Genomic DNA, 115343 nt, shown 5'->3' on the forward strand with positions numbered 1-115343 from the left:
AAAGATTTCCGACGAGCCCGGCAAGACGCAATGCAAGGATCCGGAGTTCGTGTCCTATCTGCGTCACGTATTCAAGGTGCCAGCCTGATTCGAGCACCGCGTTTACCCTTTTGAATGCCTATTTTTCTTCTTCTGAAAAAGGAGTCAATCATGCAAGCCGTACAGCTCGAGATCGCCAGGGCGCTTAAGGTTCAGGCGCCCTTCGCCAATCAGGGCGAGCTTGAAACCGAGGTCGCCCGCCGGGTTCAGTTCATCAAGGACTGCCTGCTAAATGCCCGCCTGAAAGTGCTGGTATTGGGCATCAGCGGCGGCGTTGATTCGCTGACAGCGGGCCTGTTAGCGCAGCGCGCCGTTCGCCAATTGCGCGAGAGCACCGGCGATAACGCCTACCAGTTCATCGCCGTGCGCCTGCCGTATCACATCCAGCACGATGAACACGAAGCCACGGCCTCGGTGGATTTCATCAATCCGGACGAGCGCCACACGGTCGACATCGCGCCATCGGTCAAGGCACTGGCCGAGCAGGTCAAGGCATTCGAAGGTCAGCCCGACGCAGCCGTCGACTTCGTCAAAGGCAACATCAAAGCGCGTACGCGCATGGTCGCGCAGTACACCATTGCTGGCGTACGCGGTGGCCTGGTGATCGGCACCGACCACGCGGCCGAAGCGGTGATGGGTTTCTTCACCAAATTCGGTGATGGCGCCTGCGACCTCGCGCCATTGAGCGGTCTGGTGAAGAATCAGGTACGCGCCATCGCTCGCAGCTTCGGGGCGCCGGAATACCTGGTCGAGAAAATTCCGACTGCTGACCTCGAAGACCTGGTCCCCGGTAAACCGGACGAAGCGTCCCATGGCGTGACCTACGCCGAGATCGATGCCTTCCTGCATGACCAGCCGCTGCGTCAGGAAGCGTTCGATATCATCGTCAATACCTACCGCAAGACCCAGCACAAGCGCGATCTTCCCTACGCGCCTTGAAAGCGTCTTAGGGCACACGATGCGGGAGTAAGAAGAAAACCTGTGGGACGAGCTGGCTCGCGGAGCGTGCATCAGGCCCGACATATTGTCGGGTCCTGACCCGAACTCTTTGCGAGCAAGCTCGCTCCCACAGTTGTTTGTGTTGCTCAACACGATGTGCGAAATACCTCTCTGTTCATTCTGAAAAGGAATGAACCCGTCGTTTTTTTTCGCTTGATGGCGTTTGCCATCGGGGCTTACATAGCGTCCTGACTTTCTCGCTCAGAGCCGCTATCCATGAATGCTTTTCCACGCCTTTTCTCCCTCGTTGCTGCAACTGTCGGCCAGCCTGCCGCAGACTGGCTGGAACGCCGTGTCGAAGTCCCTCAAGCACTGCAGAACTTTTCCTGGTCCGACGATGCGATTCATCGTGTCTGGCTGGCCGAAGCGCTGAACCTGTGCCTGTTCCATAAACTGGTGGAAGCGGTGCCGGATGGCCTGCGGTATGTCGACGAGCAATTCGAAAGCGGGCGCAAAGTGGTGTTCGATCACGGCGCCATCCGCACCGTGGACTGGGCGCACATCGGCGAGCTGCCACGGGGGCGGCTGGCCTTCTCGCGACTGCTCGAGCCGCTGGGGTTCACTGACGTGCGTACCTATCCGCTCACCAAGCTGAACATGACCGGCTGGGGTTATCGGCAAATGGATCTGCCTGAAAACATCGCGCAGTTTTTCGTTTCCGAGTTGCATCCGGGACGTCTGAGCCAGGCATTTGGGCAGGCTGTAAGCCGTGTTGTGGGTTCAAGCCGCGACCCACTGAGCAGCGACGACTTGAGTATTCTCGAACGTCTGCGAGACACCCACCATTGCAGCTCCGAAGAGGCCTCACGCCTGCTGCCGGGCCTGTGCCGTGCGTTCGGCCGCCAACATGGTGACGTTCAGGAAGCCGACTACCATCAGTTGCTCAGTGAGAGCGCAGAAATGGCCTGGATCGCTACCGAGGGCAATAGCTTCAACCACCTCACGGATCGAGTGGAAAACCTGGAGGCCATGGTCCAAGAGCAGCGTCGCCGCGAGCGACCGATGAAGGACAGCATCGAGGTGTCAGGGTCGGGTCGTGTGATGCAGACGGCGTACAAGGCCTGCAGCGTGAGCCGAGATCTGCTGAACACTGAGGGCGTGCTCAAGGCGCATCAGGTGCCGGGGTCGTTCGTCGAATTCATTCAGCGCAAGATCGATCCCGAGAGCGGAAAGATCGATCTGAATTTCGACAGCAGCAACGCACAGGGGATTTTCACGATGACCGACTCGAAGCGGGCGTGAACAGACGGTGTCTCCCACGCGTAGCCGGGGCAGCCAGCATCGTGACCGCCCCGCTACGTGAATCACTTCAGCGTTACAGTGCCTTTCATCATGCCGATGTGGCCTGGGAAAGAGCAGAAGAAACCGTATTTTTCTGCCGGATCGAGCTTGGAAACATCAATCTTCAGCGAATCGGTCTCGCCCGCGCCAATGACCTTGGTGTGAGCAAGGACGCGCGCGTCGCCCTCTTTCAGGTAATCCTTATCAATTCCGACGCTCAGACCGTCGGTGGCGATCGACGACATGTCAGCTTCTTTGCTGATCACCAGGTTGTGGCCCATGACGTTCTTCGGCAGGCTGCCGGAGTGCTTCAGGTTGATGGTGAACTCCTTGCAGCTTTTGTCGATTTCGATGGCTTTGGTGCTGAAGGACATCTGATCCGTGGAGTCGACATCCACCGAGCACTCGGCAGCCAACAGGTGGCCGCTGGCCAGGGTCAACAGGGATGCAGCAACAAGCTTGCGAATCATGGTGAGTCTCCGGAATGGGGGTAGCTCTTGATTTTTTGTATACAAAGAGTGCCCTAACTCTAAACAATTTAACAACTACATATTATGAAACATGTCTGGATGGCCATTCTCAGCGCCATCGAGAGCATCAGGACGTTTACGATACAGGGTCTTTCAAGATGAGTGTTCTTCACTCCCCAGAACGTATTTCATGCTGCTCGATTGCGCGTTCATCGTCTGTTTGCGCCCAATGCCTACGCGCAAGCGCAGGTTACGGCCGGCCCCATAAGACTGAAGCGCCGGGGCTCGCCGTGCGCGCAATGCCTGATAGCCCTCGGGTTTTACCCTTGAGAATCAAGAGACGAATGAGCGGCTTAAAACACAACGCCGTGTGAGCCGCGCCGTTCTCAGGCAGAATGGCCGAACTTATCGCCTGCCTCGAGGATTGCCCATGGCCAAACCCAATTATTCCTTTGCCAAACGTCAACGCGATCTGGCTAAAGAGCAGAAAAAAGAGGAGAAAGCACAGCGCAAGCAGGCCGAGAAAGCCGAGCCTGTAGCGGAAGAAGGCGAGGCTGTTGAACAGCCGGAAGCAGACAAGCCGGCTGAATAAACAGAATTACGACGCTGGCCCACCGACTTAGTGTGGGCAGACGCAACTCGCCAATGAGCGCGCCTGCCCCACAAATGCACCCGTGAATCCGTTCAGACCGTCATCGGCATCACGGTCACCCGCACTTCCGGGTCATGATGACCACCGCCCAGAATCACTCCCCGCAGCGGTGACACATCCGAAAAATCCCGTCCCCACGCCAGACTGATATGCTCCAGCGCAGGTTGAATATTGTTGGTCGGGTCGAAATCTACCCAGCCCAGCACCGAGCAGAACACCGACACCCAGGCATGCGACGCATCGGCACCCATCAGACGCGGCTGTCCTGGCGGTGGTTGGGTCAGCAGGTAGCCACTGACATAACGCGCCGCCAGCCCACGCGAGCGCAGGCAGGCCAGCATCAGGTGGGCGAAGTCCTGGCAGACACCACGCCGGGTTTCCAGCACTTGCATCAAGGGCGTCGCTACATGGGTCGCCTCGCTGTCGAACGTAAACTCGTCGAAGATCTTTTCCATCAGCGCCTGCGCGCAGAGCAGCAATGGACGCCCTGCCGGAAAGCAACTGGCCGAGAATGCGATGAACGACTGCTTCAAATGCACATAGGGCGACTCGAAACGATAACGGCAGGCCTCCAGCAACTCCGGCGAGATCTTTGAAGCGCTGTAACTGAGCGTATTGCGCGTCAGGTCCCAGGATGCGGACTGCTGAAATGCCAACGCAGGACGTTCCAGCACTTCGATCCGCAGACGCGCGTTAATCTGCAACTCGTCATGGGGGCGCTCGAAGGCCAGCCGGGTCAGAGGATTGCCAAACACATCCAGCTCATCCCGGCGCGTCGTGGGCGTCGGACTGATCACCAACGCCTGCTCCAGGCAACGCTGCCACGGGCAAGGCCGCGGCCACAGGTGCGCCAGTTGCTGAGCCAGGGACACAGGAGTGTCGTATGTGTAATGGGTGTCGTGAAAAATCTGGTAATGGGCGCTGCTCATCAGACGGACACCGTGCGCTGGCTGACATCATCGACATGGGCGAAATGGCGCAATGCAAGGCGGTCAGAAGCCTGCCCGCTGGTGTCACCAATGCGCTGCAGCAGATCCGCCAGCCCGTGCAACGCGGTCTTGACGCTGCTTTCACCAAACAGGCCGTGCTCCAAACATCCCAGGTCAAACGCCGCCAGCCGCCGGGTCAGCGCTGCCAGGCTGCTGTCGTGCGCTACGCCGAAATCATCGTTCAAGCGCTTCACCGAGCGCGTCACCAGCTTGAGCTGAAACAGCACGGCGTGAGGATTCTGTTCATCAAGCAGCAGCAGATCGAGCACCGGAATCAGCTGCGGTAACGCCAGATACCGCGAGCGGTAGGTGATGCTGCTGTTGCCCAGTTCCAGAAGCCAACCCAGCGCGTCCTGGTCGAATGCTGCATCACTGCGCAAAAACGCCGCCAGACTGCTGCTTAAGAACTGCAGGCGCTCGATCTGGCGTCCGAGCATCAGAAAGCGCCAGCCCTCATCGCGGGTCATGTCATCCAGCGCGAAACCGGACAGTGCCGCAAGCGACATCACCAGCCGATCGAGGAAGTCCAGCAGTTCGCCGAAGTCCGGGGTGTCGGTGTCCAGGTGCGTGGCCTCGTGCTGCAACGCCACCAGCGCGTGCCAGTTCTCCCGGGACAGCTTGCCGCGCACCTGCGACGCGGCCCACTGCAGGCGCTGCAGGTTAGAACGCAGGCTGGACGGTTTATCCCCGAGCAACGCCGCAAGCAACCGTTCATGCAGTTCGGTACTCTCTTCTTTGTCCTCACGGGGCAGCAGGTTAAGGCGCTCACCCAACTCCACAGCAGCTTGCAGGGCCAGCGGATCATCACCGTCGATGTAACGCGCGAACATGATTCGCAGCAGGCGGGCGCTGTCGTCGCAGCGCTCGCAATAGCGACCGAACCAGAACAGGTTTTCCACCACCCGCGAGGGCAGATACGGGTCGCGCCGAATCAAATCGTGCACGCCCAGCGAATGACGGCCTTTCCACGGTTCGCTGCCCCAAGTGCGCTCGCCGAGAATCCAGGTGTCCTTGCTGGCCCCGCCGCGCTGCATCGACACCACATCGGCATCGGCATCGGCAGCCACGCGGGTCAGCCCACCCGGCAGCACGCGATAGCCATCGGCCGTGGCCACGGCGTAGACCCGCATGCCGAGGGCCCGGGGCTGTAACTGCACATCAGCCCCCTGCCAGACCGGCGCCTGGGACAGTTGCGCCAGCTCTTGCGCGACGTAAGCGTAAGGCCGCGCCTGCATGCGCGTGGCCAGGGCGTGGCGTTGCTCGTCATTCAAATCACGGCCAAGCACCGGGGCGAAGCTTTGCGACGGGAACGCCGGCTTGATCAGCAGTTCAGGCATCTTTTCCAAAGCCTTAGCGAGAACCGCAGGCTCGCCGCACCACCACGTGGCAATCGACGGCAGGATCAGCTCCTCACCGAACAGGTGCTGATTGATCTTCGGCAGGAAACCCAACAGCCCCGGCGATTCCAGCACACCGCTGCCCAAGGCATTGGCCACCAGCACGCGGCCCTGCCGTACCGCTTGCAGCAGGCCCGGAACACCGAGCGCCGAATCGGTTCGCAGCTCCAGCGGATCGCAAAAGTCATCGTCCAGACGGCGCATGATCGCGTGCACGCGGCGCAGCCCACTGAGGGTTTTCAGGTACACCGTGGCATCGCGCACGGTCAGGTCGCTGCCCTCCACCAGCGGATAGCCCAGCTGCCCGGCGAGGTACAGGTGTTCAAAATAGCTCTCGTTGAAACGCCCCGGCGTGAGCACCACCACCAGCGGAGTATCGTTACCACTTGGCGCCTGACGCGCCAGCGTCTCCTGCAACGCACGGTAGAAGCCGAATTGATGCTGCACTTGCAGATCGCGGTACAGCTCGGGAAACGCCCGCGACACGATCAAGCGATTTTCCAGCGCGTAACCGGCACCCGATGGCGCCTGGGTGCGGTCCGCCGTGACCCACCAACGACCATCAGGCGTGCGCGCCAGATCGACAGCGTAAACGTGCAGGAATGTGCCCTCCGGCGGCATCATGCCTTGGCATGGCCAGAGGAAGTTGTTATGCCCGAACACCAACTCGGCCGGCAGCAGCCCGTCCACAATCAGTTTCTGCGGGCCATACAGGTCGGCCACTACAGCGTTGAGCAGGCGCGCGCGCTGGGCAATACCTTCGGCAAGCTGCTGCCATTCCTCGACCGGAATCAAATGCGGCAACAGATCCAGCTCCCACGGGCGGTCCGCGCCTTTGGGATCGGCATACACGTTATAGGTGACGCCGTTTTCCTGTATCTGCCGGGCGAGCAATGCCTGACGCTGAATCAACTGCGAAGGAGTGCTGCGTTGCAAATGCTCGTAGAAGCGCAGCCAATGCGGGCGAACGGCACCGCTGGCGTCGAGCATCTCGTGGTATGTACCCGTGGAGAACGGATATCGGTCAAGCGGGTCGGGCATGGAAAGCTCGGCAGACAACTAAAGATGCGAGACTAGCGCAGACAAAATGACACACCGTGGCTCGCTTCCCTGCGGTCACTCTCTGAATCAGCCTGATGCAGCGTCAGGCTGATCGGGGCGCGCTACTATCGATGCAAACGCATATCCAGGGTCATCGGCAGTTCATCGTTGATGGTCAGGGCCGGTACTGCCAAGGTGCCGGGCGTGTGGCCGATGCGGAAGAAACGTGAAAGACGCCGACTTTCGGCTTCATTGGCGTTCACCGGTAAGCTCTCGTAATGGCGACCACCCGGATGGGCGACATGATACTCGCAGCCCCCCAACGAGCGCTGCATCCAGGTGTCGAGAATGTCGAAGACCAGCGGCGCGTGCACGGCAATGGTGGGCTGCAATGCGTTGAACGGCTGCCAGGCGCGATAGCGCACACCCGCGACGAACTCGCCAACCCGTCCGGTGGGATGCAGCGGCACCGGGACGCCATTGCACGTGAGCATGTAGCGCTGTGGCGGCAGCCCGGTGACTTTCACCTGCAAGCGCTCCAGCGATGAATCCACGTAACGCACCGCCCCACCGGTCGCACCCTCTTCGCCGAGCACATGCCAGGGCTCCAGCGCCTGCCGCAGCTCCAGCTCAATGCCGCTGACCGCGTAATCGCCGACCTTCGGGAATCGAAACTCCAGATGCGCCGCGAACCACTCGGCACGCAGTGGATAACCGGCGCTGTTGAGTTCGTCGATAACGTCGGCGAAATCCTGCTCGATGAAGTGCGACAACATGAAGCGATCGTGAAGTTCTGTGCCCCAACGGGCCAGCTTGGCGGGAGCGTACGGTTCGCGCCAGAAGCGCGCGACCAGTGCCCGCAGTAGCAACTGCTGAGCCAGACTCATGCGCGCGTGGGGCGGCATCTCGAACGCGCGCAATTCCAGCAACCCCAGCCGGCCCGTGGCGCCATCGGGTGAATACAGCTTATCGATACAGAATTCCGCGCGGTGTGTATTTCCGGTGACGTCGACCAACAGATTGCGCAGCAACCGATCCACCCGCCACGGCGGGCATTCCTCACCTGGTGCAGGCATTTGCGAGAAGGCAATCTCCAGTTCGTACAGCGAGTCGTTGCGCGCCTCGTCGACGCGCGGGGCCTGTGACGACGGGCCGATGAACAGCCTGGAAAACAGGTAGGACAGCGATGGGTGATTGTGCCAATAGCTGAGCAGGCTGCGCAGCAGATCGGGCCTGCGCAGAAAGGGTGAATCCGCCGGTGTGGCGCCGCCCAATACAAAGTGATTACCGCCACCGGTGCCGGTGTGGCGCCCGTCGATCATGAACTTTTCAGTGGTCAGCCGGGTCAGGCGTGCTTGCTCGTAGAGAAACTCGGTGCGCTCCACCAACTCGTCCCAGCTGGAAAACGGCTGCACATTGACCTCGATCACGCCCGGATCCGGGGTGATACGGAAATTAGCCAGGCGTGGATCGCTCGGCGGCTCGTAGCCTTCAAACAATACCGGGCATTGCAGTTCCCCTGCGGTCGCTTCGATCGCTACCACCAGCTCAAGATAGACCTCGAGCGATTGCAGGGGCGGCATAAACAGGTAAAGCCGCCCTTCCCGCGCTTGTGCACTCAATGCTGTGCGGGTCAGCCAGTCGGCGGACTCATCGATGGCCGACGTGCGTTCAGCGTTGGGATCTTCGTGCTCGGTCAGCGTGTTGAGACGGCTCTGGACATCATCTCGATCCGGCAGGTCAGGGAATTCCTGATTGTAATCAGTCGGGTGAACGTACGGGTACTCCGCAGCCTTGACCCACGGCTGCGAGGCCAGCGGCAAGCGATATCCCAGAGGCGAATCTCCCGGCACCAGGCGGCAGTGTTCGTCCCGCAGAAACCAGCGCCCGCTCTGCCAGCGGTCATCGGCCGCCGTGCGTGCCAGCGGCAAGACATGGCCAATGACCTTGTCCAGGCCCTGAGCGAATACGTTGCGAAGCCTTGCGCGCTCCAGCTCGTCGTTCAAGCGCGAGTCTTGGGCGGTCACGTTCTTGGGCAACGCGCCTTCGCGCCACAGGTAATAGAACTGGTCTTCATAGGCCGGGAACACATAGCGCGCCGGCAGCTTCAGCTTTTGGGCGACACTGCGCAGGAAACGTCCGGCCATCTCGCCGTCAGTGCCGTAATCCTGGCTCTCATCGGCGATCAACGCATTGTTGCGCCACACCGGCTGGCCATCACGACGCCAAAAGCAGTTCAGCGACCAGCGTGGCAGTTGCTCGCCCGGATACCATTTGCCCTGGCCGAAATGCACGAGCCCTTGGGGCGCGTAATGCGCACGCATGCGCTGATACAGCTCGGCAGAAAGCGCGCGCTTCCTCGGGCCCAGCGCAGCGGTGTGCCACTCGTCGCCGTCACGGTCGTCGATGGACACGAACGTCGGTTCGCCGCCCATGGTCAGGCGCACATCGCTGGCGATCAGGTCGCTGTCGATCTGTCGCCCCAACGCCTGAATGTCCAGCCACTGCTCTTCGGTGTAGGGCTTGGTAACGCGCGGGGCCTCCCAGATGCGCTGCACTGACATTTCGTGGCTGAATTGGGTTTCGCACGGCTCGACCAAACCACTGATCGGCGCCGCAGAGGACGGCTCGGGACTGCACGCCAGCGGTATGTGCCCTTCCCCGGCAAACAGCCCGGAGGTGGCATCAAGACCCACCCAGCCTGCACCCGGCAGATACACCTCGCACCAGGCGTGCAGATCGGTGAAATCGACGTCAGTGCCAGAAGGACCGTCCAGCGCCTCGACATCGGCTTTGAGTTGCACCAGATACCCGGAGACGAACCGCGCGGCCATTCCCAGATGGCGCAGCAACTGCACCAGCAACCAGGCCGAATCCCGACAGGAGCCTGATGCGCTCTCAAGGGTGAACTCCGGCGTCTGAATCCCCGGCTCCATGCGTATCAGATAGCCGATATCGTTTGCCAAGCGCTGATTGAGGTTGACCAGAAAGTCGATGGCTGGCACCGGGGTACGATCAATCCTGTCCAGATACGCTTGAAATTTCGGGGTCAGCGGCAGCGTTTCCAGATAGGGCAACAGCTCGTGGCGCTCTTCCCGGGCGTAACGGAACGGGATCTTCTCGGCATAGGGTTCGAGGAAAAAATCGAACGGGTTGAACACCGCCATTTCTCCGACCAGATCCACTTCGATGCGTAATTCGTCGGTTTTCTGCGGGAACACCAGCCGTGCCAGGTAATTGCCCTGCGGGTCCTGCTGCCAGTTGATGAAGTGGTTTTCAGGCAGGACTTTCAGCGAATAGGACAGCACACGGGTGCGGCTGTGAGCCGCCGGGCGCAGGCGCACGATTTGCGAACCGAGCTCTACCGCTCGTTCGTAGCGGTAACGCGTGACATGGTGCAAGGCAAAGTGAATCGACACGGCGTGCCTCCTGCGAGCCTGGACGGTAACGAAACCGCGCAAGACTTATGCCAGCCGGGCAAGGTTGGCGCCTTCGCTGCTGTTGGTGCTCGCCAGGCCAGGTACAGCACCAAAATCGCGCCACCGTTAGCGCGATGGTGCAAGCGTCGCACGGAAATGAGGCGGGCAGGTTTATTTATGCTGGACTGCACTCGACTGGGGGCAAGAATGCCACGCTGGCCGCGTAGGGCGGGCCTCTTCAGCAAAAATGAACAGGCCAGACGCAAAACGCCAGCTCGAAAGCTGGCGTGCTCTTACAGCCGCATCGCTCAGCGCGGAAATACGGGCTGGCGCGACGGTTTCTTGCTTTGGCTACCCTTCCCGCCCTTGGCAGCGTCAGAACGTTCCTTGGCAGCCTGCTTATTGCGTGCAGCAGCGGCGGCCTTGGCTTCTTCACGCTTGTCCCACGGCTTGCTGCCGTCGCTGCCACGTTGCGGCAGGCCGATATGCTGCGTGAGGATCTTGGTGGTCCTGGCGACCTTGTGGCTGCCAGCCGGCGTCGAGTTCTTGCGACGGGCGCTCTGGTAGCCCTCGGTCTCTGGCTGATGCGATGGAATCAGCTGATGCTTGCCCGGGCCGATCAGGTCAGCACGCCCCATACGCTCCAACGCCTCACGCAGCATCGGCCAGCCCTTCGGATCGTGGTAGCGCAGGAACGCCTTGTGCAGACGGCGCTGTTCTTCGCTCTTGACGATGGTGACCGCGTCGCTCTTGTACGTGACCTTGCGCAGCGGGTTCTTGCCCGAGTGGTACATGGCTGTCGCGCTGGCCATCGGCGAGGGGTAGAACGCTTGCACCTGGTCAGCCCGGAAACCGTTGCCCTTGAGCCAAATCGCCAGGTTCATCATGTCTTCGTCAGTGGTACCCGGGTGGGCCGCGATGAAGTAAGGGATCAGGTACTGTTCCTTGCCCGCTTCCTTCGAGTACTTCTCGAACATGCGCTTGAACTTGTCATAGCTACCGATGCCCGGTTTCATCATCTGGTTGAGCGGACCCTCCTCGGTGTGTTCCGGGGCGATCTTCAGGTAACCACCGACGTGATGGGTCACCAATTCCTTGACGTATTCCGGCGACTCGACAGCCAGGTCGTAACGCAGGCCGGAGGCGATCAGAATCTTCTTCACGCCTGGCAGTTCACGGGCACTGCGATACAACTGAATCAGCGCCGAGTGGTCAGTGTTCAGATTCGGGCAGATGCCAGGGAACACACAGGACGGCTTGCGGCATGCGGATTCGATTTCCGGGCTCTTGCAGGCGATGCGATACATGTTCGCGGTCGGACCGCCGAGGTCGGAAATGACGCCGGTGAAGCCAGGCACCTTGTCGCGAATCTCTTCGATCTCGCGAATGATCGAGTCGTGAGAACGGTTCTGGATGATCCGGCCTTCGTGCTCTGTGATCGAGCAGAAGGTGCAGCCGCCAAAACAGCCACGCATGATGTTTACCGAAAAACGGATCATGTCGTAGGCCGGGATCTTTTCCTCGCCGTAAGCAGGATGAGGAATACGTGCGTATGGCATGCCGAACACGTAGTCCATTTCTTCGGTGGTCATCGGAATCGGCGGCGCGTTGAACCAGACATCGACTTCGCCATGCTTCTGGACCAACGCACGGGCGTTGCCGGGGTTGGTTTCCAGGTGCAATACACGGTTGGCGTGAGCATACAGAACCGGGTCGTTACGCACTTTTTCCATGGACGGCAGGCGAATGACCGTTTTGTCGCGGGTCATGCGCGGGCTCGACAGGATCTGCACGACCTTGGCTTCGTTGGCATCTTCGGCCGGACCCTTTTCCTGCTCGATGGCGCAGGCTTGTGTGTCCTGGGTGTTCACATACGGGTTGATGATCTTGTCAACCTTGCCCGGCCGGTCGATGCGCGTGGAATCGACTTCGTACCAGCCTTCAGGCGTGTCGCGACGAATGAACGCAGTGCCGCGTACATCAGTGATGCTTTCGATGGTTTCACCACAGGACAGACGATTGGCCACCTCGACGATCGCCCGTTCGGCGTTGCCGTACAGCAGAATGTCGGCGCAGGCGTCGATCAAAATCGAGTTGCGCACCTTGTCTTGCCAGTAGTCGTAATGCGCGATGCGACGCAGCGAAGCCTCGATGCCGCCAAGAACGATCGGCACGTTCTTGTAGGCTTCCTTGCAGCGCTGGCTGTACACCAGGCTCGCACGATCCGGGCGTTTGCCGGCCATGCCGCCCGGGGTGTAGGCGTCGTCGGAGCGGATTTTCTTGTCCGCAGTGTAGCGGTTGATCATCGAATCCATGTTGCCGGCAGCAACACCGAAGAACAGGTTCGGCTCGCCCAGCTTCATGAAGTCGTCTTTGGATTTCCAGTCTGGCTGGGCAATGATCCCGACGCGAAAGCCTTGCGACTCCAGCAGCCGACCGATGATTGCCATGCCAAACGACGGGTGATCGACGTACGCATCACCGGTAACGATGATGATGTCGCAGGAATCCCAGCCAAGCTGATCCATTTCTTCCCGGCTCATCGGCAGGAAAGGTGCTGGCCCGAAACACTCGGCCCAGTACTTGGGATAGTCAAATAACGGCTTGGCTGCTTGCATGTCGATGACCAATGTTCGTAATCAAAGGGGCGAGCTTCTCGTGGAAATTCGCGGTCGCGGATAATAGCACAAAATTTGATCAAATCCGACTGCACAGGTCGGATTTGTGGACGGCTCAAGCCAAGCCGACCCTACTCATCATCGTCGAAGTTGTAACTACCCGGCGCCAGGTTTTCAAAGCGCGTGTACTTACCGATAAACGCCAGCCGTACAAAGCCGATGGGGCCGTTACGCTGTTTACCGATGATGATTTCGGCGATGCCCTTGTGCTCGGTTTCCGGGTGATACACCTCATCCCGGTACACGAACATGATGACGTCGGCGTCCTGCTCGATCGCTCCGGATTCGCGCAAGTCGGAGTTCACAGGACGCTTGTTGGGCCGTTGCTCCAGCGAGCGGTTGAGCTGTGAGAGCGCTACCACCGGGCAGTTGAATTCCTTGGCCAGCGCTTTCAGGGACCGGGAAATCTCGGAGATCTCGTTGGTCCTGTTGTCACCGCTTGAACCCGGAATCTGCATGAGTTGCAGGTAGTCGATCATGATCATGCCGATTTCGCCATGCTCACGAACGAGTCGACGGGTACGCGCGCGCATTTCCGACGGACTGATACCAGCCGTGTCATCGATAAACAGCTTGCGGTCATTGAGCAGGTTCACGGCCGACGTCAGGCGCGGCCAGTCATCATCGTCCAGTTGACCGGAGCGGACTTTGGTCTGGTCGATGCGACCGAGCGAAGAAAGCATACGCAGGATCAACGATTCGCCTGGCATCTCGAGCGAAAAGACCAACACCGCTTTTTCGCTGCGCAGCACGGCATTCTCTACCAGGTTCATGGCGAAGGTGGTCTTACCCATCGACGGACGACCCGCGACGATGATCAGGTCGGAGGGCTGCAGACCGCTGGTTTTGTCATCCAGGTCGGTGTAACCGGTCGACAGGCCAGTGATCCCCTCACCGAGATTGAACAAGGTGTCAATGCGGTCGATGGCCTTGGTCAACAGGTCGTTGACCCCTACCGGGCCACCGGTTTTGGGGCGTGCTTCGGCAATCTGAAAGATCTGACGTTCAGCTTCGTCTAGGATTTCCTCAGCGGTGCGCCCTTCCGGGTTGAACGCACTGTCGGCGATCTCGTTGCTGATGCCGATCAGCTGCCGCAGCGTCGCACGCTGCCGCACGATCTGGGCATAGGCCTTGATGTTGGCGACTGACGGAATGTTTTTCGCCAGCTCGGACAAATAACCGAGGCCGCCGACTTGCGAAGTCTGGCCTTCCTTGTCCAGCTGCTCGGACAGGGTTACGACGTCGATAGGCTGGTTTTGATCGGCCAGTTTGGCAATGGCGCGGAAGATCAGGCGGTGGTCATGACGATAGAAATCACCGTCCGAAACTTGATCCAGCACACGTTCCCAGGCGTTGTTGTCCAGCATCAGACCACCGAGCACGGCCTGTTCGGCCTCGATGGAATGCGGCGGCACCTTTAGGGCAGCGGTTTGCAGGTCGTATTGCTCGGGAGCAGAAATGTCGTTCATGGCCACACGGAATCAGGGAGGTGAATCAGGATACTCAGAAATGACAAAGGGCACGACCCGATAAACAGGAACGTACCCTTTGCTGACCGACTGGCGAACATGTCGCCAAACGGTCGGATCCGGCACCGAAGCGCCGGAACCAGCAGCTTACGCAGCCACCACGACAACGCGAACGGTAGCTTCAACGTCGCTGTGCAGGTGCACGGCTACGTCGTATTCGCCAACGTTACGGATGGTGCCGTTCGGCAGACGAACTTCAGCTTTGGCCACTTCAACGCCAGAGGCGGTCAGTGCGTCAGCGATGTCGTGAGTACCGATCGAACCGAACAGCTTGCCTTCGTCGCCAGCGGTGGCAGTGATGGTCACTTCCAGCTCGGCCAGTTGGGCAGCACGACTTTCAGCCGATGTCTTACGGTCCGCTGCGGCTTTTTCCAGCTCAGCGCGACGCTCTTCAAACGCGGCCAGGTTGGCAGCGGTTGCAGCGGTGGCTTTGCCGAAAGGCAGCAGATAGTTACGGCCATAACCAGCCTTAACGTTTACTTTATCGCCCAGGTTGCCCAGGTTGGCGATCTTTTCCAGCAGGATGAGTTCCATTTGGTAAAACCTCTTAACTTTAACCTTCACCGTTCGCAGAACCGTTATCGGCGTCCTTCGACGCCAGACGGCCGCGAAAATCAATCAGGCTGTCGACAATGGCAAACACCACCAGCAACGGATAAATCAGCTGCATGAACAGCAACAACGTGACGTACAACCCCACCAGCCAGAACCGGGTCAGGCGCCTTGCAGCCACCAGACCATGAACCAAAGCCAGCCCCGCGAACATGAGCGGCACGCTGCACAACGGTGTCAACATCGCCAGTTGCGGACCGAAATTCGGCCCCACCAACATGCACACCAGCAGCACCAGCATCGGTGCCCGCGGGAGTCTCAAGCTGCGAAATTCGCGCCCGAAACCGCCCGGGTTATACAACAACGCCTGCCAGTAACGCCCAAGAATCAGGCATACCACGCTGACGATCTGCAACAACGCTGCTATCAGGCCATTAAGGACCGGTGTAATCAGTGCTCCCAGACGCGCTCGCTCTTCTACCGACATCTGCTGGTAGACATCACCGAAGACGTGGGGCAGGAGTTTCTGCAACTCCCCGGCCATGGCTTCGATGGGCTCGCGGAAAACCGCTCCCAGAATCACTGCGTACAACAATCCAAGCCCCACGCTGACCAGCAGCACGCGGACCCAGGACTCGCTGGCGCGCAATACAGCCGCCAACCCCCATGAACCCAGCAACACCATCAGGGTGCGTGGTTCACCGAAATACCACCAGACCAAGGCCGGCAGCAGAGCCCAGGCGAGTACGCTCAAGGCGTCGCTCAACCCGCGTCGCAGGAGCACAAGGCAACCTGCGGCAGCACTCAACCAGAACAACAGCGGCAACGCCGCACATCCAACCACTACCAGAGTGGCCTGCACGCGGCCGCGCATGATGAAGTCAGCCATGGCGCGCATGCGATTTATCCCTTACTGCGTTTTTGTCGACTGAACCTGGTCTCAGCGGCCGTGGCTGTCGGTGTAGGCCAGCAGGGCCAGGAAGCGGGCGCGCTTGATAGCGGTAGCCAGCTGACGCTGATAACGAGCTTTGGTACCGGTAATGCGGCTAGGAACGATCTTGCCGGTTTCGGATACGTAGGCTTTCAGGGTGTTGAGATCCTTGTAATCGATCTCCTTCACATTTTCAGCTGTGAAGCGGCAGAATTTACGACGACGGAAGAAACGTGCCATGTAATGGGCTCCTCAAAAGGTCCGTGGATTACTCGTCAGCGTTATCGCTGTTGTCGCTGTCATCACTGTCAACGCCTTCAGCGTCGGAGTGCTCAGGACGGTCGCGACGCTCACGGCGCTCACTGCGGTTTTCTTCGGCCTTGAGCATTTCGGACTGGCCGGTAACGGCTTCGTCGCGACGGATGACAAGGTTACGGATCACGGCATCGTTGTAACGGAAGTTGTCTTCCAGCTCGGCCAGGGCCTTGCCAGTGCACTCAACGTTCAGCATCACGTAGTGAGCCTTGTGAACATTGTTGATTGCGTAGGCCAGTTGACGACGGCCCCAATCTTCCAGACGGTGGATCTTGCCGCCGTCTTCTTCGATCAGCTTGGTGTAACGCTCAACCATGCCGCCGACTTGCTCGCTCTGGTCCGGGTGAACCAGAAAGATGATTTCGTAATGACGCATGAATGCTCCTTACGGGTTGTAGCCTGCCGCCAAGGCGGTCAGACAAGGAGTGAATAACACTGGTTTATCTTGCACAGGGACAGGCACATGAGCGCCTGCCGTGACAGCAAGGGGCGCAATTGTAGAGAAGGGGCTGGGGCGGCGCAAGGAGATTGGTGAATATTTGAGCAGCAGCTGCAAGCTGCAAGCCAAAGCAGAAACCGCCTGAGCTTGCAGCTTGCAGCAGACTACTTCCGTGCAGCGGCGCGCTGGCGCATGGCTTCGAACAGGCAAACGCCTGTGGCCACCGAAACGTTCAGACTGCTAACACTGCCCGCCATGGGCAGGCGAACCAGATAGTCGCAATGCTCACGGGTCAGGCGGCGCATACCTTTGCCTTCCGCACCCATGATCAGGATTGTCGGGCCGGTCAGGTCCTGCTGGTAAAGCTCTTGCTCGGCCTCGCCCGCTGCACCGACAACCCACAGCCCGCGCTGCTGGAGCTTCTCAAGCGTGCGCGCCAGGTTGGTCACTGCAACCAGCGGAATCACTTCCGCCGCGCCGCACGCCACTTTTCGTACAGTCGGAGTCAACGTTGCGGACTTGTCCTTTGGCACGATCACCGCCAGTGCCCCTGCCGCGTCGGCTGTACGCAGGCAAGCACCGAGGTTATGCGGATCGGTCACGCCATCCAGAACCAAAATCAGCGGCGGGCCTTCGGTACGGTCCAGCAGTTCGTCAAGCATCGCCTCGCCCCAGACCTGGCTTGGGCTCACATCCGCAACCACGCCCTGGTGAACACCCTCAACCCAGGCATCCATCTCCCGGCGCTCGGCCTGACCGACCGACACGCGGTTCTGCGCAGCCAGATCGATCAATACCTGCACACGCGGATCGCTGCGCCCTTCAGCCAGCCAGATCTGCTTGACCCGCTTTGGATGGTGGCGCAACAACGCTTCCACAGCGTGCACGCCATAGATTTTTTCCAGCTGACTCATGACTTCGCCTTAGGTTTACGCACCCCGCCGCTCTTGGCAGCCGGGGCCGAGTCCGATTTTGACGGACCCTTACGGTGTTTACTCGGTTTCCCTGTACTAGCTGCCGGAGCGGAATCACTCCGTGCCGGCTTTCCCGACGAAGCCTTGCTACCACCCTTCGCATCTGCCAACAGCGCCTTCTTCATCTCGCGGCTTTTGCGCACTTCGGCGTTTTTCGCTGCAGCATCGCTGGGGCGATACGCCTCCACCACAGGCTCTTTGCTAGCGCTGCGGCGGCTTGGGCGGGAGGCCGTGGCTTTGGTGTTCTCTTTATCTTTCTCCACTGGCGCAGGCTCTGCTGCTTTGCGCTTGCGACCAATTGGCGCGCTTGTGGTTTTTTCCGACATTTCGAAGTCGATCTTACGCTCGTCGAGATCGACGCGCATGACGCGCACCTCAACGGTATCGCCCAAGCGGAAGCTGCGGCCCGTGCGCTCGCCTGCCAGACGATGATGGACCGGATCGAAGTGGTAGTAATCGCCCGGCAGCGCGGTGACGTGCACCAGGCCTTCAACGTAAATGTCAGTCAGCTCGACGAACAGACCAAACCCTGTCACAGCCGTAATTACACCCGGGAAGGACTCGCCCACGCGATCTTTCATGAACTCGCACTTGAGCCAATTCACTACGTCACGCGTCGCCTCGTCGGCACGACGCTCGCTCATCGAGCACTGTTCGCCCAACTGCTCCAGCCCCGCCTCGTCGTACGGATAGATGCGCGCCTTCGGAATCGTCGGAGCACCGGCACGGCGAACGTGCGCAGTTTCCTGCCTGGATCGAATGACGCTGCGAATCGCGCGATGCGTCAGCAGATCCGGGTAACGACGGATCGGCGAGGTGAAGTGGGTGTACGCCTCGTAATTCAGACCGAAGTGGCCATTGTTGTCCGAGCTGTAAACCGCCTGGCTCAACGAACGCAGCATCACGGTCTGAATCAGGTGGTAATCCGGGCGGTCCTTGATGGTCTCCAGCAGCGCCTGGTAATCCTTCGGCGACGGGCCGTCTTTGCCCTTATGCAGGGACAGACCCAGCTCGCCAAGGAAAGCGCGCAGCTTTTCCAGACGCTCGGGCGGCGGACCATCGTGAACGCGATACAGGGCCGGAATTTCGTGTTTCTTGAGGAATTGCGCTGTGGCCACGTTGGCCGCCAGCATGCATTCCTCGATCAGCTTGTGGGCGTCATTGCGCGTGGTCGGACGAATTTCCGCAATTTTGCGCTCGGTGCCGAAGATGATCCGGGTTTCCTGGGTTTCGAAATCGATCGCGCCACGCGTGTGTCGGGTGGTCAGGAGGACTTTGTACAGCGCATAGAGCTGCTTGAGGTCCGGCACGACTTCGCTGTATTCGCCACGAAGCTGTTTGGCTTCGGTGGTTTTTGGGTGTTCCAGGATCGAGCTGACCTTGTTGTAGGTAAGGCGCGCGTGGGAGTGGATCACCGCTTCGTAGAACACGTAGTCGGTCATCTCGCCGGATTTGGAGATGGTCATCTCGCAAACCATCGCCAGACGGTCAACCAGCGGATTCAGCGAACAAAGTCCGTTGGACAGTTGTTCTGGCAGCATGGGAACGACGCGCTCGGGGAAATACACCGAGTTGCCGCGCACTTGAGACTCGGCGTCCAGCGCAGAACCGATCTTCACATAGCTGGAGACGTCGGCAATCGCCACGTAAAGCTTCCAGCCACCGGAGAACAAACGCAGCTTGCCGGGCTTGGCTTCGCAATAGACCGCATCGTCGAAGTCGCGGGCATCTTCGCCGTCGATGGTGACGAACGGCAAATGGCGCAGATCGACTCGGTGCTCCTTGTCCTTATCCTCGACTTCCGGCTTGAGCTTGGCGGCTTCCTTGAGCACCGCTTCAGGCCATACGTGCGGGATGTCATAAGTGCGCAGCGCGACATCGATTTCCATACCCGGCGCCATGTAGTTGCCGACCACTTCGACCACATCGCCTTGCGGCTGGAAGCGCGACGTAGGCCAGTGGGTGATCTTCACTTCAACGAACTGACCGACCCGGGCATCGGCATTGCGGCCCGGGGTAACCAGCACTTCCTGCTGGATCTTCGGATTGTCCGGCACGACGAAGCCGACGCCGCTCTCTTCGAAATAGCGACCCACGACGGTTTCGTGAGCACGGGAAATGACTTCGACGATCACCCCTTCACGACGACCGCGACGATCCAGCCCGGAAACCCGAGCCAAGGCGCGGTCACCGTCGAATGCCAGACGCATCTGCGCCGGGCTCATGAACAGGTCGTCGGACCCGTCATCGGGGACCAGAAAGCCGAAGCCGTCGCGGTGACCGCTGATGCGACCCAGGATCAGATCCAGCTTGTCCACCGGGGCATAGGTGCCGCGCCGGGTGTAGATCAATTGCGCATCGCGCTCCATTGCACGGAGACGGCGGCGCAGGGCCTCGATCTGATCTTCAGTCGTGAGGCCAAATTCCTCCACCAGCTGTTCACGGGCTGCAGGCGAGCCGCGATCAGAGAGGTGCGCCAGAATCAGCTCACGGCTAGGGATGGGGTTTTCGTATTTTTCCGCTTCACGAGCGGCCTCGGGATCGAGGGACTGCCAATCGGCCATTAGAATGAGTTCACCTTATCTGTATGCAATTAGTTTGGCATATACCAGATTGAAACGCGAAGACAGCGTTTGCTGAGGCTTTTCGCTATTTCAAAAAAAATTTCACCCAAGGGCTTTACAGCCCCGATTGTCGTCCGTAAGATGCGCCCCACAACGACGGCAGCGCCACGTTGTAGTTGAGTTCAAACGAAATATCGAGTGAAATCAACGCATTGCCCAGATGGTGAAATTGGTAGACACGCCAGCTTCAGGTGCTGGTGACCGCAAGGTCGTGGAAGTTCGAGTCTTCTTCTGGGCACCAATTCAAACAAAACCGAGCCAAGTGCTCGGTTTTGTGCTTTCTGGGGCTTATAGACCCTTCCGCAAAACCGTTTTGAGTGTAGATCAGTTCCCCGCCCCTGCCTTGCCGTACGCCCTACCCGAATCTGAACCTTGTCTACATTGTCGGACTGCACCAATATTTTTCAAAATCTTGTTGCACTGAAGCGAAAAATCTAATTAAATCAGCGCCATGCCCAGGTGGTGAAATTGGTAGACACGCCAGCTTCAGGTGCTGGTGACCTTACGGTCGTGGAAGTTCGAGTCTTCTCCTGGGCACCAAACAAAACAAAACCGAGCCAAGTGCTCGGTTTTGTGCTTTCTGGGGCCTAATAAGGTCCGGTGACAAATGTGGACGAATGCGAGCTACCACTCGGCAGCCACTCCGCATGTCTGGACGGCATTGTACGCACGCCCATACGTACTACTTCTTGGCCGGGCGCAGCCCCCTTCAGGCTGAATTGCGCCTTGCGGCTATTGCGCGATCTCGCACAACCGCACCACCCCGCGCGCCCTACATGATCTCCTGATCAAGAGGACATCGAATCGGGCACTACTTCACCTGGAAAGTACTTTTTTCAGATGGATACCAAAGGTTGTCGCGATAGACCCAGTAATTAACAACCAGGCTTCCCCCAATCAATGGCGAATAATTAGTGACCGGCAGCTTGGCAGTTACGGATTGTGCCTGCCGGTCGGCCGAATCGACCTTAAAGTCCGCATCATCGTAGTCAACGGCCGTTGCATTGGCCTTGATCCCCCGCCTGATGATTTTCACCGTCTCATCCAAAGCCATTCCGGAATACTCAAGAGTAACCGTGACACCACTTGCCTCATTCTTATTCTCGAGCTTGTCGAGTTCAAGCGTATTCTCTTGAGCTTCCAGGATTTTGGGCGCAGGCAAGTCAAGCCCTCGAACTTCAAAATCGGCAGCCGCAGAAGTTCGAATGACAGACTTAACCCCATTCTCAGCTTTTGCAGTCACGTAATATCTGATTTTGGCCATTCTTCCTCGAAGCGCTTTCAACTTGTCGGCAGGTACACTCAACGGGGTCACGTCCAGCGCCACAGTCAGCTCGGTCTTCCAATAAATGGTCGGATCACGCCCGGTCGCCTCGAGGAATACTACCCGCAAATGATCGCCCAGATTAAAATTGAAAAAACCGACGCTTTGCTGCGATTTCAAAAAGAACGGAAGGTCCATGTCTCCGATATACGCCAGGTCTTCAGTAGTTGGTTGTTCCGAAATCGGCAATCGGTAGGCCAACACAATATATTGCACGTTCTTCGTGCTGTCGTTAATCGTTGGCACGATCGGTTTTGTCGGATATTTATAAACCACTGGGGTGTTTGCCATTTCTTCGTCCTCGATTAACCATGACCAGGCAGTCCTATGCACACCGGTCAGAAAGTGCCAATACCCTTTCAGCAACTTCAAGCACAAAGTAATAATACGGCAGGCTACACAGCTGTCTACTGTCAAAAATGACAGTAGACAGCTTGATTCCCGGAACAGATGATGAAGAGTGACAGCCATGGAGGAGAATTACCGGACGCATCGACATCATCACTGCTAATGCCGCAATAAAAAAATATTGCGATATACATGGCCGACGTTATATCGATTCCCTCAACTACGCGTCACGCCCGGAACTGCCCCAGACTCGCCTTCAACTGTGCGGCCAACCGATCCAGGTTCTTGCCGCTGACCGTTGTTTCCACCGCCGCTAACACGGCCTTTTCCGCTTGAGCATGAATCACTTCCACGCGCCCTCTCACGGCCTGTGCGCTCCGCGCTTGGTGTTCAGCCGCACGTGTCGGCAACCCGATGGCTGCATTAACCTGCTCGACCGATACCTGCACGCTCAGTAACTGCAGACGCAAAACGACGCGACGCCCAGCACCACTGCCAGCACCCACAACACACCCAATCCCACCAGCGCCAGGCCGACACCGATTCTCAAGCGCAAGGCCTCGGCCGCGCCCCGAACCGTAGAGTTGGTGTTAGCTGCCATAGCCGAAGCGACTGTCTGAGCAGCTTGCAGCCGGACACGCAAAGAGTTGCACCTGTTCGTCTTTTAAACGCCTGGAAAGGCCCGCAATTAAATGCTGACGGGTGTTTTGCGAAAGGCGTTACGTCACGGCTGGCTGCTCCAGTTCGCTCGACAGGTGTTGCGAATCTACACCAAGGCGGGCAGTCAAATCAGTCTCAAGCTCAGTAGTACTCCTCCGGGTCAGGGCAACCGCCACCAACACTTGCATCAAAAGCGCAACGCCAAGAGCAATGAATACAGGCCGCAGCAGGGGGCTGCGAAGAAGCGAAAGGATGGCTGCCACTGGAGAATCCCACAAACCAAATGCCAGTAAAATGGTGGCACTTTTGTTGAGGATATCTACAGCAGGGCCGCGCCGTTGTGGCAGCGTGAATAAGACCCACAAAAAAGGGCCGCCAACGGCGACCCCTTTTATTTACTTCAACGACTTGTCAGTCGAACGGATGACGCAGAACGATGGTTTCGTTGCGATCCGGACCCGTCGAAATGATATCGATCGGCGCTCCCACCAGCTCTTCCAGACGCTTGATGTAAGCGCGCGCGTTGGCTGGCAGTGCTTCCAGGGTCTTGGCACCCAGGGTCGATTCCGACCAGCCTGGCATTTGCTCGTACACCGGCTCCAGGCCGATGTAGCTGTCGGCATCGGTCGGCGCATCGATCACGGCGCCATTTTCGTTCTTGTAGCCTACACAGATATTGATGGTTTCAAGACCGTCCAGAACGTCCAGCTTGGTCAGGCAGATACCCGAAATGCTGTTGACGTCGATGGCGCGACGCAGAATGACCGCATCGAACCAGCCGCAACGACGGGCACGACCGGTGGTTGCGCCGAACTCATGACCACGCTTGGCCAGAAACGCGCCGACATCGTCAAACAGCTCGGTAGGGAACGGGCCCGAACCGACGCGAGTGGTATAGGCCTTGGTGATGCCGAGGATGTAATCCAGGAACATCGGACCGACACCCGAACCTGTGGCGATACCGCCAGCGGTGGTGTTGGAGCTGGTGACGTATGGGTAGGTACCATGATCAATGTCCAGCAGCGAACCCTGCGCACCTTCGAACATGATGTCTTTGCCTGCGCGACGCAGGGCGTGCAGTTCAGCCGTGACGTCGAGCATCATCGGCTTGAGCAGCTCGGCGTACTCCATGCATTCGTCGAGAGTCTTCTGGAAATCGATCGCAGGTTCTTTGTAGTAATTGACCAGCACGAAGTTGTGGTAGTCCAGCAACTCGCCCAGCTTGGCGGCAAAACGCTCACGGTGGAACAGATCACCGATGCGCAGACCGCGCCGCGCAACCTTGTCTTCGTATGCTGGGCCGATGCCACGACCCGTCGTACCGATCTTGTGTTCGCCACGGGCCTTTTCACGCGCCTGGTCCAGGGCCACATGGTAGGACAGGATCAGCGGGCAGGACGGGCTGATGCGCAGACGCTCGCGCACAGGAATGCCCTTCTCTTCCAGCTTGGTGATTTCACGCATGAGTGCGTCAGGCGCCACGACCACACCATTACCGATCAGGCACTGCACACCTTCGCGCAGTACACCGGACGGAATCAGGTGCAGAACGGTTTTTTCGCCATCGATCACCAGGGTGTGACCGGCGTTGTGGCCGCCTTGATAGCGAACTACCGCGGTAGCATGTTCGGTCAGCAGATCAACGATCTTGCCTTTGCCCTCATCACCCCATTGGGTGCCCAGGACTACGACATTCTTACCCATAACACTTGTCCTCATTCACGCAAACTTGGTGCCGGCTGCCGCCGACAGGAAAACTCAAGAGGCCAGCGGCATTACCTGCCAAAGCTCTCCGTGCTGAATCAATTGCCGATCACAGTCGGCTTCTTTCGCTGCTGCGACCGATTGGCCGGGCAAAGCCTGAACCACGCGTTGACCTTCGCCACGCAACTGGCAGACTGCCCGCCAGAGCGCCGCATCCGTACTGTCGGGCATCCAGATCCCGCCAGACGGCAGCTGGATCTGTGCCTGCCCGAGGGTGACCAGGGTTTTCAAATCGGTAGAGAAGCCGGTCGCCGGACGTGCACGACCGAAGTCGGCACCGATGTCATCGTAACGACCGCCCTGGGCGATTGACTGGCCGACGCCTGGGACGAATACGGCAAACACCACGCCCGTATGGTAGTGGTAACCGCGAAGCTCACCGAGATCGAAGTACAACGGCAGGTCCGGGAAGCGAGCCGCCAGACGCTCGGCAATTTCCAGCAGATCGTCCAGCGCCTCGATCACAGGGGCCGGCGCATTGGCCAGACGGTCACGCGCTGCAGCCAGCACTTCACGCCCACCACACAGGTCGACCAGCGCCCGTAACATGGCTGCCAGCTCCGACGGCAGGTTCTGCGTCAGCGCGATGACTTCGTCGATGGCCTTGCGCTGCAAGGCGTCGAACAGCTGTTGCTCGACCTCACCGGACAACCCGGCTGCACGGGCCAGACCACGGTAAATACCGACATGGCCAAGATCCATGTGCACGTCAGGCACATCCGCCAGCTTCAGCATAGCCAACATCAGGCTGATGACTTCAACATCGCTGGTTGGACTGGCATCGCCATACAATTCGGCGCCCAGCTGAATAGGGCTGCGCGAGGACGACAATGCACGAGGCTGAGCATGCAACACGCTACCGGCATAACACAGGCGACTGGGGCCTTCGCGACGCAGGGTATGCGCATCTATCCGGGCGACCTGCGGGGTAATGTCCGCGCGAAAGCCCATCTGCCGGCCCGACTGCGGGTCGACCACTTTAAAGGTGCGCAGATCCAGATCCTGGCCCGCACCTGTGAGCAGTGATTCAAGGTATTCAATATGCGGGGTGACGACGAACTCATAGCCCCAGCTCTGAAACAGATCCAACACCTGACGACGCGCCACTTCTATGCGCGCAGCTTCCGGCGGCAGTACTTCCTCGATGCCATCCGGCAGCAGCCAGCGGTCAACCGTTGCCATTACGCCTTTCCCCTATGATCCGGGCGGCCAACCCTTGGGCGAGCCTTGAGTGAAGCAGACAGCGTTCAGCCCGGCGAATACGCTGGGGACGGTTCATCCCCGGACAAATGCGCTGCGGCTGTGTGAACACTGTCCTCGAAAAAACTGCCGCGCACGAAATACGCCACGGCCAATCAATCGTGTAGACGCAAAAAAGCCGGGAATTTCCCGGCTGCCGCATCATACACACGTTTTGCCGCGCGATCACCCTGCCGGGCAGTTTTGCCGCCCGGCGGAGCCATCGTTTACAGTGCGATTACGGTTTTGCTTTCTCCAGATAGCGAAAGAACTCACTGCCTGGATCAAGGACCATCACGTCGCTCTTGCTGGCGAAGCTTTCACGGTAAGCACGCAGGCTGCGGTAGAACGCGTAGAACTCCTGGTCTTGACCATAAGCCTTGGAGTAGATGGCAGCAGCCTGTGCATCACCATCACCACGCGCTTCCTCGGACTCACGATACGCTTCGGCCAACAGCACGCGACGTTGACGATCGGCGTCGGCACGAATGCCTTCGGCCAGTTCGTTACCTTTTGCGCGATGCTCACGAGCTTCACGCTCACGCTCGGTGCTCATACGCTCGAACACACTGCGATTCACCTCCTTCGGCAGGTCGATGGACTTGACCCGGACATCGACGACTTCGATCCCCAGTTCTTTTTCGGCCATCTTGTTCAGCGAAGCAGTGATGTCCTCCATCAGCTCGTCGCGCTTGCCCGATACCACTTCGTGCAGAGTGCGCTTACCGAACTGGTCACGAAGACCTGACTCCAGGCGACGGGACAGGCGCTCGTCAGCAATTTGTTTCATACCCGATGTCGCGGTATAGAAACGGCCTGCGTCCTTCACGCGCCATTTGGCGTAGGCATCGACCATGACCGCTTTCTTTTCCAGCGTCAGGAAGCGCTGAGTCGGCGCATCCAGGGTCAGCAGACGACCATCGAACTTGCGCACCTGATTGACATAAGGAGTCTTCACATGCAGACCTGGCTGAACATCAGCCTGAACCACACGACCGAACTGCAGCAGCACCGCACGCTCGGTCTGAGCGACGATATAGAAACTGTTCCACGCCACGACAGCCAGTACGACGCAAACAATGAGGGCGACCAGAGATTTATTGCTCATCAGCGAGTCTCCCTAGTACGCGTGTCACGTTGCTGTTGGGCATCCGCAGCACGGGAGCCCGGATCGACGACGGTGGTCGCAGCGGCATTGGCCGGCGATGTCGAACCGCTGCGATTGCTTTCGATCATTTTGTCCAATGGCAGATAAAGCAGGTTGTTCTGACCTTTGTTACCGGTCACAAGCACCTTGCTGGTGTTGCTGAAGACTTCTTGCATGGTATCCAGATACAGACGCTCGCGAGTGACCTCTGGCGCCTTGCGGTATTCGACGACCAGCTTGGTGAACCGGTCGGCCTCACCCTTGGCACGGGAAACCACTTCGTCACGGTAACCGTTGGCATCTTCGACGATGCGTTGAGCCTGACCGCGCGCCTCGGGTACTACGCCATTGGCATAGGTTTCGGCCTGGTTACGTGAACGCTGCTCGTCTTCACGGGCACGGATCACATCATCGAAAGCTTCCTGAACTTCACGCGGCGCCGCAGCGCTCTGCACGTTCACCTGAGTTACCGAAATACCGGTGCGATAGGTATCGAGAAATTTCTGCAGTCGATCCTTTATTTCCCCGGCCATCTTCTCGCGTCCTTCGGTCAGCACGCTGTCCATCGAGGTCGAACCCACGACATGGCGCAACGCACTTTCGGTCGCGTTCTGCAGACTCACCTCAGGCTGATCGACATTGAGTACGAAGTCCTGGATTTTGGTGATCTTGTATTGGACGGTCAACGGTACCTCGACGATGTTCTCGTCTTCGGTGAGCATCTGGCCCTGCTTGCTGTACGCGCGTTCACGCGTAACGTTTTCCAGGTACTTGTGATCGAATGGCGGGAAATAGATATTCAGACCCGGCCCGACAGTTTCGTGATATTTCCCGAAACGCAGCACCACAGCCTGTTCCTGCTCGTCGACCACATAGATCGCGCTATAAAGCCAGACGGCAAGCAACACGACAAGGCCGATACCGAGCACGCCGAAGCCGCCGCCCTTGCCTGAACCGCCGCCGCTGCTGCTGCCATCGCGTTTCTTACCACCACCGAACAACCCCTTCAGGCTTTCCTGCAGCTTTCGGAAGGCCTCGTCGAGATCCGGTGGCCCCTTGCGGTCGCCGCCCTTGCGCTTACCACCCCAAGGATCCTGATTATTCGAGTTGCCACCCGGCTCATTCCAAGCCATAGCGCTCTCCATCTGATAAAGCAAAGACGCGCCCGCGGCGCGCCGACCAATGCTACAGAATGCCCATCGAAGCAGCACAGCCGCTTCTTCAGGCTTTTATTGCAAAGTGTGTTGCTCGATGAACTCCAGCGGCTGCAGTCCTTCGCGACTCACCAGGCGATTTAGTTCAACTCGGGGTAAACGCACTGCCAGCAGGCTCTGACCTTCATCGTCATGTTCTTCGCTCTGCACCGCACCCAACTGAAAGAACTGGGCACGCAACCGGGCAAAACGTTGAGACAGGCACAAGGTGCCAACGAACAGATCGTTGCCCAGCAGCTCTGCAATGGCTTGCTTGAGCAAATCCAGACCGCGACCGTCGCGAGCAGAAACCCAGACTCGCTGCGGCTTGCCATCGGCATCGCGTTGAATCTGAGGCTCGACCCCTTCGAGCAAATCGAGTTTGTTATAGACCTCCAGCATCGGCAAGTCCTGGGCACCGATCTCGCCAAGAACCGCCATTACTTGCTCGATCTGTTCCATGCGGTCGGGCTCATGAGCGTCGATCACATGCAGCAGAAGGTCTGAGTTGCTCGACTCTTCAAGCGTCGCCCGAAAGGCCTCGACCAGCTTATGCGGCAAATGGCGGATGAATCCCACCGTATCGGCCAGCACGATCGGCCCAAGGTCATTGAGTTCGAGACGGCGCAAGGTAGGATCCAGCGTTGCGAACAGCTGGTCAGCGGCGTAAACATTGGAGTCGGTCACCGTATTGAACAGTGTCGATTTCCCGGCGTTTGTGTATCCAACGATGGAAACAGTCGGGATGTCAGCCCGGGAACGTCCGCGACGGGCCTGGTCCCGCTGACTGCGGACCTTTTCCAGACGGCCTTTGATCTGACGCAGGCGAACCCGCAGCAGGCGACGGTCCGTCTCGAGCTGAGTCTCACCTGGACCGCGCAGGCCGATACCACCGCCCTGGCGCTCAAGGTGCGTCCATCCACGAACCAGACGCGTGCTCATGTGCTCGAGCTGTGCCAGCTCGACCTGCAACTTGCCTTCATGAGTCCGCGCGCGCTGGGCGAAGATATCGAGAATCAGGCCCGTACGGTCAAGCACGCGACACTCGAAAACGCGTTCGAGGTTGCGTTCCTGACTCGGCGTAAGAACATGATTGAAAATGACCAGATCGGTTTTTTCGGCGTGGACCAGATCGCGTAACTCCTCGACCTTGCCGCTGCCTACCAGATATTTGGCAGTTGGCCGATGCCGTGGCACGTTGATAAACGCAACGATATCGGCACCTGCCGAAAGAGCCAGCTCCCGGAACTCCTGCGGATCTTCGCGCGCCTCAGGGTCCTGACCATCCAAATGAACGAGGATTGCCCGCTCACCACCACTGTGGCGCTCAAAGAACAAGGCAGACTCCTATCAGGCGTTACCTGGCTCGGCGTCACCCTGTTCGGATTCGGTCGCGCTAGGCAGACGAATTGGACGAACCGGTACGACAGTCGAGATTGCGTGCTTGTAAACCATTTGGCTGACAGTGTTTTTCAGCAAAATTACGAACTGGTCGAAGGACTCGATCGTGCCTTGCAGCTTGATACCGTTTACCAGATAGATCGAAACCCCCACTTTCTCTTTACGCAAAGTGTTCAGGTAAGGGTCTTGTAGCGAATGCCCTTTTGACATGTGCCGCACTCCTTTAAGGATCAATAGAATAAATTCAAAAACATTGGCTTGGCCGTTACCCCCCAAGGATAGACGGCTAATTGCAAGGACTCAGCTCAATATGGAGACCGACCCCAGGTATTTCAAGGCGCGTGGCAGATTGTCGCAAGCCAGGCTGTCCAACCAGTGTAGATTTTCCCAGCTTCGTAACCAGGTGAACTGTCTCTTGGCCAACTGGCGCGTGGCAATGATGCCGCGCTCCTGCATCTGATCCCGAGTCAGCCCGCCGTCCAGATAGTCCCAGACCTGGCGATACCCTACAGCTCTTATAGACGGTAAATTCGAGTGCAGGTCACCCCTCGAACGTAACGCTACGACTTCTTCAACAAATCCTTCATCAAGCATTTTCCCGAATCGCAGTGCAATCCGGTCGTGCAGTACCTTGCGATCCACCGGAGCAATGGCGAGATTTGCCACAGTATAGGGCAATTGTTGGCGCCCCGAACCGCCAGCTTGAGCACTTTGCGCACTTTGTTGCGCACGGTGGGCGGTCATGCTCATCCCGCTTACACGATAAACTTCCAGCGCACGAACCAGGCGCTGCGGATCATTGGGATGGATTCTAGCCGCCGACACCGGATCGACACATGCCAATTCATCATGCAGCGCCTGCCAGCCCAATGTGGCCGCTTCGATCGCCAGTTGCGCCCGAACCTGAGCATCGGCGGCCGGCATGTCAGCCAGGCCTTCCAATAGAGCCTTGAAATAGAGCATGGTGCCGCCGACCAACAGGGGGATTTTTCCCCTTGCGGTAATTTCGGCCATCGCTTGCAATGCATCAGTTCGAAAATCTGCAGCGGAATAACGCTGAGACGGGTCGAGAATATCGATCAGCCGGTGTGGGTATGTTTCCAGGAGCGTTTTGGAAGGCTTGGCAGTGCCGATGTCCATGCCACGGTAGATCAGTGCCGAATCGACGCTGATCAGCTCGCATGGCAGTACCTCGGTCAGTTCGATGGCAAGGTCGGTCTTGCCAGCGGCGGTCGGCCCCATCAAAAAGATGGCCGGAGGAAAAGCACTCATCAGCGACCGCGCAGAAACAATTTGTCGAGATCGTCCAGCCCCAACTGTGTCCAGGTCGGCCTGCCGTGGTTGCACTGACCGCTACGCTCGGTGTTTTCCATGTCGCGCAACAGGCCATTCATTTCAGGGATCGCCAGGCGTCGATTGGCTCGAATAGCGCCGTGGCACGCCATGGTGCCGAGCAATTCGTTCATGTGCGCCTGGACCCGGTCGCTGGTGCCGTATTCCATAAGGTCGGCCAGGACGTCATGCACCAGCCGATTGGCTTCGGCCTGCTTGAGCAAGGCCGGGATCTGGCGGATCGCCAGGCTTTCAGGCCCAAGGCGCTGCAACTCGAAACCCAGTTGCTGGAAGGTCGCCATGTGTTCTTCCGCGCAATCGGCCTCACGCTGACTGACTGCAATCGACTCAGGCACCAAGAGTGGCTGGCCGCTCAGGCCTTCACTAGCCATGGCGATCTTCAGGCGCTCATACATGATGCGTTCATGGGCTGCGTGCATATCCACCAGCACCAGCCCGTGGGCGTTCTCGGCGAGGATATAAATCCCCTTGAGCTGAGCTAATGCGTAGCCCAGTGGTGGAATGTCGCCCTGCGAATCAGGCAGAGAAACGCCACCCGCTGCGCCCGGGGTCGTCGGCGCGCCAGGCAGCGGAGCGAAAAACTCACGGTATGCGGCCTGCGCTTCTTCGGCAGGCAACACCGAGGAGGGACGCGGGGTGTACTGATATTGATAACCGGCGCCACTGCCGGATCCCGGAGCAGGACTGGTCGAGGTGCTCCAGGCAGGGCCCTGTGGCGTTTCCAGCACATTATTGGCTAGACGCATTTCGCCCTGCGGCCCGAACTCGCCCGCTTGCGGTCCGCTCGGACGGACAAGCGCTGTAACCGATGTGGTGCCAGCCAGCTGATCTTCCGGCCGCACGTCGCCGAGCGCGCGATGCAGAGTGCCATACAGGAAATCGTGCACCATACGCCCGTCACGGAAACGCACTTCATGCTTGGTCGGGTGCACATTGACGTCGACCACGGCCGGATCGACTTCAAAAAACAACACGAACGTCGGATGGCGCCCGTTGAACAACACATCGCGGTACGCCTGACGCACCGCATGGGCGACCAGTTTGTCGCGCACCGCACGGCCATTGACGAAGAAGTATTGCAAGTCCGCCTGGCTGCGCGAGAAGGTCGGCAACCCGACCCAGCCCCAGAGCTTCAGACCGTTGCGCTCGACTTCGATAGGCAGCGCCTGTTCGAGGAAGCCTGGACCGCAGACCGCCGAGACCCGCCGCGCGCGGGCAACGTCGTCACGGGCTTCGTGCAGACTCAAAATGGTCTTGCCGTTATGACGCAAATGGAAAGCCACGTCGAAACGGGCCAGCGCCATGCGCTTGATCACTTCTTGCAAGTGATCGAATTCGGTCTTTTCGGCCTTGAGGAATTTGCGGCGGGCCGGCGTGTTGAAAAACAGGTCGCGCACTTCAACCGAAGTGCCCACAGGATGCGCTGCAGGCTGAACCCGGGAGACCATGTCGCGGCCTTCGGTTTCTACCTGCCAGGCCTGATCGGCGTCGCGGGTACGCGAAGTGAGTGTCAGTCGAGCCACGGAGCTGATAGAGGCCAGGGCCTCGCCACGAAAACCAAGGCTCATGACCCGCTCAAGGTCTTCCAACTCGCGGATTTTGCTGGTGGCATGACGCGCCAGAGCTAACGGCAGATCATCTGAAGAAATGCCACCGCCGTCATCGCGAACGCGCAGCAGCTTGATACCGGCCTGTTCGACGTCTATATCAATGCGTCTGGCACCGGAGTCGAGGCTGTTCTCAAGCAGCTCCTTGATGACCGAAGCAGGACGCTCGACCACCTCCCCCGCCGCGATCTGGTTTGCCAGCCGCGGGCTGAGCAGTTCTATGCGTGAAGCCTGAGCCCCCGGCTCATTGCCTGCACGGGCATCGACGCCTGACTCATCGAGCAACAGATCACTCATGGCTCACCCGCCAGATCGGCGCTCGGAATCTTCAATTGCTGACCGGCTTTCAATTCATCGGAACGCAGTTTATTCGCCGAACGCAAGGCGGCCATGCTCATGTCGTACCGCACAGAAATCATGCTCAGCGACTCGCCAGGACGCACGACATGCTCACGCGCTCCCATCGCCAGCTTGCCGGTGTCCCGCAGCCACGCAATGTAGGTGCCCTGAGGCGGATTCTGCTGGAAGAACTGTTTCACGCCAGCAGTGATGGAGCGCGCCAACGCTTGCTGGTGACTGGCACCTTGCAGTTTGTTGGCCTCGGCGGCATTGGAGATGAAGCCGGTTTCGACCAGGATCGAAGGAATGTCCGGCGACTTGAGCACCATGAACCCTGCCTGCTCGACCCGCGCCTTGTGCAGCGACGTCACGCGACCGATGTTGGTCAGCACTTTTTGCCCCACGTTCAGGCTCGACGTCAGCGACGCGGTCATCGACAGATCGAGGAGCACACCGGCCAGCATGCGGTCCTTGTCATCGAGACTTACAGCGCCTGCCCCGCCGATCAGGTCGGAACGGTTTTCACTGTCCGCCAGCCAGCGGGCAGTTTCGGAAGTCGCACCGCGCTCTGACAGGGCGAACACCGAAGCGCCGAAAGCGGCCGAAGAAGGCGCGGCGTCAGCGTGAATGGAAACGAACAGGTCAGCCCCCTTGGCACGGGCGATCTCGGTGCGCTTACGCAGCGGAATGAAGTAGTCGCCGGTGCGGGTCAGTTCGGCACGATAGCCTTTTTCGGCATTGATCTGACGCTGCAATTCCTTGGCGATCGACAACACCACGTTCTTTTCTTTCTGGCCCTGGCCACCTGAGGCGCCGGGGTCTTCACCGCCGTGCCCGGCGTCGACCACAACAACGATATCGCGCTTGCCATTAGGCACCGGCGACAGTTTGATTTCAGGTTTGGAGGGAGTGACCGGCACCGCAGGCGTCGCCGGTGCCACTGTTGCGGGTGTGTCAGCAACGGTTGGCGGCGGGTTGGCGTCCGCAGGGTTGTCATAAAGATCGACCACCAGCCGGTTGCCGTACTGCTGGTTCGGGGCCAGGGTAAAGCTCTTCGGGGTCACGGCCTTTTTCAGGTCGATGACCACCCGCAGATCATCCGGCGTACGTTGCGCTGAGCGCATGCTGGTAATCGGTGTGTTGGCAGTCGGGACGTTGAGGGCACCGCCCAGGGTCGCGCCATTGATGTCGATCACCAGACGGTCCGGGGACTGAAGGGTGAAAACGCTGTGCTGAACCGGCCCGGACAGGTCGAAAACCAGTCGAGTGTTATCCGGAGCACGCCATAAGCGGACACTTCGTACCTGTGACGCGGCCAACGCATCGACGGCCAGAGTCGTCAGCAGCAGTCCAATCACAGTAACCAGCGCGCGCATGCGCATACCTAACCCCATATCTATTTGAATTCCAAAGCCAAAGCGGCACACCACTGCTCACCGCGCGAGCTTTTCGGGCTCAAGGTCAACGCTCTACCCCGCGCGTGCGGCCTAATGGTAATGATCAGGTCGGGCTTTGGCAAAAAGCCTGCACCGAGATCGGGCCACTCGATCAGGCAAAGTGCTTTGCCGTCGAAGTAGTCGCGTATGCCGAGGAATTCTAGCTCTTCTGGATCAACAAGTCGGTAAAGATCAAAGTGATACGCGCGATTTCTCCCAATTTCATAAGGTTCTACGAGCGTGAAAGTCGGGCTTTTTACCGCGCCGGTGTGACCCAGACCGCGAATGATTCCTCGCGAAAGCGTGGTCTTGCCAGCGCCCAGATTCCCTTCCAGAAATATAATCCCATTGCTTTCAGTGACTTGGGCAATCCGTGCGCCAAAGTGGGTCATCGACTCTTCACCGATCAGGTGCAGGGTTAGCTCAGACACGGTCGATGTTCCTCCAGAAGCTTGCGGATAACAGGAATCAGATCAGCGGCAGCCATGCCACGCCCGCTGGCGCCACATTTTTCACCGGCCAGCGCGTGCAACCAGACTGCAAGGCAGGCTGCCTCGAACGCAGGCATCTGTTGCGCAAGCAGTGCGCCAATCACGCCGGACAGCACGTCACCCAAGCCGCCGGTTGCCATGGCCGGATGGCCGTGATCGGCAAGTGCAAGTTGGCCTGCAGGGCTGGCGATCAGGCTGCCGCTGCCTTTGAGTACACAAACAGCGTTGAATTTTTTGGCCAATGCGCGAGCCGCCGCCGGGCGGTCGGCCTGGACTTCTTGGGTGCTGATGTCCAGCAAGCGCGCCGCCTCACCGGGATGCGGAGTGATCACGCAATCCCTGGGCAACTGCACGAAACCCGCCGCGAGTTGATTCAGCGCGTCGGCGTCCCAAACCTGCGCGCGCTCGGCATTGGCGGCGGCCGACAACAGGCTACGCCCCCAACTGTGCTGCCCCATACCAGGCCCGACGACCAGCACGGTGGCGGGCTCGATCAGCGCCATCAACTGGTTGGCCGAACTCACCCCGGCGGTCATGACTTCCGGAAAACGGGTCAGCGCTGCACTGACATGTTCGGGACGGGTGGCCAGCGTGACCATGCCCGCGCCACTGCGTAGCGTACTTTCAGTGGACAGCAAGGCAGCGCCACCAAAGCCGAGGTCGCCGCCAATGACCAGAACTCGGCCAAACATGCCCTTGTGAGCGGTGCGCGGACGCGGATTGAGCGTCGGCAGATTAGATGCATCCAGACGTGTAACGCTGACCGGCGTTTGTTCGACAAGCACGCGATCAGCTTGCAGATCGTCGAAAACCAGCTCACCGACCAGATCCGCCGCATCACCGGTAAACAGCCCGACTTTAAGGCCGATGAAGGTTACCGTCAGCTCGGCGCGAACAGCCACCCCCAGAGTGTGTCCGGTATCGGCGCAAAGCCCTGAGGGAATGTCGACCGCCACGACCGGCAGGCCGCTGTCGTTGATCAACTCGATGACATGGGCATAAGGCGGAAGGACTTCGTCTTTGAGCCCTGTGCCCAATAAGGCATCGACGATGATTCCGCTCAGTGTTTGCTGATGCCAGTCCTGAACGTCGACCTGTTCGCTCAGGGCTTCTTTATAAGCGGCTTCTGCGTCACCGGTCAGTACAGCGCAGCAGCCTACCGCCAGCACCGTTACTTTCCAGCCTGCGCGCTTGGCCAACACTGCAATCAGATAGCCGTCTGCAGCGTTATTACCGTGTCCGGCGAGCACTGTCAGCTCCTGTCCGTCTGGCCAGCGGCGGCGTATGGCCCGCCAAGCGGCATGGGCAGCGCGCTGCATCAACTCGATGCCCGGCGTGCCCGCGGCGATGAGGCGTGCATCAAGGTCGCGCACGTGGGCGGCGCTATACAGTGCGTCGGGAAATGGGGGTTTGCTATGCAACATGCGTCTTTAGGCTCCGATGTCTGGCAGAATTATACGCACCTGTGCCCCGGTGTCCTCCTTGCATGTCCGCGATTACTGTCGACCCATCAACCGATTCATCAGCAAACCTGACGCCACTGACGGCTGCTGGGTTGACCGAGCTTGCCTTGGCAATCAAGGACTGGGGGCGTGAACTCGGTTTTCAGCAGGTCGGCATCTCAGGGCTGGATCTGGCGGAACATGAGCAGCATCTGGAGCGCTGGCTCGAAGCCGGGTACCACGGCGAGATGGACTATATGGCAGCGCATGGCAGCAAACGTTCGCATCCGCACGAACTGGTGCCGGGTACGCTGCGGGTTGTCTCATTGCGCATGGACTATCTGCCGGGTGATACCCAGATGGCACAGCTGCTCGCACAACCCGAAAAGGCCTACGTGTCGCGCTATGCGTTGGGCCGCGATTATCACAAGCTGATTCGCAAGCGCGTCCAGCAACTGGCCGAGCGGATTCAGCAGGCTATCGGCCCGTTCGGCTTTCGCGCTTTCGTCGACAGCGCACCGGTGCTGGAAAAGGCCATCGCCGAGAAAGCCGGGCTGGGCTGGATTGGCAAGAACACCCTGGTGCTCAATCGCAAGGCGGGCAGTTATTTCTTTTTAAGCGAGCTGTTCGTCGATCTGCCGCTGCCGGTGGATCCGCCCCATGCCACTGAACATTGCGGTCGTTGCAGCGCCTGCCTGGAGGTATGCCCGACCAATGCCTTCGTCGGCCCTTATGTACTGGACGCGCGCCGCTGCATCTCCTACCTGACCATCGAATTGAAAACGTCGATCCCTGAAGAGCTGCGCTCACTGATCGGCAACCGGGTATTCGGCTGCGACGATTGCCAGATCGTCTGCCCTTGGAACCGTTTCGCGCGACCGACCGATCAAAACGACTTCAAGCCGCGTCACGGCCTGGATAACGCTGAGTTGACGACGTTATTTTTGTGGGATGAAACCACTTTCCTCAGTAACACCGAAGGCTCGCCGTTACGTCGCGCGGGGTATGAGCGATGGTTGCGCAACCTGGCCGTGGGATTGGGCAATGCGCCGTCGAGCATTCCGGTGCTTGAGGCCTTGAAAGCACGCCTGGAGGACCCCTCGGAAATGGTGCGTGAGCATGTGGAGTGGGCGTTGCGACAGCATGCGAGCAAGGCAGCCGCCAAGAACCGAGTTCCACTCTGCGGGGAGTGAACAAGCCCCACCCCACAGAAAACCGCATCGGCACCGGCCCTCTGGGCTGCCCCGTGGTTACTTCACACGATGACAGCGCTCAATGCCCATCCTTATAAACGAACTTGGGCATTTCCCAGTGAAACCTGATCGCCAGCAACCTCAGCAGCAACCCGCCAAATAGAGTGATCAGCGTGCCCTGCTCAATTGGCAGCCCAGCGTATTGGCACAGCAGAAAGCACCAGGCAGCCGCGAATGAAACGCTGGCATACAGCTCGCGACGAAAGATCAGGGGGATGTCATTGCAGAAGATGTCTCGCAGAATGCCGCCGAACGTGCCGGTTATTACGCCACTCACCGCCGCCACCATCATGCTCAGGCCCATGTCCAGCGCAGTCGTGCAGCCGATGACGGTGAAGGCGACCAGCCCCAGCGCATCAAGCACCAGAAACAGCGAGCGCAGATGGCGCATCAAGGGTGCGATAAACACAGTCACTAACGCCGCAACGCTGGTGAGAATGAGGTACTCCGGGTGTTTGACCCACGTCAGCGGGTAGTGGCCCAGCAGCACATCACGCACCGAACCGCCACCCAGTGCGGTGATGCAAGCAATCAACACCACGCCGAACCAGTCCATGCCACGACGCCCGGCGGACAGCGCGCCGGTCATGGCCTCAGCGGTAATGGCGATCAGATAGAGCATCAGCAGCATGGTGGCGGTCCCTGCGAGAAAGGAGCGCAGTCTAACCAGTCAGCCAGAGCACCAAAAGAGGGCGTCAGCCGTCAGCGCCTGCCCCTTGCACTCAACCTTTGATGAAATGCTCGCGGTAGAAGCGCAGTTCGGCGATGGACTCGCGGATATCATCCAGCGCCAAGTGGGTACTGCCCTTCTTGAACTTCAGCTCTGGCGACCAGCGCGCAGCCAGTTCCTTGAGTGTGGAAACGTCGAGGTTGCGATAATGGAAATAGTTTTCCAGCGTCGGCATACGCTTATATAGGAAGCGGCGATCCTGGCAGATGCTATTGCCGCAGATCGGCGAGCTACGCTCAGGAACCCATTGCTTAATGAACTCCAGAGTCATGGCTTCGGCTTCTTCGCTGGAAATTTTGCTCTCGCGCACACGCTGGGTCAGGCCCGAACCGCCGTGCTGACGGGTGTTCCACTCATCCATGCCGTTGAGCAACTCATCACTCTGGTGCACCGCGATCACCGGCCCCTCGGCGAGCGTGTTCAGCTCACTGTCGGTAATGATGGTCGCCATCTCGATGATGACGTCGTTATCAGGGTCCAGACCGGTCATTTCCAGGTCGATCCAGATCAGATTTTGCTTGTTCTGCATATATCGGCTCCTCAGCTCAGGCGCGCAGTTTAGCGTAGGCCGTCGTGCTAGACTCCCCCGCGTTTCAAACTTAAGCGGCTTTACGCTTCATCAAACGAGACACTGAACACCCATGGCCAAACGCCAACTCAACCGCCGCCAGAACTGGCGCATCGAAAAGATTCAAGGCGAGCGCGCTGCCCGGGCCGCCAAACGTGAATCGCACACCCTGGAAACGCTGGAAGGCGGTGATCTAGGTCCTGAACAGACGGGACTGGTGATTGCGCATTTCGGCGTGCAGGTGGAAGTCGAGGCGCAGGAAGGCGAGCTGAACGGCCAGGTATTCCGCTGCCATTTGCGCGCCAACTTGCCCGCGCTGGTGACAGGCGACAGAGTCGTCTGGCGGGCCGGCAACCAGGGCATTGGTGTAATCGTCGCGCAATTGCCACGCAACACCGAGCTTTGCCGACCGGATACCCGTGGTCAGCTCAAGCCGGTAGCGGCCAACGTCGACATGATCGTTATTGTCTTCGCCCCGGCCCCCGAGCCTCACGCCAACCTGATTGACCGTTATCTGGTGGCAGCCGAGCACGCCGGGATTCGCCCTCTATTGCTGCTGAACAAGTTCGACCTCATCGACGAGCACAATGCCCCTGCGCTCAATGCGCTGCTGGGGGTCTACCGGACACTGGGCTATCCGGTGCTGGAAGTTTCCGCGCATCACGGCGACGGCATGCAGCAACTGCAGGACTTGCTCGACAGCCACATCAGCGTGTTCGTCGGGCAGTCGGGTGTGGGCAAGTCGTCGCTGGTCAATAGCTTGCTGCCGGAAGTCGGCACGCGGGTCGGACCGCTGTCGGAGTATTCCGGGCAAGGTACACATACCACGACCACCGCCCGCCTGTTCCACTTCCCCCGTGGCGGCGACCTGATCGACTCCCCCGGCATCCGCGAATTCGGCTTGGGCCACGTGAGCCGCGCCGACGTGGAAGCGGGCTTCATCGAGTTCAACGACCTGCTTGGCCGCTGCCGTTTCCGTGACTGCAAACACGACCGCGAACCCGGCTGTGCATTGCTCTTGGCCCTGGAAGATGGCCGGGTGCAGCAGCAACGCATGAACAGCTACCGCTCGATCATCGCGAGCTTGCCTGAAAGCAGTCATTAACGCTGAAGACTACGCAGCAGCCCGGCTGCCGAAAAGCACAAACAAAAACGCCGCGATCATCGCGACGTTTTTGCCAGAACCGTTGTTCAGTTTTTTGTCTCCTCGATCTTCAATTGCCCTTGATCGAAGATGTTCAGCTTCTGCCGAATCTCGGGGGGTTGCGCGTAAACCCGAGAGTCGACGACCGGGGCGGCTGTTGACGCGCCCGGCTTGCCTTGCGGTGCAACCGGTGAGATGGGCGCTGTCGCCGGTGCGGGTATGGGCGCAGGGACGGATGCAGGGGGTGTCGCAGGCGCCGGAGCAGGCGCAGCATCCGGTTTCGGCGCCTCACCCGAGTTCTGCGCATCCTCGATACGGGCCTGTGCCTTCTTGGTCAGGACGACGATATCAATGCGGCGGTTGATCGAGCTGGTCGGATTTTCCTTGTCGTACAGCGAAGACGACGCATAACCCACCACGCGCGCGACCTGCGGATCCGGATAACCGCCGGCAATCATGGTACGGCGAGCGGCATTGGCGCGGTTGGCAGAAAGCTCCCAGTTACCGAAACCGTTGTTGCCCACATAAGGCGTAGCGTCAGTGTGACCACTGATGCTGACCTTGTTCGGGACCGCTTTGATGGTGTCAGCCATCGCCAACAGGATGTCTTCGAAATAGGGTTTCAACCGGGCGCTGCCGATGTCGAACATGGGCCGGTTTTCAGCGTCGGTGATCTGAATACGCAGGCCGTCCTGGGTGATCTCGAAGAGGATCTGATCCTTGAACTTTGCCAGCTGCGGGTTCTCGTTGACCTTGGTCTGCAACTCTTGCAACAACATTTCCAGGCGGTCCTGCTCGACCTGCTCGGCCGCTGAATCCTCTTGATCGGCATCCACCGGCACCTTGTCCGGCGCAGGTGTGGACTTCACTTCCGGGTTGAGCGTCTGGTCCGGGGACATCTCGGGCGAACCGCCCAAGTCGATGACATAGGGTGAGCCGCTGTCGGAAAAACCGACCGGATCCTTGAAATAGCCAGCAATGGCGAGCAATTGCTCGGGGGTGGCCGATGACATCAGCCACAGCACCAGGAAAAACGCCATCATCGCCGTCGCGAAGTCGGCGAAGGCGATTTTCCAGGCACCGCCATGATGTCCTCCACCGAAGCGCTTTACGCGCTTGATGATGATTGGCTGATTGTTTTCCATGGATCAGCGACCGCGAACGGCTTGTTCCAGCTCACTGAAGCTGGGGCGGTGCGCCGGGTAGAGAACCTTGCGACCGAACTCCACTGCCAGTGAAGGTGGCACACCTGAGGCCGACGCTACCAGCGAGGCCTTGATCGCTTCGTACACGTTCATTTCTTCCTTGGCGTCATGGGCCAGGGACGTGGCCAACGGGCCGAAGAAACCATAGGCCGCGAGAATACCGAAGAAGGTACCCACGAGCGCCGCACCTACGTGCATGCCGATCGCCGCCTTGTCACCGGAACCGAGGGAGGCCATGGTCACCACGATACCCAGTACCGCCGCGACGATACCGAAGCCGGGCATGGCGTCCGCTACGCCCGTCACCGCGTGAGAGGGATGCTCCAGCTCTTCCTTCATGCTCAACAACTCCATGTCGAACAGGCCTTCCAGTTCATGGGGAGCCATGTTGCCGGACGACATGATGCGCAGGTAGTCACACACGAAGGCAATCATCTTGGTGTCTTTCAGAATGCCCGGGTATTTGGTGAATATCGGGCTGTTCTCAGGCTCTTCGATATCGCCCTCGATCGCCATCATGCCTTCACGACGGCTCTTGTTGAGGATTTCGTAGACCAGCCCCAGCACTTCAAGATAAAAGCCGTGGGTGAAGCGTGAGCTGAACATCTTCAAGGACTTCTTGACGACGAGCATGGTCATGTAGCCAGGGTTGGCCTGGAGGAATGCACCGAGCGCGGCTCCGCCGATGATCATTACCTCGAAAGGCTGGATCAACGCTCCGATCTGACCATGAGAAAGTACGTAACCGCCGAGGACGCTCGCGAGAACGACGATGATGCCGATAATTTTTGCCATAGATAAAAAATACTTACTGAGTCGGGTTCATGGTCATTGTGCGAGAAGCGTTCAAAACTCTTGTTCTACATATCGGCACCAGTGCGCCAGACTATAGTCAAAATCAAGCGAAAAACCTGTCTGGCGTCTGCTCGGGCACATCAGCGCAAAAGCTAGCATGATGCCAGCATTGGACGTCGATCAAAACCTTCCAGCCGTATGGGTCTTGTGAATGTATTCAGCTAAAGCCTCATCGCTCCCCGTTCCACGGGCACTCGATACCTGGATCAAGCAGTTGGACAGCCTTGCCCTGCCCGTCCCCGCTGTGGCTCACGCCAAGGTGCACGCTGCGCTGGATGACAGTCGAATATCGTTGCGCGAAATTGCCGACCTGATGCAGGACAGCCCGGCGCTGGTGCTCAGCGTGCTGCGCGAAGCCAACCTGCACAGTGGCGGACTGGCCGAGCCGGCCGAAAGTCTGGAGGTTGCGCTGAACCGGCTGGGCCTGGCGCGCACCGGAATCCTGCTGAGGCGTTTGCCAAGCGTCGAGTTGCAGAGCATCCCGGTGGCGCTGCGTCAGTTGCAACTGATCAGCCAACATGCGGCGCAGCAGGCTCATGGCCTGTTCGCCAACCAATTGGGCCGGCTGTGGCAGGACATTCATCTGGGCAGCCTGCTGTTTCTCGCGCCCCTTTGGCCAATGGCGTTGGCTCACCCCAAGCTGCTGGAAGAGTGGGAGCTGCGAGTTATCCACAAGGGCGAGTCGGCCAAAGTCGTCGAAAAGTCCCTGTTCGGCGTGCGCCTGTTGCGGCTGTGTCAGGCGCTGGCACAGCATTGGCAACTGCCCATCTGGGTCACTCAGGGTTATACCTTGTTGATCGCTGAGCAGCGAAACCTGGTCAAGGTCCTGCGCATTGCTCATGAGAACGACGACCCGCACAAGCAACAACAGCAACTGGACGACGATCTACCCCTGCGTCGCTGGTTCAACCAGCCAGCCAACACGATTCTGCTCGCCAACGGCCTGGCACTTTCGGCGCAGCAAGGCTGGAATACCCCGCACAACTTGCGCTGGCAGCTGCTGACCAGCCTTTATCTGCAACAGCCACTGGATGACCTGCAGCGACAGGTTCACCAGAGTGCGGCCACCAGTGCCCGGCAACACGCGTCGCCCGGCGTCTGGCACCCGGCCGAAGCGTTGCTCTGGCCTTGGGATGCCCGACGCGTGCCAGACGGTTTGCTGCCTGCGCCGCCGCCTTCGGCCGAAGCGCTCCATGCCTGGCGCAAGCACTGTAGCGACCTGCTTGCCGAGCCGAGCATTTTCACCAACGCGATGCATTTGACCACCTGTGCACGCGAGGCCCTGCTGGCTTCAGGCATGCAGCGGGTGGTGATCCTGATGATTGATCGCAAGGCCGACTGCCTTCGCGTTCATCAGACCGCAGGCGTGGACAAGGCTGCCGCCTCTCTGTTGGTTCCCTACAAAGAAAGTACCGTGTTGCAGCGCTTGCTGGCACAAGCCACACAGCTGCGTCTGACCGCCAGCAACAACGCGCAGTTTTCTGCCTTGCTACCGTCGCAACTGCGAAGCCTGTTCTCGGGGGAAAACCTGGTGATCCGCTCGCTGGCCTGCAACGGCAGGGTGCTGATGGTGGTTGTGGCTGATCAAGGCGGCGGCCCGCTATCGGAAGTCACCGTGCAGGCATTCGGGAAAACCGGGCAGTGCATAGAGAGAGCGCTGACCACCTTTAGCCATCGCAATGGTTGAAGGCTGAGCTACAATTCGTCTTTTTCACGATCCGGGGACCGTACATGTCTGCCTTCTCAAGCTTGCCGCTGGTGATCGAACCCGCCGATTTGCAGGCTCGCCTTGGTGCTTCAGAGCTTGTTCTGGTCGACCTGACCAGTGCCGCCCGCTATGAGGCCGGCCATATCCCGGGCGCTCGCTTCCTCGATCCCAAGCGCACGCAACTGGGCCAGGCACCGGCTCCCGGTCTGCTGCCTCCCCAGGCGCAGCTCGAAGCGCTGTTCGGTGAGCTGGGTCATAACCCGGATGCGGTGTATGTGGTCTATGACGACGAAGGCGGCGGCTGGGCCGGTCGCTTTATCTGGCTGCTGGACGTCATCGGCCATTCGAAATACCACTATCTGGACGGCGGCCTGCTGTCTTGGCAGGCCGAGGGCCTGCCGTTGTCCACGCAAGTGCCCGCCCCTGCCGGCGGCCCTGTTCCAGTCACCGTGCATGACCAGCCCACAGCCACTCTTGAATACCTGCAAAGCCGACTGGGCGCCGCCGACCTTGCGATCTGGGATGCACGTGGGCCGAGCGAGTACACGGGCGAGAAAGTCGTGGCAGCCAAAGGGGGTCATATCCCTGGCGCTGTGAACTTCGAATGGACGGCGGGGATGGATCAGGCGCGCAACTTGCGCATTCGTACAGACATGCCGCACATTCTGGAAAGCCTGGGAATCACACCCGATAAGGAAATCATTACCCACTGCCAGACCCACCATCGCTCCGGTTTTACCTATCTGGTTGCCAAGGCGCTGGGGTACCCGCGAGTCAAAGGCTATGCAGGGTCTTGGGGGGAATGGGGCAATCACGCGGATACCCCGGTCGAGAAATAACCGGACAGCTGTGCGTCCCCGATCAATCTCTGCTATCGAACAGCCCTTTTAAAACGCTTTAGGAACCTTGATGAAACAGCGTCTGTTTATTGTTTTCCAATACCTGCTTCCCCACCACCTGCTATCGCGTCTGGCTGGCTGCGTTGCCGAATGCCGGGTGCGCTGGTTCAAAAATGCGTTCACCCAATGGTTTGTGCGGCGCTATCAAGTGGACATGTCCCAGGCGCTGGTCGAAGACGAGACGGCGTACCCCCACTTCAACGACTTCTTCACTCGCGCCCTGAAACCTGGCGCCCGGCCGCTGGATGAGACCCCTGGCGCCATTCTTTGCCCTGCAGACGGGGCAGTGAGCCAGTTGGGGCCCATCGAACATGGCCGTATCTTCCAGGCCAAGGGCCATAGCTACAGTGCGCTGGAGCTGCTGGGGGGCGACGCTCGCCTGTCTGCGCCGTTCATGGGTGGCGAGTTCGCTACTATTTATCTGTCGCCAAAGGACTACCATCGGGTTCACATGCCGCTGGCGGGCACCTTGCGCGAGATGATCTACGTGCCGGGTCGCCTGTTTTCTGTCAATCAGGTCACCGCAGAAAACGTGCCCGAACTGTTCGCCCGCAATGAGCGCGTCGTCTGCCTGTTTGACACCGAGCGCGGGCCGATGGCGGTGGTGCTGGTGGGTGCAATGATCGTTGCGTCGATTGAAACCGTCTGGGCGGGTCTGGTGACGCCACCCAAGCGCGAGCTGAAGACCTTCCGTTACGACGAGGCCGCCCGCGCGCCCACTCATCTGGAAAAAGGCGCCGAACTGGGCCGTTTCAAACTCGGGTCGACGGCCGTCGTGCTGTTCGGGCCGAATCAGGTGCGCTGGGCCGAACAACTGGCCGCCGGTTCGCCGACACGAATGGGCCAACTGTTGGCAACGCCATCTCAGGCATAACACGCTCTGAGATGTTTTTGGCGGCTGCGCAGCAAACTATACGGCCCTGCCACGGGCCGTATAGTTTCGTATGGCCTGCTGTGGAGTGTCACTTTGCAGTGGAGACTGGCCTGCTGCTGCAATGCTGCTAGAGTTAGCCGTCAGCCCCGTAGCAATCTTCGCCTTTAATTGACGTGAACCTGCCCGATCAATTCGGTATCAGGCCGCTGCATCGCAGTTTCTCTGAGCCATCCAGGCCGTTTGTAGTTGGAGTTTGCCTGTCACATGAGTAAGTTAAGTCTCCCTCTGTTGTTGCGCGCGCCTGTGCCGACGCAGCCGAGCCTGTCGTTCTGTGACGCGACGCCCAAAGACATGAAGCGCTGGATCTCTACCCTGCCCAAAGCCAACCTCGGCGAGATGGCGCGTCAGCTGTATCAGGGCCTGGGCGAACTCAACCAGTTGCTGACCACCAGTGAAAACCGTCTGCAACTGCTGGAGCTGCTGCGCCCGGAAGTGTTTTTCGTGTGCAAACACCTTGAGCGCCACTTCCTTAATCAGTCAGTGGTTCTCGAAGAGCGCCCGCGCAAGGTCGCCAACCTGTGTCAGGCGCTGCAGAATCATCTGGCGATTGGCTACAAGCAAATCATCGCGCGTATTGCCCCCAAACTCACCCGGGATCGCACCACGCTGCTGACCACCGCACTGGAACGTGCCTTGCACTGTCTGAATGGCCCGCTGATCCGGGCCTACCAGCTTTACTGTCCGGTACAGGAGGGCTTGTGGCTAGAGCTGCACCAGATCTATCAAATCGCCCGACTGAACCTGCTTCACGCTGTCCCGGTAGCCGATAATCAGGCCCACCACACGCGCACACTGACCGTTGAGCAGACGTATATCGTGGCGTTGCTGATGGGCTGCTCACGCTGCAACCAGATGCGTCAGCACAATATCGGCAAGCTGGCCGATGCGCTGCACGCCTGGAGTCCGATGGTCACGCTGCAACAGCCCGCAGATGATGCCAGCCTTTATGCCGCAGCCTATGCCTCTGACACTGCGCCACGCTATACCTCGCTGTACAGCGAAGATCAGCATGCTCATTTATTGGGTATAAATTCGCGCCCTCTGTCGGCGGCCCTGCAACGCTACATTGAAATGCCGGTCGAGCAGCGTCCGCAGTCCTACCTGGACGTGCCGCAGGGTCTGTCAATTGATGTGTTGCAGCACCTGGCGGCGGCGTGGGGCGACGTGTCGGAGCGCGCCTTTCAACGCACCACAGGTCAGGGCACGCTGACGGTTTGCGTGGGTATGAGTGCCCTTCACTACTTCGTGGGAGGCCAGAAAAGCTTCAGCGATTTGTTGCTGGTGCCTGACACCGCCGTCAGCAAAATCGCTCAATACACCTTGCAGCCCCTTGAGCCCGCCCGCCATGATCCGTGGTCGCAAGCGATGGACGTTCAACGTGAAGGCACTTCGACTACCCTGCTGCCATTCGAAGAGATCGAATACCAGCGTGAAGAGTCCGAGGGCGGTGTTTCGGCGATGGATGCCCAGAAGAGCTTTGCGACTCACTGCCTCAACATCATCAACCACAGCCCGGGCGGTTACTGCCTTGCCTGGCCAAAAGAGGTTCCCGACCAATTGCAGGCCGGGGAGATGATCGGCATTCAGGACCCAGGGTACGGCTGGAGTATCGCGGTGGTGCGCTGGGTGCGTCAGGTGCGCAACGGCGGTACACAGATGGGGGTCGAACTGGTTGCACCGTTCGGTCAGGCCTGCGGCATGCAGTTATTGCGGTCCGAGCAGAGCAGCCAATACCTGCGCGCGCTGCTGCTGCCCGAAGTGCGTGCCATCGACGTCCCCGCCACCGTGATTGCGCCACGACTGCCGTTCGAAGACGGGAGCAAGGTAATGATCAACAGCAGCGGCGAAGAGCGCCGTGCCACGCTGAGCAATCGTCGGGCGACGACCGGCAGCTACAACCAGTTCGAATACCAGATTCTCGAGGGACCGAAGAAAGCCGCGCCGGACCCGGGGGAGCAGGAATTCGATTCGTTGTGGACAGTGTTGTAGGTGCCCACCTCTTGCTGGCTGACAACCCCGAAGGAGTGAGTTTGCCCTTGAAGGTGGGCTCATACACACCAGCCATGAGCGGGTGTGATGCCCCTTCGTAAGCAAGCTCACTCCCCCGGAAGTTGGGTGCTGGGCTATCAGGCGCTCTAAATGCTGCGCCCTTCCCGATCCCGGAACCCCAGCAGATACAGGACACCGTCCAGTCCCAGCGTCGAGATCGCCTGCTTGGCCGATTGCTTGACCAGCGGCTTGGCGCGGAACGCAACACCCAGACCGGCGATGGCCAACATCGGCAGATCGTTAGCGCCATCGCCGACCGCAATGGTCTGCTCCAGGCTCAAGCCTTCCTTGATTGCCAGCTCACGCAACAAGTCTGCCTTGCGCTGGGCATCGATGATCGGCTCGATGGCGTTGCCGGTGCATTTGCCATCCACCACTTCCAGTTCGTTGGCGTAGATGTAATCAATGCCCAGCCTGGCCTGCAGCTGACGGGCGAAATAGGTGAAGCCGCCCGAGAGGATCGCGGTTTTGTAGCCCAGACGCTTGAGTTCGGCGAACAGGGTTTCAGCACCTTCGGTCAGACGTAACGAAGCGCCGATTTCATCCAGCACCTTGATGTCCAGGCCTTTGAGCAGCGCCAGCCGCTCCTTGAAGCTGGCGCGAAAGTCCAGCTCGCCACGCATGGCACGCTCGGTGATTTGTGAAACGCGCTCACCTACACCGTGAGCTTTGGCCAACTCGTCGATGACTTCGGCCTCAATCAGCGTCGAATCCATGTCGAACACAGCCAGACGCCGGTTACGTCGAAACAGTGAATCCTGCTGAAACGCGATGTCGACGTTCAACTCCTGCGCCACATGCAGAAACTCGGCTTGCATCTGCTGCTGATCGGCCGGCTCGCCGCGCACGGAAAACTCGATACAGCCTTTGCCCTTGTCGGTAGGCGTATCCAGTGGCATGCGTCCAGACAAACGATCGATGCGATCAATGTTCAAGCCATATCTGGCGGTGATCGAACTGACGGTTTGCAGCTGTTCGGCGGTCACCTTGCGAGTCAGCAGGGTCACGATATGCCGCGCCTTGCCCTGACCGTCGACCCAATGCTGATAGTCGGCTTCGGAAACAGGGGTGAAACGCACTTGCTGGTCCAGTTCGTCAGCCTTGGACTGAACGCTCTTGAGCACCGCAGCCGCGGATTCGGTATCAGGAATTTCGACCAGAATGCCGAACGACAGGGCGTCGTGGATCACCGCCTGACCAACATCCAGAATATTTACGTCACCTTGTGCCAGCACGCCTGTAATGGCCGCAGTAAGGCCCGGACGGTCAAGGCCGGTGATGTTTATCAGGACAATTTCGCGCAAGGCGCACCCCCGCAGTGGAAAAAAATCGCATTCTACTCACTTTCAGTGACAGCCGGGCACAGTGAGCGCTTTGCCGCATCTGGGTCGCTCGCTATACTGCGCCCCAACTTCACCAAGAGAGCCGTGCTCAGTGAACCGGCCCACGCCAGTAAAAACCGATAATTTCTTCTTGCTGATCTTCCGGGCACTGCGTCATCGACGTGTTCCGATTGCTTTGCGCATCGCCAGCCACAACGTGATCCTCGTCGCGCTGGCGCTGGTGATTTATGCCTGCGTGATGGGTTTGCAGTTCAAGCAAGCCATGCACGAGCAGGCGGACGCATTGGGGCAGGCCCTGACCACGCAAACCGCTACCTCCGCCACAGAGCTGCTGGTGTCGAACGACATCCTCAGTCTCAACGTGCTGCTGGGCAATCTGGTGAAAAACCCGCTGGTGGCCCATGCGGCGATCTACAGCGTGGACAATCGCATTCTTGCCGAAGCAGGCCAGCGGCCGAAAAACGGGCTATTGGGCGAAGCTGAAGGCTTGTATGAAATCAAAGTGACCTTTCAGGATGTGGTCGCTGGCACATTGCGTATCAGCCTGGACATGTCACAGTTTCAGCAACCGTTGACCATCAGCCTGCAAAGCATGGGCATTCTGGCCGGCATCCTGTTGGCACTGGCGCTGGCATTGAGCCTGCGCCTGGGGCGGCACATCTCCACGCCGATGCTGCAACTGCGCATGTGGCTGCGTTACATCGACCCCTATACCCCGGCCACTGACCGCCAGGATGAAATCGGTGACCTGGCGCGTCAGTTGAAGGCCTCCTATGCGCCACCGGAGCCGCAACCTGTGCCCGAACCGGAGCACGTCGAGGACGACGAAGACACCTCGCCCGAGTTCGATGCCAGCGAATTGAATGATCCCGAGTTCGATGAAGCGCCGAAACCGCGTGCCACGGCGATCCCGGCCCGTCGCATTGTCGCCGAAGAGGATGAAGACGACGAAGAAGATCCATTCGCCGATCTTCGTGACCACTCACCGGCAGCGCAGCAGCCTGCACCACGCCCCGTGCTGCCGGTTGCGCCTTCGCAACCGCAATACAGCGCTGTGCTGGCCGTCCAGTTGGGCTCTCAGGAACAACTGCGTCGCTTGCCCCGTACCCGTCTTACCGAGTTACTGGAGCGCTACCGCGACTGCATCGATCAGGCCGCGTCGCTCTACGACAGCGAATTGCATACCTTGAACGATGGCAGCTCGCTGATGGTATTCAGCACACAGGACAGTGGCGACGATTACCTGACCAATGCAATCTGTTGCGGCGAACTGCTGCGCGCGCTCAGCCATGCACTGCAGATCGAAGTCGCTGACAGCGGCATCACTCTGCAACTGCAGCTGGGCTTGACACTGGGCGAAGGGCTGCATGGCATGAACCAGATCGATTTGCTGCTGACTGAAACCGCTCAGGATGCGCTGGCCCTGTCGCAACACAGCCGCAATCTGCTGTTGGTAGAGCGCAAGATCGGCGAAGACCACACCATTCGCCAACGGGCCCGTATTCGTCCGATCGCCAGCCCTGAAGGTGCCAGTTGCGTGGAGCGCTTGATGGAACCGTACCCGTCGATGCTGGAGCGTCAGCTGGCGCGGATGCACGAGGCGCGTAAAGTCTGACAGGATCTACACAAACGGTATGAGCGCCTGCCAAATCGGCACCCACAAAAAAGCCCGCGCGATGCGGGCTTTTTTTGGCGTCCGACCTAGAAGCGGAACACTTCCAGATCAGTACGAATCGGTGAGGCCATCGGAATCTTCGGCTTGTCCTGGTCAGTACGCGTCTTGGCCGGCTGAGCAGCCTTTTTCGGCTGCTCAGCGACCAGGGGCTGGTTGGCTACAGGCTTGACCGCAGCACTCAGTTGCTCGGCCAGGCGTTGCAACAGTATGCCCTGCGCCTTGACTTGAGCCGCCGAGGTGCCGGCATGAGGCTGCTCCAGATGTACCAGCTTGCTGTCACGCACGGTGCCACGACGATCCAGCAGACGCCATTGCGCATCGAGTACCGCTGGCTGGTTCGCCCCCGAATCCAGACGCGTGATCGACAATACTACCTGTACGTCCGGGTTGAAGTTGGCAGCGGCAGGCGCCATGACCACACGCTGACTGTCCAGCTTCCACGCCAACTGACGTAACAGCAGTTGATCGATGTCAGAAGACAGGCTGCCCGCCCAGCGACCATCGGTCGAGGCAGTCAGGCTGCCATCTGGCTGACGCTGCAGAAATGTTTCCCGTTGCAAATAGTCGGCAATGGAAACCGGACCCAGCAAAACAGCAACTCCGGCGCTTTGTTTCGGTTGCCCCGGCTCCCCACTGTCAAGCTGATAGAGCGATTGGGGCTGATGAACGCTGCACCCGGCCAAACCCAGAACGCCGGTCAACAACAGAACAAAAGGAACGCGTAGAAAAGTCATCATTCCGTCCAAGTGGCCAGCATACGGCGGCCACGATGTAAAAGACTCAAGAAAACATGAAGGCACTCAGCCATGCCTGCCCTTCAAGACGTCATATCATCCGTGAATATTAGCAATGACTCCAGCGATTCTGCGTCGATCTTCGTGACAAAACGGAGATCGAGCGCATGATTAACCGCTTATGTAACGTTTTCAACCACTAAGGCATCAACGCGCTGGAAGCCACGCGGCAGCTTGTTGCCCCGACGCCCACGCTCACCTTTATAGTGTTCCAGATCGTCGGGCTTGAGCGACAGCGTGCGCTTGCCGGCCTGCAGCACCAAGATGGCCCCTTCGGGAATGACTGCCAGGTCGGTCACATACTCCTCACGACTGGCTACACGCTCTCCCGGAATACCGATGATCTTGTTGCCCTTGCCTTTACCTAACTGCGGCAAATCACTGACTTTGAAGACCAGCAATCGACCCTCGGTGGTCACGGCGGCCAGCCAGTTCTGTTCGCGATCAGGGACCGGGCGCGGCAGTATCACCTTCGCGCCCGACGGCAGACTTAGGAGCGCCTTGCCCGCCTTGTTCTTGGCCTGCAGGTCCTCACCCTTGACCACGAAGCCATAACCGGCGTCGGAGGCAATGATGTATAGCGCATCGTCATCCGGCAGCAGCACGCATTCGAACGTCGCGGCCGGCGGCGGTGTCAGGCGGCCTGTCAACGGATCGCCCTGCCCCCGCGCGGATGGCAGCGTATGGGCCGCCAGCGAGTAGCTGCGCCCGGTGGAGTCGATGAACACGGCAAACTGGTTGGAGCGCCCCGCCGCCGCCGCCTTGAAGCCGTCGCCAGCTTTGTATGAAAGTCCCGTCGCGTCGATGTCGTGGCCTTTGGCGCAGCGCACCCAGCCTTTTTCCGACAGCACGACGGTCACAGGTTCGGTCGGCATCAGCTCGTTTTCGGAGAGTGCCTTGGCCTCTGCTCGCTCGACGATGGGCGAGCGGCGATCATCGCCATAGGTCTGTGCATCGGCGATCAATTCAGTGCGCACAAGCTTGCGCAGCTTGGTTTCGCTGCCCAACAGGGCCTGGAGTTTGGCTTGTTCCTTGAGCAGCTCGTCCTGCTCGCCGCGCAGCTTCATCTCTTCCAGGCGCGCCAATTGACGCAGACGGGTGTCGAGGATGTAGTCGGCCTGGATTTCGGACAGCTGAAAACGCGCGATAAGCTCGGCTTTCGGGTGCTCGGCGGTGCGGATGATATGGATCACTTCGTCCAGGTTCAGGTATGCAGTGAGCAAACCTTCCAACAGGTGCAGGCGCCGTTCGACCTTGTCCAGACGGAACTGCAGGCGACGACGCACCGTAGTGATGCGGAACTGTAGCCATTCAGACAGCAGCGCCTTGAGGTTCTTCAGCTGCGGCTTGCCATCCAGACCGATGATGTTGATGTTTACCCGGTAGCTGGACTCAAGCTCGGTGGTCGCGAACAGATGCTGCATCAGCTCTTCGGGATCGACGCGGTTGGAACGCGGGATGATGACGATCCGGCAGGGGTGCTCGTGGTCGGACTCGTCACGCAGGTCGGCGACCATCGGCAGTTTTTTGGCCTGCATCTGCCCTGCTATCTGCTCCAGCACCTTCGCACCGGAGACCTGATGCGGCAGCGCGGTCACAACAATGTCGCCATCTTCGACGCGATACACCGCCCGCATGCGTACCGAACCACGACCGGTTTCGTAGATTTTCAGCAGATCGGCGCGAGGCGTGATGATTTCTGCTTCGGTCGGATAATCCGGCCCCTGTACGTGTTCGCACAGCTGCTCGATGGTGGCCTTGGGCTCATCAAGCAGCCGGACACAGGCCGAGGCCACTTCCCGCAAGTTGTGCGGTGGGACATCGGTGGCCATGCCTACGGCGATACCGGTGGTGCCATTGAGCAGGATGTTCGGCAAACGCGCAGGCAAGACTGCCGGCTCGTCCAGCGTGCCGTCGAAGTTCGGCACCCAGTCCGCAGTGCCCTGGCCCAACTCGGTGAGCAGCACTTCCGAATAGCGCGACAGCCGCGCTTCGGTGTAACGCATGGCAGCGAATGACTTGGGGTCATCCGGCGCACCCCAGTTTCCTTGCCCGTCGACCAGCGTGTAGCGATAGCTGAAAGGCTGTGCCATCAACACCATGGCTTCGTAACAGGCCGAGTCGCCATGGGGGTGAAATTTACCGAGCACGTCACCAACGGTACGCGCCGATTTCTTGTGCTTGGCATCGGCATCCAGACCTAACTCGCTCATGGCGTAGATAATGCGCCGCTGCACAGGCTTCAGGCCGTCGCCGATATGCGGCAAGGCACGGTCCATGATCACGTACATGGAGTAGTTCAGATAGGCCTGTTCGGTGAAGTCAGCCAGTGACCGGCGTTCTACGCCGTCAAGGCTGAGGTCAAGGGAGTCGCTCATGCGGGCCTCATCATTTTGTCGTCTGACGCAGCAGCAATGTACCGCCGCGCTGTGTGAATTCGAGTTGTTTGATGGCGCTCATACCCAGCAGCACCTGATCGCCATCCAGACCGGGCACCACCAGAGCACGCACCTTGTTCAGGACGATATCGCCGATCTGCAGGCGTTCCAACGTAGTGCGGAACGCATCGGTGCGGCCATTGGCCGTACTCACCTGAACCGCGTCGCCGCGCTCCAGACTCAACGCGTGTGCCACCTCTCCGGGGATCGCGACATCGGTCGCGCCGGTGTCGAGCATGAACTGAACCGGGCGTGCGTTGATCCGCCCCGTCATGACGAAATGCCCTTGGCGATTGCTCAACAGTTGCACTTCGACATAGCCGTCACCGTGTTCGGAGACAACGTTGCTGTTCGGATTTTCCTGACGCTGTTCCCATCCACTGAAAAACCGCGTTGCCAAAAACAGCGCGGCGGCCCAGGCAATGATCAGCATCAGCCGCCCGGCGCGCTTACCGGGGATTGCCTGGGTCAAGGCTTGCCGCCCCAACCACCCTCGGGCGCCGCAAAGCGCCAGACGATGGGGCGTTTTTCACCGTCAGCGCGCGCACCGAAGTTGTTGTCGATGCCGACCCATGCCCCCGTGTCATCCACGACCAGCGCTTCGGTCAGGCCGTATTTCTGATCGTAGAGCCGGTTCGGCAGCAACGCCTCTTTGGCGAACGACCAGCAGGCCTCTAGCTGCCCGGTTTCCAGCGTGCGACGGCAGATGCGATACGCCGCCCGCTCAAGGGTGTACAACTTGCCCTTGTACAACGAGACGTCGGAAAAATCCTTGGCGACGGATTTGCCACCCAGTTGCGGCGGCAGAATGTCATTGCCGGACTCGGCCCGCAAAATACAACTCGCGCCACAGGTCCAGCCGTCCTTGTTCAACTTTGCGGTCAGCAGGCCGCGTTTCTCGCGCTCGGCCGCCAGCCATAGCTGATCGCCCGCAGGGCTGATGGCAATGCCTTCGAAAATCGCATTGAAGTGTTGCAGCATGCCCGCCGACTGCCCTTGCTGAACCAGTTGCTTGGGCAGTGGCAACCAGCTCGGCGCGCCGTCGACCGGCACTTTCAATACCGTAGCGAAGCCTTCGCTGACCAGGTAACGGTTACCGGCGGCATCACAGGTGACGCCCTCGAAATCCAGATCGCCACCACGAATCAGCGACGCAGCCTGGGCCATGCCACGCAATGTCGATGACAGCCCACTGTCGGGAATCGGTGGTATTTCGAGTTTCAGCGCACGGGCTTTCCATACCGTCGCCGAGGTATCGAGGCTGTACAGCAGCGTGTCATCGCGATCGGAAACCGTCCACAGCACACCGTTGCACGAAGCCAGACCGGACAGATTGCCGCCGACCATGTCGTCGACCGCATGCTCGGACAGCAACTTGAGTTCGGGCAGGGGCTTTTGTGCAAGCGGCTGCGCGGCGAATGCAGGCGTGGCGATCAGCAAAAAGGCCGCCAGCCAGCCTCGGATCAAACCAGCACCTCGGCAAGGTTGCCCTTGGATTCAAGCCACGTCTTGCGGTCGCCTGCGCGTTTCTTGGCCAGCAGCATGTCCATGATCTCCGATGTGGCTTCGAAATCGTCCAGGGTCAGTTGCACCAGACGCCGAGTGTTCGGGTCCATGGTGGTTTCACGCAACTGCGGCGGGTTCATTTCACCCAGTCCCTTGAAGCGGGTGACCTGCGGCTTGCCGCGTTTCTTCTCGGCCACCAGACGGTCGAGAATGCCATCGCGCTCGGCTTCGTCCAGGGCATAGTAGATGTCTTTGCCCAGATCGATTCGGTACAGCGGCGGCATCGCGACGTAAACGTGACCGGCGTCCACCAGCGGGCGGAAATGCTGGACGAACAAGGCACAGAGCAATGTGGCAATGTGCAGCCCGTCAGAGTCGGCGTCGGCAAGGATGCAGATCTTGCCGTAGCGCAGCTGGCTCATGTCCGCCGCGCCGGGGTCGACACCGATGGCGACCGCGATATTGTGGACTTCCTGGCTGGCAAGCACTTCGCCGCCATCGACTTCCCAAGTGTTCAGGATCTTGCCGCGCAATGGCAGGATGGCCTGGAACTCCTTGTCGCGCGCCTGTTTCGCCGAGCCACCCGCTGAATCGCCCTCGACCAGAAAAAGCTCGGAGCGCATCGGATCCTGCCCGGCGCAGTCAGCCAGTTTGCCCGGCAGCGCAGGGCCCTGAGTGATGCGCTTGCGCTCGACCTTCTTGCTGGCTTTGAGGCGGCGACCGGCGTTGCTGATCGCCAGTTCGGCCAGTTGCATCCCCATTTCCGGGTGCGCATTGAGCCACAGGCTGAAAGCGTCCTTGACCACACCGGAAACGAACGCCGCTGCCTCGCGGGAGGACAGACGCTCTTTGGTCTGGCCGGAGAACTGCGGCTCCTGCATCTTCATCGAAAGAACGAAGGCAATACGCTCCCAGACATCTTCCGGCGCCAGCTTCACGCCGCGTGGCAGCAGGTTGCGGAACTCACAGAATTCGCGCATTGCGTCGAGCAGGCCCTGACGCAGACCGTTGACGTGCGTGCCGCCCTGGGCGGTCGGTATCAGGTTGACGTAGCTTTCCTGAACGCTGTCGCCGCCCTCGGGCAACCACAACAGCGCCCAATCCACTGCTTCCTTGTTACCGGCAAAGACGCCGCAGAAGGGCTCCTCCGGCAGACGCAGAAAATCATTAACAGAATCCTGCAGATAAGAGCGCAGGCCGTCTTCGTAATGCCACTCGACCTTCTCGCCGCTGCTCTTGTCTTCGAAGCTGACCAACAGCCCCGGACACAGAACGGCCTTGGCCTTGAGCACGTGCTTGAGGCGGCTGACCGAGAATTTGGGGCTGTCGAAGTACTTGGGGTCCGGCGCGAAATACACACTGGTGCCGGTATTGCGCTTGCCCACGGTGCCGACAACCGACAGTTCGGTGGCTTTGAAGCCATCTGCGAAGGTCATCTCGTGCTCGGAGCCATCGCGCTTGACCCGCACCCGCACCTGGGTGGAGAGCGCGTTGACCACGGAAATTCCCACACCGTGCAGACCGCCGGAGAACTGGTAGTTCTTGTTGGAAAACTTGCCGCCCGCGTGCAGCTTGGTAAGGATCAGCTCGACGCCCGACACGCCTTCTTCCGGGTGAATGTCCACCGGCATGCCACGGCCGTCGTCGGCCACTTCCAGCGAATTGTCGGCGTGAAGAATGACCTGCACCGACCTTGCGTGCCCCGCCAGGGCTTCATCGACGCTGTTGTCGATGACTTCCTGGGCGAGGTGGTTTGGCCGTGAGGTATCGGTGTACATGCCCGGTCGCTTGCGGACCGGGTCGAGGCCCGAGAGGACTTCGATGGCGTCTGCGTTATAGGAGCTAGCGCTGGGATTGGCCATAGGGTCTCGTCATCAAGTCGTTCATGAAAGTTCGGAGTGACACTGTTCTACCTGTTTGTTCAGCAAAAACATCGATTCAAGCGCCGGGATCAAAGCGCCGAAAGGTCGATCGCCTGCAAAAGCTCGGGGGCGAATCCGGCAAAACTCAACAGGGTCGGCATTTTTTCCACAAACCCCTGGAAGCTGTGATCGCCGCCCGCTTCAATGCGCAGCGCACAGGCCCGATAAAATGCCTGGGCGCGCCGATAATCCAGCGTTTCGTCACCCGTTTGCAGCCATACCTGAATGCGCTGCGGATCCTGAGGGGCAGGCACTTCAAGCTCTGCCAGCGCATCCACATGGTCGTGCGTCAGCTCCCAGCTTTCGCCGGTGTAAAGGTTGCGTTGGGTGCCCAGAAAACCGTCGAACAGCTGGTGCGGGTTCACTGCCGGATTGATCAGCACAGCCTTGAGGCCATGACGCTCGGCCAGGTGAGTCGCATAGTAGCCGCCGAGTGAGCTGCCGACCAGTAATGGGCGCCCGCCCAGTTCTTCAATGGCGGTCTCAAGCTGGACCAGCGCCTGACGCGGATGATGGTGCAAATCCGGCACGCGCAATTGCTCGCCAAGCCCAAGCCGCGTCATCAACCCGGTCAGTTGTGTAGCCTTTTTCGACACCGCTGAGCTATTCAGCCCGTGTATATAAAGAAGAGTCGAGTGATCGTGGTTCACAACGTGCCTCCAGAAGCTGCGAGTCGTTTTGTCCCACAGCGGCAAAACCACGCAGTTTACAGGGACAAGCGCGGAAAGACTCATTAGTCGACGGTTTACCGCGAATTCAGGACGTTTCCTTCAATAACCAGCGCCGCTGAGATCGACCTCGAACAGGTCCGGGGCCACGCGCGAGACGCCAGTTTCGATCTGTCCATCGTCTCGCAGGCGCAACCAACGATAGCCCGGCGCCAGTGAGTCAACAGCAAAATCCACGCTGTCGGGCGCGAACTGGATGCAGGTTGAGGGCGAAGCCATCAGACGCAGTCCGTTGTGAGGCTGGTCGAACGCCTGATGCACATGACCCCATAGCAGCCCTCGCGCCTGTGGGAAACGCTCCAGCAACGAAAACAGGGCATCAGGATTGCGCAGGCCGATGGGCTCCATCCACGCCGCGCCCATCGGCACCGGGTGATGATGAAGACAAACCAGATGGTGGCGCTCCGGTGCCTCGCTCAACGCCTGAGCGAGCAATTGCAACTGCTTGTCTTCCAGATAACCAGGGACCGATCCCGGCACTGCCGAGTCGAGCAGCGTGATGCGCCAGTTGCCGATATCCACGACGGGGTCAAGAAAATCGCTGTGCTGGGCGGCGATGGACATCTCCCGCAACTCATCGTGATTGCCCGGTAGCCAGCGCTTGCGTGCATGAAGCCGATCGCTCGCCTCGCGAAACGCCTGATAGGACTCGACCGTACCGTCTTGAGACAGATCGCCAGTGGCGAGCACCAGATCGATCGGCCCTTGTTCGAACAGCACCAGATCGACCACAGCGCGAAGGCTGTCACGGGTTTTCATCCCCAGCAGCGTGCCGTCCGCTTCGGCAAACAGATGACTGTCGGACAGTTGAACCACCAACACGGAGGACGGGGTTGAGGATGCACTCGGCAATGGGCAGCTCCTTGAGCAGATATGGCCGGATTATGGTGTCAGATCGTCGCAACGGCAAACCGGAAAGAGGGTGACGGTTCTCATTTATGCGAGAGGCTGCCCGTGGCGCACCTGTAGGAGACGTCGCAGGCTACGACGGCAGCGAACGTGCAGTATCAATCACCCTTGATGTCACCGACACGGCGTCTTTCGCCGGCACGCCGATTTCCAACGTCATCAAGGTGGCGAAGAAGTGAGTCAGCGCACAACCTCGTACTCATGGCCGCACGCCAGACAGTGGCTGAGCCACTCGCCAAGGAAGAGATTCAACTGGGCCTTTTCATCAGGCTGGTGCATGTCGGCGTTGGGATACGGGTAGATGCCCTGAAAGCGCCGCGCATGCTCGGCGCCGATGACTTCGGCCATGCGCGCGTCGTGATAGACCTGCACTTCCAGCACCGGCACCGGCAGCCAGGGCAGGCTGTGTTCCTGGCGGACTTGCAGGGTGGTGGTATACGGGCAGTCAAGCATTACCTCGACCGCCAGCACACCGAGCATCTGATCGCCCTGAGTGACGGCCACCCGCCGCGAGCGTTGTTTGTTGCGCATGTCCGGTAACAGACGCATCAAGCGCGCGTAGTTCGCCTCACAGGCTGCTTGCAGCCCGGCGAGGTCGACACGGTAGCGCTCGCGCAGTAGATTCACGACCATAGCCCCCTGATTTCGGCGCGATTGAGCGCCAGCCACTGTATTGCGATGATAGTTGCCGCATTGACGATGCGACCGTCTTTTACCGCCTGCATCGCGTCATCGAACGACCAGACCGATACGCGGATGTCTTCGGCCTCTTCCTCCAGCCCATGCACCCCACCGGCCCCCTCGCTCTTGCATTTACCCAAGTACAGGTGCACGAATTCGTTACTGCCACCGGGCGACGGAAAGTACTTGGTGATCGGCCACAGCGCACTGAAGACAAGCCCAGCTTCCTCCTCTCCTTCGCGGTGAGCAACCTGCTCGGGCTCCTCTTTTTTGTCGATCAGGCCCGCGACCATTTCGATCAGCCAGGGGTTGGGATGCTTGCCGATCACGCCGACCCGAAACTGCTCGAGCAGCACCACTTCGTCACGCACGGCGTCATACGGCAGCACGCACACGGCGTCATGGCGCACGAACAGTTCACGCTTGATTTCCGGGCTCATGCCGCCGTCGAACAGCTCGTGACGCAGGTGCAGACGGTCCAGTTGGTAGAAACCCTTGAAGCAGTTTTCACGGTGGGTGATTTCGTGCTTGGTGGGTGTGGATCTAGCGTTATCGGTCATAAATTTCTCACTGCAAAGCACTCGTGACTTCGCGCCATCCTAACGTGCTGTCGCGCCGGATGCAGCCCCCTGAAACAGGCAAATTCGGCACTCAGGGTAGACGACAGCAGGGCAAAGGCACTCTAATCCGCCCAATGGCGAACTGATTGCGCCAGATACAGTCGAAGCCTGTTGCCGTTACCCCTGTGATGGCCCATATGCTAACGCCAAGGATCAACATGTCGTTTCTGAAGATCATTTCAATGGCCTGCCTGGCCCTGATACTGGGCGCCTGCCAAAGCCTGTTTCAACCCAACCTGCGCAGTCCGCTGACCGTTCAGCGCGACGCTTCCGAACTTGTCAAGCCCGGCTGCACCACCAGCGATTGCCCACTGGTCAATATTGATACCGTGCATTTTCCGGACGAACCGAAACTCGACACGATCGTCCAGCGCACCTTGCTGCAATTGACCCGCAGTGACAGCGATGGCCCAGTGCCGCCGACGCTCAAAGCCTATCAAGAGCAATTCCTGGCGCACGCCCAGGCCCGCAGCAGCAGTTATTTGCAAGCCAAAGTCCGCGAACAGCATGACGGTATCGTCATCGTCGAGCTTTCGAGCTATCTGGACACCGGCAGTGCGCAGGGCAATCCGGGCCGTGCCTTCATCAACTATTCGCGCCCGCAGCAGAAGGTGCTGACCCTGGCCGATATGCTGGTGCCAGGCCAGGAAGCGGCGTTCTGGGAAAAAGCTGAACTGGCGCATCACGCCTGGCAAATCAGCACCAAACTGGACAAGGACACTGAGTTCCAGAAGACCTGGCCATTCAAGCGAACTGCCAACGTCGCGCTGACGTACGGCGCAGTGATCCTGAAATATCCCGTCACCACCATCGCCCCGTACGCCATGGGTCACATCGAGCTGAAGATTCCTTATCCACAGCTCAATGGCATCATCAAGCCGGAACTGTTCCCTGGCCGGAGCTGATTGCCTTACCCAGCAGTAGCTGCAACATGCCAGCCATCACCAGGGCTGGCAATGTTGCACCGACGTCCGGGTAAAAATTAGCCAGCAGGTGATAGGTCGAAATCCCGCCCAGCCAGGCCAGCAGGCTCATCCAGCGCAATCCCACCGTTGCGGCGTCATGCCTGCGACGACGCAGGATGAAGTGATCCACCAGTACCACGCCAAACAGCGGCGCGAACACCGAACCGATGAGCAGCAGGAAATTCTGATATTGCGCCAATGGCGCGAAGCAGGCGATCAGCGTGCAGATAACGCCGATGGCCATTGCCAGATGCTCGACTTTGGCCTTCAACAGGATTCCGCTTGAAACGGCGGCCGAGTGAATGTCGGCGAAGGCATTCTCGGATTCATCAAGCAGGATCAGCAGCAGTGGAAGTCCCATTCCTGCCCCGGCCAGCGCCAGCAGCAGCGCGTTGCTTTCGCCACTCGGTGCGAAGGCCAGGGTGTAAGCAACGCCCAGTGTCATCAGCCAGAAATTACCGATAAAAAAGCCCAGCACCGTACCGCCGAACACGCCGCTCGCGCGCTTGCCGAAACGTGAGTAATCGGCAATCAGCGGCAGCCAGGACAGCGGCATCGCAATGGCGATATCAAAACCTGCCGCGAACGGTAGCGATCCGTCGCCAGCGCGTGACCAAAGCACGGCCAGATCCGCCTTGATCAGCAGGTTCCAGGTCAGCCAGGCGCACGCTGCGAGTAGCAACCAGATGCCCCATTTGCGCAGGATCTGCCTGACGAAAGTCAGAGGACCACTGACCGCCAGAAGCGTCGCCAGCGCACCAAATACCAACGTCCAGAGCAGCGGACTGGCCAAGAGGCTGGATTCAGCAAACACGCCCGCGCCCAGCAGACTGGCTGCATCGCGCATGACAATGATCTCGAATGCGCCCCAACCCACCAGCTGCAGCAGGTTGAGCATCGCGGGCAAGCCTGCACCCTTGGTGCCGAGGCTGAGCTTGAGCGCTGCCATTGACGAAAGACCGGTATCGCTGCCGACCACGCCCACCGCAGCAAGCAGCAGGACGCCCACCAGCGTGCCCAGGAAAATCGCCAGCATGGCGCCGTACATGCCCAGCCCCGGCGCGAGCAACGCACCGGTCTGCAGCACCATCAGGCCAATACCAAGGGAAAACCACAGGGAAAACAGATCGCGCCCGCCGAAGACACGTTTATCGGCGGGGACGGGAATGTCAGGTGAATAGGTGCCGGGTGTGTTCACGTCATTTTCTCGGATGAACAAAACATTGATGATCGTTCCCACGCTTTGCGTAGGCAGGCGCGCCCGGACGCTCCGCATCCCATGTGACGCGGAGCATCACCAAGGGGTTACCACGCGAAGCGTGGGAACGATCAGCGTCAGGCGAGGCGATTCAAACCTTCTTATAAAGCTGACTACCTTCCTGCTTGAAGCGCTCGGCCTGCTCGCGCATACCTTCGGCCACGGACAAGTCCACGGCCTCGATCTTCTGGTTGGCCGCGTATTCACGTACTTCCTGGGTGATTTTCATCGAGCAGAACTTCGGCCCGCACATGGAGCAGAAATGCGCGACCTTGGCCGAGTCCTTGGGCAGCGTCTCGTCGTGATACAAGCGCGCCGTGTCAGGGTCCAGACCGAGGTTGAACTGGTCCTCCCAGCGGAACTCGAAGCGTGCCTTGCTCAAGGCGTTGTCGCGAATCTGCGCGCCCGGATGGCCTTTGGCGAGATCGGCAGCATGTGCGGCGATCTTGTAAGTAATGATCCCGGTCTTCACGTCGTCCTTGTTCGGCAGGCCCAAGTGCTCCTTGGGCGTCACGTAGCAAAGCATCGCGCAGCCGAACCAGCCGATCATCGCCGCGCCGATGCCGGAGGTGATGTGGTCATAACCGGGCGCAATGTCGGTGGTCAGCGGGCCGAGGGTGTAGAACGGCGCTTCGTCGCAGCACTCTAACTGCTTGTCCATGTTCTCTTTGATCAACTGCATGGGCACATGACCGGGGCCTTCGATCATGCACTGCACGTCGTGTTTCCAGGCGATTTTGGTCAGTTCACCGAGGGTTTCCAGCTCACCGAACTGCGCTTCGTCGTTGGCGTCGGCAATCGACCCCGGACGCAGGCCGTCGCCCAGCGAAAAGCTGACGTCGTAGGCCTTCATGATTTGGCAGATTTCGTCGAAGTGGGTGTAGAGGAAGTTTTCCTGATGATGCGCCAGGCACCACTTGGCCATGATCGAACCGCCACGGCTGACGATCCCGGTAACGCGTTTGGCGGTCAGCGGTACATACCGCAATAGCACGCCGGCGTGGATGGTGAAGTAGTCGACACCCTGCTCAGCCTGCTCGATCAGCGTGTCGCGGAACAGCTCCCAGGTCAGGTCTTCAGCGGCGCCGCCAACCTTTTCCAGCGCCTGGTAGATCGGCACCGTGCCAATCGGTACTGGCGAATTGCGGATGATCCACTCGCGGGTTTCGTGAATGTGCTTGCCGGTGGACAGGTCCATCACCGTATCCGAACCCCAGCGAATGCCCCAGGTCAGCTTCGCCACTTCCTCTTCGATGGACGACCCCAGCGCACTGTTACCAATGTTGCCGTTGATCTTCACCAGGAAGTTACGGCCAATGATCATGGGTTCGAGTTCGACGTGGTTGATGTTGGCCGGAATGATCGCGCGGCCCCGGGCGATTTCCTCGCGCACGAATTCAGGGGTGATTTCTTTTGGAATGCTCGCGCCGAAGCTGTGCCCGGCATGTTGCTGTTTCAGCAGACCGGCCGCGCGGGCCTCTTGCAGCTTCATGTTCTCGCGGATGGCGACGTATTCCATCTCGGCAGTGATGATGCCCTGACGCGCGTAGTGCATCTGGCTGACGTTGGCCCCGGCCCTGGCGCGACGAGGGTTGCGCACGTGGGCGAAGCGCAGTTTGGTCAGCTCGGCATCGGCCAGGCGCTGCTGGCCGAAATTGGAAGTCAGGCCGGCAAGTCGTTCGGTGTCGCCACGGGATTCGATCCACGCCGAGCGCACATCACCCAGACCTTTGCGCACGTCGATCACGACGTTGGGGTCGGTGTAAGGGCCGGAAGTGTCGTACACGCAGACCGGCGCGTTGATTTCACCTCCGCTCTTTGTTCCAGAAAAATCAGTTGGAGTAGCGTCCAGGCTGATTTCACGCATGGGCACGCGGATGTCCGGGCGCGAACCCTGAACGTAGATTTTCTGCGAGCGGGTGAACGGCTGAACCGACCCCGAATCGACCTGGGCTGACTCACTCAGATTGGCGTTTTTTAGTGTTGTACTCATCACGGGCTCTCCAGACATCATCCAGCGGCGGATTGATTTGTCGGAGCTTGAGCCTGATTCGAACGGACGGAGGCAGCCGGATACGAACACCGATGCTGAGAATCGAAAGGCGAGGACTGTTCAAGAAATGAACAAAGACGACCCCGGACGACACTCAAGAGGACTCGCCGGGAGACGAGAAATCTTGTTCCCTACGCAGGCGCTAACCTGATCAGGTTCAACGGGATCCGGATTATCCGATCTCAGCCTCATAGCAAGGCACCCCGACAAGAACGGCGTCAGTCTAGACGTCGTACGCCGAAAACACCAAGAGCGGAATTCAAACGCCCGTTAAAAGCCTGTTTTAGCCAATTGTTGTCGCGACTTGGCGGAACTACACTCGCTTCGCGGCGCCAAAGCCGTTTGCACCTGATTCAGCGACAACAACTCTAGGAAATGTCTATGCTGCGCAAACTTTCACTGGCCATTGCCGTGTCGTGTGCTTCGAATGCAATGGCGGTGGCAGCGGACTTGCCTATGCCGACCAGGACCGGACTGGTCAGCGTCTATCAGGAAGCCGTCAACAACAACGCGGACCTGGCTGCAGCGCGGGCCGATTACGCCGCGCAAAAAGAGATCGTGCCCCAGGCCCGCGCAGGCCTGCTGCCGAATATTTCCGGCGGTGCCGACATAAACGACACGCGCACCAAGATCGATCAGCCCTCCGCTGTGATCAACCGCAGCGGCACCGTCTATCGCGCCACCTTGAGCCAGCCGATTTTCCGTGCCGACCGCTGGTTCCAGCTCAAGGCGGCCAAGGACGTCAACGAACAGGCCCTGCTGCAACTCTCGGCCACTGAACAAAACCTGATTCTGCAAAGCGCCGAAGACTACTTCACGGTGCTGCGAGCGCAGGACAACCTGGCCTCGACCAAAGCTGAAGAGGCGGCGTTCAAACGGCAGCTGGATCAAGCCAACGGGCGCTTCGATGTCGGTCTTTCGGACAAGACCGACGTGCTGCAGGCTCAGGCCAGCTACGACACTGCCCGCGCATCGCGCATCGTTGCCCAGCGTCAGGTGGACGACGCGTTTCAGGCCTTGATGACCCTGACCAACCGCGAATACAACTCCATCGAAGGCATCGTGCACACGCTGCCGGTGCTCGCGCCGACGCCCAACGATGCGAAATCCTGGGTCGACACGGCTTCGCAGCAGAACCTCAATCTGCTCGCCAGCAACTACGCGGTCAGCGCTGCCGAAGAAACTCTGCGCCAGCGCAAGGCCGGCCACGCACCGACTGTCGATGCCGTGGCTCAGTACGAAAAAGGCGATAACGACCCGCTAGGCTTCAGCAATCCCAACTACACCGGTCAAGACTTCCATGGCAGCGTCGAACAACGCAGCATCGGCCTGCAAGTGAACATCCCGATCTACAGCGGTGGCCTGACCAGTTCGCAAGTGCGTGAAGCCTACGCCCGCTTGGGCCAGAGCGAACAACAGCGCGAAGGCATGCGGCGTCAGGTGGTGGAAAACACCCGCAACCTGCACCGTGCAGTAAATACCGATGTGGAACAGGTGCAGGCGCGCAAGCAGTCGATCATCTCCAGCCAGAGCGCGCTGGAGGCTACCGAAATCGGCTATCAAGTGGGCACGCGCAACATCGTCGACGTACTCGACGCGCAACGCCAGCTGTACGCCTCGGTGCGCGATTACAACAACACCCGCTATGACTACATCCTCGATAACCTGCGTCTGAAACAGGCTGCCGGGACTTTGAGCCCGGGGGATCTGCAGGACCTGTCGCGCTTCCTGAAGCCTGACTACAACCCGGACAAGGACTTCCTGCCGCCGGATCTGGCGAAAGAGGCGGCGAAGAATTTTGAACGGCCGAGCGCAAGGTAAGCAGTTGATCCGCCGAGAGGATGATCGTTAGCGCGGATCGTTTCTGTATTCTGCCCAAAGAGCGTGGGCGTTCAGCTGGCGGGCAAGCTTGCTCCTACGGGCTACGCCCAGAATCAAAAGCGGTTCAGTGCAGGGCCAGCAGTTTCGCGATCCCATCCAATAATTGCTGCAACGCCCCCTGATTGGCTTTCATCACCTGCAACCCGGCGTCTGCCATAGCCTTGGCCTGCTGCGGCTGTTCGATCAGTCGCTGCACCACCGCTGCCAGCCCTGCTGAATCACTGACCTCTTCCAGCGCCCCGGCATTGCGCAGCATCGCAGCGATTTCGAGGAAGTTGAACAGGTGCGGACCGCTCAGAACCGGCTTGTCCAGCGCCGCAGGCTCCAGCAGGTTATGCCCTCCGTTGGGTACCAGACTGCCCCCGACGAACGCGATGTCAGCCAGGGCGTAGAGAAACAGCAACTCGCCCATGGTGTCGCCCATCAGCACCGACGTCCCGTTTATCACAGGCGCGTCCGTTGACCGACGTACGCTGGCAAAGCCCTGCTGCTGGCTCAATTCGAACACGCTATCGAAGCGCTCAGGGTGGCGCGGTACGAGAATCAACAGTGCATCAGGATGGTTTTTCAGGACGTCGCGATGGGCGGACAGCACCACTTCATCCTCACCCGCATGCGTACTGGCGGCGATCCACACGGGCCGCGCAGCCGTCTGCCAGACCTCACGCTGTCGCGCCGCACGCTGCAGCAACTGCAGGTCAATGGTCAGGTCGAACTTGATCGAGCCGGTCACTGTGACGCAGTCAGGCCGGGCACCGAGATCACGAAAACGCCGAGCTTCGGTTTCGGTCTGCACGGCAATCAGGCTCATTTCGGCGAGCATCGGTCGGGTAAGCCTGGCGAACTTTCCGTAGCCGCGCGCAGAACGCTGCGACAGACGCGCGTTAGCGAGCACCGTCGGGATACCCCGCTTTGCACATTGATGAATGTGGTTGGGCCACAGCTCGGTTTCCATGATCACGCCGATCTTCGGCTGGACATGATCGAGAAAACGCCCCGCCGCCCAAGGGAAATCGTAAGGCAGGTAGCAATGCTGCACGCGCGGCTCGTTGGCAAACATCGACAGGATGCGCTCGGAGCCGGTCGGCGTCATGCAGGTTATGGTGATCGGCAGTTGTGGATAACGCGCCAGCAAGGCGCGAACCATGGGCGCGGCGGCAATACTTTCGCCCACCGAAACGGCATGCACCCAGATGCCGCCTGTTTGCATCGGCGCCAGCCCGTGGGCGAAACGCTCACCGATACGTTGCGCGTAAGCCGGGGCTTTGCGCGCCCGCAACCATAGGCGCAGAGCGATCAGGGGCAGACCGAGGTGCAACAGGATGCTGTAGAGAGTTCTATTCATGGGCGCGGAGTTTATCAGCCAACGGCCTTCAGATGATGGGCAAAGCGTCGAATGCACCGGCTTCATGGGCTTGTGCTTTTCCATCGGCACGCCTGGCCTCGGTTATCCGAAACTGGCGTGCGCTGTAGAGATCGAACAGACTCACCTCCTGACCGGCTTCGGGCGTTGGCCATCGCAACCTTTACCGCCTTCGCGTTCCCAGCCCCGCCGGAATCGAATACTGCTTTTTTGAAGAGAGTTGCATCATGTCTGCCTACTACCTGCTCGCCATCGCCATCTGTGCCGAAGTCATCGGCACCGTCTCCATGAAAGCCGTAAAAGGCCTGAGCACACCTGTGCCACTGTTACTGGTGATCGTGGGTTACGGCGTGGCGTTCTGGATGCTGACGCTGGTGGTGCGCAGCATCCCGGTGGGCGTCGCCTACGCAGTCTGGGCAGGCATGGGTATCGTCATGGTGAGCGTCGCTGCGCTGTTCATCTACGATCAGAAACTCGACCTGCCCGCCATCGCCGGCATGGGCCTTATAGTGGCGGGCGTTGTGGTCATCCAGCTGTTCTCGAAAACGGCAGGTCATTAAAGCCGGCCTTGAAAAGCGGCTCATTGAAAAGCGCCTTCCCCTATAATGGCGCGATTCGCTTTGCCATCTGAGGTGCTCATGCCATCCGCTATTTCCACTGACGTCCTGATTGTCGGCGCAGGCGTTGCCGGCCTCTGGCTCAACGCCCGTCTGCGTCAGCAAGGCTTTTCGACAGTGGTAGTAGAGAGCGCCAGCCTGGGTGGCGGGCAGACGTTCAAGTCTCAGGGGATCATTCACGGCGGCGCCAAGTATGCGCTGCATGGCGCGCTGTCCGGTGCCTCGGAAGCCATCGCCGACATGCCCCGCCGCTGGCGCGAAGCGTTGGACGGCAAAGGTGAGCTTGACCTCTCGGGCGTCCGATTGCTTTCCGAAGCACATTACCTGTGGTCACCGGGCACCATCGCCGGCAACCTCACCAGCTTTTTTGCCAGCAAGGCCGTGCGTGGCCGCGTCGATCAGGTTAAGGGCAGCGATCTGCCTCCAGCCCTGCAAGACCCGCGATTCAAGGGCAAGGTCTATCGCCTCGCAGAACTGGTAATCGATGTGCCAAGCCTTGTGCAAAAACTCGCGGAACTGGCGGGTGACAGTCTGCTGGCTGGCGAGAGCATCGAACCGCTGCGCAAGGGCGACGAATTGATCGGTCTGCGGGTCGACGGACGTGACATTCAGGCCCAGCGCGTGGTGCTGAGTGCCGGTGCAGGCACTGCGGACCTTCTCAACGCTTTGAATGTCAGCCAACCGGCCATGCAGCGCCGGCCCCTGCAGATGGTGCTGGTCAAGGGACCAACGCTAAAGCCCCTGTACGCCCACTGTCTGGGTGGCGGACCGAAGCCGCGCATCACCATCACCACGCACCCGGCCGCCGACGGTCAGTGGGTGTGGTATCTGGGCGGCGATATTTCCGAAGCCGACGGCGTGGCCCGCGAGCCCGCCGAGCAGATTGCCTTCGCCAAAAAAGAACTCTCGCAGCTGCTGCCCTGGGTCGATCTGAGTCAGGCGCAGTTCGCCACGTTGCGCGTGGATCGCGCCGAGCCGCAACAGAGCGGGCTGGTCAGGCCCGACAACGCGTTCCTCGACGTGCAGGGTCGCCTGATGGTGGGCTGGCCAACCAAACTGGCGCTGGCGCCAGACTTCGCCGACCGCGTGCTGGCCGCCTTGTCCCGCGACAACATTCACCCGCTCCAGCAACCGGTCGTTACAGACCTGCCCAAGCCACCGCTGGCCAAACCGGTGTGGGACGTGTTGCTGCCATGAAGACCTTGCATGATCTGCATCGACCCTTGGGCAGTCTCGGCATCGACGTCTCCCCCATCGGCCTGGGAACCGTCAAGCTGGGCCGCGATCAGGGCGTCAAATACCCCAACGGTTTCACCATTCCCGACGACAACGAAGCGCGGATGCTGCTCAAGCAGGCCCGAGTTCTGGGTATCAACCTGATCGACACTGCGCCCGCCTATGGCCGCAGCGAAGAGCGTCTCGGCCCGCTGCTGCGCAGGCAGCGTCACGACTGGGTCATCGTCAGCAAAGTCGGCGAAGAGTTCGAAGCCGGACAGTCGAGCCATGACTTCAGCGCTGCTCACACGCGCATGTCGGTAGAGCGCAGCCTTCAGCGCCTGCAAACCGATTTCATCGATCTGGTGCTGGTTCATTCCGACGGCAATGACCTGCATGTGCTCAACGAATGCGATGTCTACCGGACCCTTGCCGAACTCAAGCAAGAAGGCAAGATTCGTGGCTTCGGCTTTTCGGGCAAGACGGTTGAGGGCGCGCTGCTGGCCCTGCGCGAAGGGGACTGCGCCATGGTCACCTACAACCTCAACGAGCAAGGTGAAAAACCGGTTCTGGATTACGCTGCCGCTCATGGCAAGGGGATCCTCATCAAAAAAGCATTGGCCAGCGGGCACGTTTGCCTGAGCCCCGGAGTCGATCCTGTGCAAGCCAGTTTCGAACTGCTGTTTGCACACCCTGGCGTGGCCGGTGCTATCGTCGGGACGATCAACCCCTTGCACCTGGCCCATAACGTAGCCACTGCCGCTGCCGTAATACGCCGTCAAGCCTGAAGTGGGCGGCCGCCCCCAACGCAAGAAGGAGCCGATATGCCGCGAACCCTGATTCGGAAGAACCCCAGCGACTTCAAGACACTGCCACTGTTCGTCGAAGCCACCCCCGAAGGCCTGAGTTACCAGAGCGTCGGGATGCCGCTCAATTTTTCCCAGACCCTGCAGCGTCGTCGCAAGATCGAGGTGGAGGACAGCGAGCGCTTTTCCACCGAGCTGGCCAATCTGGGCGTTTCGGTGCGACTGACCCTCAATTGGCAGAATCGTGATTACTGGGTTCTGGTGCGCCAGCGTCGTCAGGACCGCGGCGATGTGGTCTTGAAGCTGATTTCCGGTTACGTCCCGGCCCATGAGCTGAACCTGCCGCTGCACACGGCGATCCAGGAGGTGGCTGAGGAATGCCTGATCGAAACGCCACAAGGCTGGCTCGGCGGTCGGTTCAACGACACCTGGCTCCCCACGCCTTATGCCGCTGCGTTGCACTATCGAGAAGCCCTGCCCTTTCGCCTGAGCCCGCTGTCCGGCGCTGCACGGCCGGTGCGTTGCGGCAGCCTGACGCTGATCGAACGCCCCCGCGCTTACGTTCATCTGCCCACCGCTTCGTTGCAGTTGATTTATGACCTGCGCCTGGAGGTGCCGAAGGAGGCGCGCCCGCTGAGTCTGTTTCATGTCGATGAGGTACTGGAGAAGGATCAACTGGTCACCCGACTGAACCGCAGCAAGCCTGACCTCTACCTGATGCCACTGGAGAACGGTTCACCGCTGCCGGAGCTGTATACCCTGAGGAATGACAAGCTGACGCCCGCTGGCACTCGCGGCCTGTATCTGGCGGAGAGCTTCGCTGCGCAGCAGGGCTGGGTGGTACGAGATGAGAGGATTCGCTGGAAAGACTGGTTGCTGCAACAGGGCATGACGCCGCTAAAAGCGGAGAAAACCGGGATCAAACGCCGGTTGAAAGTGGGCGCTAAACAATTGCTGCGCATTGCGCGCAAGACGTTGCATAAGTCGTAGAGGGCTCGCGCGGTATCAAATGCTTGAATGAAATCTGTAGGAGCAAGCCTGCTCGCGAATGCGGTATTGACGCCCCTGAAAACGCGGCGCACCTACCGACCTATTCGTCAGCAAACTCACTCCCACAGTTTTGCGTCACCCTTCACATCGCGCCATTCGGCAAAAGTTGAAGGGCTACCCGATCACTGCCCGCGAATTTTCTCGACAATGGCAGTGGTCGAGCTGTTTTCTACCAGCCCCAATACCCGCACTTCACCGCCGTAAGCCTGCACGATCGGCGCGCCGACCACCTGGTCGACGCCATAGTCGCCGCCTTTGACCAACACGTCAGGCTTGACGTGGGTCAGCAGGTTTTCCGGAGTGCCTTCAGGGAAGCTGATCACCCAATCCACGGCGCCGAGCCCCGCCAGCACCGCCATGCGCCGGTCAACGCTGTTGATTGGACGACCAGGGCCTTTCAGGCGACTGACCGAGGCGTCGTCGTTGACCGCGACGATCAGGCGATCACCTTGCGCCCGAGCCTGCTCCAGGTACGTCACGTGGCCGGCATGGAGAATGTCGAAGCAGCCGTTGGTGAATACGATCTTCTCGTTGTGCGCGCGCGCGTCGTCGATGGCCAGCAGTAATTGGTCGAGGCTCAATACGCCACGTTCCGAGCCCTCGGCGCGCTGGATTGCGCGGCGCAGTTCTGGAGCGCTGATGGCCGCAGTACCCAGCTTGCCTACGACAATGCCGGCGGCGAGGTTGGCCAGCGCTACCGCGTGGGGCAATTCCTCGCCCGCAGCGATGGCAGCCGCCAGGGTGGAGATCACTGTATCGCCGGCACCGGTGACATCAAACACTTCGCGGGCACGGGCGGGCAGGTGCAACGCCTGTTGATCGGGACGCAGCAGGGTCATGCCGTGTTCACCACGGGTCACCAGCAATGCGCCGAGTTCAAGCTCTGCCATCAATTGCGCGCCCTTGGTGACCAGCTCGTTCTCATCGACACAATGGCCGACGACGGCCTCGAATTCGCTGAGGTTTGGCGTAATGACGCTGGCCCCGCGATAAATAGCGAAGTCTTTGCCTTTGGGATCGGCCAACACCGGAATGCCGTGATCACGGGCAGCCTGGATCAGCACTTGATGGTTTTTCAGCGCGCCCTTGCCGTAGTCCGATAACACCAGCACCTTGACGCCTGAAAGAAGTCCATTCACATCACCAATCAGGGCCTGTGCGTCGGTGGCGAAGGGTTCTTCGAAGTCGATGCGCAGCAACTGCTGGTGGCGGCTCATGACGCGCAATTTGACGATAGTGGGCTGGTGGGCAATACGCTGGAAGCGCGTGTTCACGCCTGCGGCCTTGAGGCTATTGCTCAGGCTCTCGGCAGCTTCGTCCTGACCGGTGACGCCGACCAGGGACGCTTTTGCGCCCAATGCAGCGATGTTCAACGCCACGTTGGCAGCGCCGCCCGGCCGATCTTCGATCTGATCGACCTTGACCACCGGAACCGGAGCCTCAGGTGAAATTCTCGAGGTACCGCCATGCCAATAGCGGTCGAGCATGACATCGCCCACTACCAGAACTGGTGCCTGATCGAAACGCGGCATGGACAACTTCATCGAACAACCCGTAACTAAGAATGAACAGGGGCGGAATCTTAGCACAGGGTTTGCGAAGGCTTGAGAACCAAGAGGCAAACTCGGTATGACCGTCGCGCGACGGATTACCTGAGACAGCGAGCTTGTTCGGGGAGGCGTCAGGGCAGGCGAATGATCGCTGACTGTGCCACAGCTTCCGCGCGCAGGCTCACTCCCATGGGGTTACGCGCGAGTAGGGAAAGGTCCGTCAGACGGCTCCAACCGGCGCAGGCTCGTCCAGGCCCATGGCGTGCAGACGCGCGTAGTAGCCGTTGTGTTCCAGCAATTGGGAGTGGGTGCCGCGCTCGACAATACGCCCTTGGTCCATGACCAGAATCAGATCGGCGCGCTCGATGGTCGAGAGACGGTGGGCGATAACCAGCGTCGTCCGGCCCTTCATTACGTGATCCAGCGCTGCCTGAATGTGGCGCTCGGATTCGGTGTCCAGCGCCGAGGTCGCTTCGTCGAGAATCAACAGCGGCGCATTTTTCAGCAGCGCGCGGGCAATCGCCAGACGCTGACGCTGACCACCGGACAGCAGCACACCGTTTTCACCCACCTGGGTATCGAACCCTTCGGGCAGCTGATCGACGAATTCCTTGGCATAGGCATCGGCAGCGGCCACTTCGATATCCGCCCGCGGCGCACCGGCCAGATCGCCATACGCAATGTTGTTGGCGACGCTGTCGTTGAACAGGGTGACGTTCTGATTCACCTGGGCAACATGTTTACGCAGGTTGCGCAGACGGTAGTTCTCGATCTCGACGCCATCGAGCAGGATCTGCCCCGATGTGTGGTGATAGAAACGCGGAATCAGGTTGGCCAGCGTCGACTTGCCGCTACCGGAGCGCCCGACCAGCGCGATCATCTGCCCAGGGGCAGCGGTGAAGCTAATGTCGTGCAGTACCTGACGCTGGGTTTCGGGGTAGGTGAAGCTCAGGTTGCGAACTTCCAGAGTGCCCTGCACGCGCTCCAGTTCCACGGTACCGGTATCAAGCTCGGGCTCTACATCTAGCTGCTCGAAGATGCTCTCCGCGCCAGCAACGCCTTTCTGAATGGTGGAGCTGACTTCAGACAACTGACGGATCGGCTTTGGCAACAGACCTGCGGCGGTGATGTAGGCCACCAGATCGCCTGCAGTCGCATCGCCCCGCAGCCACAACACCAGAAACATCAACACGGCCATGGCGGTATAGATCACCAGTTGCAGCATCGGCGTGTAGATCGCGCCGGTCTTGGTCATGCGCAGCTGTTTATCCGTGTTGCTGGTGCTGGCCTTGGCGAAGCGCCCTTCTTCGTACTTTTCGCCGCCGAAGCTGCGAACCACGCGATAACCCTGAATGGTTTCGGACGCAACGTGGGTCACGTCGCCCATCGCCACCTGGATTTTCTTGCTCTGCTTGCGGAATTTTTTGCTCGAGCTGCCCACCATGATGGCGATCAGCGGCAGGATCGCCAGCATGACGATGGTCAGTTTCCAGTTCATCCATACCAGGTAGATGAACAGGAAAACGATGGTCAGACCTTCGCGGATTACCACCTTGATGGCATCCGTGGCGGCGCCGGTGACCATGGTTACGTTGAAGGTGATGCGCGAGATCAGATGCCCGGAGTTGTGGGTATCGAAATAACGGTTGGGCAGGACCAGCAGTTTGTTGAACAACTGCACCCGCAGATCGTGAACCAGCCCCAGAGAGACCTTGGCCAGGAAATAGTTACCCAGATAAGACCCCAGCCCCTGCCATGCCGCGATCAATACGATCAGCAGCGGCACGGCCTGCAGCAACTTCAGATCGCGCAGGTAAGGCACGTTGGGGAACAGCACCGCCTGGGGGTTGGTCAGGCCATCGACGAAATACTTGAGAATGCCGGCCAGCATGGGCTGGGTCGAGGCGAAGATGACGAAGCCGACGATACTGAGCAGGAAGATGCCTACATAAGGTTTCACATAAGTCAGCAGTCGGAAATAGATTTTCAGGCTGGAGGATTCGCGTTTCTCTGGCGTGCTCATGGTCATCGATACGATAAAAAGAGCCGAAATACTAACACATGGGCAGTGGATTGGGCCTCGGATGACCTGCTGAGGTATCATGGCCGCCATTTTCGAAGGAGCCCGCATGCGCGCACTCGCCTACGCTGACTACCAAGCCTTACGCAGCGACGCCGAAGTCATAGAAGCCGACTTCTTCGGGGACAAGGTGCTACGCCTGACCGACGGCAACTTCATGAAGCTGTTTAGGCGCAAACGCCTGATTTCGTCGGCGGCGTTCTTTCCCTACGCCAAACGCTTTGCCAGCAACGCCCTGACCCTGCGCAAACGCGGAATTCCCTGCCCACACGTACTGGGCACCTACCGGGTGGCCGATATTGCTCGCGATGTGGTGCATTACGAGCCATTGCCAGGCCAGACACTTCGCCAACTGATTGCGGACCCGGCGCATTTTCAGGATGCCGCGCTCCTCAGCGAATTCGGACGCTTCGTAGCCCAATTGCATAATCAGGGCATCTACTTCCGCTCGCTGCATCTGGGCAACGTGGTGGTGACCCCTGAAAACGACCTGGGGCTCATCGACATCGCCGACATGAAAACCCAGCGTCGTGCGCTGCGCAAAAGCCTGTGCCTGCGCAACTTTCAGCACATGCGACGCTACCAGCACGATCATGCGTGGCTGCTGCAGCAGGACGGGGATCTGTTTTTTGAAAGCTATAGCGCGCACAGCGCACATCAGTGGGACCGCCAGATACTCAGCGAGCATCTGGCAGTTGCAGGGCAGGCGTGAAGGTCAGCTCAGCGTCGTTTTCTTCTCGGACTTGCCGAGACACAGCGACAGCACGAACGGCATCCACACCACCATCCACATGGCACGGGCGCGACCGAATACGGTGAACACGTCGAACTGTTGAGCGACGGTGGCAAAGACCCAGATCATCAGAATCGCCATGCCCAGGCTTTCTGCCCGGTGGCGCCATGCACGAAAGCCAAGCCACAGCCACAGCCAGATCCACAACGCAGTAAACGCAATACCGTACTGCACCGCCGTATCGAGGATCAGATTGTGGCAGTGGCCGAACACCACCCCGCCTGCCGACACTTCGTAATCGCTGCTCAGGCCAATGCCCAGCCAGGGCCGCTGATGAATCAGCTCCAGGGCGCCCTTCATCAATACCATGCGCTCGGAATCACCACGTTGCAGGATCGACGGTTCGAATATCGCCAGCGCTACAGCTGCAACCAGCGCCACGACCGCCAAGGTCCGGTAGAAGCGCCCGCCGCCCAGCAACACCACCACACCGGCCACGGCCATCAGCGAGACGATCGAACCGCGACTGCCGGTCATGATGACAAATGCCACCGAACACGCCTGCAGCAACGCCCAGACCACGCGACCCGTTAGCTTCTGCGGCCACCAGGTGCAACTGAGCACGACCAGCGCAGCGATGGTGTAACCCGCCGGGTTGGGGTTGTCCATGAAACCGCCGAACCCGTACATCCGGTCGATGCCGCGCATGGGGTAGGCGATCAGGGCGGCCAGCGAATACAGCCCGGCCAACGTGCCCCAAATAATCATCATGCTCTGCAACGGCCGGTTGAATGTGCGCCCCCAGACGATCCAGCCAAGGATCAACATGAGGAAAAACAGTTCGCGCTTGATGATGGTCAGATAGCGCTCGGCGCCAACACTCCATGCCAGCGAGATCAGCGACCAGCAGAAGATCAGCAGAAACAGCCATAGCTCGCGCCGGTTTAGCACCGTGTGACGAAACTCATGAAAATAACGAACGATCAGGTAAAGGCAGGGCAGGTAAACAAACGCGGTCAGCAGCCAGCTATAGAATTTCAGCGTCGGCGTCAGTAAAACGCCGGCCACGCTCCAGAACAGGCCAAATGCCAGGAGCACGCCGGCGACACCCAGATGTTCAGTGACGGAGCGCAACTGCAGGCTCCCTTGCGCGATGACTCGGCTTAACAATGGCAGGTCCTGTAACGATTGACTCACTGGGCACCCTTGGGCTTGCGGTATTTGAACATGAAGTGCCTGAACCTCTTCCATGTCACTCGGTTCCAGCGATGGACCGGAAGACTGGCAAACAGCCCACGCGCAAAGGGCTTGTCCGCCACCACCGACTCTTTCAAGGCCTTGTTGATGATCGCCAGACGCCCTGCATCATAAGCAGGATTATCCCTGTAGGCCTCGATGACTTTAAGGTCATAGATCAACTGGCTCTTGTAGGCGGTCTTGGAAATATTGGTTTCATGTCGACGGTACAGCGTCACACGATCCGGAAGAATGTGGACCTGATACCCGGCCTTGGCGATTCGTAGGGTCATCTGGAAGTCCTGGACCTTGATCGACGGGTCGTAGCCGCCTACCCGGTCAATGGCTTCACGCCTGTACATGGCGACCGGCCCGCCGACGGCATAGGCATCGGCCAGTAACTCGTCGAAGCTCCAGCGCTGAACCGGGGCGTGACTGGCAAACTTGTGCTTGAGTGGCCTGCCCTGAGAATCGATATAGATGACCTTCGCGCCCAGCAGGCCCACCTCCGGGTGTTCCTGCATGTAGCTGACCTGACGCCGGATGCGCCCGGCCAGCATTACATCGTCGGAATCGTGGGTCACCACAAGATCGCCACGGGCATGGCTCAGGGCATTGTTCAACGCGGCGCTGACGCCCTGGTTTTCCTGCTGATAGAACTGAAAGCCGTGAACCTGACGCAGCGCTTCGATTTTCTCGGCGCTGGCGTCGGTCGAGCCGTCGTTGACGACGATCAGCTCGAAGTTGTCATAGTCTTGCTCAAGGACGCTTAGCAGCGACTCTTCGATATAAAGCTCATGATTGAAACATGGCACCAGAATCGAGACTAAAGGCCATTTCATATCCGCACTCGACCCTTGGCATCTGACTGCGCAGTCACAGGCCATATCCCCGGAGGTTGACGGTATATTCCATGACACTTTGCTGCTGGAAAAAATGGCATGCGGAGATTATCTGATTTCAAATTAATATCGTTATATTCAGCGCATAAACCGTTCAAATCAAATTCCTAACGCTGCTCGCAGCTTCTCGAATCCGCTCACGGGCGCCTGTGCGCGCAACGGCGGTTCAAGTTCGCGGACGATTCGTTCGCCGATCGCTCCAAATCCAAACTGCGACACTGCCAGATCGCGACCATTGACCGCAATACGCTCAGCGAGATTAGGGTCCTCACGCAGGACTGCGAGCTTTTTCTGCAGCTGCGGGATGTCGTTGTAAAAGACTACGTTGTGCATGTCCTGCAAGCCTAACGCACGATTCTCGGCTTCACCTTGATCGTAGGCAAGCAGTACGCACCCACAGGCCATCGCCTCGAAATTCTTGATCATGTATTCACCCATACCGACATCCGCGCTGATGAAAAAGCGGATGCGGTTCAAGGTGTCGCAATACTCTTCGCCGGACTTGGTGCGGGTCACCACCAGCTTTTCAACCTGGCCGAGCTCATCGAGCAACGCTTTGCGACCGCTATAGGCCACGCTGTTGGTGCTGCCGACGAACGCCAACTCGATGTCCCGCTCGCGCCCCTGATCGCTCAGCAGGGTCTGATCATAACCCTTGGGCACGAAGACTGCGTCGAAGCCTTCCTGGCGCAGCCGCTCGCTGACCACGAAGCCGGAGCTGAGCACCCGGGCCCACGGCAGCTTACGATAGTGGGCACTGAACTTGCCGGTGTACTTGCAGGAAATGTAGTTCTGGTAGGCGTCGTGCTCGAGGATGACCAGATTCGGAACCGTACGAATGAAGCTCGCCTGACGAATTTCCTGCTTGAAACGCAGAAAGAACACAATACGGTCGTATTGCGCCACGTCCACGTGCTGGCGGAAGTAACGCCGCAGATTGCGCTGCTCGTCGGAACTCAGCCAGCGCAGATCACATTCGCAGTTGGCTGCGACGCCTTCGTATAGACGATCCAGAATGGCGCGCTGCTCTTTCTGGACCAGACATAGAACTTTCATGAGCTTCCTTTATAAAACCAGATCACAGCGCGGCCGCCCGCTGCCTTGAGGACATCGAGGGCAATCAGAGCTCCCTGCGCCAGAACAGTTCATGGCGGCGCACGGCCTTTCTGAAAAACTCATTCTCCCCTTCCGCGGGCCAGCGTCGACCGGCGAGCAATTTCTGCAACCAGCGCCTGATCCGGCGTTTACGCGGAGCGGGCGGCTGCAGGTCATGCATCATACCCAAGGCCATGGCCTTGTCTCGCTGTTGATCGGTAGTGAGCCCGATACTGTAGGGCACAAGTGTCTGCGAGGGGTCGAACACTGGCGGCAGTGCAACACCGCTGTGAGCATCGCCCATCGGCCAGCGATCGTTGTCGTGCAGATGATTGGCGTAGCCGAGGATCACGCTCGGCTGCCATTCCAGCCCTTGAAGGGCTTGCAGCACAGCGGCCTGCGAGCAGATGTGATCGGGGTGCGGGTCGATGGTCGCATGGGGCATGACCAGCACTTGCGGCCTGGCCTGCAGCAGCAAAGCGCGCAGATCGGCTACCAGATTGTTCCAGGTCGGCGCGCCGTCGACATCGCCGGGCAGAGACAGGCTGTTGAACTGCCGAAAAATCCGCGTATCGCTCAAATCGGCCTCGCGAGATGCGATTGGCTGATCGGGGGTAGCCTGCATGGCGGGAAGTTGAAGACAGAAATAGCCCAGTTGCACGCAACGCGATTCCGACACCCCAGCCCAGCGCGGCACCGTGACGCTGTCCCACGCGCGCAACCGGCCCTTGATTCGCGCTGCCTCGGCTCGCCCCATGCCCATCTGCTGATAGTGCTCGGCCTCGATCTCACCTGCGGTCAGGGTGACAATCCAGCTTTCATCGGCCTGGCTGTAAAGTCCGAAAGCGGCCAATTCGGCATCATCGGCATGGGGCGCGATGACCATGACACGTTGACGCCGGGCGTCGGCGTGCCCGAAAGACCACAGTCGCGGCAGGCCTTGAATTCTGCAATGGCGCCCACGAATGCGCAGGGTGCCGGTACTCAGCGCTTTACCGAAGCCTGTGAGGTTGAGATAACGCAAGCCCTTCACGCCGCGCTCGAAAACCTGACTGTCGTGCACCGCGTCACCGCCGCTCAGCTCAACCGCGGGGTCGAAGAAGCGCCCCAGCCATGAGCTATTGATGGGCAACGCCAGCACCAGGGTTTCGGAACCGTTCAGGTGAAGAGGACGATCAATCACCAACACGTCGCCCTGCAAGGTCACGCCAGGCACCTCGTTGTGCGCTGGAAACCGGTACAGGTAATCATCGCCCGGCGCGTAGAACAGATGGTCGGAGAACCAGGCCTCATGGCCTACCCAGCCCAACACCGCCAGCACCAGCGGCAACCACCAGACCACCAGCACGCCAAGCAGCACCAGGATGACCAATGCCATCAGCAACGCCACGCGCTTGTTGCGGCGGTGGCGTTTGAGCAAGACCTGTTTGCGGCTCAAATCTGGAACACCGGTACGGGGTTGCACCAACGATCCTTGTACTCACGGTCGGCGCGACCGAAGGAAAAACGCAGCGCCTTGCCGCGTGCACGTGCATCCTCCCAGGCACTTTGTGTATTGAGGAAGCTCAACACACTGCCGGGGCTGAAATCCCGAGTTTCGGGATCGACGCCACCATTGATGTATTCGATGCTGATCCATTGCGCAGCCTCGACGCGGTAAATCAGCTGAATAGCGATTGGCGCATCGTTGAGGAAAATCACCGAACCGATGAGCAATTCGCGCAGCAGCTCGACGACCTCCGCCATGCGCTCGGCGCCAGTGGCTGCAAAACCCCAGCGACGCTGGAACAGGTCGCAATACATGCGCGCAATCTCGGCGCTGCTGAAATCGGTGATCGGACGAACGACGCCACCCGCCCCCTCAAGCAGACGCAACTCGCGGCGCTGGTTGTAGCGGAATTTCTTCGACAGCTCTTCCGGCGTGCGGGCCATGGCCAGGGATTCAGCCTGGGGCTTGAGCGTGGCAATGCGCCCCTCACTGAGTTGCGACAGGTAGCGTCCACGATGACGCAGTGCCACCTGGGCATCGGCCGCAGCCGGCAGGATCAGTTCAGCATTACCAAGATCAAACAGGCCTTTCTTGCCGTGGCTTTTGAGCACGTCCTTGGACAGCGCCAGCGAGCGCCCCCAGGTCGGGATCGCTGCCTTGAGCTCACCTTTGTGCTCCCAGCCCAGATAGCGCACCGGGATCTGCGCCAGCCCGGCGAGCCGTTCGACCACCAGAGGATGGGTCGCGACGCTGCCACCGAAACGCTCCCAGACGCGTTGATAGGCGGGCGCATCGATCAGCGTCCAGCCACGTTCCCGCCAGGCTTTAAAACGATTGAGCATCAAGACTCCGCAGTCAGGTCGGTGACTTGCGGCAAACGCCAGAAGACAGTGCGGACCGCCTCATCGGAAAACCGCTCACGCACTCGATCCAGCATCATCGCGGCGCATGACTCGCGTTGCTCGGCATCCAGGCGCGACAGGTGAGTCAGCCCCTGGGCAAGGTGTTCGGCGTCGCCCAGCGGGAAAAGAATGCCGACGCCTTCGACCACTTCCCTGGCACCCCCGACAGCTGTCGCAATCACCGGCACCCCGGCAACCATCGCTTCGAGAAGCACCATGCCGAAGGGTTCGTGATCGGAACTCAGGGCAAAGGCATCGAAGGCCTTGAAGTATCGATTGGCCTGAGGCACCTGGCCCGGCAGCATGACCTGGTGGCCGATGCCCAACTCCATCGCCAGCTCTTTGAGATCCTGCTCAAGGCGACCCTTGCCCAGAATCACCAAATGGCTATTGGCCGGTAGCGTGGGCAGCGCTTGAGCGAAACCGCGCAACAGCGTTGCCTGATCCTTATCCGGGTGCAGGCGCCCGACGTTGCCGACGATCCAGGCGTCGTGCGGCAGACCCAGCCCTTCTCGGGCCTCTTCACGGGACACCTGAGTGGCCGCGAGGGGTTCGATATCGACCCGGTTATAAAGCGTCTGGATACGCCCGGTCGGCCACTTGGGCAGGCATTTGCGCATGTCGTCACGCACTGCATCGGACACGCCGAGCAGGCTCAGACGCATGCGAAACAGGTGCGCGAACAGCTTGCGGCTGCGGCGCTGATAATCGCCAAAGGCGTGATGCACACCAATGACCGGCAACCCGGTGGCCAGCAGCGCGATGTAGATCGGTTTGAAGCGGTGGGCAATACAGAACGCGAAATCCCGGGATGCGGCAATTTTCCGCAGATCGCGGATGGCGCCCAGCTTGAGGCCACGAATGGCCTTGGAGCTGTATTCCATGAACAGCACGTCGTCGGACGCGCAGCCGGCGGCGACTTGCGCGTCGGCAGCGCCGGTCAGGAATACCGTGGTGACCCGGTAGCCCTTTGCCGCGAACAGGCTAGCGTACTGGCGGGCGCAGTCGAGAAACGGCCCGTCATAGCCGTGACAGAACTGCAGCACATGGCGCTCAGCCGAGCGTGTCATAGGTATCCGCGCCGTCTTTGACCACCAGGATGTCTTCCATGATCAGGTACTGCAGGTCCGAGCCGAAGAACATGTTCAAAGCGTCGGTCGGCGAGCAGATCATCGGTTCGCCACGACGGTTCAGCGAGGTGTTCAGCGACACCCCGTTACCGGTCAGGATTTCCAGCGCTTTCATCATGTCGTAGTAACGCGGGTTGTATTCGCGCTTGAGCACCTGCGCGCGCGATGTGCCGTCTTCGTGGACGACCTCCGGTACGCGGGTCTTCCACTCTTCGGAAACTTCAAAAGTGAAGGTCATGAACGGCGCCGGGTGATCGATCTTGATCATCTGCGGGGCAACAGTGTCGAGCATCGACGGGCAGAAAGGCCTCCAGCGCTCACGGAATTTGATCTGGTGGTTGATGCGGTCGGCAACGCCAGCCACGCTTGGGCAGCCAATGATCGAACGACCACCCAGCGCACGCGGGCCAAACTCCATGCGGCCCTGGAACCAGGCCACAGGATTGCCATCGACCATGATTTTGGCGATCTGCTCAGGCATGTTTTCGAGCTTGCGCCATGCCGGCGCGCTCGGATGACGGGCACACGCTGCGATCACGTCTTCATTGCTATACGACGGACCGAGGTAAACGTGCTCCATCTTCTCGACCGGTACGCCGCGAGCGTGGGAAACGTAGGCCGCCGCACCGACCGCCGTACCGGCATCACCGGAGGCAGGCTGCACGAACAGTTCTTTGACTTCCGGGCGCGCGATGATCTTCTGGTTCAACTTGACGTTCAGCGCACAGCCGCCAGCGAACGCAATCTTCCCGGTTTCCTTGAGGATGTCGCCCAGATAGTGATCGATCATCTGCAGCGCCAGTTTCTCGAACAGCGCTTGCATGCTGGCCGCGTAGTGGATGTACGGCTCGTCGGCGATGTCGCCTTCGCGCTTGGGACCCAGCCACTCGATCAGCTTTGGCGTGAAGTAGAAACCCTTGCCCTTCTCTTTATAACGACGCAGGCCGATGACGTTGGCGTATTCGGTATTGATCACCAGTTCGCCGTTTTCAAAGCTGGCCAGACGCGAGAAATCGTACTTGCTGGCATCGCCATACGGCGCCATGCCCATGACCTTGAATTCGCCATCGAGCATTTCAAAACCGAGAAACTCGGTGATCGCCCCGTACAGGCCGCCCAGGGAGTCCGGATCGAAGAATTCCTTGATCTTGTGGATCTTGCCGTTTTCGCCATAGCCAAAGAATGTGGTGGCGTACTCACCCTTGCCGTCGATGCCCAGGATCGCGGTTTTCTCTTTGAAACCGGAGCAGTGATAGGCGCTGGAGGCGTGGGCCAGGTGGTGCTCGACCGGCTCGATCTTGATCTTTTTCGGATCGAAGCCCAGTTGCTCGAGGCACCAGACGATCTTGTTGCGATAGCGCTTGTAGCGACGGTTGCCCATCAGGATGGCGTCGAGGGCGCGATCCGGGGCGTACCAGTAACGCTTGGCGTAGTGCCAGCGCGCTTCGCCGAACAGGCTGATCGGGGCAAACGGGATGGCAACCACGTCCACGTCGGAAGGCTTGATGCCCGCTCGCTCGAGGCAGAACTTCGCAGACTCGTACGGCATGCGGTTCTTTGCGTGCTTGTCGCGAACGAAACGCTCTTCTTCGGCGGCTGCCACCAGCTTGCCGTCGATGTACAGCGCTGCGGAAGGATCATGGCTAAGGGCGCCGGACAGGCCAAGGATCGTCAATGCCACTAGGGTCTAGCCTCTCAAGTCTGCAGAGCAGGCGTCGTGCGCCTGATAAATAAGGTGTGCCTGGCGTCAGTGCTGCCGGCAGCTAAAGGGCGGGATTATAGCGTAATGAATCGAGATATGGCGCTCGGCGCGAGAATGCATCTGGCCCATCCCTTGCACCGCGCGTCCATGTGTAAGGCGGCGGCGAAGGCCTGCGCCTGCCTTTCATGGCATCTGCATCAGCGATAGATATCTACCGCTTTCACCTGACCGGGCCGTGATTGATTGAGTGCCTATCACGCGCAAATTCCTGCGCCACAGATGCACTCACTCAAATGAGCCCTCAGGAAAACAGATAACATGCAGACGCTTTCCCCTGTTCCCCCAATACCTGCAGCCACGCAGCGCGACGCCGCAGCCGCGTTGAAACGCCTAACCCGTGCCATCAGGGTTCTGACCAAGGAACTGTCTCATCTACCGCAGGCTCCACAATCATTGCTCTCAGCGCTGGACACTGATAACAGCACTCAAGTGGAGCAGGAACTGGACAGCCTGCTGCATCGAATCGACGCCTTCTGGCAAGCGTCTGGCGACACGCAGCAAAGCCGACATTCGCTGTTCGCCACATGCCTGGAAAAAGCCCTTTACGATGAAGCGGTACTCAAATCCCACGAAAACGAACTTGCGCCAGACGCCCTGGCGTGCATCGCGCGTTCTGATTCGTTCGACGCTGGCCGTTCACGCGGCCAGGTAAGCGTTTATTCGCTGCATGCGCAGTTCAATGAACAGACGCGTGTCGAAATCAAGGGTGCGCTGGTCATGACCAGCGCAACCGGCCGTACGCTTCTGGCAATGCCAGGAAGCGGCCTGACGGAATATGCGACGCAGCAGGCCATGTCGCAAACACTGGCCGGATGGCTCAACAACGACATGCTGCGATGGGCATTGCTCATTAACGCCGACCAGCGACATCAGGATGCCGCCTTCGCGGTGGCAGCCGATCCCGATTTGTTCATCGAGCGGTTTGGGCCTTCCGATATTCACCTTCAGCCGATCACCACTGACCCCTACCGTCACGCACTGCAGCGACAGATAGACAAACAGTGTGAGGACATACGTTACGTATGCACTGCCGGACTGAACCCCAAACCGCAACAACGCGCCGCGCAGATCGCCGCCGCGATAGGCATGTCCGAGCTTTTCGGGCCCTCGACCATGCTGGAGCGCCGCGAGCAGGCCCTGGCCGAGCGTAAAATGCGCACAAGTTTGCCGGACTGGGTGAAGATTGCAGCGCCAGCGGACCTCGAAACCTACATTCAACACGTCAACCGCTATGACCAGGCGAGCAAGGCACTGACCAGCGCCCTGAAGGGTGCCGCCTCTGCCGAGCAATACGCACGAGTGAGCCTGCGTACCCACCTGACCAACGACCTGGGCTACGAAGTGGAGCCCGATGATATTGCCGTTACGACCCGGCGCACGCTGCCTTTGACGGACGAAAGTTATACCACTACGCGCACCTTGACCCAATTGGCGCTATTGGGGGTACACCCGGACGACCAACAGGCCGGTTCGGATTTTTTGACCCGCTCCACCATCGACATCGATGACAGGTCGGCAGAAATACCCTATGCCCGGCTGACCCCAGCGTACCTGGCGCGTACGATCGATGAGCTGAAACTGCGTGTCAGCTTCGGCGATTATCAATGTAGGGCATACGCACTGCCGGGCAATCAGATGCTCATGCGTAAGCTGATCGGCCTGCGGGTCGTGGAGTCGGCGTATGCAGCGAAGATGCAGGGGCATATTTCGAGCGAAGACTTCGCCATCATCCATGCCATCACGCAATCGTCACCTGCCCAAGAGGGAGCCGTGCTGCGAGCTCAGCACATCAGAATCGACCACTGCGGCATTCTTGGCCGCATTCTGGTGTTCAGGAAAGAGGACAATCAAGGCAGGCTCGAACGCCTGATCATGTTCGCCTCGGACGCGCCGCGCGCTCGGCTGTTTCAGAGTTTCCACAATGAAACCCAGTTGCTTCATGAGCTGGTGGGCTGGACCGCCATTACGGCGATGAAAGATTACCTGCTCCAGCAATCGCCTGTCGCGAGCCGTCCTGGACTCAATGAAACTCTGGAGGCGCTCAGACAAAAACCGTACCCGGCGCCCGGTTTCATCCAGTTGATCTCACTGGACAGCTACGATGCAGGCCTGCGCATTTTCGTCAGGGAACTGATCGATGTAACGCTTTCAGAACATCAAGCCCATACGCCCGATTGGTATGTGCGAGCCAGCGGTTTGCAGCGCCAGCAACTGGTCGCGCTGGATGACGCTATCGCCGGCGCCGCACGTAACTACCAGGCCCATACAACAGTTCAGGACTTCGAAGATTATGTGCACCAGCGCGCCAGCGAAAACATAGCTCAGTTGATGAAGGTTCCGGCGGGCGCGGTAGACCCTGACCAGATCCTCATCGTCTCAGAACGGGAAACGCTGACTTACACCCAAATGATGCGTAATGGCTATGACGACAGCATCAGTCTGATCACCCCGACTGCCGCTACCACAGCGGTATTCAGAGGGCCCCAGGGCGTAGACCTGAGCGCACTTACGCCAACTGCCGTCGCGCGCTCGGTCCATGGTAAATGGCTCGCCGATGACTATGCCGCGCTGATCCGGCGCAACCTGCTCAGCCCCGAGTCCACGGGTTACACGTACCGACGTCAAGCCAGTACCTTGATAACCCAGTTGCAAATGCAGGCGGCGGCCCTGCGCAGCCTGCTCAAGGGGCACATCGACCCCGCTCAATATCAATGGCTCGCCGTGGCGACCGCCAGTCTGGGCCGAAGCGACGCCCGGACGCGCGAACGTTATCCGGTGTACCCCCTGCAAATCCATATCGACAAGCCGTTCATTGCCTCACACCTGAGCCTCTTCGACCAACTGGTGATTCCAGACGCCAACCTGACCCAGGTCGAAACTGTTCAGGGATGTTTCGCCCTGCTGTCGACTGAAAACCGGCTGGCGCCCTTGCTCTACACGCCGGGGGCACCCGATGGCATCGAGTTCAGGGTATTCAGCTCGTTCGTGGAATCGCTCGAACCGTCGGGCATGATCGATTATTACAAAGACCGTTGCCGGATCAAGGCACGCCGTGCTCTGGCGTTTTTTCTGAACGATATGAAACAGGGCAATGCCAACAAGCGCCCCTCTTTGCCAAAAGAGCCGATTGCCGATTTCGCCCAGGTCTGCTTCAACCGGCCGATCGAGCGCAAACTGCGTGACGCGGAGCAAACCACCATCGGTCGTCATGACATGCTGGGCAAGCTCATCTGGAACAGCATTGACATTATTGCCACCGTACTGACGCTGCCCTTCCCTCCCGCCAGTTTCACTGTCGGCGTGATGCTGTCGCTGCGCGACAGTGTCAGGGCCTTCCAGGCACTGACCGGGGATTCTCCGGAGGACGCGCACGCGCTCATTCTCGCGTCGGCCCTGAACATGGTTGGCGCTGCGGGAGATCTCCACCAAGGCCTCAAGGGTTTCGGTGCAATGGCGCGCAAGCTATCGAGGTGTTCGGGAACACCCGCCCGACCCTCAACGCTGAAAAAGCTGTCGAACCCGGCAAAGCAGGAAAAACTCTACCCGGCCAACCTGCAGGACCAATCGTTCTTGATTGGCAAACCCAATGCCAGCGGCCAGGCACCGGTTTACCGGAGCCTGGGTGTCGACCCGGAGGAGGTAGCCGCCACCCGACACTATGCAACCCGCGATAGCAACGGAGCCTGGCAGCCGTTGGATCAACCTGCTACCCCCACCTTGCCACGTGCGTCCGACGCGCTCGCCAATCGTGCCGTAGACATTTCCCTGCAAGACCTGCCACAAGTGGCCGAGGGGCATGCCAGGGGAGTCAGCCTGGGCCAGGGCAGGCATTACATCCAGATGAACGGCCTGGTTTATCAGGTGCAGTACGACGCCGGTATTCGCTGCTGGCACATTGTGGACCCGGACAGCCCTTTCGCGTTCTTCGGTCGCCAACCCGTCAGGCTGGACGATCACGGCCAGTGGACATTGGTTGAGCGTTCGCGCCTGCAGGGCGGCGGCAACGATGAACCGTTCGGCTTCAGGCCTTTGCAAGAACAATCGGGTAGCAGTGGAGCAGACCTGAGTGACTACGAGTTACCGCAGCACTTGCGAAGGCATCTGGAGGGTATCCTCAAAATGGAACCGGCCGACGACCTGGGCTTGAATCTGGATGGGTACTTCGAGATCTATTACGTCCAAATGCGCGAGCGCTACTTCAGCCTCAAGGAAAAACTCTACGCCGACGCCCAGACATTTTTTGCCCGCTCCCCGGCGCTGCCACCCAGGCCAATACTCCCGGCAGTCGATGCATCGGCGAACGTCAGCGGTTTTCTGGAAAACGTTTTCAACAGCAGCAACGGGTTAGTCTTGAGCGAGGCCCCCAGGTCCGTAGCCAGTAAACACTTCCTCATCGCCCACATGCAGGCTCTGGTCGAACAGCGAGTCGAGACGATGTACCTCCCGCATCTGTTCACCGACAAGCACCTCAAGAAACTGGCCAAATATCGCGCCAAAGGAAAAAACGTTCGCTCCGGCTCCCATGAGATCAGGGATCATCTCGAGCTGATCAATGAGGGAGCATTGAACAACCTGAGCGTGGAATACGACTACTACCACCTTATCAAGCACGCGCACCGCCACGGCATCGAGGTACGTCCATTCAGCTCATCGGTCAGTTACCCGGTTGAAGGTTTTGAGGTGGCAACGCCCACAACCGACATCGCAGCCGCGCAAAAAATGAGCAACTTTTTCGGTCACAAGGTAATCAGCGCCGACGTTGCGCTGGATCGCTCCAAGCGCTGGATCGCCCTGCTCGACGAAAAGCTGGCCACCACCCATGACCAGGTTCCAGGCATCGCCGAGCTCGAAGGCGCGATCAGTGTGCATATCGAAGACGTACCTGCCGGGCGTCCTATGCAGATCCGCGCCACTTCGGTTCGCCTGGTCGAAGATGGACAGGCCACGCCATGCGACTTCAAAATAGAATTTGCAAATCCAATCGTGGCCGACACGGCAATCCCTGCAGCCCTACCGACTGGCCTGGACGATACCCTGACCGGAGCAAGCGTCGCCGCCAGCGGGCACACACATCCGGGCGTAACAGGCTTTCGCTGGGATGAAAGTTCAGGCTGGCAGCGCGTAGCACCGGAGCATTGGGTTGCCGACAGCCCACCGACCGCACTCCAGCAATCGCTGCTCGACACGACATACGGTATGCCACCGTCGTCGAGAGACGCTTTGTATGAGCTGATTCAGAGGCCAAGAGGGCTCGACGGCAACTATTTCATCAGCGATACCGACCTGATACCGGCGCAATCGACATTTTTCGAGTTAAGAGAGAAGCTGCGAATCGAATCGCGTCCCGTCATTTTTGGCGAGCTTGCGCCGCGACCGACGATGCCCGCTATCGACACCCAGGGCAATGTGGATGAATTCATTAAAAGCCTGTATCAGCAAACCGACGGCATGGTCATAGGCGAATTCCACGCCTCTGTCGCCAGCAAGAAATTCATTATGGACAACCTGCCGCTGCTGACGCAGCAGAACGTAAAAACGCTTTACATGGAGCACCTGCTGACCGACTTGCATCAGGCCGACCTGGATCGTTTTTTCGACACAGGGCTTATGAGCAAAAGGCTTTTGGATGACATTAAAAAGCTGGACAGCGGGCATCTGACTGACCCGGACCATATGTACAACTTTGAAAAGTTGCTGATCAAGGCGCAGCAGCATGGCCTGGAGATTCGCGCCCTGGATTGCGCCGCCAGTTACCACCTGCGGGGTATACGCCTGGAGACGCCCACGACCCGCCAGCAGATGATGAATTATTTCGCCTCGCGCACGATCCGTCAGCACCAGTCTGTCATGGGTAAGCACAGGTGGGTTGCGTTGGTCGGCAACAGTCACGCCAACATCTACAAGACCGTACCGGGACTTGCGGAACTCGAAGGTGCCATTGGCCTTCACCTCGTTGACGTAGCGCCCGGCGCCTCCAAGGGCATCAGGGTGGACGCCGGTGTATTCTCGCGCAGCCCCATGAACAAGAGCGAAGGCTTCGTAAAAGGCGACTTCCGGATCGATGTAGAGATCCCTGGAACGCCGGTCTGGCCGGCACCTATTGAAAAGCCAACGCTGGATCAGCGGCTGTCGCGGGTCGGTACGTTCGTGGTGGAGTCCGAGTCGGAAACGGCACATATGATCGCCCATCGGTCCAGAGACAACGCGATTCATCTCACACCGGTGCAATTCAACGCCGAAGGCAAGGCGTTCGTGGAGCGCCCGACCTGGGAGGCGCTGCACCTACAACCCCATGAGACCGTCGAGGCGCTGATACTCGCCCTGCAGCGCTACGGCCTGGAACGAGTGGGGTAGGTCATACCTCATCGAGGTGCGGCAACGCCCGCCGTGCTGCCGCCTCGAATGACGTGCTCTATCAGGCTTTTGGCAGGCGCTGCTCCAGCAATTGGTGCAGCGCACTGTCGGCAGGCCAGTTACGCATGAAACGGGCACGGTCCCTGGAGAAGGCAGCGGCGAAGGTGCGGGCCGAGCTGTGCTGACACATGGCGTCCAGATCGATCAGCGCCCAGCGGTCCTGATGCCAGAACACGTTATGCCCTTTCAGATCGCCATGGCTGATACGCTCACGAATCAACTGCGCGAACAGCCTGTCCAGCGCCAGCAATTCGCTTTGCGGTGCATCGCCTGCAGCGACGTACGGCGCGAAGCGTTCGATGATATCCGGCCCCGGCAGGTACTCGGTGACCAGGTACGCCTGGCGTCGCAACCAGAACAGGCGCCGCTCCAGCAACGCCAGCGGCTTGGGCGTGGCGATGCCGAGGAACATCAGGCGATTGCCTTCACGCCATGAATGCCAGGCTCGACTCGGACGCCAGAAACGTTTGAGCCAGTGGGCAAAATGCTTGATGTTGTAGCGTTTGATCACCAAAGGTCGGCCTTCGACCTGGGTTTTCGCCACGCTCGCGGCACCGCCGGTCTTGTACAGGTGGCCGCTGTCGATCAATGCGTCGGCTGTGTCGAGCACCGCAAGCATCGCGGCTTCTTCTTCGCGACGAATCGCGCGCAGGCCGAATGGCCCGTCGGTAACGCTGAACAGGCTGCAGTCACGTCCCGCCTTGATCAGATAATCGCCTAACCGCCAGTGGCTGACCTTGTCGATCTGCTTTTGCAGCGCTTGGACCGGCAGCGCATGTTCGCCATTGCTCAGCAGGTAGTAGACCAGCAGTTCTTCGGTGAATGGCTCCAGCGATCGGGGCAGTTGCGCGAAGAACACACCGAGATTTTCCAGCACCTTTTGGCGAGACAACGGTTTGCCAGCTTGCTCGACACGAATGCCGGCGCCATCGATCAGGTACAGCTTGCCGTTCTGACGCAGCAGGTTGTCCAGGTGCAGGTCTTCCTGCCACAGGCCCTTGGCGTGCATTTGCCCGACGACAGCCAAGGCATCGCCCAGCACGGTCGTTTGTTCATCGGCCAGCGGCGGCAGGTCTTCAACTGTCTTCCAGGCATCGCTCAGGCTCTGGGCCTGATCGAGAAATTCGAACAGCAGCCAGCCGCCTTCGCCTTCCACAAGGCCGTCGGCCAGGAGCAGTGGCGTGGCCAGGCCCTGCCCGGCAAGCAACTGCACGCCGGCGAGCTCGCGCTGAAAATGCCGAGGTGCCTTGTGCCCGACCAGCAACTTGGCCAGCACCGGCCGCCCACGCCAGATCCCGGCGCCCACATAGCGCTGACCGGGCAGTACGCGCAGCAGGCTGAGCAGCTGTAACTCGGCCGAACCGGCAGCATCCGCCAACGCAATACTCATCGGCAGCGTCGGGGTACGCCCGGCGTTTTTCAGTTCAGACAAACGCATCGGCGCCCTCTTCAATCAACTTGAGCTGGATCGGTAATCAACAACACATCACGCCCGCAGGACGTTTTTCGACCGGGAGCAGCTTAACGAACGCCGCGCTTATGGCTGCCGCGTTTGGCCAATCGCTCCCACCACTCATCGACCCTGATACTGCTGGCCGCCTCGTGAACATAAGCCGAAAGCAATTCTCGGACTTCTGCCTCGTTCCACACGGGTGCACGTCGCAACAGCGGCTCAAGATCCTTGACCCGGTCACGTTTGCCAAAGATCAATCTACGGGTTTTCTCAAGGTCGATCAGTTGCGCCCTATAGGCGCCGTTCCGGTCCTTGAGGAAAATGTGCTTGGGATAGAAACAGCCATGCACCTGACCGGCCGTGTGAAGCGTGCTCGCCAGCTCGCCGCACGCCTTCAGAATCGCCAGGCGCTGAGTCGCAGGCAGCTCAGCCCATTGCAACAGCAGCGTTTCCAGGTCGGTCCAGCCATCCAGCGCGCGAGTCATCAGAATCGCCCGGCGCTCGCCATCAACCTTTTTCTGGGCATGAAACACCGCGTGCAGCGCTGGAATCCCCAGATACTGGTACAGATTGATGTTGCGAAACTCACGGGAAAACGTAGGCTCGCCCAGCGGATGATGCAGGGTGCGAGTCAGGTAATTGGCTTGGCGCTTGAGGTAGTAACCCGTGCCTTCAAGTTCCAGGCGAAACACGCTGCTCCATCCACCACGCCCGGTATTGGGCTCGTCCACAGCTTCGAGCTGCACGTTCCACAGAGAATCGAAATCCGCCAGACCGTGACGCTCAAGCAATGCACGGTCCACTTCTGCAATGAAAACATTCATTCGCGTCCCTCGAAAAAGCTGACGATGTGACGAATGCGCTTCTTGTCTGACTCATTCAGACGCTCGCGCCCCCGGTATTGCAGATAAAACCGCAGGCGCTGAGTGGCAGACAGGTGGTACTTGGCTACCTTGTCCAGGCACGCCAGATCCTTGGTGATGCGATAACGCAGCATGAAGCTGACCCAGAACGCGCCATTGGGGCAGTCGATCAGGAACACCGTCGAACAATCATCGACCAGCAGATTGCGCCACTTCAGGTCGTTATGGGTGAAATGGTGATCGTGCATGATCCGGGTATATCGCGCGACCTGCCGGCTGATGCCATCGACCCAGGTGCGGTCGTTCAGACGCGCGTCGTGAAGCCGGGCCACCTCGGATAAATCCTCGGTACGCGGCAACTCGCGGGTAATCAGCGCGCCACGGTCATAGGCCGCGCCCTTGCGCTCCAGGCCCCAGGCCACGACTTCGGCGGTGGGAATGCCCCACTTGGCGAAACGCTTGAGGTTCTGCCACTCGGACTTGACCCGAGGGCGTCCCAGATAGCGTCGCAGGCCCTTTCCTGCTGCCACATAACGTTTGACGTAATAATTGACCCCGCCGCGTTCGACGCGGATCACCTCGGACAGCGGATCGCGGGTCAGACGCTCGCCCTGCAAGGCAAAAACAGCGTCCAGCGAGCCGAAATCGTCGCCCAGCGCTGCATATCCCGGTTCCAGATTCCAACCCGCCATCAGAGCGCATCTCCGTACCGCAGTTTGCGCTGATAAAGCTTGTCGGCCTTGGCTTCGAGCCAGCCCAGCAACGCCGGTTCCTGCGCGAGAATCTGGCGCAGCGGCTGCTGGAAATACCCTTTGAGAAAGCGCAGCTTGTCGCGACGGGTCAGACCGATGTCCATCGCCGAGAAATACAGCGCCGCCAGATCCTTGTTGCGCCAGCGCATGGTAATCGCCGGGCGCGTCTGGGCGCGGTGCAGATCGATGACCGAGAGTTTGAAATCCTCGGGCGTGACCGGCTTGTCGGTGTGCAGCAGGAAATGACAGATATAGCAGTCGCGGTGGTTGACCCCGGCGCGGTGCATCATGCCGACCAGGCGAGCGACTTCGCCGATATACGCCCGCTTCATGCGCGGCTCGGGAGGCTCGCTGCGCCAATTGAGGCTGACGTCCTCAAGGCTCTCGGTCGGCGCCAGTTCTTCGGTAACGATGAACGAGTGCTGGGACGCCGGGTTGTTGCCGCGTTCGCCATAGGCCACGGCAGTCATGGTCGGGATACCGGCCTCGTGCAGGCGATTGATCGCCTGCCGCTCCTGCCCGGCGCCGAGCACCGGCAGTTTTGCGCTCAACAGGTTTTTCGCCACCTCTCCCCAGCCGATGCCGCGATGGATCTTGACGAAGTAGCCACGCCCGTCGACTTCGGTGCGCAGGGTGCGGCGGTTTTCCAGTTCGCGATAAACCTCGCCCTGCAGTTGCTCGACAGCGTCGAACGCATCGCGCCCGGCCCAGAGGGTTTTGAAGGGTTCAGCAAGGATCAGTTTCATCCGTGGTGCTCCGCCAGAATCACATCCGCAGCGTGCTGCGGCATGCTGTAAAGATCAGCCGTGTTGGCGAATGCCAGCCCATTGCTGCGCCACGACTCACGCGTGACATCGTCCTTGAGCATGCAGGCCAGAAATTGATTGAGCTGGTTCTGCTCGAACGGCTCATCAAGCACCAGACCGCAGTCAGCCTCGGCAATGTAGTGCGCATAACCACACACCGCGCTGACCAGCACCGGCAGCCCCGCAACCAATGCTTCAAGCAGCACGGTGCCGGTGTTCTCGTTGTAGGCCGGGTGGATCAAGAGGTCGGCGCCCAGCAGGAAACGCGGGATGTCGCTGCGGCCTTTCATGAACGTGACGTTGTCGCCCAAGCCCAACGCTGTGCTTTGCAGCTGGAAGACCTTGGGGTCGTCCTGACCGATGACAAACAGCCGCGTGCGCTTTCTCAGCTCAGACGGCAAGGCGGCGAGCGCCTTGAGGCTGCGGTCGACGCCCTTGGTCTTGAAGCCGGAGCCGATCTGCACCAGCAGAAGATCGTCATCGCCCAGCTTGAACTCGCGACGAAACTGCGCTCGAATTTCGACGGCGTTATCCGGTGCGCGGCGGTCCTGGGAAATCCCCGGCGGCAGCAGATGGAAGCGCTCCAGCGGTGTGTCGTAATGCTTGATGAACAGCGGCTGTTGCACTTCGGAGATCATCAGCACTTCGGTTTTTGCGTCCTGGGCGAACACTGAGCGCTCGTACGCGGCGAAGTGACGGTAACGGCCCCAGTGCTTGTACAGACCGTGACGCAGGTTCTGCGCCTTGTCTTCGAAGCAGCCATCGGCGGCGTAATACACATCCAGACCCGGCATTTTGTTGAAGCCGACCAGACGATCCACTGGACGTTTGGCCAGGTCGGCATTCATCCAGTCGGTGAGCTTTTCGTTGCGCCGATGGTTGAAGATCGCCTTGACCGGCGCCACCAGCACTTCGAACCCCGGCGGCACGTCGCCTTCCCAGATCAGGGTATAGACGCGGATGGAGTGCCCGCGCTGCTGGCACTCCAGAGCGATGCGCATGAAATCGCGCTGCAGGCCACCGAAGGGAAAGTATTTATAAAGCACAAAGGCCAGTTGCATCACGGATGTTCCTTTGCCAGCAACAGCGAACCCAACTGGCTCGCTACTCGCTCGGGATTCAGGCGAGTGAAGCACATCGGCCACTCGCGCTCGGTATCGAATTGACGCTGATCTTCAGGCGTCGGTCGATAGGTGCATTTCTTTTGCAGGCACGGCGCACAGGCCGGGTAATCGCCCGCCAGATGGACCTGCGACTTGCCGTAGGCGCCGGTCAGGCCCGGGTTGGTCGGACCAAACAAAGACAGCGTCGGCACGTCCAGCGCAGCAGCAAGATGTCCAAGGCCCGTGTCTACGGCCACGCAGCCTTGGGCGCTGGCCAGCACTCTGGCGACGCCAGCCAGATTGAGTTTGGGGAGCACGACGGCTTTATCAAGGCCCTGGGCGATACGCTCGGCCCGGGCTTTCTCCGCCGGGTTGCCCCACGGCAGATGCACTTCCAGCCCTTGCCCGATCATGCGCTCGGCCAGCTGGCGCCAGTACAACTCGGGCCAATGTTTGGTCGCCCAGGTGGTGCCATGCAGGAACAGCACGAACGGCGCGCTGCTTTCGGCGTTTAACAGGCGGTTGCGATCCAGGCCGTAATCGCCAAGACCTGCGGGCAGTTCATAGCCCAGTGCTTGCGCGAACAGCTGACGCAGGCGCTCGACCGCGTGCTGACCACGGGCCACGGGGTACGCCCGATCATAAAAACGCGTTGCCAGCGGTTCGCGAGCGGAATTTTTGTCCAGCCCGACAACGGGCGCTTTGACGTAGCGCGTCAGCCAGGCACTTTTCAGCAGCCCCTGAGCGTCGATGACCAGATCGTAATGCGTGTCGCGCAGCCGTTGTTTGAACTGACGCCACTGACCGTTCCGGAAGGTCTGCCAGAGGTTTTTGCGCCAGCGCCGGATAGCCACCGGAACCACCCCGGACACTGCAGGGTGCCAGGTCGGGATTTCAGCGAAGCCTTCTTCCACGACCCAGTCGAACTGAATGCCAGGCACCGCGCGAGCGGCGTCGGTCAGCGCCGGCAGGGTATGAATGACGTCACCCAGCGAAGAGGTCTTGATCAGCAGTACCCGCAAGTCAGGCGACCTCAACCGGCGTACTGTCCAGATGGCTCAGGGCCTGAATCACCGAATCCGGCTCCAGCAGACGCAGGCAATTGTAGTGACCGAAACGGCAAGTACGCTCGAAACACGGGCTGCATTCGATGCCCAGCCGCACGACCTCGACCTGATCGGCCAACGGCGGCGTAAAGCCTGGCGATGTCGAACCATAAACGGCCACCAGCGGACGATTGAGCGCAGCAGCAACGTGCATCAGGCCTGAATCGTTGGAAACAACAGAATCGGCACATGACAGCAGGTCGATGGCTTCGGCCAGCGAGGTGCCGCCGCTGAGGTTGGTTGACTCTTCACGCAGGCCGGGAATCAGGCGTTCGCGAATGCTTTCACCGACGGCATGATCGTTCCTGGAGCCGAACAGCCACACCTGCCAGCCTTCACGAATCTTCGCTTCGGCGACCTTGGCATAGTGCTCGGACGGCCAGCGCTTCGACTCGCCGAATTCTGCGCCAGGGCACAGCGCCAGCACCGGTCGGTCCAGGCTCAACCCGAACTTGGCGAGGGCTGCGTCGCGACTGGCAGTTTCAATCGAAAGGCTCGGCTTGGGATACGGGCACGGCAGTTCAGCACCTTTGTCGTAGGCCAGCGCCATGAAGCGCTCGATCATCAACGGGTATTTCTCTTTATCCAGCGCGCGCACATCGTTGAGCAGACCGTAGCGGAACTCGCCACGCCAGCCTGTGCGTTGCGCAATGCCGGCGAAGAACGGCACCAGTGCCGATTTTAAGGAATTGGGCAGCAGAATCGCCTGATCGTACTGACCCTTCAGAGACTTGCCGATGCGCCGACGGGTCGCCAGTTCCAGCGCGCCATGGCCGAGCGGAAAGCTCAAGGCCGTACGCACCTGGGGCATACGCTCAAGGATGGGTCGGCTCCACTCGGGCGCCAGAACGTCGATTTCGCATTGCGGGTGACGTTGTTTCAGGCACTGGAACAGCGTTTGCGCCATCACCATGTCACCGACCCAGCTGGGCCCTACGATCAGTATTCTCATGCTCAATCCAAAAACGACAGAAACGAGCAGGGAGGCCCATCAGACTGCGTGACGCTTGCACACAATCTGACGCCTCCCTGTCATAGCTTTATATAGGCCCCGCAAATCCAGGCTTTGCCGCGCTCCAACTGCCTTCGCGGTCTGCTGCGGGAGCGAATTCATTCTTGATGCGATAGCCCAACCGATAAAGATGTCTCGGATGTACCGGCCTCTCGCGAGTGAGTTCGCTCCCTCAGGGGTCATGTGTCCAGCGCTCAATCGGCCGCGACACTCAAACCCGAAATACGTACCGCATTCAGCTCAGCCCCAACTGCTCCCAGATCCGCATCACTTCACGCCGCTCGCTGGCGAACTGATCACCGCTGACCACCCCGGCATCCTTCTGCAGGGCCTGTCGGTGTGCGGCGGAACGGTACGCTTTATACGCCTCACGCAACAGGCTGGCGTCGGCGGCGGATATCAGACCTGCCGCTTCCAGACCCTCAAGAATGCGGATGTTATCGGTGTACCGAAGCAGCGCGGGATGTTCTCTGGACCACGCCAAGGCCGCGTATTGCACCATAAATTCGATATCGACGATACCACCGGCGTCCTGCTTGAGGTCGAACCGAGCCGTGGCTTCAAAGGCATTCGCGCCCTTTCCGGCCGCTGTAGCCCTGGTACCCAGATTGTCGCGCATCTTCGCGCGCATAGTGCTGACCTCCTGCCGCAACAGGGGCAGATCACGCTCGCGCCCCAGCACCGAGGCGCGTACGGCCTCGAACCCTTTACCGACATCGGCGCTGCCCACCAACACTCGCGCACGGACCAGTGCCTGATGCTCCCAGGTCCAGGCCTCTTTCTCTTGATAGCGCGAAAACGCTCCCAGCGAACCGACCAGCAGCCCTGACGCACCGGAGGGTCGCAGGCGCATGTCCACTTCATACAACTGACCGGAGTTGGTCTGCGTGGTGATCAAATGAATGATTCGCTGCCCCAGCCGGGTAAAGAACTGCGCACCGTCGATCGGTTTGGCGCCGTCGGTCTCTGCTTGAGGATCGCCATCGTGAATGAACACCAGGTCCAGGTCCGAACCATGCCCCAGTTCGATGCCTCCGACTTTCCCATAACCGACAATCACGAAACCCGGGTCGCACAATGAGCCATCAGGGCGCTGCGGCGTACCATGACGGGCGACAGTGTGCCGCCAGGCCAGCGCCAGCACCTGCTCGATAATCGCCTCGGCCAGCCAGGTCAGGTAATCACTGACTTTCATCAGCGGCAGGCTGCCGGTGATTTCCGACGCCGCCACGCGCAGCCGGTGCGCCAACTTGAAATGGCGCAGCGCTTCCATCTGCTGCTCCAGATCATCCTCCGGGATCCGCGTGAGGCGCTCACGCAGTTCGGCCGCCAGCTCCGGCGCCTGCGGCGGGCTGAACAGACGTCCCTCATTAAGCAGCTCATCGAGCAACAACGGGAAACGAGCGATCTGCTCGGCAATCCACGGGCTGGCCGCGCACAGGGTCAGCAAACGCCGCAGCGCGCCCGGATTTTCGGTCAGTAGCACCAGATAGGCCGAACGCCGAGCCACCGCTTCAACCAAGGGCAACACGCGTTCGAGCACCAGATCGGGATTAGCGTGCTCGACTGCCTGAGCCAGCAGCCGCGGAATAAATGCATCGAGCCGCTCACGTCCCAGCCGCTGCATCGAGCGCAGCTGGGAACTGTTACGCAGGTTGCTCAGATGCTTCAACGCTTTCTGAGCATCGGCGAATCCGCCTTCCTGAAGCTGGAGGCAGGCGCTTTCTTCATTTTGCGACTCTTCCCACAGCGGCAGCCACTCGCCGCCGACGAGCTCATCACCGCCGTCCTCCTGGCCTTGCTCCTCATCCGGATCAGCGATGACTTGACGAAAATGCCAGTCAACCCGATTGCGCCAGTACATCAATTGCTCGTGGAAAGCGTCCCAGTCAGCAAAACCCATGATCAAAGCAATGCGAGCCTGGTCCGTTGTCTCTTCAGGCAACATCTGAGTCTGCCGGTCGGCAATCGCCTGAATCGCGTGTTCTGTATAACGCAGGAATTGATAGCCTTCCCGCAGTTCGCCGATGACCGCTGCCGGCAGATAGCCCTGCCCCTCCAGCGTACGCAGCACTTTGAGCAGAGGCCGCTGTTGCAGGCTCAGGTCGCGTCCGCCGTGAATCAGTTGAAAGGCCTGAGCGATAAACTCCACCTCGCGGATACCGCCCGAGCCCAGCTTGATGTTGGCGGCCATGCCCTTGCGGCGTACCTCCTGCTGAATCAGCTGTTTCATGGTGCGCAACGCGTCGATCGCGGAAAAATCCAGATAGCGCCGATAGACGAACGGTCGCAGCATCTCCAGCAACTCGGCACCCATGGCCTGATCGCCACCGACGACCCGCGCCTTGATCATGGCGTAACGTTCCCAGTCGCGGCCCTGGTCCTGGTAATACTGTTCCAGTGCGTTGAAGCTGAGCACCAGCGCCCCGGATGAACCGTAAGGTCGCAGGCGCATGTCCACGCGGAACACAAAACCGTCGACCGTCACCGGGTCCAGGGCCTTGATCAGCCGCTGGCCGAGACGAATGAAAAATTCCTGATTATCCAGCGCACGTTTGACGCCCTGTGTCTCGCCACCTTCGGGGTAGGCGAAAATCAGGTCGATATCGGAGGACAGGTTCAGCTCGACCGCGCCGAGCTTGCCCATGCCGAGGATGACCATTTGCTGCGGTTCGCCGCTACGACGCCCAGTCGGCGTGCCGAATTGCTGGCAATGTCGGTCATACAACCATCTGTAAGCGAGGTCGATGCTGCCATCAGCCATGTCAGAAAGGTCATGGCAGGTTTCGACCAGATCCGCCTGACGTGTAAGATCGCGCCAGATAATTCGGACTTGCTGCCGTGTCCGTTGACGACGTAGATTACGCCCCAGTTCATCCTCGGTAGTTGCTCGGGCGACGGCATCGGCGATGTGCTCACGCAGTTCACCGGCCCTAAGGCTGCGCTCCAGTTCGCCCGAGGCGGCCAGATCCAGCAACATTTGCGGGTCCCGCACGGCCTGCTCAGTCACAAAATCGCTGGCCGCGCAGACGCGATCAAACGCGATCAGACGCTCCGCGGGCCAGGCATCGAACGTTGCCAGTCCGGTATCGGACGAAGCGGCAAGCGCAGTGCGGAACGACTGCTGCGCACGAGTGACCAACGGCAGGAGAATGGCCGGCAGATCGGTCAGCATAGGGAGGCTCATGGGCTATCCTTGGTCGGCATTGAAAAGACTACCTGGGCGGGAGTTGTACACACATGACGGAAGGAACTGTCGAACAAAGGTTAAAAATTGCTCACATTCGTCTCTTTTTGATAGCCAACTCAACTGAACGGCAAGTCTTTGTATTATTTACGTCAGCATTTTTCATTTAATTCGCCGCAACACATGAACGAAAACATCGCTCATCTGTAGTTTTACTACTGTATATACAAGTCAAAAAGCTGAAACAGCTCAAGATTTGTAGTAAAACTACACAACGCCGGATACCACTCCGGTCATCCAAGAATTTACGTCGTCTGCCCACAAGGCCAGTCGCAACAAACTCAGGCAACCGATTCTGGAAGCCTTTCCGCCCTGGAGCAAGCCATGCAAGACCTCGATCCCGTCGAAACCCAGGAATGGCTGGACGCCCTGGAATCGGTTCTCGACAAAGAAGGCGAAGACCGTGCTCATTACCTGATGACCCGTATGGGCGAGTTGGCCACACGCAGTGGCTCGCAGCTGCCGTACGCCATCACCACGCCGTACCGCAACACCATTCCTGTCACCCACGAAGCACGCATGCCTGGCGACCTGTTCATGGAACGCCGCATTCGCTCGTTGGTACGTTGGAACGCCTTGGCAATGGTCGTCAAAACCAACATCGGCGATCCGGATCTGGGCGGTCACATCTCCAGCTTCGCTTCCAGTGCCACCCTGTACGACATCGGTTTTAACTACTTTTTCCAGGCCCCGACCGACGAACACGGCGGCGATCTGATCTACTTCCAGGGTCATGCATCGCCAGGCGTCTACGCCCGTGCGTTCATGGAAGGCCGCATTACCGAAGACCAGATGAACAACTTCCGTCAGGAAGTCGATGGCAACGGTCTTTCGTCCTATCCACACCCGTGGCTGATGAAAGATTTCTGGCAGTTCCCGACCGTTTCGATGGGTCTGGGTCCGATCCAGGCCATCTATCAAGCGCGCTTCATGAAGTACCTGGAGCACCGCGGCTACATCCCTGAAGGCAAGCAGAAGGTTTGGTGCTTCCTGGGCGACGGCGAGACCGACGAGCCGGAATCCCTGGGCGCCATCGCTCTGGCCGGTCGCGAGAAGCTGGACAACCTGATCTTCGTCGTCAACTGCAACCTGCAACGTCTGGACGGCCCGGTTCGCGGCAACGCCAAGATCATCCAGGAACTGGAAGGCGTGTTCCGCGGTGCCCAGTGGAACGTGACCAAGGTCATCTGGGGCCGTTTCTGGGACCCGCTGCTGGCCAAGGATGTCGATGGCATCCTGCAACGTCGTATGGACGAAGTCATCGACGGTGAGTACCAGAACTACAAAGCCAAAGACGGTGCTTTCGTTCGCGAACACTTCTTCAACTCGCCAGAACTCAAGGCGATGGTTGCAGATATGTCCGACGATGAAATCTGGAAACTCAACCGTGGTGGTCACGACCCGTACAAGGTCTATGCCGCTTACCATCAAGCGGTTAACCACAAGGGTCAGCCGACCGTGGTTCTGGCCAAGACCATCAAGGGTTACGGCACCGGTGCCGGTGAAGCAAAAAACACCGCGCACAACACCAAGAAAGTCGACGTGGACAGCCTGCGTCACTTCCGCGACCGCTTCGACATTCCGGTCAAAGACGATCAGCTCGACTCCTTGCCATTCTTCAAACCGGAAGAAGGCAGCGCCGAAGCCCGTTACCTGAGCGAGCGTCGTGCTGCACTGGGCGGTTTCGTGCCGCAGCGTCGCGCTGAAAGCTTCAGCTTGCCGACCCCGCCATTGGAAACCCTCAAGGCGATCCTGGACGGCAGCGGCGACCGCGAAATTTCCACCACCATGGCCTTCGTGCGCATCCTGACGCAACTGGTCAAGGACAAGGAAGTGGGTCAGCGCATCGTGCCGATCATCCCGGACGAAGCCCGTACCTTCGGTATGGAGGGCATGTTCCGTCAACTGGGCATCTACTCATCCGTAGGCCAGCTGTACGAGCCGGTCGATAAAGAACAAGTGATGTTCTACCGCGAGGACAAGAAAGGTCAGATCCTCGAGGAAGGCATCAACGAAGCAGGCGCCATGTCCTCCTTCATTGCTGCGGGTACTTCGTACAGCAGCCACAACCAGCCGATGATTCCGTTCTACATTTTCTACTCGATGTTCGGCTTCCAGCGTATTGGCGACCTGGCCTGGGCTGCAGGCGATAGCCGCACCCGTGGCTTCCTGGTCGGCGGTACTGCCGGTCGCACCACCCTGAACGGCGAAGGGCTGCAGCACGAAGATGGTCACAGCCACATCCTGGCTTCGACCATCCCGAACTGCCGCACCTACGACCCGACCTACGGCTACGAGCTGGCGGTGATCATTCAGGACGGCATGAAGAAGATGTTCGAAGAACAACAGGACGTCTTCTATTACCTGACCGTGATGAACGAATCCTACACCCAGCCAGCCATGCCGGCCGGGGCCGAAGCGGGCATCGTCAAAGGCATGTACCTGCTGGAAGAAGACACCAAGGAAGGCGCGCACCACGTGCAGCTCCTGGGTTCGGGCACCATCCTGCGCGAAGTACGTGAAGCGGCGAAGATCCTGCGCGAGCAGTTCAACGTCGGCGCGGACGTCTGGAGCGTCACCAGCTTCAACGAACTGCGTCGCGACGGCCTGGCCGTAGAGCGCAGCAACCGTCTCAAGCCAGGCCAGAAGCCTCAACTGAGCTACGTTGAAGAATGCCTCAGTGGTCGCAAAGGTCCGGTTGTCGCTTCGACCGACTACATGAAACTGTTCGCTGACCAGATCCGTCAGTGGGTTCCGACCAAGGAATACAAAGTCCTGGGTACCGACGGTTTCGGCCGTTCCGACAGCCGCAAGAAGCTGCGTAACTTCTTTGAAGTTGATCGCCACTTCGTGGTGCTGGCCGCCCTGGAAGCCTTGGCCGATCGCGGCGATATCGAACCTAAAGTGGTGGCTGAAGCCATTACCAAGTTCGGCATCGACCCGAATAAACGCAACCCGCTGGACTGCTAAGGTCTGCGCTGAAGATCGTATAGAGCGCTGACAGATCGCGCGAAACAGCCTTCGATGCGGAATTTACTGCGGTAAATGAGCATCCCGGGCTGTTTCGTTGCTAATGCACCAGCGCAGTCGAGTGAACAGGTTCTCCTAAGGAGAGACATTGTGAGTGAGTTAATTCGCGTACCCGACATCGGCAACGGTGAAGGTGAAGTCATTGAGTTGATGGTCAAGGTCGGTGATCGCATCGAAGCGGACCAGAGCGTGCTGACGCTCGAATCGGACAAGGCGAGCATGGAAATCCCTGCGCCAAAAGCCGGTGTGATCAAGGCCATGAAAGTCAAGCTGGGCGACCGCTTGAAAGAAGGCGACGAGCTGTTCGAACTGGAAGTGGAAGGTGAAGGCGCTGCCGCTCCTGCTGCTGAACCCGCCGCTGCTGCTCCAGCGCCTGCTGCTGAAAAACCCGCTGAAGCCGCCGCGCCAGCGCCTGCCGCCGCCCCCGCTCCAGCCGCTGAGGCTGCTGTTCAGGACATTCACGTTCCTGACATCGGCTCCTCGGGCAAGGCCCGCATCATCGAGCTGATGGTCAAGGTCGGCGACAGCATCGAAGCCGATCAGTCGCTGATCACGCTGGAATCCGACAAAGCCTCGATGGAGATCCCGTCTCCAGCCGCCGGCGTGGTCGAAAGCATCAGCGTCAAGGTCGAAGATGAAGTCGGTACGGGCGACCTGATCCTCAAGCTGAAAGTCGCAGGCGCTGCTCCGGCTCCGGCTGCCGCCCCGGCACAAACTGCTGCCCCGACTGCGGCCAAGGCCGATGCGCCTGCTGCTGCGCCAGCGCCGAAAGCTGAAGCGGCGCCTGCTCCGACCGCTGCGCCTGCGCCTGGCGGCGCGAAAGTGCACGCAGGCCCGGCTGTGCGTCAGCTGGCTCGCGAGTTCGGTGTCGAGCTGAACGCGGTGTCCGCGACCGGCCCACATGGCCGCGTGCTGAAGGAAGACGTGCAGGCGTACGTCAAATCCATCATGACCCAATCCAAGGACGCGCCAGCTACTGGCGGCGCAACCGGTGGCTCGGGCATCCCTCCCATTCCGGAAGTCGATTTCAGCCGTTTTGGCGAAATCGAAGAAGTGCCGATGACTCGCCTGATGCAACTGGGCGCAAGCGGTCTGCATCGCAGCTGGTTGAACATTCCGCACGTCACGCAGTTCGACCAGGCCGACATCACCGACCTTGAAGCCTTCCGCGTCGCACAGAAAGCCGTCGCTGAAAAAGCCGGCGTCAAACTGACCGTGCTGCCCCTGCTGCTCAAGTCCATCGCATACCTGCTCAAGGAATTACCGGACTTCAATAGCTCGCTGGCGCCAAGCGGCAAAGCGGTCATTCGCAAGAAGTACTTCCACATCGGTTTCGCGGTGGATACTCCGGATGGCCTGCTGGTGCCTGTCATCAAGAACGTCGATCAGAAGAGCCTGCTGCAGCTGGCTGCCGAAGCTGCCGAGCTGGCCGAAAAGGCGCGCTCCAAGAAGCTGTCGGCCAACGACATGCAGGGCGCCTGCTTCACCATCTCCAGCCTGGGTCACATTGGCGGTACGGGCTTTACGCCAATCGTCAACGCGCCGGAAGTCGCGATCCTGGGCGTGTCCAAGGCCACCATGCAACCGGTGTGGGACGGCAAGGCCTTCCAGCCGCGCCTGATGCTGCCGCTGTCGCTGTCCTACGATCACCGCGTGATCAACGGTGCCGCGGCTGCTCGCTTCACCAAGCGTCTGGGCGAAGTGCTGACCGATATCCGTACGATTCTGCTGTAAGCCTGAAAGGCCCGCTCCGTATGGAGCGGGTCTGTACTGTTTTCGAGCTGCCACGCTCGTACCTCAACCCCGCTGATTGGCGGGGCTTTTTTTGCCTGTCCTTGACCGAAGTACGCCACGGCTTAGCGGTCCGCGATCAAGCGAATGAACCCACCCACTTCCCCGCTCGCCACAAGTCGCCAGCTACAGCTAAGCGTATGCCTGCCGATACCCTGACATGGGCCAGCATTTGCCGCCCGTGCGCATCAATACCGACCAACAACCTTCAGCCGATCGCCGTTTTGTCGACAGATTTATAGCACTAAGCCATCGTGCTCACTTGTCAGCCCGTGCGCCATGATGCAACCTTGCAACACGCGATTTCACAATGGGCTGATCGCCCGTGCGCGACTGTACCCTTAAAGCGAGTTTCTTCATGAAAAGCCAACCTGATGCTGCCGCCCGCTCGGCAGCCGAGGTCGTGACGCAATTGCCGGTGCCCTCGCGGCTCGGCATGCTGCGTTTCGAGCGGCTGAATGAGGCCAGTTGGGCGTTGCTTTATCTGGACCCCAACTGCGAGAAGCAATTTGACATGCCGGCCATGGAACTGTGCGCACTCATCGGCGCACCGTATGCCAGTCTGATGGAGCCTGAAGCTCGCTATCAGCTGCACGATGCGATCCAGACCCAGCTCGCCGGCAGCTCGCATTACGTGATCCGCTACACGCTGCACACCACCCGCGGCCCGCTGGGCGTGCTGGAGATCGGTGAAGGCTATCGCCAGCGCAACCGTGAGCTTCTGCGCGGGTATCTGATGGTGGTCGATCAAGTCTTCGATTCCAGCGAACTGGCGTTCAGCCCGGATCTGGAGGTTCAGAATTCACGTTTGCAAATCGCCCTGGAATTGAACCAGCGTGCTCAGCACGAACAGCTCAAGCATCTGGAGCGCGTCCGTGCGCAACAGAGTCTGATCCTGCGCCTGGCACGGCATCGCTACAGCTCCAGCAACTCGCTGCAGGAAGCAGCGCAGTTGATTACCAAGAGCGCGTGCGAGATTTACGACATTCCCCGCGCTGCGATCTGGAACCTCGTCGGCAAGACGCTTGAACCCATTGCCGAATACCGCCGCCAAACCGGTGAGTATCTCAGGGCCCAAGCGGTCGATATCAGTCGCTTTCCCCTTTATCTCGAAGCTTTGCACACCAGTCGCGCCATCGACGCCAGCGATATCGCGCAGGACCCGCGCACCCGGGAGCTGGCCGAGTGTCTGCTGCCACGTCACATCCATGCCATTCTCGACGCCAGCATACGCATCGATGGACAGGTGGTCGGCGTGCTGTGCCTTGACCACAATGAAACGGCTCGCGAGTGGCAGTCAGACGAGATCGCGTTCGCTGGCGAACTGGCCGACCAGTTTGCCCAAGTCATCAACAACCACAACCGCCGCACTGCCACCAACGCCTTGCACCTGTTCCAGCGTGCGGTCGAACAGAGTGCCAATGCATTTCTGCTGGTCAACTGCGACGGTGTGGTGGAGTACGTGAACCCCAGTTTTACAGAGATCACCCAGTACTCTGCCGATGAAGTCCACGGCCATCGTCTGTCGGAACTGCCGGCACTGGAAAACCTCGGTTCATTGCTGCTCGACGCCAACTCAAGTCTGACCAGCGGTAACAGTTGGCAAGGCGAATTCAAGAGCCGGCGCAAGAATCTGGAGCCCTACTGGGGTCAGCTCTCGATCTCCAAGGTGTATGGCGACAATCGCGAGCTTACCCATTACATCGGTATCTACGAAGACATCACCCAGGCCAAGCTCTCCCAGCAGCGGATCGAGCGCCTGGCGTACACCGATAACCTGACCAATCTGGGCAACCGTCCGGCGTTTATTCGCAACCTCGACGAGCATTTCGCCCGGGATGTCGAAACACCGATCAGCCTGCTGCTGGTGGACATCGACAACTTCAAACGCATCAACGACAGCCTGGGCCACCAGACCGGCGACAAGTTGCTGATCAGCCTCGCCCGGCGTCTGCGTAACAGCCTGAGCCCGACCGGGATCCTCGCCCGCTTTGCCAGTAACGAGTTCGCCGTTCTGCTGGACGATGCCGGCCCTGAAGAAGGCCAGCGCATCGCCAGCCAGCTGCTGGATACGCTGGACAAGCCGATGTTCGTCGACAACCAGTTGATCAGCGTGACCGGCTCGGTGGGGCTGGCCTGCGCACCGCTGCACGGGCGCGATCCACAGACCCTTATGAAGAACGCTGGACTTGCGCTGCACAAGGCCAAGGCCAACGGCAAGCATCAGGTCCAGGTGTTCACCGAAGCACTCAACGCCGAAGCCAGCTACAAGCTATTCGTCGAAAACAACCTGCGCCGCGCCTTGACGCAAAACGAACTGGAAGTGTTCTACCAGCCCAAACTCTGTCTGCGCTCGGGTCGGCTATTGGGAATGGAAGCGCTGCTGCGCTGGAATCATCCGGAAAAGGGCATGATCCGCCCGGACCAGTTCATCAGCGTGGCCGAGGAAACCGGCCTGATCATCCCGATCGGCAAGTGGGTGGCGCGTCAGTCGTGCCGCATGAGCAAGCAACTGACGGCCGCCGGCTACGGCAAGCTGCACGTCGCGATCAACGTTTCGCCCAAGCAGTTCTCCGATCCGGAACTCGTCAGTTCTCTGGCCAGCATCCTGCGTGAAGAACAACTCGATCCTTCGCTACTGGAACTGGAGCTGACGGAAGGCTTGCTGCTGGAGGCCACCGAAGACACGCGCCTGCAACTGGAGTCGCTGAAAACCCTGGGCCTGACACTGGCCATGGACGATTTCGGCACCGGTTATTCGTCGTTCAGCTACCTGAAGAAATTTCCCATCGATGTGATCAAGATCGACCGCAGCTTCATCCGCGACATACCGGATGATCAGGACGACATGGAAATCACCTCGGCGGTCATCGCCATGGCGCACAACCTCAAGCTGACCGTAGTCGCCGAGGGCATCGAAACCGCCGAGCAACTGGCCTTCCTTCGCCGGCACCGCTGCGATGTCGGCCAGGGTTATCTGTTCGACAAGCCGATCCCCGGCGAAGACCTGATCAACGCCTTGCGCCGCTACCCTCGCGGGCCGCGGGCCTGAGTCATCTCACCGGCTCTTTCCCCCTCTGGTCTTGTTCGGCAAACTGGTCGTTTTTCCTTTGAGTCAGAAAATTCTGACCCCACTTATGGCAGTCACCTGCCCAGAGAGGATTGACCTCATGGCCCTGCGCTCGGAAATTCTTGTGAACAAAAACGATATGCCAACCGCCCAGCAAGCGCTGCCGGGCCGTGAAACGCCGATGGCCTTGCCAGAGACACACTTCGTCAATGGCCGCCCGCTGCTGGGGCCGTTCTTTGAAGACGTCGAATTTGCCATTTTCGGTCTGGGCTGCTTTTGGGGCGCCGAACGTCGTTTCTGGCAGCGTGAAGGCGTCGTCACCACAGTCGTCGGCTACGCAGGCGGCTTTACGCCTAACCCGACGTACGAGGAAGTCTGCTCGGGGCTCACAGGCCACAGCGAAGTGGTGCTGGTGGTGTATGAACCGGAGAAAATCAGCTACGAGGCGTTGCTGGCGATGTTCTGGGAGCTGCACAACCCGACCCAGGGCATGCGCCAGGGCAACGACATCGGCACCCAGTACCGCTCGGTGATCTATGCGACCAAACCTGAGCAACTGGAAGCCGCCAAGGCCAGCGCTAAGGTGTTTCAGGATCAACTAACCAAAGCCGGGCTGGGCGAGATCACCACCGAGATCGACGAAGCCCCGACCATGTATTTCGCCGAGGCCTATCATCAGCAATATCTGGCGAAGAACCCGCAGGGTTACTGCGGGATTGGCGGAACAGGTGTATGCATGCCGCCGAGTCTGAATCCTTAAGGAAGATCGCGGCACGCCCGGGCGTTGAATGGACCGGGGCGTACCTGTGCCCGGAGGGGTGGGAGGCTTGCCAGCGATCTACCGCGCAGCGGTAATAAATCCGATAAGCCGAACCATCTGTCAGAACACAAGTGCCCTGATCGTTCCCACACACTGCGTGGGAATGCCGCTCTGCGTCGACTATCGTGGTGATGCGCAACGTCACGGTGTGCGTTACCACGCGAAGTGTAGGAACGATCATCGCCGGCAAGCGCGCTTCTACCTTTTAGGCGGCGTCTAGGTGGCGTCGATCACGCCTCAGCAATCAGCCAATCCATCCGCCAATCCCCTTGGGTCTGCCCCAGTTTATCGGCCAGCCAGGGCAGCAATTCTCGCAACTCCTCTTCCAGCCCCCACGGCGGATTGGCAATCGCCAAGCCTGAGCCGTTGAGGCTGTTCGGTGTGTCCAGCGGGTGCACCAGCAATTCGACACGCAGCAGCTTTGGCGCACCGGTTTCGGCCAGATCCTGATAAAAACGCTTGAGCGCACGCTGATCCTTGATCGGGTACCAGATCGCTGCAACCGTCTGCCGCATGCGGCCGATGGTCTCTTTCAGCGCAACCGAACAGCGCTTCATTTCGTCCAGCTGTTCGAAAGGCGGATCGATCAGCATCACAGCACGCTTCTCCTGCACCGGCAGCAAGGCACGCGGCACATGCCAGCCCTCGCCCAGATGCACGGCGACGCGGCGATCGTATTTCATGTTGTCCTTGAGCAGCGCGCCATCTTCAGGATGTTTCTCGTTGAGCAACACACGGTCCTGCTCACGGGTCACGCGGCGCGCCAGCTCAGGGGAGCCGGGGTAATAACGCAGCTCGCCGGTCTTGCGGTTCATGTGGCGAATCTCATCCATGTAACCGGCCGCCACTGCGGGAATATCATCTGCCTCCCAAAGACGGCCAATCCCTTCGATCCATTCACCAGTGCGCGTGGCCTGATCGCCCTGCAGGTCGTAAAGACCCAGGCCCGCATGGGTGTCGATATAGGCGAGCGGTTGTTCCTTGCGCGACATCAGCGCGATCAAGCGAGTCAGGACGATATGTTTCAAGACGTCGGCATGGTTGCCGGCGTGGAAGGCGTGACGGTAATTCATGGCAGCTCCTGGAAGGCTGCGCAGTTTAGCAAAACAGCCAGTTTTGCGCAGACCGCTCGTAGTCCGAACCCCGTCAGCCCAAACGACAGGCAAAAAAAGCCCCGGTTAAGCCGTTACAAAACCGGGGTTGAGGTAATTACTCGGACCAGAAGGTGACCAAACCTTGGTTCGAGCAATGTTAAGTGAGGCCATTATGCCGAATTAACCAAACGGTACATAGTCAAAACCGACACACTGATGTGCAGGGCAGACATTGCCGACGACAGGTATTGCCCAGCGCAGGCAGCGCTACCAGAATCGGCTCAATCTCAATAAAAGGAGCGAGCGTAATGATGCATGCCGACCTGATCGACCAGGATGATCTATTGGGACAACTCCGGTCCCTGGGCTTTGAAATGCCATCGGGCGCCACCGCCGAGCAAGCCTGCGCCCAAGCGGTGTGCGGCCTTAACGAAGACCGCGCCCGGGCGTTGCGTCAGTTGGTGGAGAAGATGCTCAGCGCCAGCGCGACCATCCTGCCGGCGGTGCGTCAGGCGATCGATCAGCAGTTGTTGCCGGCGTTGGCGCATTATCAGCATGCCTGTGGAAAGCATGACGTCGCTTGATCCAGCGTATAACGCTGGCGGTGCTGGAGTTCATTCATATCCCGTCAATTGGCCACGGCGTCAACTTTCCGAGCGCAGAGTCCCGCGAGATCAGGCTCTTAACAATGAGCGAAGCACGGTACCACCTTGCGCTGAATATGCCTCCCCGTCATTTAACCGGAACGCATAGGCCGTGGGCAGGTCAGGGATGTTGGTTGATGTCCAATACTTGGAATCTGACCATCCCAAGAATGCAGTTATGTTGTCGGTATAAGGCCTGTAGGAGATATAGAGCAGCTGCATTTCCTGCAAGCTTAATGACGCAGCCACCCATGGGCGGTCTGACTCCGATTGTCCCCATGAAACGGGGGCACCCAAGGCTACCTGCTGAATACCGGAAAAACTGATCGTGTAACGAGCGACATTGTTTACCGAGTCACGCACCTCAATGACCGCCGACCCATTGCCTGCAGCACGCACCACTCCGGATTCGCCCACCTTCGCAACCTCCAGATTGGAGGACGAATAAGTGTAAGGTGGGACACCTCCCGTAGCAATGCGCTGGTATCGCGCTTTAGGGGGGCCGGGTTCTGGCGGCTTACCTCTAACAATACAGTAATAAGAAATCGCCATCAGATGGTTAGCACCGATACTCAAAGGCGCCACCGCATTTATATCCCAAGCCTTGGAAATGACCTGGCCATTGGGCGTCTTCGCAGTAAAGTTGTGATGGCCTGGAGACAATGTGTTGATCGATAGACTCCAGGAACCATCAGGTCTGATCTGGGCGACATCTACTCGCACGTCCTGATCAAAAATTTCTACAACCGCGCTGCTCAGTTCTGACTTGTATTAGCTCCGGACATGATTCCACCTTCAAGAATAGGTGAATGGTTCAAGCCTAGGCCGTGCCTACAGTCTCACACTGGCAAACGTCGACTCGTTGCGCGCCTGGCTCAGGGCCGACAGCGGGCCGGAGAGCGGCGCCAGGATCAGCGCCTGTGGAATCGGCATCAGCGCAACCTGCTGCGCGGTGTTGGAGCCTACGCGCTCATCGCGCGGCGGGATGCCAAAGTATTCGCGGTAGCACTTGGAAAAGTGCGGGGTGGAGACGAAGCCACAGACCGACGCCACTTCGATGATCGACATCGGGGTTTGCTTGAGCAACTGCCGGGCGCGAATCAGGCGCAGCTTCAGGTAGTAGCGTGACGGCGAGCAATGCAGGTACTTCTGGAACAGCCTTTCGAGCTGACGCCGGGAGACTGCGACATAGACTGCCAACTCGTCGAGGTCGATCGGCTCTTCGAGGTTAGCCTCCATCAGCGCGACGATTTCCTGCAGCTTCGGCTGATTGGTGCCAAGCATATGCTTGAGCGGCACGCGCTGATGGTCCTGCTCGTTACGAATACGCTCGTAGACGAACATTTCCGAGATCGCGGCGGACAGTTCACGCCCGTGATCGCGGCTGATCAGGTGCAGCATCATGTCCAGCGGCGCGGTGCCGCCGGAGCTGGTGAAGCGGTTACGGTCAAGGGTGAACAGCCGGGTACTCATCGCCACTCGCGGGAACGCTTCCTGCATCGCTGCCAGGCACTCCCAATGCACGCTGCAGTCGAAACCGTCCAGCAGACCGGCGCACGCCAAGGCCCAACTGCCGGTGCAAACCGCGCCGAGACGCTTGGACTGCCGCGCCTGGCTTTGCAGCCAGCTCACATGCTCGCGTGTCACGGTACGCTGAATACCGACGCCACCGCAGACGATCACCGTGTCCAGCACCGGTGCTTTGTGCACCGACGAGTCGGGGGTTATTTGCAGTCCATCGCTGGCCCAGACCTGGCCACCATCGGCGGTAAGCGTGGTCCAGCGATACAGTTCGCGACCGGAAAGCTGGTTGGCCATGCGCAGTGGCTCAACCGCCGATGCGAGGGAGATCAGTGTGAAATTGTCCAACAGCAGAAAGCCGATGGATTGAGGCGTACGGTTCTGGGGTTGAGCCCCGGAGTTGAACGAAGTCATCACGGTATCTCCTCACACGAAAAGCAGTTTGATGGCCCCACCAAGAGGCTCTTGTTGTCTGGCCCTCGTCTACGGAGAGCATTGTGTATTGCAACGCAAATGCCATGCCTAAAGTTGAATGGGCATTCAATAAACCCCGATTGCGACGTCGCGATGCGTCTATTGGGCTGCGACATGGGCGTTCAGTTAGCGATCTGCTGGTCCTGGAGACGCGGAACGGCGGGCGGGATGAGCAATTCGGTAGCACTTGTGTGACGCGCCGAAATATCGCGAATAAGGAGAGTGTCACTCCATGCACAGGTGACCGGAGAAAGACCGGTAGCGCTCCTACGGTATGGCTTTGCGCCATGCGATACCGATCACGCGCCAAAAGGCAGCGACAGGTCTGGGATGTGAGCGAAAAACGAGCAGAGCCACTTCAGTCGATCCATACCTGCGAGCGTAACTAACCTCTTCGTGAGCAAGCTCACTCCCACAGGCGCCTCGCAAGCCAACAATATTGCGTATACGCGAAGCACTGTGAGTTGGCTTGCGAAGGCATCGGCACAAAAAGCAGCCGTTCACTAACAAGCACCCACAGGAGACTCACAATCCAGCAGATGTCGTGTACACGCAGACCACTGTGGGAGCGAGCTTGCTCACGAAGACGCCAGACAGGCAACGCCAACCTAACGACTCAACACTCCACCGCACTCACCGCCAACCCACCGCGCGAGGTTTCCTTATATTTGTCGTGCATGTCGGCGCCGGTGTCGCGCATGGTGCGGATGACGCGGTCCAGCGAGATAAAGTGCTGGCCGTCACCGCGCAGCGCCATCTGTGCGGCGTTGATGGCTTTCACGGCGGCAATCGCATTGCGCTCGATGCAGGGTACTTGGACCAAACCGCCCACTGGGTCGCAGGTAAGACCCAGGTTGTGCTCCAGACCTATTTCCGCCGCGTTGCACAGCTGCTCAGGCGTAGCCCCTAAAATATCTGCCAGACCGGCGGCGGCCATTGCGCAAGCCGAACCGACCTCGCCTTGGCAACCCACCTCGGCGCCAGATATCGACGCGTTCTTTTTACACAGGATGCCGATCGACGCCGCGCCGAGGAAGTAATCCACGACATTGGCCTCACTGACTTCATCGCTGAACTTCACGAAGTAATGCAGCACCGCCGGGATAATGCCTGCAGCGCCGTTGGTGGGCGCCGTGACCATGCGCCCGCCTGCTGCGTTTTCTTCATTGACCGCCAGCGCGAACAGATTGACCCACTCCATCGCGCTCAGTGTCGAGCCGATGACATTGGGTTTGCCCAGCTCCTGAAGGCTGCGATGCAGACGTGCCGCACGCCGACGGACATTCAAGCCACCCGGCAGAATGCCTTCGTGCTGGAGGCCCTGCTCCACACATTCCTGCATTGCCCGCCACAAACGCATCAGGCCCGCACGAATCGCCTCTTCGCTGCGCCAGACCTTTTCGTTTTCCAGCATCAATTCCGAGACTCGCAAGTGGTGCATTTCGCACAGCTTTAGCAGTTCTTCGGCACTGGAAAAGTCATAAGGCAACACCGTGCTGTCGGCATCCAGCACGCCACTCGCCGCTTGCGCCTCATCGACCACAAAACCGCCGCCCACCGAATAATAGGTGTCGCGATGGAGTTCGCCGTTCGCATCGAAGGCAATCAGGGTCATGGCATTGGGATGGAACGGCAGGTTCTCGTCGATCAACAGCATGTCGCGCTGCCAAACAAAAGAAAGCGGATGATCGCCATTGAGTTTCAGGGTGTCGGTCTCGCGCAGTTCGGCGATGCGCCGACCGATCAAGGTCGGGTCGATTGCGTCCGGCCACTCGCCCATCAATCCCATGATCACCGCGTTGTCGCTGCCGTGTCCGACGCCGGTCGCCGACAGCGAACCATAGAGGCGCACTTCGATGCGTTTCACCTGCGCCAGCTGGTCTCGTTCGCGCAGGCCCTGAACGAATAGCGCCGCGGCCCGCATCGGACCCACGGTGTGCGAACTGGAGGGGCCGATACCGATCTTGAACAGGTCGAACACGCTGATAGCCATTTGCCGCAAACCTCCGTAGAACAGGGCTT

At 59.5% G+C, this 115343-nt stretch carries 87 protein-coding genes, 2 tRNA genes, 3 pseudogenes and 1 riboswitch (1 of these 93 only partly in view); of the genes and pseudogenes, 28 read left to right on the forward strand and 64 right to left on the reverse strand.

What is annotated here, in order from left to right; all coding sequences use genetic code 11:
• The 3 genes from pncB to EC915_RS12805 all read left to right on the forward strand — a co-directional run.
• On the forward strand, positions 1 to 88 hold the 3' end of the coding sequence (pncB, locus tag EC915_RS12795) for a nicotinate phosphoribosyltransferase (protein ID WP_133750900.1). 1112 nt of this gene lie to the left of the window's left edge; the window shows 88 of its 1200 coding nt (coding positions 1113-1200); the start codon falls outside the window, past its left edge; its stop codon occupies positions 86 to 88.
• A gap of 62 nt (positions 89 to 150) precedes the next feature.
• Positions 151 to 978 carry an ammonia-dependent NAD(+) synthetase gene (nadE, locus tag EC915_RS12800; protein WP_133750901.1) on the forward strand — a complete coding sequence of 276 codons (828 nt, stop codon included), beginning with the start codon at positions 151 to 153 and terminating at the stop codon, positions 976 to 978.
• Positions 979 to 1254: 276 nt separating this feature from the next.
• Entirely contained in the window at positions 1255 to 2280 is a 1026-nt protein-coding gene (locus tag EC915_RS12805) for a 2-oxoadipate dioxygenase/decarboxylase family protein (protein ID WP_133750902.1), read from the forward strand.
• Positions 2281 to 2342: 62 nt separating this feature from the next.
• On the opposite strand, the gene azu is transcribed toward EC915_RS12805, so the two are convergent.
• Positions 2343 to 2789, reverse strand: coding sequence for an azurin (azu, locus tag EC915_RS12810; protein WP_133750903.1), 447 nt, complete (start codon positions 2787 to 2789; stop codon positions 2343 to 2345).
• 430 nt (positions 2790 to 3219) lie between these two features.
• On the opposite strand from azu, the gene EC915_RS24825 reads away from it, so the two are divergent.
• On the forward strand, positions 3220 to 3381 hold the full coding sequence (locus EC915_RS24825) for a hypothetical protein (RefSeq protein ID WP_166650977.1): 162 nt from the start codon (positions 3220 to 3222) through the stop codon (positions 3379 to 3381).
• 92 nt (positions 3382 to 3473) lie between these two features.
• On the opposite strand, the gene EC915_RS12815 is transcribed toward EC915_RS24825, so the two are convergent.
• The 11 genes from EC915_RS12815 to rnr all read right to left on the reverse strand — a co-directional run bounded on the left by EC915_RS12815 (position 3474) and on the right by rnr (position 20269).
• Positions 3474 to 4370: a transglutaminase family protein gene (locus EC915_RS12815; RefSeq protein ID WP_133750904.1), complete on the reverse strand. Its 897-nt coding sequence runs from the start codon at positions 4368 to 4370 to the stop codon at positions 3474 to 3476.
• Positions 4370 to 6868 (reverse strand): circularly permuted type 2 ATP-grasp protein, encoded by a 2499-nt coding sequence (locus EC915_RS12820; RefSeq protein WP_133750905.1) that lies wholly within the window; start codon positions 6866 to 6868, stop codon positions 4370 to 4372. The genes EC915_RS12815 and EC915_RS12820 overlap by 1 nt, the downstream gene beginning before the upstream one ends.
• 125 nt (positions 6869 to 6993) lie before the next feature.
• Positions 6994 to 10287 carry a DUF2126 domain-containing protein gene (locus EC915_RS12825; RefSeq protein WP_133750906.1) on the reverse strand — a complete coding sequence of 1098 codons (3294 nt, stop codon included), beginning with the start codon at positions 10285 to 10287 and terminating at the stop codon, positions 6994 to 6996.
• A 308-nt stretch (positions 10288 to 10595) separates the two neighbouring features.
• A complete protein-coding gene (locus EC915_RS12830) occupies positions 10596 to 12905 on the reverse strand; it encodes a YgiQ family radical SAM protein (RefSeq protein ID WP_133750907.1) in 2310 nt (769 codons plus the stop codon).
• Positions 12906 to 13036: 131 nt separating this feature from the next.
• Positions 13037 to 14434 (reverse strand): replicative DNA helicase, encoded by a 1398-nt coding sequence (gene dnaB / locus EC915_RS12835; protein ID WP_133750908.1) that lies wholly within the window; start codon positions 14432 to 14434, stop codon positions 13037 to 13039.
• 147 nt (positions 14435 to 14581) lie between these two features.
• Positions 14582 to 15028, reverse strand: coding sequence for a 50S ribosomal protein L9 (rplI, locus tag EC915_RS12840; protein WP_133750909.1), 447 nt, complete (start codon positions 15026 to 15028; stop codon positions 14582 to 14584).
• Positions 15029 to 15047: 19 nt separating this feature from the next.
• Complete coding sequence (locus tag EC915_RS12845) at positions 15048 to 15944, reverse strand: hypothetical protein (RefSeq protein ID WP_133750910.1); 897 nt, start codon at positions 15942 to 15944, stop codon at positions 15048 to 15050.
• A gap of 42 nt (positions 15945 to 15986) precedes the next feature.
• Positions 15987 to 16217: a 30S ribosomal protein S18 gene (rpsR, locus tag EC915_RS12850; RefSeq protein ID WP_037015707.1), complete on the reverse strand. Its 231-nt coding sequence runs from the start codon at positions 16215 to 16217 to the stop codon at positions 15987 to 15989.
• 28 nt (positions 16218 to 16245) lie between these two features.
• Positions 16246 to 16668, reverse strand: coding sequence for a 30S ribosomal protein S6 (gene rpsF / locus EC915_RS12855; protein WP_062379020.1), 423 nt, complete (start codon positions 16666 to 16668; stop codon positions 16246 to 16248).
• Positions 16669 to 16895: 227 nt separating this feature from the next.
• Complete coding sequence (gene rlmB, locus EC915_RS12860; protein ID WP_133750911.1) at positions 16896 to 17645, reverse strand: 23S rRNA (guanosine(2251)-2'-O)-methyltransferase RlmB; 750 nt, start codon at positions 17643 to 17645, stop codon at positions 16896 to 16898.
• Positions 17642 to 20269 carry a ribonuclease R gene (rnr, locus tag EC915_RS12865; protein WP_133750912.1) on the reverse strand — a complete coding sequence of 876 codons (2628 nt, stop codon included), beginning with the start codon at positions 20267 to 20269 and terminating at the stop codon, positions 17642 to 17644. Before rnr ends, rlmB begins: the two co-directional genes overlap by 4 nt.
• Positions 20270 to 20483: 214 nt before the next feature.
• On the opposite strand from rnr, the gene EC915_RS12870 reads away from it, so the two are divergent.
• Positions 20484 to 20570 (forward strand) — tRNA-Leu (locus tag EC915_RS12870).
• 212 nt (positions 20571 to 20782) lie between these two features.
• Positions 20783 to 20869 (forward strand) — tRNA-Leu (locus tag EC915_RS12875).
• Positions 20870 to 21140: 271 nt separating this feature from the next.
• Here the strand turns inward: EC915_RS12875 and EC915_RS12880 are convergent.
• The 14 genes and pseudogenes from EC915_RS12880 to EC915_RS12940 form a co-directional block, all read right to left on the reverse strand.
• Positions 21141 to 21944, reverse strand: coding sequence for a hypothetical protein (locus EC915_RS12880; protein ID WP_133750913.1), 804 nt, complete (start codon positions 21942 to 21944; stop codon positions 21141 to 21143).
• 284 nt (positions 21945 to 22228) lie between these two features.
• A pseudogene (locus tag EC915_RS12885) lies at positions 22229 to 22471 on the reverse strand (methyl-accepting chemotaxis protein); the annotation flags it as partial.
• Complete coding sequence (locus tag EC915_RS24830) at positions 22453 to 22602, reverse strand: hypothetical protein (RefSeq protein ID WP_166650978.1); 150 nt, start codon at positions 22600 to 22602, stop codon at positions 22453 to 22455. The gene EC915_RS24830 and the pseudogene EC915_RS12885, both read right to left, overlap by 19 nt.
• A gap of 470 nt (positions 22603 to 23072) precedes the next feature.
• Positions 23073 to 24365, reverse strand: coding sequence for an adenylosuccinate synthase (locus EC915_RS12890; RefSeq protein WP_133750914.1), 1293 nt, complete (start codon positions 24363 to 24365; stop codon positions 23073 to 23075).
• Between the two features lie 54 nt (positions 24366 to 24419).
• Positions 24420 to 25607: an ATP phosphoribosyltransferase regulatory subunit gene (locus EC915_RS12895; protein ID WP_133750915.1), complete on the reverse strand. Its 1188-nt coding sequence runs from the start codon at positions 25605 to 25607 to the stop codon at positions 24420 to 24422.
• 295 nt (positions 25608 to 25902) lie between these two features.
• Entirely contained in the window at positions 25903 to 26772 is an 870-nt protein-coding gene (gene hflC / locus EC915_RS12900; RefSeq protein ID WP_133750916.1) for a protease modulator HflC, read from the reverse strand.
• The gene (gene hflK, locus EC915_RS12905; RefSeq protein ID WP_133750917.1) at positions 26772 to 27944 is read right to left on the reverse strand and encodes an FtsH protease activity modulator HflK; all 1173 of its coding nucleotides are present in this window, start codon (positions 27942 to 27944) and stop codon (positions 26772 to 26774) included. The genes hflC and hflK overlap by 1 nt, the downstream gene beginning before the upstream one ends.
• Before the next feature lie 96 nt (positions 27945 to 28040).
• Positions 28041 to 29342 (reverse strand): ribosome rescue GTPase HflX, encoded by a 1302-nt coding sequence (gene hflX, locus EC915_RS12910; protein ID WP_133750918.1) that lies wholly within the window; start codon positions 29340 to 29342, stop codon positions 28041 to 28043.
• Between the two features lie 12 nt (positions 29343 to 29354).
• Positions 29355 to 29615 carry an RNA chaperone Hfq gene (gene hfq / locus EC915_RS12915; RefSeq protein ID WP_010221594.1) on the reverse strand — a complete coding sequence of 87 codons (261 nt, stop codon included), beginning with the start codon at positions 29613 to 29615 and terminating at the stop codon, positions 29355 to 29357.
• Between the two features lie 90 nt (positions 29616 to 29705).
• The gene (gene miaA / locus EC915_RS12920; protein WP_133750919.1) at positions 29706 to 30677 is read right to left on the reverse strand and encodes a tRNA (adenosine(37)-N6)-dimethylallyltransferase MiaA; all 972 of its coding nucleotides are present in this window, start codon (positions 30675 to 30677) and stop codon (positions 29706 to 29708) included.
• On the reverse strand, positions 30677 to 32662 hold the full coding sequence (mutL, locus tag EC915_RS12925) for a DNA mismatch repair endonuclease MutL (protein WP_133750920.1): 1986 nt from the start codon (positions 32660 to 32662) through the stop codon (positions 30677 to 30679). Before mutL ends, miaA begins: the two co-directional genes overlap by 1 nt.
• Entirely contained in the window at positions 32659 to 34098 is a 1440-nt protein-coding gene (locus EC915_RS12930; protein WP_218568085.1) for an N-acetylmuramoyl-L-alanine amidase, read from the reverse strand. The genes mutL and EC915_RS12930 overlap by 4 nt, the downstream gene beginning before the upstream one ends.
• Before the next feature lie 2 nt (positions 34099 to 34100).
• A complete protein-coding gene (tsaE, locus tag EC915_RS12935) occupies positions 34101 to 34571 on the reverse strand; it encodes a tRNA (adenosine(37)-N6)-threonylcarbamoyltransferase complex ATPase subunit type 1 TsaE (RefSeq protein WP_133750922.1) in 471 nt (156 codons plus the stop codon).
• On the reverse strand, positions 34559 to 36055 hold the full coding sequence (locus EC915_RS12940; protein WP_133750923.1) for an NAD(P)H-hydrate dehydratase: 1497 nt from the start codon (positions 36053 to 36055) through the stop codon (positions 34559 to 34561). Before EC915_RS12940 ends, tsaE begins: the two co-directional genes overlap by 13 nt.
• Positions 36056 to 36117: 62 nt before the next feature.
• Here EC915_RS12940 and queG point away from each other — a divergent pair, with 62 nt between their 5' ends.
• The gene (gene queG, locus EC915_RS12945; protein WP_133750924.1) at positions 36118 to 37266 is read left to right on the forward strand and encodes a tRNA epoxyqueuosine(34) reductase QueG; all 1149 of its coding nucleotides are present in this window, start codon (positions 36118 to 36120) and stop codon (positions 37264 to 37266) included.
• Between the two features lie 79 nt (positions 37267 to 37345).
• Here the strand turns inward: queG and EC915_RS12950 are convergent, their stop codons facing one another.
• Complete coding sequence (locus tag EC915_RS12950; RefSeq protein ID WP_133750925.1) at positions 37346 to 37957, reverse strand: trimeric intracellular cation channel family protein; 612 nt, start codon at positions 37955 to 37957, stop codon at positions 37346 to 37348.
• A gap of 91 nt (positions 37958 to 38048) precedes the next feature.
• Positions 38049 to 38585: an oligoribonuclease gene (gene orn / locus EC915_RS12955; RefSeq protein ID WP_133750926.1), complete on the reverse strand. Its 537-nt coding sequence runs from the start codon at positions 38583 to 38585 to the stop codon at positions 38049 to 38051.
• 112 nt (positions 38586 to 38697) lie between these two features.
• On the opposite strand from orn, the gene rsgA reads away from it, so the two are divergent.
• A complete protein-coding gene (gene rsgA / locus EC915_RS12960) occupies positions 38698 to 39729 on the forward strand; it encodes a small ribosomal subunit biogenesis GTPase RsgA (RefSeq protein WP_133750927.1) in 1032 nt (343 codons plus the stop codon).
• A gap of 86 nt (positions 39730 to 39815) precedes the next feature.
• Here rsgA and motB read toward each other — a convergent pair whose 3' ends face one another.
• The gene (motB, locus tag EC915_RS12965; protein ID WP_133750928.1) at positions 39816 to 40913 is read right to left on the reverse strand and encodes a flagellar motor protein MotB; all 1098 of its coding nucleotides are present in this window, start codon (positions 40911 to 40913) and stop codon (positions 39816 to 39818) included.
• A 3-nt stretch (positions 40914 to 40916) separates the two neighbouring features.
• Complete coding sequence (gene motA / locus EC915_RS12970) at positions 40917 to 41768, reverse strand: flagellar motor stator protein MotA (protein ID WP_133750929.1); 852 nt, start codon at positions 41766 to 41768, stop codon at positions 40917 to 40919.
• A 211-nt stretch (positions 41769 to 41979) separates the two neighbouring features.
• On the opposite strand from motA, the gene EC915_RS12975 reads away from it, so the two are divergent.
• The 4 genes from EC915_RS12975 (at position 41980) to EC915_RS12990 (ending at position 47358) form a co-directional block, all read left to right on the forward strand.
• On the forward strand, positions 41980 to 43515 hold the full coding sequence (locus EC915_RS12975) for an HDOD domain-containing protein (protein ID WP_133750930.1): 1536 nt from the start codon (positions 41980 to 41982) through the stop codon (positions 43513 to 43515).
• A 44-nt stretch (positions 43516 to 43559) separates the two neighbouring features.
• Entirely contained in the window at positions 43560 to 44375 is an 816-nt protein-coding gene (locus EC915_RS12980) for a rhodanese-like domain-containing protein (protein WP_133750931.1), read from the forward strand.
• Positions 44376 to 44445: 70 nt separating this feature from the next.
• Positions 44446 to 45309 carry an archaetidylserine decarboxylase gene (gene asd, locus EC915_RS12985; RefSeq protein WP_133750932.1) on the forward strand — a complete coding sequence of 288 codons (864 nt, stop codon included), beginning with the start codon at positions 44446 to 44448 and terminating at the stop codon, positions 45307 to 45309.
• Between the two features lie 264 nt (positions 45310 to 45573).
• The gene (locus EC915_RS12990; protein WP_133750933.1) at positions 45574 to 47358 is read left to right on the forward strand and encodes a molecular chaperone; all 1785 of its coding nucleotides are present in this window, start codon (positions 45574 to 45576) and stop codon (positions 47356 to 47358) included.
• 146 nt (positions 47359 to 47504) lie between these two features.
• Here EC915_RS12990 and serB read toward each other — a convergent pair whose 3' ends face one another.
• On the reverse strand, positions 47505 to 48722 hold the full coding sequence (gene serB, locus EC915_RS12995; RefSeq protein ID WP_133750934.1) for a phosphoserine phosphatase SerB: 1218 nt from the start codon (positions 48720 to 48722) through the stop codon (positions 47505 to 47507).
• A gap of 130 nt (positions 48723 to 48852) precedes the next feature.
• On the opposite strand from serB, the pseudogene EC915_RS25640 reads away from it, so the two are divergent.
• Together EC915_RS25640 and EC915_RS25645 are read left to right on the forward strand one after the other, a co-directional pair.
• Positions 48853 to 49582: pseudogene (locus EC915_RS25640) on the forward strand (histidine kinase); the annotation flags it as partial.
• Between the two features lie 65 nt (positions 49583 to 49647).
• Positions 49648 to 50376: pseudogene (locus EC915_RS25645) on the forward strand (histidine kinase); the annotation flags it as partial.
• 86 nt (positions 50377 to 50462) lie between these two features.
• On the opposite strand, the gene EC915_RS13005 reads toward EC915_RS25645, so the two are convergent.
• From EC915_RS13005 to cpdA, 7 genes are all read right to left on the reverse strand, one after another.
• Positions 50463 to 51170: a membrane integrity-associated transporter subunit PqiC gene (locus tag EC915_RS13005; RefSeq protein ID WP_133750936.1), complete on the reverse strand. Its 708-nt coding sequence runs from the start codon at positions 51168 to 51170 to the stop codon at positions 50463 to 50465.
• 179 nt (positions 51171 to 51349) lie between these two features.
• The gene (gene parC, locus EC915_RS13010) at positions 51350 to 53608 is read right to left on the reverse strand and encodes a DNA topoisomerase IV subunit A (RefSeq protein WP_133750937.1); all 2259 of its coding nucleotides are present in this window, start codon (positions 53606 to 53608) and stop codon (positions 51350 to 51352) included.
• A gap of 10 nt (positions 53609 to 53618) precedes the next feature.
• Positions 53619 to 54101 (reverse strand): TIGR02281 family clan AA aspartic protease, encoded by a 483-nt coding sequence (locus EC915_RS13015; protein ID WP_166650987.1) that lies wholly within the window; start codon positions 54099 to 54101, stop codon positions 53619 to 53621.
• Positions 54102 to 54136: 35 nt separating this feature from the next.
• Positions 54137 to 55135 (reverse strand): esterase-like activity of phytase family protein, encoded by a 999-nt coding sequence (locus EC915_RS13020; protein WP_133750939.1) that lies wholly within the window; start codon positions 55133 to 55135, stop codon positions 54137 to 54139.
• Positions 55132 to 57036 carry a DNA topoisomerase IV subunit B gene (parE, locus tag EC915_RS13025; protein WP_133750940.1) on the reverse strand — a complete coding sequence of 635 codons (1905 nt, stop codon included), beginning with the start codon at positions 57034 to 57036 and terminating at the stop codon, positions 55132 to 55134. Before parE ends, EC915_RS13020 begins: the two co-directional genes overlap by 4 nt.
• 89 nt (positions 57037 to 57125) lie before the next feature.
• Entirely contained in the window at positions 57126 to 57746 is a 621-nt protein-coding gene (locus EC915_RS13030) for a YqiA/YcfP family alpha/beta fold hydrolase (RefSeq protein WP_256658723.1), read from the reverse strand.
• A 120-nt stretch (positions 57747 to 57866) separates the two neighbouring features.
• On the reverse strand, positions 57867 to 58676 hold the full coding sequence (cpdA, locus tag EC915_RS13035; protein ID WP_133750942.1) for a 3',5'-cyclic-AMP phosphodiesterase: 810 nt from the start codon (positions 58674 to 58676) through the stop codon (positions 57867 to 57869).
• An 86-nt stretch (positions 58677 to 58762) separates the two neighbouring features.
• Between cpdA and EC915_RS24835 the strand changes: the two genes are divergently transcribed.
• Positions 58763 to 58912 carry a hypothetical protein gene (locus EC915_RS24835; protein WP_166650979.1) on the forward strand — a complete coding sequence of 50 codons (150 nt, stop codon included), beginning with the start codon at positions 58763 to 58765 and terminating at the stop codon, positions 58910 to 58912.
• Between the two features lies 1 nt (position 58913).
• Here EC915_RS24835 and EC915_RS13040 read toward each other — a convergent pair whose 3' ends face one another.
• Entirely contained in the window at positions 58914 to 59366 is a 453-nt protein-coding gene (locus EC915_RS13040) for a DUF1249 domain-containing protein (protein WP_133750943.1), read from the reverse strand.
• Positions 59357 to 59974: an NUDIX domain-containing protein gene (locus EC915_RS13045; RefSeq protein WP_133750944.1), complete on the reverse strand. Its 618-nt coding sequence runs from the start codon at positions 59972 to 59974 to the stop codon at positions 59357 to 59359. Before EC915_RS13045 ends, EC915_RS13040 begins: the two co-directional genes overlap by 10 nt.
• A gap of 218 nt (positions 59975 to 60192) precedes the next feature.
• On the opposite strand from EC915_RS13045, the gene EC915_RS13050 reads away from it, so the two are divergent.
• On the forward strand, positions 60193 to 60939 hold the full coding sequence (locus EC915_RS13050) for an RsiV family protein (protein ID WP_133750945.1): 747 nt from the start codon (positions 60193 to 60195) through the stop codon (positions 60937 to 60939).
• Here the strand turns inward: EC915_RS13050 and cytX are convergent.
• Entirely contained in the window at positions 60908 to 62197 is a 1290-nt protein-coding gene (cytX, locus tag EC915_RS13055) for a putative hydroxymethylpyrimidine transporter CytX (protein WP_133750946.1), read from the reverse strand. The genes EC915_RS13050 and cytX overlap by 32 nt on opposite strands.
• Positions 62198 to 62348: 151 nt before the next feature.
• Complete coding sequence (gene thiC / locus EC915_RS13060; protein ID WP_133750947.1) at positions 62349 to 64250, reverse strand: phosphomethylpyrimidine synthase ThiC; 1902 nt, start codon at positions 64248 to 64250, stop codon at positions 62349 to 62351.
• A gap of 171 nt (positions 64251 to 64421) precedes the next feature.
• A riboswitch (TPP riboswitch) is annotated at positions 64422 to 64526 on the reverse strand.
• A 165-nt stretch (positions 64527 to 64691) separates the two neighbouring features.
• On the opposite strand from thiC, the gene EC915_RS13065 reads away from it, so the two are divergent.
• Positions 64692 to 66131 carry a TolC family outer membrane protein gene (locus EC915_RS13065; RefSeq protein ID WP_133750948.1) on the forward strand — a complete coding sequence of 480 codons (1440 nt, stop codon included), beginning with the start codon at positions 64692 to 64694 and terminating at the stop codon, positions 66129 to 66131.
• Positions 66132 to 66255: 124 nt separating this feature from the next.
• Here the strand turns inward: EC915_RS13065 and waaA are convergent, their stop codons facing one another.
• A complete protein-coding gene (gene waaA, locus EC915_RS13070; protein WP_133750949.1) occupies positions 66256 to 67536 on the reverse strand; it encodes a lipid IV(A) 3-deoxy-D-manno-octulosonic acid transferase in 1281 nt (426 codons plus the stop codon).
• 245 nt (positions 67537 to 67781) lie between these two features.
• Here waaA and EC915_RS13075 point away from each other — a divergent pair, with 245 nt between their 5' ends.
• From EC915_RS13075 to EC915_RS13090, 4 genes are all read left to right on the forward strand, one after another.
• Positions 67782 to 68114: a multidrug efflux SMR transporter gene (locus EC915_RS13075; protein WP_133750950.1), complete on the forward strand. Its 333-nt coding sequence runs from the start codon at positions 67782 to 67784 to the stop codon at positions 68112 to 68114.
• Between the two features lie 78 nt (positions 68115 to 68192).
• Positions 68193 to 69368, forward strand: a complete 1176-nt coding sequence (locus EC915_RS13080) for an FAD-binding oxidoreductase (protein WP_133750951.1) — start codon at positions 68193 to 68195, stop codon at positions 69366 to 69368.
• On the forward strand, positions 69365 to 70174 hold the full coding sequence (locus tag EC915_RS13085) for an aldo/keto reductase (RefSeq protein WP_133750952.1): 810 nt from the start codon (positions 69365 to 69367) through the stop codon (positions 70172 to 70174). Before EC915_RS13080 ends, EC915_RS13085 begins: the two co-directional genes overlap by 4 nt.
• A 36-nt stretch (positions 70175 to 70210) precedes the next feature.
• Positions 70211 to 71182, forward strand: a complete 972-nt coding sequence (locus EC915_RS13090) for a metal ABC transporter ATPase (protein WP_133750953.1) — start codon at positions 70211 to 70213, stop codon at positions 71180 to 71182.
• A 182-nt stretch (positions 71183 to 71364) separates the two neighbouring features.
• On the opposite strand, the gene hldE is transcribed toward EC915_RS13090, so the two are convergent.
• A complete protein-coding gene (gene hldE / locus EC915_RS13095; RefSeq protein WP_133750954.1) occupies positions 71365 to 72786 on the reverse strand; it encodes a bifunctional D-glycero-beta-D-manno-heptose-7-phosphate kinase/D-glycero-beta-D-manno-heptose 1-phosphate adenylyltransferase HldE in 1422 nt (473 codons plus the stop codon).
• Between the two features lie 226 nt (positions 72787 to 73012).
• Positions 73013 to 74815 (reverse strand): lipid A export permease/ATP-binding protein MsbA, encoded by a 1803-nt coding sequence (gene msbA / locus EC915_RS13100; RefSeq protein WP_133750955.1) that lies wholly within the window; start codon positions 74813 to 74815, stop codon positions 73013 to 73015.
• 106 nt (positions 74816 to 74921) lie between these two features.
• Here msbA and EC915_RS13105 point away from each other — a divergent pair, with 106 nt between their 5' ends.
• On the forward strand, positions 74922 to 75584 hold the full coding sequence (locus EC915_RS13105; protein ID WP_133750956.1) for a toluene tolerance protein: 663 nt from the start codon (positions 74922 to 74924) through the stop codon (positions 75582 to 75584).
• Between the two features lie 3 nt (positions 75585 to 75587).
• Here EC915_RS13105 and EC915_RS13110 read toward each other — a convergent pair whose 3' ends face one another.
• The 7 genes from EC915_RS13110 to EC915_RS13140 form a co-directional block, all read right to left on the reverse strand.
• On the reverse strand, positions 75588 to 76802 hold the full coding sequence (locus EC915_RS13110; RefSeq protein WP_166650981.1) for an O-antigen ligase: 1215 nt from the start codon (positions 76800 to 76802) through the stop codon (positions 75588 to 75590).
• Positions 76799 to 77683, reverse strand: a complete 885-nt coding sequence (locus EC915_RS13115) for a glycosyltransferase family A protein (protein ID WP_133750958.1) — start codon at positions 77681 to 77683, stop codon at positions 76799 to 76801. Before EC915_RS13115 ends, EC915_RS13110 begins: the two co-directional genes overlap by 4 nt.
• 159 nt (positions 77684 to 77842) lie before the next feature.
• Positions 77843 to 78799: a glycosyltransferase gene (locus EC915_RS13120; protein WP_133750959.1), complete on the reverse strand. Its 957-nt coding sequence runs from the start codon at positions 78797 to 78799 to the stop codon at positions 77843 to 77845.
• A 64-nt stretch (positions 78800 to 78863) separates the two neighbouring features.
• Positions 78864 to 80276, reverse strand: a complete 1413-nt coding sequence (locus tag EC915_RS13125) for a PIG-L deacetylase family protein (protein ID WP_166650988.1) — start codon at positions 80274 to 80276, stop codon at positions 78864 to 78866.
• Complete coding sequence (locus EC915_RS13130; protein ID WP_133750961.1) at positions 80273 to 81169, reverse strand: antimicrobial resistance protein Mig-14; 897 nt, start codon at positions 81167 to 81169, stop codon at positions 80273 to 80275. The genes EC915_RS13125 and EC915_RS13130 overlap by 4 nt, the downstream gene beginning before the upstream one ends.
• Positions 81169 to 82299, reverse strand: coding sequence for a glycosyltransferase (locus EC915_RS13135; RefSeq protein ID WP_133750962.1), 1131 nt, complete (start codon positions 82297 to 82299; stop codon positions 81169 to 81171). The genes EC915_RS13130 and EC915_RS13135 overlap by 1 nt, the downstream gene beginning before the upstream one ends.
• Entirely contained in the window at positions 82283 to 84040 is a 1758-nt protein-coding gene (locus EC915_RS13140) for a carbamoyltransferase (protein ID WP_133750963.1), read from the reverse strand. Before EC915_RS13140 ends, EC915_RS13135 begins: the two co-directional genes overlap by 17 nt.
• A gap of 339 nt (positions 84041 to 84379) precedes the next feature.
• On the opposite strand from EC915_RS13140, the gene EC915_RS13145 reads away from it, so the two are divergent.
• Positions 84380 to 90475, forward strand: coding sequence for a membrane-targeted effector domain-containing toxin (locus EC915_RS13145; protein WP_133750964.1), 6096 nt, complete (start codon positions 84380 to 84382; stop codon positions 90473 to 90475).
• Positions 90476 to 90536: 61 nt separating this feature from the next.
• Here EC915_RS13145 and EC915_RS13150 read toward each other — a convergent pair whose 3' ends face one another.
• The 8 genes from EC915_RS13150 to glnE all read right to left on the reverse strand — a co-directional run bounded on the left by EC915_RS13150 (position 90537) and on the right by glnE (position 100817).
• Positions 90537 to 91973 carry a lipopolysaccharide kinase InaA family protein gene (locus tag EC915_RS13150; protein ID WP_133750965.1) on the reverse strand — a complete coding sequence of 479 codons (1437 nt, stop codon included), beginning with the start codon at positions 91971 to 91973 and terminating at the stop codon, positions 90537 to 90539.
• 83 nt (positions 91974 to 92056) lie between these two features.
• On the reverse strand, positions 92057 to 92812 hold the full coding sequence (locus tag EC915_RS13155) for a lipopolysaccharide kinase InaA family protein (RefSeq protein WP_133750966.1): 756 nt from the start codon (positions 92810 to 92812) through the stop codon (positions 92057 to 92059).
• Positions 92809 to 93543 carry a lipopolysaccharide kinase InaA family protein gene (locus tag EC915_RS13160; RefSeq protein ID WP_133750967.1) on the reverse strand — a complete coding sequence of 245 codons (735 nt, stop codon included), beginning with the start codon at positions 93541 to 93543 and terminating at the stop codon, positions 92809 to 92811. The genes EC915_RS13155 and EC915_RS13160 overlap by 4 nt, the downstream gene beginning before the upstream one ends.
• On the reverse strand, positions 93543 to 94349 hold the full coding sequence (rfaP, locus tag EC915_RS13165; protein ID WP_133750968.1) for a lipopolysaccharide core heptose(I) kinase RfaP: 807 nt from the start codon (positions 94347 to 94349) through the stop codon (positions 93543 to 93545). Before rfaP ends, EC915_RS13160 begins: the two co-directional genes overlap by 1 nt.
• Positions 94346 to 95470: a glycosyltransferase family 4 protein gene (locus tag EC915_RS13170; protein ID WP_133750969.1), complete on the reverse strand. Its 1125-nt coding sequence runs from the start codon at positions 95468 to 95470 to the stop codon at positions 94346 to 94348. The genes rfaP and EC915_RS13170 overlap by 4 nt, the downstream gene beginning before the upstream one ends.
• Positions 95470 to 96534, reverse strand: coding sequence for a lipopolysaccharide heptosyltransferase I (gene waaC / locus EC915_RS13175; RefSeq protein ID WP_133750970.1), 1065 nt, complete (start codon positions 96532 to 96534; stop codon positions 95470 to 95472). Before waaC ends, EC915_RS13170 begins: the two co-directional genes overlap by 1 nt.
• Position 96535: 1 nt before the next feature.
• A complete protein-coding gene (gene waaF, locus EC915_RS13180; RefSeq protein WP_133750971.1) occupies positions 96536 to 97570 on the reverse strand; it encodes a lipopolysaccharide heptosyltransferase II in 1035 nt (344 codons plus the stop codon).
• 295 nt (positions 97571 to 97865) lie between these two features.
• Positions 97866 to 100817 carry a bifunctional [glutamate--ammonia ligase]-adenylyl-L-tyrosine phosphorylase/[glutamate--ammonia-ligase] adenylyltransferase gene (glnE, locus tag EC915_RS13185; protein WP_133750972.1) on the reverse strand — a complete coding sequence of 984 codons (2952 nt, stop codon included), beginning with the start codon at positions 100815 to 100817 and terminating at the stop codon, positions 97866 to 97868.
• A gap of 384 nt (positions 100818 to 101201) precedes the next feature.
• Here glnE and aceE point away from each other — a divergent pair, with 384 nt between their 5' ends.
• From aceE to msrA, 4 genes are all read left to right on the forward strand, one after another.
• Positions 101202 to 103847: a pyruvate dehydrogenase (acetyl-transferring), homodimeric type gene (gene aceE / locus EC915_RS13190; protein ID WP_133750973.1), complete on the forward strand. Its 2646-nt coding sequence runs from the start codon at positions 101202 to 101204 to the stop codon at positions 103845 to 103847.
• Between the two features lie 150 nt (positions 103848 to 103997).
• Complete coding sequence (gene aceF, locus EC915_RS13195; RefSeq protein ID WP_133750974.1) at positions 103998 to 105641, forward strand: dihydrolipoyllysine-residue acetyltransferase; 1644 nt, start codon at positions 103998 to 104000, stop codon at positions 105639 to 105641.
• A 415-nt stretch (positions 105642 to 106056) separates the two neighbouring features.
• Positions 106057 to 108750 carry a bifunctional diguanylate cyclase/phosphodiesterase gene (locus tag EC915_RS13200; protein WP_133750975.1) on the forward strand — a complete coding sequence of 898 codons (2694 nt, stop codon included), beginning with the start codon at positions 106057 to 106059 and terminating at the stop codon, positions 108748 to 108750.
• Between the two features lie 118 nt (positions 108751 to 108868).
• Entirely contained in the window at positions 108869 to 109528 is a 660-nt protein-coding gene (gene msrA, locus EC915_RS13205; protein WP_133750976.1) for a peptide-methionine (S)-S-oxide reductase MsrA, read from the forward strand.
• A 290-nt stretch (positions 109529 to 109818) separates the two neighbouring features.
• Here the strand turns inward: msrA and EC915_RS13210 are convergent, their stop codons facing one another.
• Positions 109819 to 110661 carry a 23S rRNA (adenine(2030)-N(6))-methyltransferase RlmJ gene (locus EC915_RS13210; protein ID WP_133750977.1) on the reverse strand — a complete coding sequence of 281 codons (843 nt, stop codon included), beginning with the start codon at positions 110659 to 110661 and terminating at the stop codon, positions 109819 to 109821.
• A gap of 329 nt (positions 110662 to 110990) precedes the next feature.
• Here EC915_RS13210 and EC915_RS13215 point away from each other — a divergent pair, with 329 nt between their 5' ends.
• Positions 110991 to 111266: a hypothetical protein gene (locus EC915_RS13215; RefSeq protein ID WP_133750978.1), complete on the forward strand. Its 276-nt coding sequence runs from the start codon at positions 110991 to 110993 to the stop codon at positions 111264 to 111266.
• 90 nt (positions 111267 to 111356) lie between these two features.
• On the opposite strand, the gene EC915_RS13220 is transcribed toward EC915_RS13215, so the two are convergent.
• From EC915_RS13220 to EC915_RS13230, 3 genes are all read right to left on the reverse strand, one after another.
• Positions 111357 to 112049 (reverse strand): hypothetical protein, encoded by a 693-nt coding sequence (locus tag EC915_RS13220; RefSeq protein ID WP_133750979.1) that lies wholly within the window; start codon positions 112047 to 112049, stop codon positions 111357 to 111359.
• Between the two features lie 108 nt (positions 112050 to 112157).
• The gene (locus EC915_RS13225; RefSeq protein ID WP_133750980.1) at positions 112158 to 113261 is read right to left on the reverse strand and encodes a GlxA family transcriptional regulator; all 1104 of its coding nucleotides are present in this window, start codon (positions 113259 to 113261) and stop codon (positions 112158 to 112160) included.
• Positions 113262 to 113937: 676 nt separating this feature from the next.
• Positions 113938 to 115314, reverse strand: coding sequence for an L-serine ammonia-lyase (locus EC915_RS13230; RefSeq protein WP_133750981.1), 1377 nt, complete (start codon positions 115312 to 115314; stop codon positions 113938 to 113940).
• Positions 115315 to 115343: the final 29 nt, after the last annotated feature.

Origin of the sequence: Pseudomonas sp. LP_7_YM, from assembly GCF_004364435.1 — a bacterium.
GTDB lineage: Bacteria > Pseudomonadota > Gammaproteobacteria > Pseudomonadales > Pseudomonadaceae > Aquipseudomonas.

Excerpts from the sequence above, each read along its gene's own strand:
- nadE (WP_133750901.1), top strand. The coding sequence starts at position 151 with ATGCAAGCCGTACAGCTCGAGATCGCCAGGGCGCTTAAGGTTCAGGCG.
- EC915_RS12805 (WP_133750902.1), top strand. The coding sequence starts at position 1,255 with ATGAATGCTTTTCCACGCCTTTTCTCCCTCGTTGCTGCAACTGTCGGC.
- azu (WP_133750903.1), bottom strand. The coding sequence starts at position 2,789 with ATGATTCGCAAGCTTGTTGCTGCATCCCTGTTGACCCTGGCCAGCGGC.
- EC915_RS24825 (WP_166650977.1), top strand. The coding sequence starts at position 3,220 with ATGGCCAAACCCAATTATTCCTTTGCCAAACGTCAACGCGATCTGGCT.
- EC915_RS12815 (WP_133750904.1), bottom strand. The coding sequence starts at position 4,370 with ATGAGCAGCGCCCATTACCAGATTTTTCACGACACCCATTACACATAC.
- EC915_RS12820 (WP_133750905.1), bottom strand. The coding sequence starts at position 6,868 with ATGCCCGACCCGCTTGACCGATATCCGTTCTCCACGGGTACATACCAC.
- EC915_RS12830 (WP_133750907.1), bottom strand. The coding sequence starts at position 12,905 with ATGCAAGCAGCCAAGCCGTTATTTGACTATCCCAAGTACTGGGCCGAG.
- dnaB (WP_133750908.1), bottom strand. The coding sequence starts at position 14,434 with ATGAACGACATTTCTGCTCCCGAGCAATACGACCTGCAAACCGCTGCC.
- rplI (WP_133750909.1), bottom strand. The coding sequence starts at position 15,028 with ATGGAACTCATCCTGCTGGAAAAGATCGCCAACCTGGGCAACCTGGGC.
- EC915_RS12845 (WP_133750910.1), bottom strand. The coding sequence starts at position 15,944 with ATGCGCGCCATGGCTGACTTCATCATGCGCGGCCGCGTGCAGGCCACT.
- rpsR (WP_037015707.1), bottom strand. The coding sequence starts at position 16,217 with ATGGCACGTTTCTTCCGTCGTCGTAAATTCTGCCGCTTCACAGCTGAA.
- rpsF (WP_062379020.1), bottom strand. The coding sequence starts at position 16,668 with ATGCGTCATTACGAAATCATCTTTCTGGTTCACCCGGACCAGAGCGAG.
- rlmB (WP_133750911.1), bottom strand. The coding sequence starts at position 17,645 with ATGAGTCAGCTGGAAAAAATCTATGGCGTGCACGCTGTGGAAGCGTTG.
- rnr (WP_133750912.1), bottom strand. The coding sequence starts at position 20,269 with ATGGCCGATTGGCAGTCCCTCGATCCCGAGGCCGCTCGTGAAGCGGAA.
- EC915_RS12880 (WP_133750913.1), bottom strand. The coding sequence starts at position 21,944 with ATGGCAAACACCCCAGTGGTTTATAAATATCCGACAAAACCGATCGTG.
- EC915_RS24830 (WP_166650978.1), bottom strand. The coding sequence starts at position 22,602 with ATGGCAGCTAACACCAACTCTACGGTTCGGGGCGCGGCCGAGGCCTTG.
- EC915_RS12890 (WP_133750914.1), bottom strand. The coding sequence starts at position 24,365 with ATGGGTAAGAATGTCGTAGTCCTGGGCACCCAATGGGGTGATGAGGGC.
- EC915_RS12895 (WP_133750915.1), bottom strand. The coding sequence starts at position 25,607 with ATGGCAACGGTTGACCGCTGGCTGCTGCCGGATGGCATCGAGGAAGTA.
- hflC (WP_133750916.1), bottom strand. The coding sequence starts at position 26,772 with ATGAGCAATAAATCTCTGGTCGCCCTCATTGTTTGCGTCGTACTGGCT.
- hflK (WP_133750917.1), bottom strand. The coding sequence starts at position 27,944 with ATGGCTTGGAATGAGCCGGGTGGCAACTCGAATAATCAGGATCCTTGG.
- hfq (WP_010221594.1), bottom strand. The coding sequence starts at position 29,615 with ATGTCAAAAGGGCATTCGCTACAAGACCCTTACCTGAACACTTTGCGT.
- miaA (WP_133750919.1), bottom strand. The coding sequence starts at position 30,677 with ATGAGTGCTTTTCCTCCGGCCATCTTTTTGATGGGGCCGACCGCCGCT.
- mutL (WP_133750920.1), bottom strand. The coding sequence starts at position 32,662 with ATGAGTGATCTGTTGCTCGATGAGTCAGGCGTCGATGCCCGTGCAGGC.
- EC915_RS12930 (WP_218568085.1), bottom strand. The coding sequence starts at position 34,098 with ATGGGGTTAGGTATGCGCATGCGCGCGCTGGTTACTGTGATTGGACTG.
- EC915_RS12940 (WP_133750923.1), bottom strand. The coding sequence starts at position 36,055 with ATGTTGCATAGCAAACCCCCATTTCCCGACGCACTGTATAGCGCCGCC.
- queG (WP_133750924.1), top strand. The coding sequence starts at position 36,118 with ATGTCCGCGATTACTGTCGACCCATCAACCGATTCATCAGCAAACCTG.
- EC915_RS12950 (WP_133750925.1), bottom strand. The coding sequence starts at position 37,957 with ATGCTGCTGATGCTCTATCTGATCGCCATTACCGCTGAGGCCATGACC.
- orn (WP_133750926.1), bottom strand. The coding sequence starts at position 38,585 with ATGCAGAACAAGCAAAATCTGATCTGGATCGACCTGGAAATGACCGGT.
- rsgA (WP_133750927.1), top strand. The coding sequence starts at position 38,698 with ATGGCCAAACGCCAACTCAACCGCCGCCAGAACTGGCGCATCGAAAAG.
- motB (WP_133750928.1), bottom strand. The coding sequence starts at position 40,913 with ATGGAAAACAATCAGCCAATCATCATCAAGCGCGTAAAGCGCTTCGGT.
- motA (WP_133750929.1), bottom strand. The coding sequence starts at position 41,768 with ATGGCAAAAATTATCGGCATCATCGTCGTTCTCGCGAGCGTCCTCGGC.
- EC915_RS12975 (WP_133750930.1), top strand. The coding sequence starts at position 41,980 with ATGTATTCAGCTAAAGCCTCATCGCTCCCCGTTCCACGGGCACTCGAT.
- EC915_RS12980 (WP_133750931.1), top strand. The coding sequence starts at position 43,560 with ATGTCTGCCTTCTCAAGCTTGCCGCTGGTGATCGAACCCGCCGATTTG.
- asd (WP_133750932.1), top strand. The coding sequence starts at position 44,446 with ATGAAACAGCGTCTGTTTATTGTTTTCCAATACCTGCTTCCCCACCAC.
- EC915_RS12990 (WP_133750933.1), top strand. The coding sequence starts at position 45,574 with ATGAGTAAGTTAAGTCTCCCTCTGTTGTTGCGCGCGCCTGTGCCGACG.
- EC915_RS13005 (WP_133750936.1), bottom strand. The coding sequence starts at position 51,170 with ATGACTTTTCTACGCGTTCCTTTTGTTCTGTTGTTGACCGGCGTTCTG.
- parC (WP_133750937.1), bottom strand. The coding sequence starts at position 53,608 with ATGAGCGACTCCCTTGACCTCAGCCTTGACGGCGTAGAACGCCGGTCA.
- EC915_RS13015 (WP_166650987.1), bottom strand. The coding sequence starts at position 54,101 with ATGCTGATCATTGCCTGGGCCGCCGCGCTGTTTTTGGCAACGCGGTTT.
- parE (WP_133750940.1), bottom strand. The coding sequence starts at position 57,036 with ATGGCCAATCCCAGCGCTAGCTCCTATAACGCAGACGCCATCGAAGTC.
- EC915_RS24835 (WP_166650979.1), top strand. The coding sequence starts at position 58,763 with ATGCGAGAGGCTGCCCGTGGCGCACCTGTAGGAGACGTCGCAGGCTAC.
- EC915_RS13040 (WP_133750943.1), bottom strand. The coding sequence starts at position 59,366 with ATGGTCGTGAATCTACTGCGCGAGCGCTACCGTGTCGACCTCGCCGGG.
- EC915_RS13045 (WP_133750944.1), bottom strand. The coding sequence starts at position 59,974 with ATGACCGATAACGCTAGATCCACACCCACCAAGCACGAAATCACCCAC.
- EC915_RS13050 (WP_133750945.1), top strand. The coding sequence starts at position 60,193 with ATGTCGTTTCTGAAGATCATTTCAATGGCCTGCCTGGCCCTGATACTG.
- thiC (WP_133750947.1), bottom strand. The coding sequence starts at position 64,250 with ATGAGTACAACACTAAAAAACGCCAATCTGAGTGAGTCAGCCCAGGTC.
- EC915_RS13065 (WP_133750948.1), top strand. The coding sequence starts at position 64,692 with ATGCTGCGCAAACTTTCACTGGCCATTGCCGTGTCGTGTGCTTCGAAT.
- waaA (WP_133750949.1), bottom strand. The coding sequence starts at position 67,536 with ATGAATAGAACTCTCTACAGCATCCTGTTGCACCTCGGTCTGCCCCTG.
- EC915_RS13075 (WP_133750950.1), top strand. The coding sequence starts at position 67,782 with ATGTCTGCCTACTACCTGCTCGCCATCGCCATCTGTGCCGAAGTCATC.
- EC915_RS13080 (WP_133750951.1), top strand. The coding sequence starts at position 68,193 with ATGCCATCCGCTATTTCCACTGACGTCCTGATTGTCGGCGCAGGCGTT.
- EC915_RS13085 (WP_133750952.1), top strand. The coding sequence starts at position 69,365 with ATGAAGACCTTGCATGATCTGCATCGACCCTTGGGCAGTCTCGGCATC.
- EC915_RS13090 (WP_133750953.1), top strand. The coding sequence starts at position 70,211 with ATGCCGCGAACCCTGATTCGGAAGAACCCCAGCGACTTCAAGACACTG.
- hldE (WP_133750954.1), bottom strand. The coding sequence starts at position 72,786 with ATGAAGTTGTCCATGCCGCGTTTCGATCAGGCACCAGTTCTGGTAGTG.
- msbA (WP_133750955.1), bottom strand. The coding sequence starts at position 74,815 with ATGAGCACGCCAGAGAAACGCGAATCCTCCAGCCTGAAAATCTATTTC.
- EC915_RS13105 (WP_133750956.1), top strand. The coding sequence starts at position 74,922 with ATGCGCGCACTCGCCTACGCTGACTACCAAGCCTTACGCAGCGACGCC.
- EC915_RS13115 (WP_133750958.1), bottom strand. The coding sequence starts at position 77,683 with ATGAAATGGCCTTTAGTCTCGATTCTGGTGCCATGTTTCAATCATGAG.
- EC915_RS13120 (WP_133750959.1), bottom strand. The coding sequence starts at position 78,799 with ATGAAAGTTCTATGTCTGGTCCAGAAAGAGCAGCGCGCCATTCTGGAT.
- EC915_RS13130 (WP_133750961.1), bottom strand. The coding sequence starts at position 81,169 with ATGCTCAATCGTTTTAAAGCCTGGCGGGAACGTGGCTGGACGCTGATC.
- EC915_RS13135 (WP_133750962.1), bottom strand. The coding sequence starts at position 82,299 with ATGACACGCTCGGCTGAGCGCCATGTGCTGCAGTTCTGTCACGGCTAT.
- EC915_RS13145 (WP_133750964.1), top strand. The coding sequence starts at position 84,380 with ATGCAGACGCTTTCCCCTGTTCCCCCAATACCTGCAGCCACGCAGCGC.
- EC915_RS13150 (WP_133750965.1), bottom strand. The coding sequence starts at position 91,973 with ATGCGTTTGTCTGAACTGAAAAACGCCGGGCGTACCCCGACGCTGCCG.
- EC915_RS13155 (WP_133750966.1), bottom strand. The coding sequence starts at position 92,812 with ATGAATGTTTTCATTGCAGAAGTGGACCGTGCATTGCTTGAGCGTCAC.
- EC915_RS13160 (WP_133750967.1), bottom strand. The coding sequence starts at position 93,543 with ATGGCGGGTTGGAATCTGGAACCGGGATATGCAGCGCTGGGCGACGAT.
- rfaP (WP_133750968.1), bottom strand. The coding sequence starts at position 94,349 with ATGAAACTGATCCTTGCTGAACCCTTCAAAACCCTCTGGGCCGGGCGC.
- EC915_RS13170 (WP_133750969.1), bottom strand. The coding sequence starts at position 95,470 with ATGCAACTGGCCTTTGTGCTTTATAAATACTTTCCCTTCGGTGGCCTG.
- waaF (WP_133750971.1), bottom strand. The coding sequence starts at position 97,570 with ATGAGAATACTGATCGTAGGGCCCAGCTGGGTCGGTGACATGGTGATG.
- glnE (WP_133750972.1), bottom strand. The coding sequence starts at position 100,817 with ATGAGCCTCCCTATGCTGACCGATCTGCCGGCCATTCTCCTGCCGTTG.
- aceE (WP_133750973.1), top strand. The coding sequence starts at position 101,202 with ATGCAAGACCTCGATCCCGTCGAAACCCAGGAATGGCTGGACGCCCTG.
- EC915_RS13200 (WP_133750975.1), top strand. The coding sequence starts at position 106,057 with ATGAAAAGCCAACCTGATGCTGCCGCCCGCTCGGCAGCCGAGGTCGTG.
- msrA (WP_133750976.1), top strand. The coding sequence starts at position 108,869 with ATGGCCCTGCGCTCGGAAATTCTTGTGAACAAAAACGATATGCCAACC.
- EC915_RS13210 (WP_133750977.1), bottom strand. The coding sequence starts at position 110,661 with ATGAATTACCGTCACGCCTTCCACGCCGGCAACCATGCCGACGTCTTG.
- EC915_RS13215 (WP_133750978.1), top strand. The coding sequence starts at position 110,991 with ATGATGCATGCCGACCTGATCGACCAGGATGATCTATTGGGACAACTC.
- EC915_RS13225 (WP_133750980.1), bottom strand. The coding sequence starts at position 113,261 with ATGACTTCGTTCAACTCCGGGGCTCAACCCCAGAACCGTACGCCTCAA.
- EC915_RS13230 (WP_133750981.1), bottom strand. The coding sequence starts at position 115,314 with ATGGCTATCAGCGTGTTCGACCTGTTCAAGATCGGTATCGGCCCCTCC.